Genomic DNA, 94,136 nt, shown 5'->3' with positions numbered 1-94,136 from the left:
GTTGTGCACGAGCGTGAAGCGGTCCGCGCGGCCGGGCAGGCGAGCGGCGACGGTGTCCGGGCGCGTCTCCCCGCCCGCCGCCGGCTCATGGGGTGCCGGCAGGGACTGCCCTACGAGGAGGGCAGCTCCTTGATCTTGACGTTGCGGAAGGACACCTGGTCGTCGGCCCCGTGGTTCTGCAGGCCGATGTAGCCGTCCTTCAGGCTGCGGGCGGGATCGGTGTTGGTGAAGTCGTTGATCTTGACTCCGTTCAGGAAGACCTGGAGCCGTTCACCCTGGACCTTGATCTCGTAGCTGTTCCACTGCCCCGGGGGCCGCAGCACCTGGTCGCGGGCCTTGAGGTTGGCCGACTTGAAGCTGTAGACGGCGCCGGTGGTGCGGTCGGGCGCGTCGGAGGCGTCGATCTGGACCTCGTAGCCCTTGTCCACCGCGGACCAGGGGTCGTCGGAGGCCGGGAAGCCCACGAAGACTCCGGAGTTGTCGTCGCCGTCCATCTTCCAGTCGAGCGTCAGCGAGTACGAGCCGAACTGCTTGGCCTGGTACCACAGCAGGCCGAGGCCGCCCTCGGTGCGCAGTTCACCGTCGACGACGTTGAACGTGCCGGGGCCGGCGTGCTTCCAGCCCTCCAGGGTGTGCCCGTTGAACAGGTCGCGGTAGCCGGTCTGCGGCTTGCAGTCGGCCTTGACCTGCCCGACGGCGTAGCGCAGTCCGCCCAGGAGGTGCTGGCGGAAGGCCGGCTCGGCGTAGGACTCCTTGGTGTGCCCGAGACCGGTGTAGAAGGAGCGGCCGGACTGGTAGGTCTGGCACCACGCGATCGGGTGGTCGCCCTTCATCGTGCCGCCCTGGTACGTGGTCTCGTCGAGGGTGGCGAGGACACGGACCTGGCCGCGAGGGTTGGTGCGGTAGTTGTACAGCTCGTCGGTGCGCTCCCAGCCGGCCTCGTCGAGGTGCGCGGTGGCCGGGTGGTCGTGGTCCTCGGCACGGACGGTGACCTTCTGGATCTGCGGGTGCCCCTGGAAGTAGGCGCCGACGAGGCCGCCGTAGAAGGGCCAGTCGTATTCGGTGTCGGCGGCGGCGTGGACACCCATGTAGGCGCCCCCGCCCTTGATGTAGTTCTCGAACGCCTGCTGCTGCTCGGCGTTGAGCACGTCACCGGTGGTCGACAGGAACACCACCGCGTCGTAGCGCGCCAGGTTGTTGGTGGTGAACTGCTTGGGCTCCTCCGTCGCGTCGACGGTGATGTTGGCGGAGGCTCCGAGCTCCTTCAGCGCGGCGATCCCGGTGGGGATGGCGTCGTGGCGGAAGCCGGCCGTCCTGGAGAAGACCAGCACGCGCTTGGCGGCGCGGTCGGCCGGGACGTCGGAGAGCTCGAAGTCGTCCATGTCGTAGAGCGCCCCGGAGCCGCCCTTGAAGACCAGGAAGAGCTCGGTGGTCTTCTTCGGCACGGCGCGCAGCGGTACGTCGATCTCCTGGAACGTCTCCCAGCTGCCGGTCACCGGGACGGGTGCCGAGCCCAGGATCGGGCCGGTCGCCGAGCCGGTGCGCACCTCGAGGAAGCCGCCCGCGCCACCGGAGGAGACCCGCGCGGTCAGCCGCACGGAACCGGTGAGGTTGTACGGCGTGAACGAGATCCAGTCGCCGTTGTCGATGTTGCCGACGGTGCGGCCGCCGTGGGCCTCGGCCTTGTCGAAGAGGTCGACACCGGACGAGGAGCTGAAGTGCTCGGCCTGCCGGTGGCGCGGCTGGAGCTGCGCCTGGTCGTGGCCGGCGAGCGCCGCCTGGCCGCCGCCCCCGCCGTCGGTGTACTCGGCGTCGATGACGCCGAAGATGTTGGCGTTGGGGTCGTGGCCGCCGTCGGCGGAGGTCTTGATGGTGCCGGTGCAGCCGTTGACGGAGGTCACGGGGTGGCCGTGGCTGTCGTGGCCGAGGACGTAGGTGACCTTGACCTTGGAGCAGTCGACGGTCCCGTCCTCGGGGTCGGTGACGGTCACCTTGAACGGGATGTCGTCGCCGAAGTCGAACAGCGCACCCTCGGTGGGCAGTTCGAGGGTCACCTTGGGCGCCGTGTTGCCGACGACGACCTGGACGCTCGCGGACGCGGTGCGGCCGGTCGGGTCCTTCACGGTGAGGTTCGCGGTGTAGGTGCCGTTCGTGCGGTAGGTGTGCGCCGGGTCGGCCGCGGTGGAGGTGCCGCCGTCACCGAAGTCCCAGGCGTAGGTCAGGGTGTCGCCGTCGGGGTCGACGGTGCCTGCCGACGAGAAGCCGACCCTCAGCGGCGCGACGCCGGAGGTCTTGTTCGCGGAGGCCTCGGCGCTCGGGGAGCGGCCGTCGGTGGCGTTCTCGATGCGGTAGAGGGCGGAGTGCTCGTCACCGCCGAACCAGGCGGTGCCGTAGTCCAGCACGTACAGCGCGCCGTCCGGGCCGAACGCCATGTCCATGATCTGCGTGCCGGTCCACGGGACGTCATTGATGGACTGGACGGCGCCGTTGTCGTCCTGGTCGATGCGCTTGATCCAGCGGCGCCCGAACTCGCCGGCGAAGAAGTCGCCGTCGTAGGCCTCGGGGAACTTCACCGGGGAGTCCAGTGCGGGGTCGTAGTGGTAGACCGGACCGCCCATCGGGGACTCCGAGCCGTTGCCGAACTCGGGGACGGAACCGCCGTCGTAGGGGATCCAGGCCGCCTGCGCGGGCGGCAGGTCGGTCAGGCCCGTGTTGTACGGCGAGTCGTTCTTCGGCGCGGCGCAGTCGAAGGTGGATCCGGACTGCCCGGTCGCGAAGTCGTAGTCGACGTACGGGTCGTTGTCACCGGTGCAGAAGGGCCAGCCGAAGTTGCCCGCCTGGGTGACACGGGCGAACTCGACCTGGCCGCCGGGTCCGCGCTGGGCGTCGGCCGCACCGGCGTCGGGTCCGTAGTCGCCGACGTAGGCGATGCCGGTCTTCTTGTCCACGCTGAAGCGGAACGGGTTGCGGAAGCCCATGGCGTAGATCTCGGGCCGGGTCCTGTCGGTTCCCAGGGCGAAGAGGTTGCCCTCGGGGATCGTGTACGACCCGTCGGCCGCGACCTTGATGCGCAGCAGCTTGCCGCGCAGGTCGTTGGTGTTGCCCGAGGTGCGGCGGGCGTCGTAGGCGGGGTTGCGGCCCGGCCGGTCGTCGATGGGCGCGAAGCCGTCGGAGGCGAACGGGTTGGAGTCGTCGCCGGTGGACAGGTACAGGTTGCCCTGGGCGTCGAAGTCGATGTCACCGCCGACGTGGCAGCAGATGCCGCGCGTGGTGGCGACGTCGAGGACCTTCTTCTCGCTGCCGAGGTCGAGGCTCCAGTCGGCCTTCAGCGTGAAGCGGGAGAGCCGGTTGACGCCGTCGAACTTGGCGAAGTCGGCCGCGGTCCCCTGGTCCGGGGCGTCGCCCGCGGGCGTGTCGAGCGGAGGCGCGTAGTAGAGGAAGATCGCCCGGTTCCGGTCGAAGTCCGGGTCGATGCCGACGCCCTGCAGGCCCTCCTCGTCGTGGGTGTAGACGGGGACGGTGCCGATCACCGTGGTGGTGCCGGCGGCGTCGGTCCTGCGCAGCTCGCCGTCGCGCGAGGTGTGCAGCACGCTGCGGTCGGGCAGGACGGCGAGCGACATGGGCTCGCCCGTCTCGGGCTCCCCCTTGGCGAGGGTGACCTGCTGGAACTGCTCGGCCGCCGCGGCGGTCGCGGGCTCGGTGTCGAGCGGGCTGGCCATCGCCCCCATGGGGGCTGCGACGACGAGGGAGGTCGCCGCTAAGAGGCTGCCGGTGAGGAGTGCGAGTCCTTGTCGGATCCGCGATCGGTGTGCTCCGGGCCGTTGTCTGTGCACGTGTGTCCTCCGGAGGAACGGTCGTACGGGCGGATGTGCTGCCGTGCGGTATTTCCCGGGGACCGGCGTGCGCCGTCACGCTGGTCGGGTCACGCGAGCAGGACCGGCCTCATGTTTCGGGCCCGTGTCCTGTACACCTCAGGGACGGTAGCCGGGTTCGTCCGGGACCGAAAGCCCTTGAGTGGCAGATAAGTTGAACTTTCTCCCGGGTCAGGACAAAGCCGGACCCGGGCAGCCCGACAGGCCCGGCGGCGGTGCCGCCGGGCTGCGGGCTGCTGCCCTCCTGAGCTGCGGGAAGGGCCTAGTCGTTGCCTCCGAAGGCGGCGTCGAACGACGCCGCCGGCGGGTCGAAGTCGTACCGCTTCAGGAGCGAGAGCGCTTCCGGGGCGCCGGCGAGGCGGTCCATCCCGGCGTCCTCCCACTCCACGGAGACCGGGCCGTCGTATCCGATCGAGCGCAGCATCCGGAAGACGTCCTCCCACGGCACGTCGCCGTGCCCGGCCGACACGAAGTCCCAGCCGCGCCGCGGGTCGCCCCACGGCAGATGGGAGCCGAGGCGCCCGTTGCGGCCGTCCAGCCTCTTGCGGGCCTCCTTGCAGTCGACGTGGTAGATGCGGTCCTTGAAGTCCCAGAGGAACCCGACCGGGTCGAGGTCCTGCCACACGAAGTGACTCGGGTCGAAGTTCAGCCCGAACGCCGGCCGGTGGCCGACCGCCTCCATCGCGCGGTGCGTGGTCCAGTAGTCGTAGGCGATCTCGGCGGGGTGGACCTCGTGGGCGAAGCGGACCCCTTCGGCGTCGTAGACGTCCAGGATCGGGTTCCACCGCTCGGCGAAGTCCTCGTAGCCGCGCTCGATCATCCGCTCGGGAACCGGCGGGAACATCGCGACCAGGTGCCAGATCGACGAGCCGGTGAAGCCGATGACGGTCCGTACGCCGAAGGCCGCCGCGGCGCGCGCGGTGTCGGCCAGCTCGCGGGCCGCCCGCTGCCGGACGCCCTCGGGTTCGCCGTCGCCCCAGATCCTGGCGGGCAGGATCGCCTGGTGGCGCTCGTCGATCGGGTTGTCGCAGACGGCCTGCCCGACCAGATGGTTGGAGACGGCCCAGCACTTGAGCCCGTACTTGTCGAGCAGCGCCCGCCGCCCGTCCAGGTAACCGGGATCGGCGAGGGCCTTGTCGACCTCGAAATGATCGCCCCAGCAGGCGAGTTCGAGCCCGTCGTAACCGAAGTCGCGGGCGAGGCGGCAGACCTCCTCCAGGGGCAGGTCGGCCCATTGGCCGGTGAAGAGGGTGAAGGGACGTGGCACGGCGAGGACCTCCTCTAAACGGTTGCGCGGTCAGGCGGGGACAGGGGTGTAGACGGCGTTCTTCTCGGCGCTCTCCTCCACGGCCGCCAGGACCCGCTGCACCTGCAGCCCGTCGGCGAACGTCGGCGCCGGGGCCGTGCCCTCCGCGACGGCGACCAGCAGGTCGCGCGCCTGGTGCGTGAAGGTGTGCTCGTAGCCGAGGGCGTGGCCCGGCGGCCACCAGGCCGCCAGGTACGGGTGGTCCGGCTCGGTCACCAGGATCCGGCGGAAGCCGGCCGTGGCGGCGGGCTCGGTGTGGTCGTGGAAGAACAGCTCGTTCAGGCGCTCCAGGTCGAAGGCGAGCGACCCGCGTTCGCCGTTGATCTCCAGCCGCAGGGCGTTCTTGCGGCCCGAGGCCATCCGTGTGGCCTCGAAGTTGGCGAGCGCCCCGGAGGCGAGGCGCCCGGTGAACAGCGCGGCGTCGTCGACGGTCACCGGCCCCCGCTCGGTGCCGACGGCGGAGCCCGACAGGCCCGACGACACCCCCGCGAGCAGCGGCCGCTCCCGCACGAACGTCTCGGTGAGCGCCGAGACACCGACCAGGGGCTCTCCCGCGAGGTACTGCGCGAGGTCCACGGCGTGCGCGCCGAGGTCGCCGAGGGCGCCGGAGCCGGCGTACTCGCGCTTGAGCCGCCAGGTCAGCGGGAAGTCCGGGTCGACCAGCCAGTCCTGAAGATAGGTCACCCGTACATGACGGATGGTGCCGAGCCGGCCCTCGGCGACGAGCGCGCGGGCGTACGCCGCCGCCGGCAGGCGCCGGTAGTTGAAGCCGACCATGGCCACCTGGCCCCGCTCGGCGGCCCGTTCGGCCGCCGCGACCATGGCTTCCGCCTCGGCGACCGAATTGGCCAGCGGCTTCTCGCACAGGACGTGCTTGCCCGCCTCCAGCGCCGCGATGGCGATCTCGGCGTGGCTGTCCCCGGGGGTGCACACGTCCACGAGCTGGACGTCGTCCCGGGCGATCAGGTCCCGCCAGTCCGTCTCCGCGGCGGCCCAGCCGTGCTGAGCCGCCGCGTCCCGTACCGCCGCCGCGTCCCGGCCGCCGATGGCGGCCAGGACCGGCCGCACCGGCAGGTCGAAGACGCGGCCCACGGTGCGCCACGCCTGGGAGTGGGCAGCGCCCATGAACGCGTAGCCGACCATCCCGATGCCGAGGGCCGGCGCAGCGCCCTCCGCTCCACGGGTCTCGTTATCGGCCGTACCAGCCATGCCTTGCTCCTCGTCGGTTGCTCGGATCGGACGGGCGGGGCACTGCCCGTTAGTTGAAGCCCGTCGGCAGGTACTGGTCGACGTTCGCCTTGGTGACGACGGCCGAGTAGAGCGTGATGGAGGCCGGGATCTCCAGCTCGGCGAGCCCGCCGATGCCCTTCTTCTGGCCGAGGGTGCGGGCCAGGTCGATGGCGGAGGCGGCCATGGTCGGCGGGTAGAGGACGGTGGCCTTCAGCACGCCGTTGTCGGCCTTGATGGCGTCCATGGCGGACTTGGCGCCCGCGCCGCCGACCATGAGGAAGTCGTCGCGGCCGGCCTGCGCGATGGCGCGCAGGGCGCCGACGCCCTGGTCGTCGTCGTGGTTCCACACCGCGTCGAACTGCTTCTGCGCCTGGAGCAGCTGGGCCATCTTGGCCTGGCCGGACTCCACGGTGAACTCGGCCGCCTGACGGGCGACCTTCTTGATGTTGGGGTAGTTCTTCAGGGCGTCGTCGAAGCCCTGGGTGCGCTGCCGGGTCAGCTCGAGGTTGTCCAGTCCGGCGAGCTCGATCACCTTGGCGTCGGCCTTGTCCTTGAGCTGCTCGCCGATGTAGTTGCCGGCGTTGAGGCCCATGCCGTAGTTGTCGCCGCCGATCCAGCAGCGGTACGCCTGCGGGGAGGCGAAGATCCGGTCGAGGTTGATCACCGGGATACCGGCCTTCATGGCCTGGAGTCCCACCTGGGTGAGGGCCTTGCCGTCGGCCGGCAGGATCACCAGCACGTCGACCTTCTTGTTGATCAGCGTCTGCACCTGGCCGATCTGGGCGGCGGTGTCGTTGGAGCCCTCGGTGATCTCCAGGGTGACGTCGGAGTACGTCGCCGCGCGGTCCTTGGCGTTCTGGTTGATGGCGTTGAGCCAGCCGTGGTCGGCCTGGGGACCGGCGAACCCGATGGTGACGGGCGTGCCCGGCTGGTTGTCGGTGGAGTCGGTGGAGGGGGCCTTGGTGGCGGCCGCCTCCTGCTTCTTCGGCTCGTTGCTGGTGCAGGCGGTGAGGGCGGCGCCGGCGGAGACGGCGGCGGCGCCGAAGAGCAGGCTTCTGCGGCTGGTGATCGGGTTTTCTGGCATGGCGGTGAAACCCTCCTGGGTTTGGGCACACGGGGCGGGTGCGTGCTCTGCGGTGAGGTGGGTCGGGGGCGGGAGGACGGGACGGCTGCGGGAACCGGCGCGAGAAGCGGCGCCGGCACCGGAACGGCGCTGTGCGGGAACGGTGCGGCGGCGGTCCGCCCGCGTCAGCTGTCGCCGCCGCGCGCGGTGCTGCGCTGGACCAGGACGGCGGCCACGATGATCGCTCCCTTGGCGATCTGCTGGACCGCGCTCTCCAGGTTGTTCAGGGCGAAGATGTTGGTGATGGTGGTGAAGACCAGCACACCGAGGACGGATCCGACGATGGTGCCGCGGCCGCCGCTGAGCAGCGTGCCGCCGATGATCGCGGCGGCGATGGCGTCGAGTTCGTAGAGGTTGCCGTTGGTGTTCTGGCCCGATCCGGCAAGGATGATCAGCAGGAAGGCGGCGATCCCGCAGCACAGCCCGGACAGCAGGTAGAGGTACAGCCGCTGCCGGCGGACGTCGATGCCGGCGAGCCGGGCCGCCTCGGCGTTGCCGCCGACCGCGACGGTGCGGCGCCCGAAGGTGGTGCGGTTCAGCACCAGCCAGCCGATGACGGTGACCGCGGCGAAGACCAGGACCAGCGGTGGGATGCCGAGGATGTAGGAGTCGGGGACGCCGAGGTCGAGCACCGACTTCTCGGTGACGATCTGGGTTTTGCCGTCCGTGAGCTGGAGGGCGAGTCCGCGGGCCGACGCGAGCATCGCGAGGGTCGCGATGAACGGCACCATGCCGCCGTACGCGATGAGCACCCCGTTGACCAGTCCGCAGCCGAGTCCCACCAGGACCGCGGTGAACAGGATGCCGGCGAAGCCGTACTCCTGCGTGGCGACGGTCGTCGCCCATACCGAGGACAGCGCGACGATCGCGCCGACGGACAGGTCGATGCCGCCGCTGGTGATCACGAAGGTCATGCCGACGGTGACGACACCGATGACGGACGCCTGGGTCAGCACCAGTTGGAGGTTGGAGACGTCGAGGAACGAGTCGGGCTGCGTGATGCCGCCGACCGCGACGAGCACGGCGAGGACACCGAGCAGGGAGAGGTTGCGCACGTCGGCACGGAGTCCGGCCGCCGGACGCCGGCCGCCCTTGACGGCGGTGGGCGCGTCCGCGGGCGGCAGCGGTGCCTGCGGGGCCTGGGAAGCGGGCTGCGTCATCAGCTCGGGCTCCCTTCCATGACGAGGTCGAGTACACGGTGTTCGTCCAGCTCCTGCGCGGGCGCCGTGTGCACGACACGGCCCTCGCGGAGCACCAGTACGCGGTCGGCGAGGCCCAGTACCTCGGGCACCTCGCTGGAGACGAGGAGGACGGCGAGCCCGTCGTCGGCGAGCCGGCGGATCACGGCGTAGAGCTCGGCGCGCGCGCCCACGTCGACGCCGCGGGTCGGCTCGTCCAGCAGCAGGACGCGACAGCCGCGCAGCAGCCAGCGGGCGAGCACGGCCTTCTGCTGGTTGCCGCCGGACAGGGTGCGGACCCGCGCGTCCGGGTTGTCGGGCCGCAGTGACAGCGACCGGGTGGACTCCTGTGCGGCCAGGCGTTCCTGGCGACGGTCGAGCCAGCCGCCGCGGGAGAAGCGGGAGAGCGAGGACACCGACACATTGCGGGTGACCGACTCCAGCATGAGCAGGGCCTGGGCCTTGCGCTCCTCGGGTGCCATGCCCAGTCCGGCGCGCACGGCCGAGCGGACGCTGCCGGGCTTGAGCGGGCGGCCGTCGACGGTGACGCGGCCGGCGGTGGGCCGGCGCGCGCCGTAGACGGTCTCCAGGATCTCCGAGCGGCCGGAGCCGACGAGGCCCGCGAGCCCGACGATCTCGCCGGGCCGGATCTCCAGGTCGACGGGCGCGAACTCCCCGTCCCGGGTCAGTCCTTCGACGGTCAGCACGGGTGCGCCCTCGCGTGGGCCGGCCGGGCGTTCGGGGAAGACGTACTCCACGTCGCGGCCCGTCATGAGGGCGACGATGTCCCGGGTGGGCATCGACTTCGCGGGCAGGCCGCCCGCCACCGCCCGGCCGTCCTTGAGCACCGTGACACGGTCGCCGATGCGCCGGATCTCCTCCAGCCGGTGGGAGATATAGACGACGGCGACGCCCTCGGCCGTGAGCTGGGCGACGATGCGCAGCAGGTTGTCGGTCTCCTCCGGGTCCAGCGCGGCGGACGGCTCGTCCATCACGATGAGCCGGACGTCGTGGGAGAGTGCCCGGGCCATCGAGACGATCTGCTGCTGGGCGGCGGACAGTTCGCCGACCTGCCGGGCGGGATCGATCTCGGGGTGGCCGAGCCGGCGCAGCAGGACCTCGGCTTCGCGGCGGGCCTGGCGGCCGCGCACCACGAACCCGGCCGTGGTGGGTTCGTGGCCGAGGAAGACGTTCTCTGCGACCGACAGCCCCTCCACCAGGTCGAGTTCCTGGTAGATCGTGGCGATCCCCAGGCGCATGGCGGCGATGGGCGACCTGAGCGCGACGGGCTCGCCGCGCCAGGTGATCTCCCCGTCGTCGGGCTGGTGGGCACCGGCGAGCACCTTGATGAGGGTGGACTTCCCGGCGCCGTTCTGGCCCAGGAGGCAGTGCACCTCGCCGGCCTGGACGTCCAGGTCGACGCCGTCGAGGGCGCGGACGCCGGGGAAGGACTTGGTGATGCCGGACATCGTGAGCAGCGAGGCCGCGGACGGCGGTGGCGGGGCCGGTGGTACTGGTGCCATGACGGATCCCCTCGGCGGGTGCGGGTACACGTGCGCGTGCGGAGCGTGCAGGTGGAGCCAGTGGTGCCGTGGTGCCGATGACTCGGTGGTGCCGGGTGGTGCTGTGCCTGTGGTGCCGTGCCGGTGGTGCGGGCCGGTCAGGCCGGGGAGAAGACGTGGTCGCTGATGAGCCGGGCCGCGCCGATCACGCCCGCGGTGGGGCCCAGTTCGCCCAGGACGATGGGGAGGTTGCCGGTCGCCAGGGGCAGCGACTGGCGGTAGACCTGGCTGCGGATGCTGGCCAGCAGGGTGTGGCCGAGCCCGGTGACACCGCCGCCGATCACGACGAGTCCGGGGTTGAAGAAGCTGACGAGTCCGGCGATGACCTGCCCGACGCGATTGCCGCCCTCGCGGATGAGTTCGAGCGCGGTCGCGTCACCGGCGGACGCCGCGACCGCGACATCGGCCGCGGACAGCCGTCCCGCCGCCTCCAGCCGGGCCGCGAGCGCCGGTGAACGCCCGGAGGTGGCGGCCTCTTTGGCGTCGAGGACGAGTGCCGCCCCGCTGAAGTGGGCCTCCAGGCAGCCGGTGTTGCCGCAGGCGCAGGGCCGCCCGCCGTCCACGACCTGGATGTGGCCGATGTCGCCGGCGCTGCCCGTCGCCCCGCGGTAGACCTCGCCGCCCACGACGATGCCGCAGCCGATGCCCGTACCGATCTTGACGCAGAGGAAGTCCGCGGCGGAGCGGGCGACTCCCGCGTGCTGCTCCCCCATCGCCATCAGGTTCACGTCGTTGTCGACCATGACGGGGCAGCCCAGTTCCTGGCTGAGCGCCTCGCGGACCGGGAAGCCGTCCCAGCCGGGCATGATGGGCGGCGCGACCGGGACGCCCTCCGGGTAGCGGACGGGGCCCGGCACGCCGATGCCCGCGCCGTCGAACCCTTCGGCGAGTCCGGCGGCCTGGAGCTTGGCGGCCATTTCGAGGATCCGCTCGAAGACGGCGACCGGGCCCTCGCGTACGTCCATGGGATGGTTGAGGTGGCCGAGCACCTCCAGTTCGGCGTTGGTGACGGCGACGTCGACCGAGGTGGCGCCGATGTCGACGCCCAGGAAGCGCAGGCTCGGGGCGAGTCGTACGTTGTGCGAGCGCCGGCCGCCGCGCGAGGCGGCGAGACCGTCGGAGACCACGAGACCGGTCTCCAGCAGGCGGTCGACCTCGACCGCCAGCTTGGAGCGCGAGAGCCCGATCAGGTCCCCCATCTGGGCGCGGGAGCTGGGCCCGCCGTCGCGGAGCAGCCGCAGCAGCCGCACCTGGTGCGCATTGGCGGGTCGAGCCGTCATACGTCTCACGCGCCCCTCCCCTCCCCCTGCCCCGTGGCACGGGGATGTGCGGCCGGCCAACCGGCCGGCCCTGTCCTTGAGGCTTTCGAGGGGAAAGTAGCAGCGGCTGCCCGGAGGGGGAAGAAGTTGCGCAGGAATCAGCTCTCTCTTTTTCCGATCGCGGGACAAAGTCCGGTCGCAGCGGCTGCCGTGGTGTCCGGCGTGGTGATGTCATGACGGGCACGGATTGGTTGCGGCACGGGTTCCCGGTGCCCGATCCACCTGCGGTGGGGGCAGCATGACGACGCATGAGCAGAGACCGTTACGTCGACTTCCTCCGCGCGTGGGCGATCGTCCTCGTGGTGCTCGGCCACTGGCTGATCACCGGACTGGTCAGGGAACCCGGCGGGGCGATCAGCGCACCGGAACTGCTGGCCGTCGTTCCCTGGACCCAGTGGCTGACCCTGGGCTTCCAGATCATGCCGCTCTTCTTCCTCGCCGGGGGCCGCTCGGCGGGCGACTCGTGGTCGCGCGCCCGGGCCGCGGGGGGCACTGCCGCCGGCTGGGTGGGACGGCGGTCCCTGCGGCTGCTGCTTCCGACCGCCGTGTACAGCGGGCTGGTGCTCCTCGCCGTGGGGATCTGCGCGGCGGTGGGCGTGGACTCCGGCACGCTCTCCCTGGTGGGCTGGGCGATGGGCATGCAGTTCTGGTTCCTCCCCGTGTACCTGGTCCTCGGCGCCCTGACACCCGTACTGCACGCGGCACATGGCCGCTGGGGACTCCGCGTGCCGCTGGCCGTGGCAGCCGCGGCAGCGTTGGCCGACGTCCTGGTGCTGGCCGCGCACGCGCCGTACGTGGGCCTGCTCGACTACGTCCTGGTGTGGGGTGTCGCCTACCAGCTGGGCTTCTGCTGGGGGGACGGTCTGCTGACCCGTAACCGGACGACTCCCGTCGCGCTGGCGGCGGGCGGCGCGGTGGCGTTCGCGGCCCTCGTGGGTCCCGGGCCGTTCCCGGTCAGCCTGATCCTGGTGACCGGGCAGGACCCGAGCAACACCGACCCGCCGTCGGTCGCCATGCTGGCCTGGGCGGTGGCGCAGGTGGGGCTGTGCGTGCTGGTCGCCCCCGCGGTGCGGCGGTGGCTGGTGCACGACCGGGTCTGGCGGCTGGTCCGTCCCGTGGGCGGGGTCAGCATGACCCTGTACCTGTGGCACATGCTGCCGGTGCTGGTGCTCGCCGCCGCGTTCTACCTCACGGGGCTCGCGCCCGAGCCCGCGTTCGGCTCACCGTCGTGGTGGGCGCTGCGCGTGCCCTGGCTGCTGCTGCTCGGCCTCGTACTGGCAGGCGTCGTACGGCTGTTGCGGCCCGTGGACCGCGGCCTGGCCGCCGTGTCCGGGCGGACCCGCCCTGCCGCCGCCCCGCGTCGTCCCTGGCTGGTGTGGCTCGGCCTGGCCGCCGCCGTGCCCGCGCTCGCCCGCTTCGCCGTGCAGGGCTTCGCGCCCGACGGGCGGTTCCCCGTCCTGCCCGCGGCGGGCCTGGCCGTGGGCACGGCCCTCGTCGGGCTGCCGTGGGACCGGGCCCGCCGCGGCAGCCCCGAGGCCAAGGACGCGCTGGAACCCGCGGCCTGACATCCGTTCAGGAATCCGCGGAACAGCTACGCGGTGACGGGCGCGGCCGGGTCCGGCCAGTCCACCGCGGTCTCCACGGGGCGGCCGTAGTCCACACCGTCCACGTCGAAGCCGTACAGGCGGCGCACTTCGGCACCGAACCAGTCGAGATCGGCGAGGCCGGCGATGGTGCCGGTGGTCGCCCGGTCCCAGCGGTCGGCGACGGCGGCCTGGACGTCGTCCCCGAGTTCCCAGGTGTCCAGGCGCACCCGTCCTTCGTCGTCCAGGCGCAGTTCCGCCGCGCCGGTCAGACCGTCCCACAACTCGGTGAGCTGCGCGGCCGGCGGCACCACCCGGTCGCCGAGCACGCCCCGCAGCAGGCCCACGTACAGGGCGATGCCGGGGATGGCGGTCGAGGACTGCGTGACGGCGGCGCCGTTGACGGACGTGAAGGCGCGGCCGCGAACCGCGGTGCCGAGGCGTTCGTCGAGGCGGCGGGCGGTGGCCTCCAGGTGGGCCTTGGCGGCGCCGATCGTGCCCTGCCGGTAGATCGCGGCGGTCAGGGGGGAGCCGATGTAGGACAGGGCGACGGTGCTGAAGCCGTCGGCGAGCAGTCCGCGGCCGGCAAGCCGGTCGATCCACCGCTCCCAGTCGGCGCCGCCCATGACGGCGACGGTCTGCTCGACGTCGTCGCCCTCGGCGGGCGCCGTCTCGACGTCGCGGATCTCGGGTGCGCCGTCGGCGCCGAAGACGAGGGTCTTCGTGCGATGGGGCGCACCGATCGGTTTGAGCACCGACGCGAAGGTGGTGCCGGTGTCGGGGTCGGTGCGCCGCGGCGCGGCCACCGAGTAGACGAGGTGGTCGAGGCGTCCGCCGAACCGCCGCGCGAGCAAATCGGCGACCTGGTCCTTCATCGCGTCGCCGAAGGCGTCGCCGTTGAGAAAGACCATGTCGCCGCCGGCTTCGCGGGCCAGGCGGGCGGTGGCGGCCGTGCGGTACCAGCCGGCGGTCGCGGTGCGCCGCTCGGTGGGTCCCTTCTCGAAGCAGACGCCGATGCCCCGGATGCCGGCCCGCTTGAGCCCGGCGACCGTGGCGGCGAGTCCGTATCCGGCGGAGGAGCCGATCACAAGGGCGACCGGCCGGTCCTCCGGGGGCGCGGCAGGGGCCGCGGGGACGGAGGACCACATGTCCTCGACGACGCGTTCGCATCCGGCAGGGTGCGCGTCGAGGAAGAGGAAACCGCGGCTGCGGGGGGCGATGGTGCGCTGGGTCACCTGAGGTCCCTTTCGGGGATCGGCGGAGCCGAGACGGCCGCCACGTGCTGCCAGTCTCCGGTGCCGCGGCCCCGGATCCGGCTCGCGCAGCGCACAACAATCGCCGGACGATCTTGGAGCGTTCCCACGAGATCCCGCGGCGCGCGGCACGGCCGGGCGCGGGCCCGGCCGTGCCGCCGGGCCCGCGCTCACGCACAGCGCCGCTACGCCAGGAACCCGGCGGTGGCCGCCGCGAAGCGCTCGGGGTCGTCGAGCCACGGGTGGTGCCCGGCCCCCGACTGGACGACGAAACCGGCCGCGGGAAAGAGCGCGGCGAACTCCGCGACCGCCGCGGGCGGAGCACCCGTGTCGACCTCTCCGGCCAGCAGGAGCACCGGCGGCGCGAAGTCGGCGAGCGCGGCGCGCGTGGCGTCCGGGGCGAAAGCGCCGTCAGCGCCGAAGGCGGCCATGACGTCCTGATTCATCTGGTTCATCCGCTCCTCCGCGGCGGCGTGATGGGTGCGCGCGGCGTCGTCCCACCGCCCGTAGGAGAACGGTGCGACAGCCTCCCAGTGGCTGTCGTCGCCCCGTCCCGCAGCAATGGCCTCCAGCGCCGCGTAGGCGGTGGGGTACCAGGGCTCGTCCTTGCGCAGCCGCGCGGTCGCGAGACGGAGGTCGCCGGCGATCGGGATGCCGACCGCCCTGACGCTGGGGGTGACCAGCACCATCCCGCGGACCCGTCCGGGACGGAGTGCCGCGTACTGGACGGCCGGGTTGGCCCCCGCGCAGTGGGCGAGCAGGTCCACGCGATCGAGCCCGAGGTGCTCGCGCAGGGCCTCCACGTCGTCGACGAGCCGGTCGCACCGGCAGGTGGCGAGGTCGTCGGGGACCTGCGACCGGCCGGTGCCGCGCAGGTCGAGCCTGATCACCCGGCGGTGCGCGGAGAGACCTCCGAGGTCCCCCAGGTAGGCGGAGTCCGTCGGTCCGCCGGGCAGGCAGACCAGGGGATCGCCGTCACCGGCGGAGTGGTACGCGAGCCGGGTTCCGTCGTATGCGGAGAAGGAATCCGAGGAAAACGAGGGAGAAGCGGCAAATTCGGGCATGGCAGAGGTCCTTTCGGCGAGTGCTCGGAACAAGTGCCGCCCCCACCGGGCGGCTTGACGCGCGCAGATCACCCGCGGGAGTGCGGGGTGCAGGCACCCGGTGCGACATGCCGAAGGCAGGGGTCCGCGGGACCGGGGCGGCGAGGAGTTCCGAGACGCCGTTCGAGGTCGTCCCTGTCGTGAAGCGCATGACAATGTGGCCTTCCGGGATGCCTGAGGGCGCTCCCGGGGCCGGCTGTCTCAGACGGACGGCGCGGCCGGACGGAAGGAGAGCGCCCAGCGTGCAACTGCGTTGATGGGACTCACCTCCTCGGTCGGTCACGTGCACGGTGACGCTATCAGGCCCTCTCCAACGGGAACAGATCGTCGAAACGATCCCCGGGGACGGGTGTCCTTGACGCCCGGGATGGCGCCGCGCATCATCCTGTGACCCGGTGACGCATGTCGTCCATGTCATGACAGACCCGCACGTCACGGCCATCACATGCGCCCACCCTCACCACCGACGTGAGCGTCACCACCTTGACGGGTGATGCAGCCTGTGCGAGCGTCGTCATCAACCACGACCGGCATGGCCGGTGCCCCCTGGGCGAGGGACACGGAGCGCAGTCCCGGTCCCGGCTCCCGAGAGAAAGGCGCGCGCAGCATGCCGAACACACGCAGCACCCGCAAGGTACGGCTCCTGAGCGCGGTGGCCGGCACAGCCGCCCTCGTCACCGGTGGCCTGGCCGCGGCCCCGCTCGCCTCTGCCGCCCCGGCGGCCCCTGCCGCCGCACACGCCGCACACGCCGCACCGTCCCGTACGGAAGTGCTCGCACTGGTCGCCCGGCAGACCCAGTCCACCTCGGTGGACCTGGGGAAGAAGGGGCTCAGCCTGGGCGACGAGCTCGTCATCGCCGAGGACATCTACCGCGACGGCAAAAAAATCGGCGACCACAGCGTGGTCTGCACCTACGTCCACCTCGAACCGAGCGCGCTGCAGTGCGTGGGAACGTTCGCCCTGCCCAAGGGACAGATCAGCGGTCAGGCGCTGCTCCACCTGCCGCCCGCCCCGTCCATCGACATCCCCATCACCGGGGGCTCCGGCGCCTACGACACGGCACGCGGCTATGTCCACACGGTGCCGGCCGGCAAGACGGAACGGCATCTCACCTTCCACATCATCCACTGATCACCGATGGCCGGATCGACCCAGCGGACCCAGCGGACCCAGCGGACCCAGCGGACAAGGAAGCGGATCGTGTCGAAGACCGCGCGGAACATCACCAAGGCGCCCGAAGCCCCCGCCACCACCACCCCCACCGCGGCGCCCCCGGTCACCGTCGTCGCCGCTGCCGTCCCGGCCGCGGATGCCGACGCGGCGGCCCGTCGGGCCAGGTTCGGGGCGCTGCCCGAGCGCATACGGCCGCAGGACACGACGGAGGTGGTCCCCCTCGTGGACAGGTATCCGTCGCAGGACCACTACGACCACGAGAAGTGGCTCACCTGCCGGTTCGTGTAGAGGTATATCCGATCGACCCGCGCGGGAGACGGGGCTAGGTTGGCGCGATGGCCGACCTACGCACCCAACGCCTCCTGCTCCGCGGATGGCGGGATTCCGACCGCGCCCCCTGGGCCGCGCTGAACGCCGATCCGCGGGTCCGGGAGTTCTTCCCCGGGGTGCTCACCCGGGAGCAGAGCGACGCGTCCGCGGCCCGGTTCCAGGCCGACCTCGAACGGCGCGGCTGGGGGTGGTGGGCCGTGGAGGTCGCGTCCACCGGTGAGTTCATCGGGTTCACCGGGCTCGACCCGGTGGACGAGGGCATGCCGTTCACCGGGGTGGAGGCCGGCTGGCGGCTGGCCCGTTCGGCGTGGGGCCACGGCTATGCCACCGAAGCGGCCCTGGCCGTGCTGGCCTTCGGTTTTCAGGACCTCGGTCTCGAGGAGATCCTCGCGGTCACGACCGCGACCAACCTGCGGTCCCAGGCCGTGATGCGCCGCATCGGCATGACGCGCGACCCGGCCGACGACTTCGACGACCCCGAGGTGCCGGACGGCCCCCTGCGCCGCAGTGTGGTGTACCGCCTCCGGGCCGGAGATCCGCCGCGCCGCGGCACGCCGTCGCCGAGCGTGCCGTAGGCCCGTGCGTCCGGACCGGACGCCGGAGGTCACACCTTGTCGAGCCAGAGCACGATGCCGGTCATGTCGCTGAGCACGGCCGCGACGCCCGCCCTGATCGCGGCCTCGCACCGCGCGGTGGTGAACGAGGCGGCGTCGTAGGTGGACGACATGCCGAGTCCTTCACCGCGGAACGAGGCACCGGACCAGTCGACCGAGGTCACGTTGTGCGTGGGTTCGGCGAGTTCGGCACCCACGACCAGGAACTGTTGCGACAGATGGTTGGGGGTGACCATCGCGAGCGGGTCGATCAGGTCGTTGCCCGCGCTGACGATGAGATCGGCGTGCATCTTCAGGGCCCTGCTCGCCGCCGGGACGTAGTCCGACGGGCCGGACGCGGCCACGGTCCGCAGGTCGACGTGCTCCGCCTCGGCCCAGCCCTTGACCGCCGCCACCAGTGACTTGGTCGGGGCGTCGTCGCCCGCGGTGAGCAGCACGACGCGGTAGCCCCGCGGCGGGTGCACCCCGCTCCAGGAGCCGGGCCGCGGGGTGGCGGTGGCCTCCGGTCCGGGCGGGTTGGCGGGGTCGACGAACCCGGGGCCGAGCGTGCCGACGGCGGTCGGCTCGGGGTGCGGCCGTGACCAGTCGTCACCGGAGCCGCATCCGGTGACCAGCGCGACGGCCACGGCCAGCGTGGCGAGGGCGCGAAGCGGGGCGCGCAAGGTGATCGTCCTCCGAGTGGTGAGGGTGGTGCGTCCCCCATCCTGCTCTCCCGTTCGCGCCCGCGGTCGTTCGCGGGTGCCGTTCTCGATGTTGTTGTTCGACGGTTCGCCGACAGGGCGAATCGTGTTCACCCGTGGCATGCACCGTGCACTGGCAACCTGAAGGAGCCACATGTCACAACGTGTCCGCCGCGCCGTCATCGGGACAGCCGCGGCCGTGATCGCTTTCCTGGGTCTGGCACAACCGGCGCAGGCCCACGGGTTCTCGTCGACCGTGTACGTCAACGTCACCTCGGGGGACGAGGGCCGGACACGGACGACGCTGGAACTCGAGTACGACCTCTTCGTCGTGTCGACCGCCGACTACCAGCACGACGACGCCCTCTTCAAGGAGGGGACCGCAGCGTTCGACGCGGGTGACAAGAAAGCGCAGGGAGCGGCGCTCGACGCCCACGCCGCGTCGGCGGTCGCCTACGTCACCAAGCGCTTCTCCGTCTCCTCCGGCGGCAAGGCCTGTACCCCGTCGCAGGTCGGCGGGTTCACGATGGGGCAGCGGGAGGGCGTGCCGTACGCCGGCCTGACGCTCGACTGGGCCTGTGCCGCGGAGGGCGACGACCACGAGGTGCGCGGGGGGCTGTTCGCCGACTCCGAGGGCTACGTCAAGGGTGTCAAGACGATCGTCACCTACGACCTCGACGGCCGCTCGGGCAGCGCGGCCATCGACGCGGAGCACCCGTCGTTCTCGATCAGCCAGACCTGGTACGAGCGGTTCTGGGAGTTCTTCCGCCTGGGCGCCGAGCACCTGCTGACCGGCATCGACCACATCCTGTTCCTGCTGGCGCTCATCGCGGGTTCGCGCCGGCCGCGGGAGATCGTGCTCGCCGCGACCAGCTTCACACTGGCGCACTCGGTGACGTTCATGCTCGCCGCGCTCGGTGTGGTCGATGTGCCCTCGCGGATCGTGGAGCCCGTCATCGCCCTGTCGATCGCGGTGGTGGCCGGCTGGCACCTGTGGCGGATCTGGCGCCGCCGCGGTCATGCCACGGACCTGGAGACCGCGGGAGGCGGGCACTTCAGCCTGGACCGCGCGGGCTGGTCGCGCCTGGGTGTCGTGTTCTGCTTCGGTCTTGTGCACGGACTGGGCTTCGCGGGCGCGTTGGGCATCGAGGCGGCGTGGTCGTGGACGCTGCTGTGGTCGCTGCTGGTGTTCAACGTGGGCATCGAGACCGTGCAACTGGCCATCATCGCGGTGGTCTTCCCGGTGCTGATCCTGCTCCGCCGGCGGTCGCCGGTTGCCGGTCTGTGGACGACAGGTGTCATCTCGGCGGGCGTCGCCGCGATGGGTCTGGTCTGGTTTGTGCAGCGGGCGTTCGGCGTCTGAAACCGACATACCCTCCGTGCGTTGTTCAGACAACTCGAAGATCACATTTGGCTTCCCTTTACCAACAGCCGACAGTTTATTGATCTCCATTCCATGCACACACATCGTGCACAAGAGGATCGAAAACTCATGAGATCGAGCAACTCCTCGCAGGCCTCCGGGCCTGTGCGGCGCCGTGTCGCCACTGGCGCCACCGCGGCATTTCTCGGCCTGAGCGTGGCCCTCGGCAGTGGCCTGGCGACCCCCGCCACCGCCGCTGACGCGTCCACGATCACCGGCATCGTCCTCGGCGTGGGCTCCAACGAGTCCCAGCGCACCGTCACGTGGTACTCCTCCGCCGACACGGCGCAGAAGGTCCAGGTCGTCCCGACCGCGGCGCTCGTCAACGGCGAGTTCCCGACCGACGCCACCGCCTTCGACGCCATCGGCGCGGCGAACATCGCGACCAGCGGCGGCTTCAACCGCCACGCGACGATCACCGGCCTGAAGGAGAACACGGCCTACTCCTACCGAGTCGGCACCGAGGGCAACTGGTCCACGGCGTACGCCTTCAAGACCCAGGACTTCGAGGGCGACTACGACTTCCTGTTCTACGGCGACCCGCAGATCGGCTCCTCCGGCAACCTGGCGAGCGACCAGGCCGGCTGGCAGGACACGGTCGACGTCTCGCTGAGGGCCAACCCGAACGCCGAGATCCTGGTGTCGGGTGGTGACCAGGTCGAGACGGCGAACACCGAGTCCCAGTGGAACTCCTTCCTCGCCCCCGACCAGCTCCGCCAGTACCCGTGGGCCGCCACCATCGGTAACCACGACGTCGGCGGCAAGGCCTACGAGCAGCACTTCACCACCCCGAACACCGACCGTTCGGCCCCGTACTACGACAACGGGAACCCCGACGGCACCAAGTCGGGCGGTGACTACTGGTACATCTACAAGGATGTCCTGTTCATCGACCTGAACAGCAACAGCTACAACTCCGCCAACGGCGCCGGTGACGCGGCACACGTGAACTACGTGACCGACGTCATCAACAAGCACGGCAACGAGGCCAAGTGGAAGGTCCTCGTCTACCACCACGCGATCTACTCGCCGGCCTCGCACGCCAAGGACGGCGACAACAAGCAGCGTCGTCTGGACTTCCCGACCACGTTCTCCAAGCTCGGTGTGGACCTGGTCCTGCAGGGCCACGACCACAGCTACTCCCGCAGCTACCTGATCAAGAACGGCGAGAAGGAGAACCCGGCCGAGAAGCCGGGTGCCGCCGACGTGTACCCGGGTCCCGGCGGCGTCCTCTACGTGACGGCCAACTCCGCCTCGGGCTCGAAGTACTACGACATCACCGCGCCGGACAACAGCGGCACGAGTGGTGCGGGCAACGGCGCCGACCCGCTGAACCCGAAGAACTACTGGTACAACTCGGTTCAGAACCAGGAGCACGTCCGCACCTACGTCAAGGTGCAGGTGCGCAACGACAAGCTCGTGGTCGAGAACATCCGCAGCGCCGCCAACGGCGCCGACCAGCCGGTCGGTTCGCACGTCGACGACGTCACGGTGCACCCGTACCACGGTGACAAGCAGGACCTCCAGGTCAACGTCCCGAACCCGGCTCCGGGCGAGTTCGGCTGGACGATCGACGGCTACAACGGCCTGGTGGACCTCGGCACCGCCGAGGAGAAGAACGGCGACCACTTCGAGGCCGACGGCCGGATCAACCCGATCGTCGTCTCCGACAGCCGCCGCTCGCTCGCCCCGTGGTCGGTCTCGGCCAGCGTCAGCGCGTTCAAGGACGCCGACAAGACGTTCGCGGCTTCCTTCCTCGGCTGGACGCCTCGCGTCCTGGTCGACGGTGCGGGCGCCACGGCCAACGCGTCGGTCGCCTCGGGCTACGACGACCAGGGCCAGGGCCTCGCGATCTCGCGTGGTCTCGCCTCCGCCGAGCAGGGCCACCCGCGCGGCGAGGCCAAGGTGGGCGCCGACCTGGATCTGAAGATCCCGGACAGCGTCCAGAAGGGTGACTACCGCGCCACCCTGACGATCACCGCGCTCAGCAGCTGATCGGACCCGTTCCACCTTGGCGGGGCGGGCACCGTCCGGTGCCCGCCCCGCCTCCCCGTTGCAGGAGAATCCCGAGATGCACGCACCCGTATCGCACCGGACGACCACCGCCATCGCGCGCGTCCGCACCGTCGCCCTGGCCCTGCTCCTGGCCTTCGCGTTCACCGGCCTGAGCGGCGGCCCCGCGCGGGCGGCCGACGGCGACGTCACCTGGACGGTCAGGACGGCCGCGAACGGGTACGGCGACGACCGGTCCAGCTACAGCTACGACGTGAACCCCGGCGGCCAGGTCAAGGACGCCATGGTTGTGGCCAATCACAGCAAGTCCCCGCTCCGCCTGGCGCTCTACGCCGCGGACGGCTACACCACCGAGACGGGTCAGCTCGACCTGCTCACCAAGGACAAGAAGTCCGTCGGCATCGGGGCCTGGGTCCACGCCGACCGCGACAGCGTCGAGATCAAGCCCGGCAAGACCGCGCAGATCCCCTTCACCGTCAGCGTCCCCGCCAACGCCACGCCCGGCGACCACGTGGGCGGCATCCTGACCTCCCTCAAGCAGTCCGACGACGCCGCGGGCATCAACGTGGACCGGCGCCTGGGCATCCGGGTCAAGCTGCGGGTCAGCGGCGCGCTCAAGCCGCAGCTGGCGGTCGAGAACCTGCACGTCGACTACGCCGGCACCGCGAACCCGTTCGCCAAGGGCGACGCCACCGTCACCTACACCATTCACAACACCGGCAACGCCACCTTGTCGACCCGCCAGGCGGTCTCCGTCACGGGCCCGTTCGGATGGCTGAGCGCCGAGGCCGGCCGCATCCCCGCCTCGCCGGAACTGCTGCCCGGCGAGACCTGGAAGGTGAAGGTGCCCGTCCACGGCGTCGCACCGGCCATGAGCCTGACGGCGAAGGCGACCCTCTCCCCGCTCCTCACCGACGCCTCGGGCACCACCACCCCGCTCAAGGAAGTCCAGGCCACGGCCCACGGCTGGGCCGTCCCGTGGACGCTGCTCGTGCTCGTGATCGTCGTGATCGGGGCCCTCGTCGGCTGGTTGCTCCTCGCACGCCGCGCCCGCGCGCGCCGCAAGGTGCGCGAGGACGCCCGGGTACAGAACGCCGTCGAGAAGGCCCTGCTCGAACGCACGACGCAGGAGAGCTGACCGACCGACCACCGCCGCGCGGTGCGCGTCGCCGGGCCGTCCGCGGCCGGGACGACGCGTGCCGCGCGGACGTCGTACGGGGGACCTGAGGCGGAGGGCGCGAGAACGGCTGCGCGGCGCGGGCAGAATTACCCCAGGGAGATCACATCATCCGCCCGCGCCTCCACCGAAACCCGGTGCCCCGATGGCGCTTTCAGCCTAAACCAGCACGTTCCAGCCGACACGTGCAAATCCCGGACGCGGGCACCCGGAACCCCGCCGGGAACGGACCGGGCGTCAGCGCGCCTTGTCGTACGCGGCCACGACGAACGCGATGACGTCGCGTTCCAGGGCGGCACCGCGCGGCCCGCGCCGGATCATGTCCGTCCCGTGGTAGCCGCTCTGATCGATGACGAGCCGCTTCTGCGTGGCCGCCGACGCCGCGTAGACCTCGCGCACCTGCTTCTCCACCGCGCCCAGCATGTCCCCCGGGGACACGACGAACAGCGACGGGGCGTCGATCTTCCGCGCCGCCGCCACCGCGTCCACGCCGCCGCACCGGGCGGGTGAGGACATCATCAGCAGCCCCACCACGGGCAGTTCGCCCTCGGCCCCGACGACGGCTGCCGTGCTGCCCCCGCACGACGCGCCGCCCAGGAAGACCCGCTTGGCACCGAGGCGCTTGAGCTCGGCGAGGCCCGCCCGCGCGTCGCGCTCGATGTGCTCGTTGTCCGCGACGTGCTCGGACGCCCCGTGGTTGCGGTACTCCGGGATCACCACGCGGTAGCCGCGCGCCGCGAGTTTCCTCCCGATGTCGAGGAACGAGCAGATGTTGTAGCCCTGTTCGTGATCGAGGAGCACACCGTCGGGACCGTCGCCGAGTTCAAGGGCGGACAGATGGACGCCGTCGCTCGTGGTCAGCGTCGTGGCCTTGTCACGGAGTGACTCCGGGACACAGGTGTCGACGAGGTACCCGGCCTTGGTGCGGGTGGTCCGGTCGGGCCAGCTGGGCTTGTAGGCGACGGGCGGGTGGGCACCGGGCGGGCGCAGGCTGGGCCGCTGCGAGGGCTTGCCGGCCGACGACGGGCGCACCGACGCCTTGGTGGGCTCCGGCGCGTCGGCCGCCTCGGGTGCGGAGGAGCAGGCCGACAGTCCGCCGAGGCACAGCAGGGCAACCGGGATCGCCCAGCGGGTTGTTCTCACGTTGGTCCTTGATTGTGGATGCCTGGTGGCGCCGTCGCGCCGGCACGGCGCGACGGTCCCTTCGTCCACACAGACGCGCGGCGCCCGCGGGCGTTGCGGGTGCGGTGCCGATTTTTTCCCGGGCGGGAGAGGCGAGGTCCCGGCTAGGGTTCCGCACACAGGACCGAGGGGGTGGGGCGGGATGCGCCCGGTACTGATGGTGGACGTGGACGGACCGCTGAATCCGTACGCCGCGAAGCGGCACCAACGGCCGCACGGCTACGGGACGCACCGGATGGTGACACCCCGCTGGGCGGCGGCCGAGCAGGCCCGACAGGGCGCGTGGGGGCTGACGGGCAGGCGGGTCAGGCCCCTTCGCGTGTGGCTCAATCCGGAGCACGGGCCCGCGTTGCGGGCGCTGCCCTTCGACCTGGTGTGGGCCACCCTGTGGGAGGACGAGGCCAACGACTTCATCGCCCCGGTGCTGGGGCTGCCCGCGCTGCCGTTCGTCGCGTGGGCCTCGCCCCGCGTGGAGCCCGGCGGCGGTGTGTTCTGGAAGACCCCGGACATCGTGGCGTGGGCGCAGGGCCGTGCGTTCGCGTGGGTGGACGACGAGATCACCGATGCGGATCGTGCCTGGGTGGCCGCCCACCACGACGGTCCGGCCCTGCTGCACCGCATCGACCCGCGGATCGGGCTGGCCCCCGGCGACTTCGCCGCGCTCGGGGAATGGGCCGCGGGCGTGGGCTGAGACCGCCCGGCAGCGCGGGCCGCGCCCGTGCCGGCTCCCAAAAGATGGACTTGCGGGTCCAATTTCCGCGACGCAAGGTGGACCCCGTTCCGTCCGCACTCAGAGGAGCAGCACGATCATGACCGCACGTCTGCAGCACAAGACCGCCCTGGTCACCGGGGCCACCAGCAACATCGGCCGGGCCATCGCCCTGGCCTTCGGTGCGGAGGGGGCGCACGTGGCCGTCTCGGGGCGCAGCAAGGAGCGCGGGGAAGAGGTCGTGGCGGAGATCCGTGCCCGGGGCGGGGCCGCCACGTTCGTCCCCGCGGACCTCGACGGCAGCGCCGCGGCCTCGCGGCGGCTGGCCGAGGAGGCCGGGCACGCCCTGGGCGGGCGCATCGACATCCTCGTCAACAACGCGGGCATCTACCCGAGCCCGGCGACACCCGAGACCGACGAGGAGACCTTCGACCGGGTCATCGCCGTCAACATGAAGGCGCCGTTCTTCCTCACGGCGGCGGTCGCCCCGGCCATGGCCGCCGCCGGCGGTGGCGCGATCGTCAACCTGGGTTCATGGATCGCGCGGTTGGGCCTGCCCCGCGGCGCGCTCTACAGCTCCACCAAGGGCGCGGTCGAGACGCTCACCCGCGCCTGGTCCGCCGAGTTCGGGGCGAGCGGGGTACGGGTCAACGCCATCTCCCCCGGGGTGATCCTGGCACCCGGCCACACCGCCGAAGCGCTGATGGCGGGCACTCCGGCGGGAACCGTGGGCTCCCCCGAGGACATCGCCCAGGCCGCGGTGTACCTCGCCTCCGACGAGGCGCGGTTCGTCCACGGGATCACCCTCGACGTGGACGGCGGCCGGACGACCGCGGCCGTGATCGCCGCCTGAGCCGCGGGGAGTGCCGCGCACAGCGGGGCGGGCCCGGACGCCGTCGTCCGGGACCGCTCCGCTGTGCGCGGCCGAGGACGTCAGACGGCCGGACCGGCGACGAGCTTCGGGCTCGGGCCGAACTGGTTGTCACCGGGCTGGCTGTCGCCGCAGTAGAAGACCAGCAGGACGATGCCGCCGATGCACGGGATCAGGCCGAGCAGGATCATCCAGCCGCTGCGGCCCGTGTCGTGCAGTCGGCGGACGGCCACGGCGAGCGACGGCAGGAGCACCGCGATCCCGTACAGGGCCGGCAGCAGGGAGAAGTCGATGGCGCGACCCACGAGGAGCAGCACGACGTAAATGATCACGTTGAACAGCGTGAACATCCAGTACTCGGTGCGACGAGCCCGCCCGTTGAAGTCGGCGTACTTCTTGAGCACGTCGATGTACCAGTTCATGCGATTGCCCCCAAGGCCATGTTTGAAGCTCGTCTCAAAATGATCGAGCACGCGGAAGTTATGAGCCTTGTGCTGTGCAGGTCAAGACACGTTTCGATAACCAACTGCGCGCAACGCATGAACGCCCGCCTGGTGGCTGCCACGCAGCCCGCTCACCGGCGCGCACAGCCGCGTTCGCCCGGCCGACGCCCTGCGGCAATCCCCGCGTCCCCGGCGTCCGTTTCGATGCGGACACGGCATCAGCCGGCCCTCTTGGACAACCTCAGGATTCCCCGTGCTCCGCGATCTCGCCGTCCGTTCCGTCCTCGGCGTCCTCAAGGGGGTGGGCTACGCGTACTGGTTCCTATGGCGCCGGCGCCGTTATGTCCCCTACCACGATGTGCGCAGCGCCGATTACCACGGTGTGACTCGATACGGCGGAACGTTGGAGGGTGCCGCACCGCCGCGGCCGTCCGGCCCCGGTGACGGCGATCGCCGTACGGTTCCGGGGCCGGACGAGCACACGGATCAGGCCAGCCGGGTCCGGTAGACCTGCTGGGTGACGTCCCGCTGGGTGCGGGTGGCGTCGCGGTCGGTGGTGAAGACGACCGTGCCGCCGTGCAGGGCCGGCCAGGTGTTGTTGCCGAGCGTGGTGACCCGCTCGGCAGCCGACCAGGTGCCGGCGGCGTCGACGGTGGCGGTGAGGACCTTCCAACGCCAGTCGGCGGAACGGGAGTCGTACCAGACCGCCCGCACGCGGCCGTCGGGGTCCTGGGCGAGCCGCGCCCGCTGGCTCATGGCGTTCGGGTCGAGGGCGACCTGACGGTACGGGCCCCAGGTGGCACCGCCGTCGGTGGAAGTGCTGGACCGCAGCTGGAGGTTGGCGCCGGAGCTCTGCAGGGCGCCGGACTCCCAGATCGCCACGAGCGTGCCGTGCGCGTCGACCGCGACACTGGGGTGCCGGTCCGCGCGGTCGGTGACCGCGCTCACCGTGACCGGGGTGCCCCAGGGGCGGCCCGGCGCCGTGCGAACCGCGGCCAGGATCTGCCAGTTGTCGGGGTCGGTGCCACCACTCGCCGGCTGACCGGCCGGCGGGGTGTGCCCGGTCCACAGCGGGTCCGGGTCGTAGCGGTCGTCCTGCCAGGTCACGACGGCGCGCTTGCCGTCGACGACGGTGACAGCCGGGAACAGCGAGGCGGGGTAGCGGGGTGACCGTGCGTCGGCGGGAGTGCCGGGGCTGGTGGTCTTGCCCGCCGCGGAGACGTTCACGGCGGCCTTGTCGACGCCGACGATCTGCGCGTACACGTCGAAGGCGCCGCCGCTGTTGTCGGACCAGACGACCAGCGGGTGCTTGTCCTCCACGAGGGCCAGCGCCGGCTGGATCGCCCGCCCCTTGCCCTTGCTGATCTTCTGCGGGGCCTTGAAGGACTCGCCGCCGTTGCCGCTGGTCGCCATGAGGACCACCGGCCGGTGCGGCTGCTCCTTGCCGAGTTCGTCCTGCCACACCACCCACACGTCGTCGCCGTTGGCGGCGATCCGCGGGAAGCGGGCGGTCGGCGAATCGCCGGACAGGGTACGGACCTTGCCGGGCCGACCCTTGCGGTCGAGCCGGACGTGGACGACCCGGGTCGCCTGGTCCTCGTGCACCTCCGCGACGACGTGGGTGACGTCACCGACCACCGCCACGTCGGCGAAGCCGGTGAACAGGCCCGTCTCACCGGTGACCCGGGCCGCCCGGTCGGCGGTGGTGTCCGCGGCGGGCAGCGGGATCTCCGGCGTGGGTTCGGCGGGCGCGCCGACCGACAGAAAGATCGGAGAGGTCGCGGCACGCAGCTGGTCCGGGAGGTTCGGGTCGGCCTCCGAGCCCGACGCGCTGCCGGGCGAACGGACCTCGACGCGGTACCAGGTGTGGTCGCCGCCCTTGATGTCGAGCGGCAGTTCGTAGGTCTCGTTCGCCGTGCGCGGGACGAAGGTGGCGACCGGGCCCGCGGAGCGGCCGGGCGCCGCGTACACGTGCACGGTGGTGCCCTTGCCGGACTTCACCTTCACCCGCAGGCTCGCCTTGCGGGGGAGCTTGCGGCCGGGGACCACGATCTCGTCGCCGCCGATCGCCTCGTAGACGCCGTCGCCGTCGGCGTCGGCCTCCAGCGTCACGAACGGGCCGGTGATGTTCTGCGAGACGCTGGTGCGGCCGGCCTGGAAACCGTCGAGGATGCCGCGGACCGAACGCTGCGCGGCGAAGACCCGGGTGGTGGGCTCACCGGGGCTGTCGATGTCCCACAGTTCGCGGAAGTGGCAGTCGCTGGCGGCGGCCACACCGAAGCGGAAGCCGTGGTTCCAGCGGTTCTCGGCGTACTCCATCTCCACGTCGGGGTCGCTCGCGACGTTCAGCACCTCGACCAGGTCGCTGCCCTGCACACTGGCGTTGGCGTTGACGCCGCCGGCCCGCGTGTACTCGCCGTCGTCGGGGTGCGCCTGGGACCACACGGCGTTCTGGGCGTGGACGTCCCACACCGACTGCTGGACGTGCCGGTAGGCCGCCGAACCGGGCGGGTTGGCGCCGTCGACCACCACGTCGACGTTGCCGAGCACGATGGCGTGCGGGGAGCCGTTGGCCTCCTCACCGGGCAGCAGGAGCAGCGCGGAGGACGCCCACTGCGGGTCCCACACCTGGTCGTAGGTGCGGTGGTCGGTCAGCGGCATGAAGTCCAGGCCGACCTTCTCGCCCTGCGCGATCTGGTCGCCGACCGGGAGGTTGCCCGGGAGGGTCTGCTTCGAGGCCTGGCGGGGACCGCTGCCGTCGGAGGAGTGGTCGTCGTGCACATGGGTGTCGCCGGCGAGCCACGTGCCCTTGGGGGCTTTGACCTTGGCCTTCTTGGCGGCCACGTCCTCCGGGGCGGGGCGCCCGGGACCGCCGGTGGCCGTCGCGGCGTCGGCGACGCCCGCGCCAATGGTCGCGACGGCGACGGCCGCACCTGCCGCGACGAAGAGTTTCCTTCGGGACAGGTGGCCGCCTGCCGGCTCTTTGGGAACGTCGGGTCGCATCGGGGCCTGCATCAGGACTACCGCCTTTCGTCCACTGCCCTGGGTGAGCAGTGCGGTCCCGACGCTAGAAAGATGCATGCGCAAATACATGAATTCGCCGCGAAGAGCCCCTTCCGGTCGGCGTAACACCGCGGGCCGCGGCCGGACGCCCTCCACGGGCCGCGCCCGTGCCCCGCCGGGGCCGGCGAGCGGTGAACCGGGGGTGACCTGCGGCGATTTGCTCCCATGGAGCGCTCGTACGGTCGTGGGGCACCCCGTCCCGCGCCACCACGGGGCGAGCGCGGTCCTCGGCAGTCCCGGGTCCAACGGCGCTCCGCCCTGTGGACCGCCGCGCGCTACCGGGTGCCGGTGACCCACGTCGTCCGCGTCAACCGGACGTACCGGGCCCTGCCGGAGTTCTCGGAGCTCCTGCGCGTCCCCGGCGGCGACCACCTGACGGCCCGGAGGCCCACCGCGCGCAGTGCGTGGCGTCGCGGACCCCCGCCAGGACGCACCGCCCGGGCGGGCGCGCTCACCCGGGGCTGCCGCCGGGGTCCGACGCCTGGCCGGCGAGGGCCGCGTCCAGAAGCACCTCGGCGACCGCTCGCGCCGCGGAGCCCGCGCCGGGGTCCCCGTCCATCCGGACGGAGACGGCGGAGCCGTCGTAGAGCAGTTGCAGCCGGCGCCCGAGGGCCTCCGCGTCCACGACGCCCGCCTCGCGCGCCAGCCGGGTCAGCAGACCGCGCACCCAGGCCCGGTAGTCGTTCGACGCCTGTTCCGTCCTGCTGCCGGGCTTGGCCTCCGCGCCGGCCGCGATGAACGCGCAGCCGCGGTATCCGGGGCCCGTGAACGCCTCCGCCTGGGCGTCGAAGACGCCGAGCAGCCGGTCGCGCGGGGTGTCGTGGCGGTCGACGGCGGCGAGCACGCGCCGGGCGGTGGCGGCGTGCCTGGCCTCCAGGTAGGCATGGACCAACTCGTCCTTGCTGCCGAAGGTGTTGTACAGGGACGCCTTGGCCACGCCGGCCCGTTCGATGACCCGGTCGATGCCGACGGTCTGCACTCCCTCGTCGTAGAACAGCTCATTGGCCGCCGTCAGCAGGCGCGCGCGGGCGGAGGGCCTCGCCTCGGCGTGCCCGGCGGACGATCCGGTGGCCTTGGCTGCCATCGGCACTCCCTCCGATTCCGTGTGGTCCGCGTGCTGCCTGCCCGCATTCACCCTAGTGCTGTGCGAGGCCGCCGACATGGCGCTTCTCCGTCAGCAGGCCGGCCAGCGCCAGCAGGGCGAGGACGATGACCGCGGCCCCGTACTCCCGTGCCGTGGTCAGCAGACCCCCGGCGTGGACGACGAGGTACCCGGCGACGACCGCGGGCAGGCCCATGCCCAGGTACGACACGACGTACAGCAAGGACAGCACTCCGGACCGCTCGTGCGCCGCGGTCAGCGGCATCACCGTGCGGATGCCGCCCTGGAAGCCGCTGCCGAAGCCGATGCCGGCGATGGCGGTCCCGGTGAAGAACAGGGCGGTCGAGCCCGTCCCGATCGCGAGCAGCGTCAGCGCGACGCCGGCGACGAGGGTGCCGATCCCGGTGAGCATGACCCCGCGCGGGGGTGCGGTGCGCAGCACGAGGGTCGCCGCGGCGGCCACCCCGGCCAGCACGAACAGGGCCAGGCCGCCGTAGACCGCGGACGTGGAATGGGTCATGGTCCGCACCAGGGCGGGGCCCAGGGAGCCGTAGAAGCCCGCCAGCGCCCAGACGGCTATCAGGACCGGGGCGGCGTTGAGGACCGCGCGCCGCACCGTCCGCGGCAGCTTGATGTCCGGCACCAGGGTGCCCAGCGCCCCGGGGGTGGGCTTCAGCGTCTCCTTCATCAGGAACACGCCGACGGCCTGGAGGGCGAAGACCGCGACCAGGACCAGGTAGACCAGGTGCGTGGGCGCCGGGAGGTACTGGACGAGGAACGCGGAGATCAGGGAGCCGCTGGCGGTGCCGAGACCGGGGGCGAAGGAGTTGGCCACGGTGCCCCGCCGCTTGTCCACGTCCAGCATTCCGGCACCGACGGCGCCCAGCGCGGCACCCGTGGACACGCCCTGGACCACCCGGCCGATCATCAGCTCCGGCACGCCGTGCGCGGTCGCGAACACGACCATCGCGGCCGCCTGGGCGGCGAGCGCCACCAGCAGGACCGGGCGCCGGCCGAGGTGGTCCGACAGCCGGCCCAGGGTGAGGAGCGACACGAGCACGGCGATCGCGTACACCCCGAACACCAGGGTGGTCGTGACCGGGCTGAATCCCCATTCCTGCTGGTAGACGGCGTAGAGCGGGGTCGGGGCACTGGATGCCGCCAGGAACGACACGATGATCGAGGCCAGCAGGTAGAGCGCCGCCCCCTGGGGCAGCACCCCCTTCGCGGACCGGTGCCGCCCCGCGGAGGAGACGACGGGACCGCCCGTCCCGCGGGCGTCTTCCACGAGGCCGGCCTCGGCCGTCAGTGTGGCGGCGCCGCCGTGGTCGTGTGAGGTGCGCTGCTCGGGCATGCCACCGTCCTGTGGTGAGTAGATCGGTCTCTCCGTATTGAGTAGACAGGTCTGTCCAACCACGGTGGAACGGGATTCCTTCCCGCTACACGAAAAAAGTGGAAGACGATCGTCCGGTGACCGAAGGGCCAATACCTGCTGTCCGGACGGGGAGGGCACGGCGGGCGCCTTGTCACGGCGGGCACGGTGTGCACAGTGGGAGCTGTAGGGCGTCACGGGGAGGTGGATGTGGGAGGGAAGGCGCCATGGCGAGGTACGCACACTTTCATCTGAAGCTGTCCATCTTCTGGTGCTGCGCCGCCATCGCCACCGGGGCAGTGACCTTCGGCGTACGCGGGCTTCCGGAGAATGCCGAAAGGGTCTGGCCCGAATGCCTCATCCTCGTCGGATGGTATGCACTGATCGCCCTGGGCCAGTGCACTCGCTTCAGGTTGCTGGGAAGCGAGAAGGCGGATTTCGAGCGGGCACTGCCGCTGGCGGACCCTGATGCGGTACTGCCCGCCCCGAAGAGCGTTGTCCGTCCCGCCCACGCAGCAGGCCTCGCCCTCCTCACCGCGGGGCTCGTGGCCATGAGCCTGGCGTGGACCTCCTGGACGTGCCTCATCACACTCATGCTCCTGCCGGATCCGATCGTCAGAGCGGTGCACACGACGTACTGGGAGCGGCGCCACGGCGTCTATCTCTGGCAGGGCCAAGTCAAGGAGCAGCCTCTCGGCACCGGTCAGTTCTTCTACTCGACCCCGCGGACACCGACGACCACGTGAGTCCGGGCCGCCGTAAAACCCCGGGCGAGCGCGGCGTGCCGGGTGGCAGACTCCCCGCATGATCGAACCGAAGCAGAAGTCCGACCTCCACCGCTACCTGCAATCCGCGCGCAACGCGCTCCTCTGGAAGCTCGACGGGCTCTCCGAGTACGACGTGCGCCGCCCGATGACGCCGACCGGCACAAATCTGCTGGGTCTGGTGAAGCACGCCGCCGGTGTCGAAGCGGGGTACTTCGGCGAGACCTTCGGGCGCCCCTTCGGCGAAGCGCTGCCGTGGATCGCCGAGGACGCCGAGCCCAACGCGGACCTGTGGGCGACCGCGGACGAGTCGCGCGAGCACATCGTGGACCTGTACCAGCGGGTGTGGCGGCACGCGGACGCCACGATCGCCGCGCTGGCCCTGGACGCGACGGGCCGTGTGCCCTGGTGGTCCGAGGGTCGCCAGGAAGTGACGCTGCATCAGATCCTGGTGCACGTGGCAACGGAGACCCACCGGCACGCCGGGCACGCCGACATCGTGCGTGAACTCCTCGACGGCGCTGTCGGAATGAGCGAGGGCAACGACAACCTGCCCGCGGGCGACCGGTCGTGGTGGGAGAGCCACCGGGCCCGGCTGGAGCAGGCCGCACGGGAGGCGGGCCGCCGCACGGACGCCCCGCCCTCCTGAGAAGGGCGTGGCCCCTTGTGGCCACTGTCCGGTATCGGAAACACCAACTCTTGGTCATCGGAGGATCATCCGGCTAGAACTAGTGTGCGCCCGCGCGGCGTTCACTCCGCCGGTACGGCCGGCCATCCCCCGAAGAAGGAGCTTTGGTGGCACCTGCACCTCCGCCTGCCCGCCTCCCGGTGAAGCGGCGATCCGTCGCCACGGCCGTCGCGGTCGTCGGCCTGCTCTTCCCCCTGGCCGTCGCCCAGTCGCCCGCCGTCGCGGCCCCGCCCCCGGCACCACCGGCCACCGGCACCACGCCCACCGCAGGTCAACCGCCCGTCGCGGGGCGGTACATCGTCACCCTGCGCGAGCCCGCCGCGGCGACGTACACCGGAGGCGTGGCGGGCAAGGAGCGCACCGCGCCGCGGGCGGGAGAAGGCCTGAAGGCCGACTCCGCACCGGTCCGTGCCTACCGCGACCATCTGCGGCAGGGCCAGCGGGACGCTGCCGCCTCGGTCGGCGCCCACGTCATCTCCTCGTACTCCGCCGCGCTCAACGGCTTCACGGCCGAACTGGAGCCGGAGCAGGCCGAGCGGCTGCGCACCGACCCGACGGTGGTGTCGGTGGTCAAGGACGAGCTGCGCAAGCCACTGGCCGCCACGACCTCGACGGACTACCTCGGCCTGAGCGGCGACCACGGTGTGTGGGCCGCCAACGGCGGTGTCGGGAAGGCCGGCCAGGGCATCGTGGTCGGCGTCGTCGACACGGGCATCGCCCCCGAGAACCCGTCGTTCGCCGGCGCCCCGCTCGACCGGGAGCCGGGCTCCGAGCCCTATCTCGACGGCACCACCGTTAAATACCGCAAGTCCGACGGCGGCACGTTCAGCGGCACGTGCACGCCGGGCGTGCAGTTCACCGCCGCGGACTGCTCCACCAAGCTCGTGTCCGCGCGCTACTTCGTCGACAACTTCGGCGCCGGCAACATAGGCGGCACCGCGATCGGCGAGTACCTCTCGCCGCGCGACGGCGAGGCGCACGGTTCGCACACGGCCAGTACGGCCGCCGGCGCCAACGGCGTCGAGGCGGACCTCGGCGGCGTCGCGCTCGGCAGGATCTCCGGTGTCTCCCCCGCCGCCAAGATCGCGGCCTACAAGGCCTGCTGGAGCGGTCCCGACGCCGCGAGCCCCGAGGACGACGGGTGCGCCACCGGCGACCTGCTCGCCGCGATCGACGCGGCCGTGGCCGACAACGTCGACGTGATCAACTACTCGATCGGCTCGGCGGGCGGTGCCCAGAGCACCGACTCGGTCGTCGACGAGGCGTTCCGCAACGCCGCGGCGAGCGGCATCTTCGTCGCCACGGCGGGCGGCAACGCGGGCCCCGACGCCAGTACCGTCGACAATGCGTCGCCGTGGATCACCACCGCCGCGGCGAGCACCATCCCGACCCATGAGGCCACGGCCGAGCTGGGCGACGGCGTGAACCTGCTCGGTGCCTCGGTCTCGGTGCCCGCGGGCGGCCGCGGCGTCAGCGGTCCGCTGGTGGCGGCGTCCGCCGCCGGGGCCGACGGGGCCGGCCAGCCGCAGCTCTGCGGCCCGCAGACCCTGGACCCGGCCAAGGTGACCGGCAGGATCGTGCTGTGCGAGCGGGGGACGGTCGACCGGCTGGCCAAGTCGGCCGAGGTCAAGCGCGCGGGCGGCACCGGGATGATCCTGGTGAACCCGACGCCCGACTCGGTGGACCTCGACGCGCACTCCGTGCCGACCCTCCACATCGACGCGGACGGCTACGACACCCTCGTCGCGTACGCCGCCGGCGCGAACCCGACGGTCACGCTGGTCGACGGCAACCCGCACCACCTCGCGTCGGCCGCCGCCCCGCAGATCGCCGGGTTCTCCTCGCGCGGACCGCTGACCGCCGACGGCGGCGACCTCATCAAGCCCGACCTCGCGGCCCCCGGCGTGGGCATCCTGGCCGACGGCGCGAACCCCGCGGGCGGACGTCCCGGGTTCACCTTCATGTCGGGCACCTCGATGGCGTCACCGCACGTGGCCGGTCTCGCCGCGCTGTACCTGGGAGTCCATCCGCAGGCGACTCCCGCCGAGATCAAGTCCGCGCTGATGACGACCACGTCCCCGACCGTCGGCGGCGACGGGAAGCCGTCCGCCGACGTGTTCGCGCAGGGCAACGGACAGGTCGACCCGACCCGGTACCTGAACCCCGGGCTGCTCTACCTCAACGGCCCGGCCGACTGGGCACAGTACGTCGCGGCCCTCGGCGGCGACGCCTCCGCACCCGCCCCGTCCGACCTCAACCTGGCTTCGATCGGCGTCGGTTCGCTCGCCGGACGGCAGACCGTGACGCGTACGGTGACCTCGACCGCGGCCGGGACCTTCACCGCGGACGCGGTGCGGATCCCCGGCGTGGAGACGAAGGTCGAGCCGTCGGTCCTGAGCTTCACGGCGCCGGGACAGTCCAAGAGCTTCCGGGTGACCTTCACCCGGACCACGGCCCCGCTGGACGAGTACGCGACCGGCTACCTGACCTGGCGGAACGGCGCCCAGAGCGTGCGCAGCGCCCTCGCGGTGCGCCCGGTGGCCCTGGTCGCGCCGGCGGCACTCGCGGCCACGGGCAGTACGGGACACGCCACCGCGACCCTGCGCGGCGGCGACGTCCGCGACGTGCCGGTGACGGTGACCGGCCTGGCCCGGGGCCTGCGGGTCCAGGGCTCCGGGACCGTCGGCAGCCCGGCGCAGAACCACATCGTGCAGATCCCGGCCGGGACGACGCACGCGCGGTTCGACCTCGACGCCGCCGACAACACCGCCGACCTCGACTTGTCGGTCTACCGAGTGAACGCCTACGGCGACAAGTCGCTGTTCGCCCGCGCCGCCACCGACTCCGCCGACGAGCGGATCGACCTGGACGACGTCCCCGCCGGCCTCTACCAGGTCGAGGTCGACTTCTTCGCCGGGACCGGACCCCTGGCGTTCACCGTGACCAGCTTCGCCCTGAACGACAAGGGCGCAGAGGGCACGTTCACGGCCCGGCCCGCCACGGCGCACCTGACGATCGGCGGCACGACCCCCGTCACCCTGGCCTGGAACGGCCTGCACAGCGGTGGGGTCTACCTCGGCCGCGTCGGGTACGGCGACACCGGCCGCAGCACCTACGTGACGGTCACAAGCGATCCGCGCACCGGCCCGCCGACCGGCACCCCCGGCGCCCGGCCGACGGTCACCGTCACACCCGACTACGCGGTGCCCGGCCGGCCCGTGATCGTCGTCGCGACCGGTCTGACCCCGGCCGTGGACTTCCAGATCCGCCTCAAGGGCTCGGCGAAGGTGCTCGCGAGCGGACGCACCAGCGACGAGGGCGGCGCGGCCCGCTCGGTGACCCTGCCGACCGGACTCGCCGCCGGAAAGCAGACCATGGAGGTCCGCTACGCCGGCCGGACCGCCGCCGACTCCTTCACCGTCAGCCCGCTGGTCCTGCGCGACCTCGACCACGTCGACCAACAGGCCTTCGACGGCAACCCCTTGGTCGCGCTGACGGGCGGGGTCCAGGGCAAGGGCAAGGTCAACGTCACCATCCGGAGCGTCTGGCACACCTACCTGAACCGGACCGTCCCGGTCGACTCCACCGGCTGGCCCTGGCTCAGCTGGAAGTCGGACCTGGTCGAGACCCGGGCGGAGAAGCTCACGGCGACCCTCACCGTGGTCCAGGCCGACGGCCGTGCCGGACAGCGCAAGTCGGTGACCTGGACACCGGTCGCGTCGACCCCGAGCTCGGCGTCGCTGGTCAAGGACCCGAAGGCGGCGCACGCCGCGAAGCTCAGCTACACCAACGGGACCGACCGACCCGCCTTCCCGACGCTGCGCTACAAGCTGACCGGCGGGGACGTGATCTTCACGACCCTGATGATCGACCCCGGCGTCACCTTCACCCGCTCCTACGACGTGACCGGTGTCGACCACCTCGACCTGGTGCTCGACGGGGCGGCCGTCGCGACCTACCGCAACGGGCAGCAGAGCGGGCTCAGCGGCCGGCCGGCCATGGCGGAGCCCTTCTACGCGACGTTCCACCGCGGTACCTCCCGGCGCGCGGGTGACCCCGTGTCGATGACGCTCACCAACCGGCCGGCGGCCTACAGTGCCGAGTTCATCCTCACGGCCGGTGAGGGCACCGAGGTGTACGCGGGGACGAGCTACTTCCACAACGAGAAGATCCCCACCCCCCGCAGCACGCAGGAGGGCGCACCGGTCTCCCGCACCCTCTCCGTGCCGTCCGGCCGGCCGCTGTGGGCGACGGCGGGCTTCGAGGTCCACGGCCCGATCGTCTCGTACGTCGCGGACCGGTACCTGCTGATGACGCCGATGACCGCGGACGACCTCCAACCGGTGCGCGCGTCGCACTCCGGCACGCCGTTCGTGGTCGACGTGTCGCCCCGGCAGGCGCCCGAAGGGACGACCGTGTCGGTGACGGCGGCCGGACTGGCCTCGCACGAGGCCTGGACCGTGCGCATCGGCGGCCGGGTCGCCGCGACCGGCCGGGCCGGGGCGACGGGCTTCGTCCACGCCTTCGTGCGCGTGCCGGCCGCCCACGGACGGACCACGTCGGTCCGGGTGACGGGCAGCCGGCCCGACCGGTCCGGCGAAACCGTCCTGGACACACGCGGGTAGCCGGTTCGCCGACCGCCCCGGGACCGCCGGCCGACCTCGCGTCGGCCGGCGGTTTCGTGTCGTGCGGGGTCCCCCGGTCGATCCGCACCGCCCCCGGACCCGGAACGCAGTGTCCCGTCAGGACCGGCATGGCCCGTTCGGGTGATTCGTCACGGCGCGGGCAGCCGCCCCTGCCGTCGGTGTTTGCTGACATCCCGCCGTTCGACACCGGCTTGTAACGCGGCGTTACCCGCCCGTGCCACGCGCGGGGAACGATGGGGGTGACGAGGCCGTCGCGTGACGTTTTTCCACCGAATGCGGCAAGGCCGTCATACTCGCCGGAATCGGGGGTAGACGCGCGCCGGACGGCCGGACACCGGCCCACGAACGACCGCCGCGGAGGTTCCTGATGTTCCCCCAGCCTCAAACGGGACGGCCCGCTGTGGCCATGACGTTCCACCAGATGCTGGAAAGGGTGCGGTACGACGGCGCCCACCCCACGCTGGTGCGGGCCGAGGAAGCGGTGCGCAGCGTGCTCGCCGGGCTCGGCCGGCAGGTGACCGGTGACGAACGCGTCGACCTGGCCGCCTGCCTGCCCGTCGAGGCCGCGCTCGTCCTCACCGCCGAGATCCCCGCCACGGTGCCGCTCACCGGGGACGCCTTCGTCCGCGAGCTGGCGGCCCGCACCGGCGGCACGCCCGCCACGGCGCGCTGGAACGCCTGCACTGTCCTCGCCGTTGTCGCCCGGCTGGCCGGGACCGCCCTGGTCACCCGCATCCTCGAACAGCTTCCCGAGGGCTACACCCTGCTCTTCGGCCGGACAGAACTGGCGCCCGCGGCCTGACCGCGGCCCCGCCGCGCCGCGCTCCGCCGGAACACGCCCTAGATTGGGTGCGTGATCGCGCAAGCCGGCGGGGCACGCCGCGGGCGGGCCTCGTACATCGCCGCCGCGGGGGTGTTCGCGGTCGGCATGGCGGGCACCACGCTGCCCACACCGCTGTACGGGCTCTACCGGGAGCGGATCGGGTTCTCCGAACTGATCGTCACGGTGGTCTTCGCGGTGTACGCGATCGGCGTGATCGCCGCGCTGCTGATCGCCGGCGACTTCTCGGACGTCCTGGGACGGCGGCCGGTGCTGGTGGCCGCACTCGTGCTGTCGCTGCTGAGCGCGGTGTGTTTCCTCTTCCAGAACGGGCTGCCGCTGCTGTTCACGGGCCGCCTGCTCTCCGGGTTCTCCGCCGGGCTGTTCAGTGGCGCCGCCACGGCCGCTGTCCTCGAACTGGCGCCTCCCGGGCGGGAGGCACGGGCGGCGTTCGCGGCCACCGCCGCCAACATGGGCGGACTGGGGTGCGGACCGCTGCTGTCGGGAATCCTGGCGCAGTACGCGCCGTGGCCGCTGCGGCTCCCCTTCCTCGTGCACATCGTCCTGCTCCTGGCGGCCCTCGCCGTCACGTTCGCGCTGCCCGAGACGGTGGCACGCCGCACGCCCCGCCCCCCGCTGCGCCCGCAGGGCATGGTCGTGCCGCCGCAGACCCGGGCGGCGTTCGTCCCTGCCGGGCTGGCGGCCTTCGCCGGCTTCTCCCTGCTCGGGCTCTTCACCGCGGTGGCACCGAGCTTCCTCGAGGAGACACTCGGCGAGGACAACCTGGCCGTCATCGCCGCGGTCGTCTTCTCCGTGTTCGGCTCCTCCACGGTCGGCCAGTTGCTGACGGGGCGCCTGGGCGCGCGCCGCGCGCTGCCCGCCGGGTGCCTGCTGATGACGGCGGGGATGGCCGTGGTGGCGACATCGCTTCTGGTGGAGTCCCTGGCCGTACTGGTGGTGGGCGCCATGATCGGCGGACTCGGCCAGGGCATGTCCTTCCGCGCGGGTCTCACCGGGGTGAGCGCGGCGGCGCCGGAGGAGCACCGGGGCGCGACGATCTCGGCCTTCTTCGTCGTGGCCTATGTCGGCATCTCCGTACCGGTGGTCGGAGTCGGCGCCCTCGCGCTCGCGCTCGACCTGCGGGACGCGGGAATGCTGTTCGCGGCCTACGTGGTCCTGATGTCGGCCGCCGTGGGCGTGTATCTCCTCCGCAGGCCGCCCTCCTCTTGCGCGGGACTCCCCCGGCGGGGTCCTCGGACCTAGGACCTGCGCCGGTTACACCGCGCGGGCGCACGCCCTAACGTCCCGTACGTGGACGGAACAGGGATACTCGACGAGGCACTCGAACGGCTGCACCGGACCGGGCCGGAGCGCCTGGGCCGGCTCAGCAACCACGCGCCGATGGCGGTCGAGGCACTGGCCGCGCACGGGCTCGCGGGCGGTGTGCACCGCTGGCTCGACCGGTACGCCCCGAAACTGGAGGAGTTCCCCTCGGGCACCGCGCCCGTGACGGCCGCCGACTGGCGGGAGGCGCTGGGCGACCCGCGCCGGCTGGCCGACTGGATCGCCTTCTTCGGGCGGGAGGTCGCCGAACGCCCTTGGCGGGACGTGCTCGGCCAGTGGTGGCCGCGCCTGCTGCCGGGCATGTACGGCGGGTCGACGCATCCGGTGATCCGGGTCGGTCACGCGGTGCGGACGCTGCTCGCCGGGGAGGAGAGCGGGCCGCGGCTCGGCGAACTCGCCCAGGGCCTGGGCTACTGGGCCGCACGCCACCGGCCCGTCACGGGGCTCGGCGTGCTGCCGGCGCGGGTGGACACCGCCGGCGCGGCCCTCGACGCCGTGCCGCCCCTGGCGGAGCGCACCGGGGGCTTCGCCGACCGGCTGGCCCGCGTGACGGCCGTCCCCGCGTGGGCCGACGGCGCCGGCGACCCGCGCAGCGTGCGGCAGCGGCTCGCCGAACTCGTCCGGGCGGCGACCCACCGCTACGCCACCCACGGGCACGGCGAGGAGACGATGCTCGTCCACGCGGCCACCGCGCCCAACGCCGTGCTGCGCACGCTGCCCGCGCTGCCCGAGGCCCTGTGGCTGCCCAGCCTGCGGGCCGCCTGGGTGGCCTCGGCGGCGGTGACCGCGATGTACGCGCCCGCCGCGCCCGTCGCCTGGTCCCCGCCCGGCCGGATCGCCCCGGGGGAGGTCCTGGCGCTGGCCCTGGCCCACGGGGACGAACACGTCATCAAGTTCGCCGACACGGCCCTCGACGTCGGCGACGAGCGGGCCCTGGCCGCCGCGCTGCGCTGCGTCGAACTGAGTGAACCGCTGCCGTAGCCGTCCTGTGCCGCCGCTCGGGGGCAAATCCCCGCACCCCGTTCCGTCCCGGCAGGTCAGCGGGGTACGGTGGCACAACGGTCAAGATCGGCACACGTGGAGGAACCGGCATGGACGCGACCAGCGGAGCGGGACCTGGCCGCCCGCCCGGCGACAGAGTGCGCCCGGACGGCCTGACCACCCGCCAGGCCCGCATCGTCGAGGCCGTGCTGCAGTCGGTGGCCCAGCGCGGCTACCCGCCGTCGATGCGGGAGATCGGCCAGGCCGTGGGGCTCGCCAGCACCTCGTCCGTCGCCCACCAGGTGGGCGCGCTGCAGCGCAAGGGCGTTCTGGAGCAGGACCCCCACCGTCCGCGGGCGTACCGGGTGCGGTCCACGTCGCCGGAGGGACGCGCCGCGGCGGAGACCGCGGAGCTGCCCGAGCCCGCCTACGTGCCGGTGGTCGGGCGGATCGCGGCGGGCGCGCCGATCCTGGCGGAGGAGGTCGTCGAGGACGTCTTCGCCCTGCCGCGGGAAGTGGTGGGCGAGGGCGAGCTGTTCGCGCTGGAGGTGGCCGGCGACTCCATGATCGGCGCCGCGATCTGCGACGGTGACTGGGTGACGGTGCGGCGGCAGCCGACGGCGGAGAACGGCGACATCGTCGCCGCCATGCTCGACGGCGAGGCCACCGTCAAGCGCCTCAAGCAGGAGGACGGCCACGTGTGGCTGCTCCCGGAGAATCCGGCGTACGCGCCGATCCCGGGCGAGAACGCGACGGTTCTCGGCAAGGTCGTCGCGGTGCTCCGCACCCTCTGAGACGCGCGGCCGGTCAGTGCTCGTGCGCGCGCTGCCAGGCGTCGCGCGAGACGGGGACGGGCCGCGGCACGAGGGCGCCGTCGACCGAGAGGTCGACCTGCTCGTTGTAGAAGGCGACCATGCCGGCGATCGACGCCACCTGCGGGGTGGGGAAGTCGTAGGACCAGGCGATGTCGGCATGCGTGGCGGTCCGCGAGGTGAACGACCAGTACCCGGTGGTCGTCCCCTTGTACGGGCAGGCCGTCACCGTGTCCGCGGGCTGGAGCACGGTCCAGTCGACGTAGGGCCGTTCCACGTAGTAGCGGGTCGGCAGGCCCGTCTCGAACAGGAGCACCGCGTGCGGCGCGTCCGCCAGGACCACGCCGTCCACCTCCACGCGGACGCGGCTGGAGGACCGCAGGGCGTCGACGCGGGTGTAGGGGCTGCGCGGGTGCACGAAGACCTGCTCGTCCTCCTCGTACCAGGCGTCGATCGCGTCCCACCGGAAGCGGGCCGTGCCGAGCAGCCGCTCGGGGGCGCCCTCCTCCCACACCCAGGCGGCGGCTTCGCGGACCTGTGACCCGGCGTGGAGCGCGTGCCGCCGCGCGGGTCCCGGGCTGAGCTTCCCGGTGCGGCCCTCGTCGGTGAGGGCGCCCTCGGCGACGTCCCGCAGCGGAATGCTGTACTGCGGATAGCCGGGCCACTCCCACACGTACAGCGCGTTCCTGGTGTCGAGCACCGTGCGGCCGTCGACCGTGCCCCGGATGCGCCGCGGGACCGGCTCCACGTGTCCGACCGGGACGATGAGTCCCGGGTGGTTCACTCGCGCCTCCGACATGGACGTCCTCCTCGGCGAGTCTTCAGTGTTCCGTCGTTGTCTCGTTCCCTCTCCTCCAGCATGGTCCGCCGGAAGTGCCCCTGCCCGGCGGCCGCGCCGTACAGGGCGCGTCAGCGGTCCACGGGCGGCAGGGGCCGCGCGGCCCATGTGCCACCGGGGCCCGGCATGCCGGCCTCGGCGGCGGCGCGGTCCTGCCGGTCCGGGGACGAGCCGAGCCATTCGCAGAACAACACCGTGGCGTCGTCGCGCAGTTCGCCGTCGTGGCGCTCCACGACCGCGTGCATGAAGCGGCACAGTGTCTCGGGAACGGACAGGCGGTCGGCGTGGCTCCGGATGAGGAAGTCCACGAGTCCGGCCGGCCCGAGCTCGTCCCCCGTGACCGAGCGGGTCTCCGTGATGCCGTCGGTGTACAGCACGATCCGGTCGCCCGGCTCCAGTTGGGCCCGGCACACCTCGGGCGCCACGCCCAGACCCGTGCCCATGGGATCACCGGGAGCGCACGCGAGCTCCCGGACCCAGCGGCGCCCCCTGATGAGCACCGGCGGGTGGTGGCCGCGGTTGACCCACTCCAGGACCCCGGTGCGGGTGTCCAGTCGCGCCACGACACCGGTGGCGTAGCGCGCGCCGCCGAACTGCTCCACGAGCGCCTTCTCGATCTCCTCGGCCGTCCCGGCCGGATCCGCCTGCCGGCGACGGGCGTTGCGGCCGGCGGCCATCGCGAGTCCCGCCGTCACGCCCGCCGCGGTGTCGTGCCCCATCGCGTCGAAGATCGACAGATGGACGAGGCGGCCGTCGAGGGCGTAGTCGAAGGCATCCCCGCCCACCCGGTAGGCCGGCTCCAGCGCGGCCGCGATGACGACCCGGCCGTCGGCGTACGAGCGCGGGGGCAGCAGGCGCCACTGCATCTCGGCCGCCACGTTCATCGTGTCCGTGCGCACCCTTCGGGCGTGCGCGTCGCTGGAGTCGCGTTTGGCGACGACGATGAGCCCGACCGCGTCGGCGAGCATCTGCAGGTCCTCGCGGGCCCGCGCGTCGTCGGTGTACGTGGTGGCGCGCAGCACGCCCAGCCGCTCCGTGCCGCCGAGCAGCGGCACCCACCACCGGAATCCGCCGGGGCACGGGGACGCGGCGGGCAGGAGCCGGCCGTACTGGTAGGCGCGGCCGGCGACGGTGCCCGCGATCCGCAGTTCGGCGCTGTGGGTGCGGACCCCGGCGCAGGTCCAGTCGGTGTCGCCGAGGTTGCGGAGCACATGGCGCTGGAGATCGGCGAGAAAGACCGCCACATGGGCCAGACCCGCGGTGGCCGCGTACTCGGCCGTCCTGGCGGGCAGTTGCTCAAGGGGCATCAGGTGGCTGTCGGCCAGCAGACCCGCCACCATCCGGCGGGCGCACTGGTCCCTGTTCTGGAGCCGGACCCTGTCCTGGACTGTCACCCCTGCTCCTCACCGGCCGCCCCCGCCGCTCGGTGCCGCGGCCGTTCTGCCCGCTTTTCTCATGCTACGCGCGGCCGCGCGATCACCACCGCGTGCCAACCGGGGACGCGGGCACACACGAGGACGATGAGTGAGCTTTCGTCCCCGTTGCAGCGCATATACGGTGACGTGGGAGGTCTGCGATGACGGAATACGACCACATCGTCGTCGGTGGGGGAACCGCCGGATGCGTCCTGGCGGCCCGTTTGTCCGAGGACCCCCATGCCCAGGTGCTGCTCCTGGAGGCGGGTCCGGCCCGCGGTTCCGACGCCGTCGCCGAGCCCTCGCGGTGGATGAGCCTGATCGGCGGCGACATGGACTGGGGACGCTCCACCACCCTCGCGGACCACGACGGCCGGCGGACCGTGGTCCCCTACCCCCTCGGGAGGACGCTCGGCGGGTCGAGCAGCATCAACGGGATGATCCATCTGCGCGGGCACCCGGCGGGCTACGACGCATGGGAGGCGGCGGGCGCCACCGGCTGGAACTACCGGAGCCTGCTGCCGTACCTGCGGCGCAGCGAACGCACCGAGGGCCGCGACCCCGAGTACCGCGGCACCCGCGGCCCCATGCGCGTGGCCCCGGCACCCGTAGCGCACCCGGTCTCCGCCGCCTGCCTCGGCGCACTGCAGGCCGCGGGCCACCGCCTCACGACCGACATCAACGGTCGGCATCCCCTGGGCGGCGGATGGCTGGACCTCAATGTCGTCGACGGCGCACGGCAGAGCGCCGCCGACGGCTATCTGCGGCCGGTGCTGGACCGGGCGAACCTGACCGTGCACGCCGACACCCTCGTCCGGCGCCTCCTGCTCGACCACGGACGCTGCACGGGTGTCGCGTACGAACGCGAGGGCCGCACCGAGCGGGCGACGGCCGGTGAGGTGGTGCTCGCCGCGGGGGCCGTCGGCTCCCCCCACCTGCTCATGCTGTCCGGCATCGGACCGGCCGACGACCTGCGGCGCGCGGGTGTCGACGTCGCGGTGGACTCCCCCGGCGTCGGCGCCGACCTGCACGACCACCCCGTCTGCGTCGTCAACTTCCGTGCGGCACGGCCCTTGCCCGCCCCCACCGGCCCCGCGTTCGACGCGGCCGCCACGCTGTGCAGCGACCGCTCGGGGACCGTGCCCGATCTGCAGATCCTCTTCTTCACCCTGTCGTACGCGCCGCCCCCGCTGACCGCCGTGGACGGCGGTTTCAGCTTCGTCGTGGGCCTCATGGCGCCCCACAGCCGCGGATCGGTACGGCTCTCGGGTCCCGGCCCCCACGACGCCCCCGTCGTCGACCTCGGTTTCCTGACCGAGCGGTCGGACGTCGACCGGCTGGCCGAGGGCATCGAGCTCGCGCGGGAGGTCGGGCGGCAGCACACCCTGGACGCCTGGCGCGGGGAGGAGGTCCTGCCCGGCGGCGACGTGCGCGACGAGGCCGGGCGGCGGGCGTACGTGCGGCACGGCGTCGGCAGCTACTACCACCCCGTGGGCACCTGCCGCATGGGCTCCGACGACGGCGCCGTGGTCGACCCGCGGTTGCGGGTCCGCGGCGTCGACGGCCTGCGCGTCGCCGATGCCTCCGTCATGCCGTCCATCGTGTCGGCCAACACTAATGCGACCGTGCTGGCCGTCGCGGAGCGGGCGGCGAACCTGATCAGGAACCCGCGGCAACAGGACGACGAGGGAGAGGCCGCCGGGGCGTGAGCGCCGCCGCGCCGGCGGATCCGGTGATGCGCGCGGGCGGGGCGTTCAGACCGCCGCGGCCGGGTGCTTCAGCCGCTCGGCGACCGTCTTCAGCAGTTCGTCGGACAACTGCGGGTCGGCGACCGCCCGCGCCATCAGGATCGCGCCGACCATGGCGCTCAGGGTGAGCATGGCGTCGGCCCGCGTCTCCTCGGGGTCGTCGCCCTGTGCGGCCTCGCCGATGAGCTCCAGGTAGCCGAGCACCTGCTTCTCGTACGCCTCTTTCATCTCGACGACACCGCGGCCGGCCGCCGCGCCGAGCGTCACCAGGGCGCAGCCCGTTCCGGGGGCGTCGCGGTGGCGCGTGCTGAGGTAGGCGTCGATCAGGCCCGTGCGCGGCTCCTCGGGGTCGCGGCGGGCGGCATCGGCCATCTTGGCCTCGCCGTCCTCGAGGGCCAGGGTCGCGGCCTGGACCATCAGTTCGTCGCGGGACGCGAAGTGCTTGTAGAACCCGCCGTGGGTGAGGCCCGCCTCTTTCATCAGGTCGGCGACGCCCGGGGCGGTCATGCCTTCCTCGCGGATACGGCGGGCGGCGATGCGCAGGACCCGCTCGCGGGATTCCGCCTTGGCTGCCTGGGAGTGACCCATCCGAAGACCTCCCCGATGTCGGCCGGATCGCACCGGCCAAGTGTGGATGATGGGCATCATACATCTTGGATCCCACCCTCAGGCAGGCGTGGCGCCGGCGCCAGACAGGCGCTCCCAGACGAGGACGCCGTCGCGCAGCGCGCCCCAGATGAGAGCGGGCTCGCGCAGCGCCAGGCGGAGCCTCGGCCCCTCCCAGCCGACCGCCCTCACCTGGGGGACGCCCACCCAGTTGGGAAACAGGCTCAGCTCCACGTGGTGGACCACGAGATCGTCCTCGGGCACCTCGTAGGTCCCCCCGTAGGCCAGGTAGCCGACGGCCGCGGCCGCCAGTTCCTCGGGCAGGCCCTTCTCCAGGCGCCCCTCGCGGAAAGCGGGACGGCCCGGGCGCATGATCTGGGCCGACATGTGGCCGTCCGAGGTGTAGACGATCAGCCCCTCGGGTCGCGGCCCGAAGGGCTCGACGACGTCACCGCCCTCGACCGCGGTGGCCCGGTACGACACCAGGCGCCACGCACCGGGCAGCGCCTTGCGCAGCTCTTCGGGATTCATGTCCTGCCTCCTCGGTCTCGTGATCCGCTTCGCGCGCCGGGCGCCCCGGATGCATTCTGGATGATGGCAATCATACAGATTCCCTCCGCACGCACCCCGCGCCTTGACGATCTGGATGACGCGAGTAATCCTGAATGTGACAGGATGATATGCATCCTCCACATTTTTGGAGTCACACCGATGACCGTCCCGTACGAACCCACCCGCACCGCCGTCCTCCTGGTCGACCCCTACAACGACTTCCTCTCCGACGGCGGCAAAGTCTGGCCCCTCCTCGAACCCGTGGCCGCCGACGTCGGGCTGCTGGACAACCTGCGCGCCGTCGTCGCCGCCGGCCGCCGCGCGGACCTGCCGGTCTTCTTCGTCCCGCACCGCCGCTGGCAGGAGGGCGACTACGAGGGCTGGGAACACCCCAACCCGACCCAGCGCATCGTCCAGGAGCGCCACACCTTCGCCCTGGGGACCTGGGGCGGGGAGTTCCATCCGGACTTCCGGCCCGGCGACGGCGACGTGGTCGTCCAGGAGCACTGGGCGCAGAGCGGTTTCGCCAACACCGATCTGGACTTCCGGCTCCGGCAGCGCGGCATCACGCACGTCATCGTGATCGGCCTGCTCGCCAACACCTGCATCGAGTCCACGGGCCGCTACGCCATGGAACTCGGCTACCACGTCACCCTCGTCCGCGACGCCACGGCGGCCTTCCTGCCGGAGATGATGCACGCCGCCCACGAGCTGAACGGACCCACGTACGCCCACGCCATCACCCGCACCCAGGACCTGGTCCTGGCCCTCCAGGACGGAGCCCACCGCCATGGCTGACCTCGCACTGACCGGAGACATGCTGATCGGCTCGGTGTCCGTACCGGCGGCCGGCGCCACGATGCGGGCGCTGAACCCCGCGACCGGCCACGAGATCGAGCCCCCCTTCGCGCTCGGCGGCGCGGCCGAGGTGGACCGTGCCGCGCGCCTCGCCGACGAGGCCTTCGACAGCTACCACCGCACCGGCCTGGACGAGCGCGCCGCCTTCCTGGAGCTGATCGCGGACCGGCTGGACGCCGTCAACGGCGCACTGGCCGAGCGCACGGCACTGGAGACCGGACTGCCCGCCGCGCAGCTCTCGGCGGAAGTGGCCAAGTCCGCCGGCCAGTTCCGGCAGTACGCGGAGGTGGTCCGGGAGGGCCGCTTCCGGCACGCCACGATCGACCCGGCGCAGCCCGGACGGCAGCCGCGGCCGCGCACGGACCACCGCATGCAGAAGATCGCGATCGGCCCGGTCGTCATCTTCGGCGCGAGCAACTTCCCCATCTCGTACTCCGTCGCCGGCGGTGACACCGCCTCCGCGCTGGCGGCGGGCGCCCCGGTGATCCTCAAGGCCCACAACGCTCACCCCGGCTCCTCCGAACTGCAGGCACGCGCCATCCGCGGCGCCGTCGCCGACAGCGGGCTGCACGAAGGCGTCTTCTCCATGGTCCGCGGCGCGGGCAACGGGATCGGCGAGGCACTGGTGGACCACCCGCTGATCAAGGCGGTCACCTTCACCGGCTCCGAGGCCGGCGGCATGGCACTGTACCGGCGGGCCCAGTCGCGCCCCGAACCGATCCCGGTCTTCGCCGAGATGACCAGCGTCAACCCGACGTTCGTCCTGCCCTCGGCGCTCGCCGCGCGCGGCGCGGAGATCGGCGACGGCTTCGCCGAGCGCATGCTCGTCAACGTCGGCCAGGCGTGCCTGAAGCCGGCCCTCCTGCTCGCGATCGACGGCCCCGGCTACACCGCCCTGCGCGACGCCGCCGCCGCCCGCGTGGGCGCCATGCACGCCCGCACCATGCTGACCCCGGGCATCCTCGACGCCTACAAGCGGGGCGTCCGGCGGCTGCGCGACGCCGGAGCCACGACCTTGGTGGAGGGCCCCGGGCCGCAGGGGCCGGGTGAGGGCCGTGCCCTGCTCCTGGAGGTCGACGGCGACCGCTTCCTCGCCGAACCCGCGCTGTCCGGCGAGGTCTTCGGGCCGACCGCGATCGTGGTCCGGCTGACGGGCATGGACCAGCTCCTGGAGGTGGCCCGGAGCCTGCGCGGCCAGCTCTCGGCGGCGATGCACATCGACGAGCCCGACCACACGGCCGCCGCGCGCCTGCTGCCGGTCCTGGAGCGGCGCACCGGCCGGATCGTCGTGAACGCCTTCGCCCACCCGCAGGAGGTGGCGCACGCCACCGTCCACGGCGGCCCGTTCCCGGCCACGACCGACAGCCGCTTCACCTCGGTCGGCATGACCGCGATCGACCGCTTCCTGCGGCCCGTCACCTACCAGGGCTTCCCCGACGCGCTGCTGCCCGAGGCGCTGTCCGCCGGCAACCCCCTGGGCCTGTGGCGGCTGACCGACGGGCAGCTGTCCCGCGACTGACCCCCGGTCCGTCCGGCGGGGCCCTCCTTCGGGGAGGGCCCCGCAGCCGTGTCCGGAGGGGTTGATCCTCCCGTGACGGGAGGTCGTAGCGTTGCGGACGTGATCGGGAACGACACCACCGGACCCCGGTGGACCATCGGCGAGCTGGCGAGGGCCAGCGGCGTCACCGTACGGACGCTGTACCACTACGACGAGATCGGCCTGGTGCGCGCGAGCGAGCGCACCGCCTCGGGGCACCGCCGCTACACCAGGCGCGACCTGCACCGCCTGTACCGCGTACGGGCGCTGCGCACCCTGGGGCTGTCCCTGGAGGAGATCGGTGACGTGGTGGACGGCGCGCCGGACGACCTCCCGGCGATGCGCGCGGTCCTGGATGCCCAGCTGGAGGAGCTCCGGCGTCAGGGCGAGCGGATCGGGCGGATCACCCAGCAGGTCCGCGGACTCCTGCGGCAGTTCGACGGGGAAGCGACGCCCGATCCGGACCAGTTCATGACGACCTTGGAGATGATCTCTGTGCTGGACGGCTACTTCACCCAGGAGCAGCAGGACCAACTGGCCCGGCGCCGGGCCGAGCTCGGACCGGCGGCCGTCGAGACGGCGCGGACGCGGTGGGCCGGCCTCGTCGGGGAACTCCTCGCGCACGTCGACGCCGGCACCGCGGTGGACGACGCCGGGGTGCGGGAACTCGTCCGGGAGTGGGACGCGCTCGGGTCCGCCTTCCACAGCGGCGACCGGCAGACCGAGGAGGCCGCCAGGCGGATGTGGCAGGACCACGGCGACGACCTCAGCCGGGGCCTGCCCTGGCCCGCGGAGCGGATGGCCGCCCTGGTCGGCTACCTGGAGCAGGTCCGGCAGGCTCGCTGACATCCCGCCGCCATTGCGGCCGTCGCCGGTGTCCGCGGCGGCGATTCGCCGCCGCGGGCGCCACACTGGCCCGGTGAACGATGAGTTGAGGGCCGTGCACGACCGGCTGGCACGGATCGAGGAACTGCTCACCACCTCCCCGGAGGGGGCCGCCGCGGAGCCTGCCTGGCGCCGCCGCACACGGGTGGAGGGGCGGGGAGCGGTGTCGGCGGCGGTACTGGTCGCCATCGTCCTGCAGTTGGTGCTGCCGGACCGCCTGGCCATTCATCCGCGCTGGCTCCTGCCGGGGCTGGAGCTGCTCCTGCTGGTCGCGCTGCTGCCGGCCACCCCCTCCCGCGCCCGCCGGATGGGCCCGCTGCTGCGCGCCGGGGGGCTGGCGCTGGCCGCGGCGGTCAGCGTCGCCAACGGCTGGTCGGCGGTCCGGCTCATCCAGCACCTGGTGCGCGGGACCGAGCAGAGCGACGCGCAGGCCCTGCTGCTGGGCGCGGCGTCCATCTGGGTCACCAACATCATCGTCTTCGCCCTGTGGTACTGGGAATGGGACCGCGGCGGACCGGTCGCCCGCGCCGCGGGGACGCGGGACACCCCGGACTTCCTCTTCCCGCAGATGCAGAGCCCGGACGCGGTGCACCACGAGTGGGAACCGGCGTTCGCCGACTACCTGTACGTGTCGTTCACCGACGCGACCGCCTTCAGCCCCACCGACACGATGCCGATGTCCCGTTGGGCCAAACTGCTGATGACCTTCCAGGCCCTGGTCTCGCTGCTGACGCTGGCCCTGGTGGTCGCCCGGTCGGTGAACATCCTCAAGGCTTGACATCCTCCCCGCCCTAAGGGACGGGGATTCCTGGCTCACGTGGGCTGGGGACCAGCGGTCCGTCAGCTCTTACACGATCGGCACCAGCCGGGTTGAGACCAGCCCGGACCAGCATCACGCGGGCGGAGTTCTTGTCCCTGGGCGAGACGGCTCCGCACGGCGTGCAGGTGTAGGTACGTTCCGAAAGAGGAAGTGCGTGCTTGGTTCTCGCTCCGCACTGCGCGCAGCCCATGGTGGTGTGCGCGGGATGCACCAGGCGAACGTCCCGCCCGTGCTTGCGGCCCATCTCGATCAGAGCCGTCTTCGTGGCCCCGATCGCCGCGTCCGCCGCTCTACGGGCCATCGTCGACTTCGCCAGGAACTTCGGTCGGAAGTCCTCCACCGCAATCACGTCATGGTCACGGACGACCTGCTTGGCCCACTTGCGGCCCGTGTCCTGCCGTTGGCGCGCGATCTTCTTGGACACCTTCGCGGCGGCCCGGCGAGCCCTGCGGTAACCGCCGCTGTCGGGCTTGCCCTTCGGGGTGCGGCGGCGGGCCATCATCTTCTGATAGCGGGCGAGCTTCGCCGCGGCACTTTTCCCGTGCTGGGGGTGGGGCAGGTCGTGGAGATCGCTGGTCGTGGTCGCGGTTTCGCGGACCCCCCAGTCGATACCGATCACCGCTCCCGTGGCGGGCAGCGGCTGCACGTGGACGGCGACGACGAACGAGGCGTACCAGTGGCCGAGGCTGTCCCGGTGGACGCGGACCGACGTCGGGGCGGCGGGCAGGTCGCGGGACCACACCACCGTCAACACGATCCCGCCCGCCAGATGCAGGCGCCCGTCCTTGATCCGAAAACCCCGGGTGCTGTAGTTCAGCGTCGGGTCGGCCTGGCGCTTGCGCTTGGTCCGGGGCATCCCGGCCCGCTGCCGCATCGGCAGCCGCGCCGTGATGTCCTTCAACGCCTTGGCCCGGGACTTGCCGAAGTCCCGGATCGTCTGCTGCTGCGCAACGGAACTGCCGTCCCGCAGCCACGCCATCGACCCTCTCGCCTCGGTCAGCATCCTGTCGAGCTGCGCCGGGCCGCACGTGATCTTCTGCTCGGAGGTCCGGTTCAGGGCGTGGACCTTGCGGGACACGGCCACGCACTCGTTCCACACCCACCGGCACCGCGCCCACTCCGCCTCCAGACCGGCACGCGCCGTGGACGACACGCGCAGCCGGAAGGTGTACCGGGCATGCCCGGACCCCTCCTCGACCGTCACTGTCGCCGTCATGCCACGGAACGTAACAGTCCCCACTGACAACGAAAGAGAGCGCAGGTCACGACAGATGCGCAGACAACTCCGCCGCTTCGCGGCTCCGGCCCACGGGCCCATTCCTCCCCGGCCTGAAAGCCGGGACCTCCTGGGAGAAATCAGGTGAATCGCAGGCGTACGGCCTCGCACCACGATCGCGGTCCGCGCCCCGCCTCGTTCCCGGAACGGGCGTCGGGGGCAAGGCCCTTGAACACCGCCGCCGCGACCACCGCGTAGGCGACGTGCGGGACGAGGTCGGCGGCCCAGTCCGACGCGGACCAGGTACGGGGATCGGTCACGCGCAGCACCGTCATCGGCCCGTTCGTGCCGATCAGCGCCAGGACGCCCGCCGTCGCGGTCAGTGTGGCGTCCCGCGGCCGCCAGCCGGCGGCGGTGAGCAGTCCGAGCGTGGCGCCCATGCCCACGCCCGCGGTGATGCCGGTGATCCGCCCCAGTGCGGCGACGCGGTTCGCGCGGACGCCGGGCGGTCCGGGTACCGGCAGGCGCACGACCTGCGACAGCCGTTCGACCGTGGCGTCCGGGGTGGTGCTGGCACCGCGCCCCCGCACGACCATGTCCAGGTAGCCGACCGTGTCCAGGGCCGTGCACCCGGCGGCCCCCGCGGCCGCTCCCCGCAGCATGCCGCGCAGCAGCCGGCCCGCGGTGGAGGCCGTGCCCGCGCTCTGCCGTCCGCACGGTCCGTACGTGCGGCGGACGAGGAACAAGGGGCAGGTGACACGCATGGGAACCAGTAAGGCACCGATCGATGCCCTTCGCCACCGGCGGCAACCCGCCCCGTTCCCCGCGCGGCCCGCCCCGGACCCCGGTCCGCGGCTCAGGCGTCGCCGCGGACCGCCTCCACGGCCTCCCGGACATCCGGATGCGGGTCGTCCGCGAGGGCTTCCAGCAACGTGGCGACCCCGGGAGTGGCCCACCCGGCGACCGCCCACACCAGGTCCTCCCGTACCCCCGCGTCGGGGTGCGCGGCCAGCGGGCCCAGGTGCCCGAGGGGACCGCGCCGGCGCATCCCGAACCAGTGCAGCGCCTCCCGCAGGACCACGGGGTCACCGGGGTCGCCGGCCGCCGCGATCCTGGCCAGCAGCACCGGGACCGGCGGCGGCGGACCGTCCAGCGGGTGCGGCATCCGCTCGCGCAGGCGCCGCGACCCGTACTCGCCCCGCACCCGGCAACCGGAACAGGTGCAGGGCCGCGTCCCGTGCGCGTCCGGCCGGTAGCGCCAGCCCGTCACCTGGGGCGCGGTGCGCGTGCGGTGCACCTCGTGCGCGCGGATCGCCCGGGGTACGAACACCTCCCACCCCCGCGGGTCGGGCAGCACGGCGATCCGGCGCACCGCCTCCGCCGCACTGACGGCGACCTCCACGCCCCGCGCCCGGTCCGCGTAGTGGCCGGCCCGTACCGGCTCGTCGTCGGCCAGGCGGATGTGCACGGCCACCAGTCCTCCCCTGGTGCCGGACCGGGCCAGTTCCCGCAGCCATTGATGGGTGAGGGTGTACGAGGTCAGGACCGGGAAGCAGTACACCCCGCGCATACCGTCCCGCCCGCGGCCCGCGCGTATCCCGGACCGCCGGATGCGGGGCGCGTACGCCGCCGACGTCAGGTGCACGAACATCGCCATCCCGGAAGACTAGTTCGGGACGCGCGACGACCGCGGTGCGGGGCGCCCGCCGGGAACCGGCCGGCGCGCCGCGGGCGTCGGACCACCGAGCCGGTCAGTCGGCGCCGGTCATGGAGGCGAGGTAGGTGAGGGCCTGCGCGCTGCGGCTGCCGGGTTCGGGGCTGCCCACCAGGAGTTGCTGGCCCGGGGCGTCGAGGACGTCGAAGGTCTGGTAGGTGAGTTCGACGCGGCCCGCGTCGGGATGGACGAAGACCTTGTAGGCACGGGTGAGGCCGGCGGCCATCTGGTCGCTCCACAGGGCCGCGAACTCCTCAGAGCGGACGAGGAGTTCCGAGACGAGGTCCCCGATGTCGGCATCGTGCGGGAAGCGGGCGGCGTTGAGGCGCAACGCGTGCACCGTGGCGCTGCTGACCAGCGGCCATTCCACGAACACCGTACGGGCCGCGGGGTGGGTGAACAGGATCCTGGGCATGTTGGTCTCCGCCCCGAAGGGCGCCAGGAGCGCGCGGGCGAGCGAGTTCGTGGCCAGGACGTCGAAGGCGGGGCCCAGCACATAGGCGGCGGCCGAGGGGAAGGAGTCGAGCAGGCGCAGCAGGTCCGGGTGGACGTGGTGCCGCGTGCGGTCGGCGGGATGGCCGGGAGCGAGCCCGGCAAGAAGGAAGAGGTGGCCGCGGGCATCGGGGTTCAGCCGCAGGGCGCGCCCGAGGGCCTCGATCACCTGGGCGGAGGGGCGGCGTTCACGGCCCTGTTCCAGACGCGTGTAGTAGTCCGCGCTCACGCCCGTCAGGACGGCGACCTCCTCGCGGCGCAGTCCGGCGACCCGGCGGCGTCCCCCGCCGGTCGGCAGGCCCACGTCGGACGGCTCCAGGCGGGACCGCGCGGCCCGCAGGAAGGCGCCGAGGTCGTTGTCGGACGGATCGGGCATACGGCTCATGCTACTGCCGCCCCGGTCACCTACCGGTGGACGGGCCGGGGCGTACGGGTTCATGGCTCTCCTCTGCGGAACGGCGCGGCGGGGGCGCTCGCGAGGTCCCAGCCTGCCGGGGCGGCGGCGTCCGGTGCAGACCGCGGTGGTCCTGGGTGTGCCGCACCCAGGTACCCCGCACCGGGCCCGGCACGGCCTTCCCGCGCCGCTCCGGCGGGTCGAGGCTGACGGGGCGGCGGCGTTGTCCGGGCCGCCGCGCCCACCCCCTTCCCGGAGAGGACCTCCGCTGTGGACCACGTACTGGAGATCACGACCTTCGCCCCGGCGCCCGGCCGTACGGCCGCCGACTTCGTCGCTGGCAACCAGGACGGCACCGTCGTCGGCATCGTGGCCCGGGACACCGCCGAACAGGCGATGGCCGCCGCCCGCGGGATCACCACGGAGACGGGCGGCTCGTCCGTCCACGCCACCATCGGCCGGCGGACCGTCGACCGGCAGGTGGCCCGCGTGGCGCACACGGCCTGAACGCCGTCCGCTCGGCCGAGGCGACCCCGGCAGGCCGTCCCCGGGCCCCCTTCCGCTCCTTGTCCCTTGCTTCCCCCCGTTCCTTTCGTTCCTTTCGTTCCTTCCATCCGTTCGGAGATCGTCGTGCAGCACCCCACCCCTTCCCCCCACCGCAAGACCGTCCTGGTGACCGGCGCGTCCAGCGGCATCGGCGAGGCCACCGCCCGCCATCTGGCCGCCGCGGGCCACCACGTCGTCCTCGGTGCCCGGCGCGTGGACCGCCTGGCCGGGCTGGTCGCCGAGCTGACCGCCGCCGGCCACAGCGCCGAGTACGTGGAACTGGACGTCACCGACGCGGGCAGTGTCAACGCCTTCGTCTCCGGCGCGCTCGCCCGTCACGGACGCGTGGACGTCCTGGTGAACAACGCGGGCGTGATGGCCCTGTCCCCCGTGGCGTCCCTGCGCGTCGACGAGTGGGACCGGATGATCGACGTGAACCTGCGCGGTGTGCTGCACGGCATCGCCGCCGTCCTGCCCTCCATGCGCGAGGTCCGGTCGGGGCACATCGTCACCGTCGCCTCGACCGCGGCGCTGCGCGTCGACGCGACCGCCGCCGTGTACTGCGCGACCAAGTACGCGGTGCGGGCCCTGTCGGAGGGGCTGCGGCAGGAGAACTCCGACATCCGCGTCACGGTCGTCAGCCCGGGCTTCACCCGTTCCGAACTCACCCTCGCCGGTGGCGATCCCGAGGTGCAGGGCGCGGCCCGGGCCGCCACGGACATGATCGGCCTCCCGGCGTCCGCCGTCGCGGAGGCCGTCGGTTACGCGATCGGCCAGCCGGGCGGGGTCGACGTCAACGAGATCGTCGTACGCCCCACCGTCCAGAACTGACGGAGCATCAATTCCGCTCCGTCAACGCGTGTCCGTGGGCGGCCGCGAGCGGGCCGAGTTCGGGTTCGCCGAACTCGGCCCGCAGGGCGTGGAACCCGGCGACCTTCTCCTCGCCGAACCGGCGGAGCTGTTCGGTGTACGCGGGGAAGGAGAGGAAGCGCGGCGGCGTCGACTTGCTGTGGAACTTGTCCGCGTACATCACCAGCCGCTCCTCGCGGGTCACCGGCACGTAGTCGGCCGGCGGCAGGGGCAGCCCCTGCGCCAGCACGTCGGCCGCGGTGAGGCCGACGCCCGTGTGGCAGGAGCAGAAACGGCACAGCGTCTCGGGAAGGCCCTCGGCCGCGAGGAGGTCGTGGCCGAGAAGGCCGTGGCGCACATACCCGCCGTGGTCCAGGCGGCCGGCGTCGTCGAAGAGCCGGTAGACGCCGATGTCGTGGAGGAGGCATCCCGCGCGCACCAGTTCCGCGTCGACGCCGTCCCCGCCCGGGGCGGTCAGCAGCTGCTCGGCGATGCGCCACACGATCTCGCAGTGCGTGAACACGAGGTCGAAGGCCTCGGCGCTGGGCGCGTGCTTCTCGTGCAGGGCGCGGATCCGCGCGGGGCTGGGGATCGGCATCCCCGGAGCCTAGTGGTCACGGCCGGCCGTGACCCCGGCGGGCTCCGCGGCCGGGTGAACGGGTGCCGCGCCGCGCGGAGTCGGTCCGGGCGGCGGGCTCAGCGATCCGTTCAGGTGGCGGGAAAGCCCCGTTCGCGCTGGATCCGCCGCGCGGACGCGTGTGATGCTGGTGGGGCAGATTCACCACAGGTCTCCGACCGGATCGAGGAGGGTATGGAAGCCGCCGCGTCACCGGCCGATTTCCCGCCCGTGCTCGGACCCCGTACGCCGGACGGTTCCCCGGCCCCGCCCCCGGCCCTCGACCTGGAGAGCGTCCGGGCATCGGCCCTCGTCGTCGACAACGAGGGACGGATCGTCGCGGCCAACGCCGGGGCCCGGCAGCTGTTCCGGAAGTCCGCCGGCGAACTCGCCGGGCAGGACGCCCACGACCTGCTGCACCGCGACAGCCACGGGCACCCGCTGCCCCGCTCCCGCTGCCCGATGCGGGACGCGCTCCTCACCGAGACCACCGCGCAGGGCGACCTCGGCTGGTTCGCCTGCGGTGACGGCACGCTGCTCGGGCTGTCCTGGCTCATCACGCCCTACGCGCCGGCGCCCGGGACGACGGGGGCGCTGGTCCTGCTGCACGAGGGGCGGCAGCGCGAAGCCGCGGCGCGCGGCACCGACACCGCGTCCCCGTCGATGTCCGAACTCGACCGCCTCGCGCTGCTGGCGGAGACCACCACCGGGCTCACCTCGACCCTCGACGTGGACGAGGCCCTGCGGCGGCTGGCGGCCCTGACCGTGCCCCGGCTCGCGGACTGGGCGGTCGTGGACCTGCTGACGGAGGGCGACGAGGTGCGGCGGGCCCTGGTCGTCCAGCACGACAACGGCGTCCTGATCGAGCGCACGGACCTCCAGGGGCCCATGCCGCCGCTGCCGCAGGAATCCCCGATGCCGCTGTCGCGCGCGCTGCGCGGTGCCGCGTCCGCCCTGGCCGGACCCTCGACCTACCAGGGGCCGCCCGACTCCGGGATCGCGGTCGAGCAGCACCGGCTGTTCGCCGCGACCGGCATGCACTCGGCGGCGATCGCGCCCGTCCGTGGGCTCCGGGACGTGCTCGGCGCGCTGACCCTGGGGCGCTCGCAGCGCCCGGACGCCTTCACCGCGGCCGACCTCCCCCTGCTGGAGGACCTGACCCGACGGGCCGGCCTGGCCCTGGACAACGCGCGCCTGTACCAGCGGCAGCGCAAGGTCGCCGAGACGATGCAGCGCCATCTGCTGCCGCAGATGCCGATCGTCCCGGGCCTGGAGATGAAGGCGCGCTATGTGCCCGCCCCGGACGCCTCGCAGGTCGGCGGGGACTGGTACGACGCCTTCCCGCTCGCCGACGGGGCGACGGCGCTTGCCATCGGCGACGTCGTCGGCCACGACCTGGAGGCGGCCGGCGGCATGGCGCAGCTCCGCAACATGCTGCGCGCCTTCGCCTGGTCCCAGCCGGAGAGCCCCAGCACCGTCGTCACCCAGCTCGACGGGGCCGTCATGCACATCGCGGAGGTCCCCATGGCCACGATGCTGCTCGCCCGGCTGACCTGCGACGACGGACTGTGGCAACTGCAGTGGACGAACGCCGGCCACCCGCCGCCCCTGCTCATCACCTACGACGGCCGGGCCCGCTACCTCACCGACGCGCACGGCATCCTGCTCGGCACCGGCAGCACCAAGCCGCGACGCGACGCCGTCGTCAGCCTGCCGCCCCGGTCCACGCTGATGCTCTACACGGACGGACTGATCGAGTCCCCCAGCCACTCGCTCGACCACGGCCTGGACCTGCTCAGCAAACACGCCGCCGCGCTCGCCCGCCGTGCGCTGGACTCCTTCAGCGACACGCTCCTGGAGCAGGTGCGCCCCGCGGACAACGACGACGACGTGGCCTTCCTCGCGGTACGCACGCCCGACGCGGGCGGATGAACCGGCGGGCCGCGGGGGGCGGCCGGTACGCCGCCCGCACCGCGGACACCGTCCGTCGGGCCGTCAGGCCTTGAGGGCCCGGCTGTGCAGAGCCGTGACGGCCTTGCGGGCCGACAGGATCGCCCCGTGCTGCCAGGCGTCCATGTAGGACAGCCAGTCCCCGGCGAAGAGCACCCGTCCGGCCGGCTCGTTGAGCGGTTTGTACACGGCGGCGTCCGGGCCACCGGGAATGCTGTGCCAGGCACCCTCGAGATGGCGTACGCGCTTCCAGGCGATGGAGAAGGAGTGGGCCAGTTCGGTCCGGTACTTCTCGCCGTGGATCTTCACGCCCTGGAGGACGGCGCGGGCCTCGCGCTCGGCGGGGGTGAGCGCCGCGTAGGCGTCGGCGTTCGCCCCGGTGTTGTAGTAGCCGACGACGACGCCGCGTTCGCCGTGGTGACCGTAGGACGGGTACCAGATGTGGGAGAGGTCCAGGTCGGTCTCGGTGATGCCGCCGTAGATCCGGTGGTCGGTCTCCCACCAGCGGCTGCGGTACTCCAGTCCGATCTTGCCGGCCGACGAGGGCCGGATTGTGGTGAGCGCGGTCTGTACGTCGGGGCCGAGGTTGTGCGTCAGCTTGGCGAGCAGGTGCGGCGGCATGGCCGCGACGCAGTAGTCCGCCTCCAACTGCCGCTGCCGGCCGTGCGGGTCGGTGTAGCCGACGGTCACCCCCCGCGCCGACTGCACGAGCGAGGTGGCCTGGCACCCGTACCGGAACCGGTGGGATCCGATGGCCTTCGCGAAGGCCTTCGGTATCCGGTCCATGCCGCCGACCGGCTGGAACATCAGCATCGCCTGGTCGAACTCGAACTCGAAGGCGAAGTGCCGCCCCACGCCGGAGGCGAAGACCTCCGAGGCACTGGGCAGACCCCCGAGCAGCGTCCCGGGGGTGCCGGCGGCACCGGGCCAGGTGGTGTAGCCGCGGTTGGCGCCCCCTGTGTACGCCCAGTCCTCGTTCCGGCCGCCGATCTCGCCGAAACCCTCCAGGAAGGACAGCAGCCGCTCCTTGTCGGCGGCGGTCAGCTCCTTGTCCAGCGCGCCCTGGTCGGTGGCCTTCGCGAGCAGTTCGCTGACGTACCCGTAAGTGTCGGCCTTGGCCGTGCGATAGCGCATCGGGTTGCCGGGCCGCATGCCCGCCGACTCGTGGTAGATGTACGCGTCGGCATTGGTATTGGTGAAGACCTCGATGGGCACGCCGAGTTCGCGGCAGTAGTCGAGGGTGACCATCCACTGGGCCAGCCGGGCCGGTCCGGCGTTGAGGTACTGCCCCTCGGAGAACCGGGCTTTCTGCGTGCGGCCGTCGAGGTCGGTGTGGGAGTCCCCGCCGCGGACCGTGTAGTTGCGGCCGCCCGGCCGGTCGCGCGGCTCGAGGATCGTGCAGTCGTAGCCGGCCTTGCCCAGTTCGTACGCCGTCGTCAGGCCGGCGATGCCCCCGCCCAGGACGACGACCTTGCCCGCGGCCCGTCCGGTGAGGTGGAAGTCGGCGGCGCTCGGCGCCCGGAAGTCGCTGTCGCGGCCCGCCGCCTCGGCGGTGGGCGCCAGCCCCATCGCGCCCATCGTGGCGAACATCGCGCCCGCACCGCCGGTGATGCCGACGGCGCGCAGAAATCCCCTGCGGTCGAGTCCTGTTGGCTGCCCCTGCGTCATGAGTCGCCCTCTCTCGATCTGCCGGTGTGCACGCCGATCTTCGAGGGGGGCTGTTACGGGCGGCGCGGCCGGGCGTCACGGGGTGATGTCGGCGCCCGCGCGCATGTGAACTGCGGGAAAACTCGCAAGTGCTGACGCTTCGTCACGGCAGCGGGGAGAACCGGCTGCCGCGGCTGCGATGAGTCCCGCGTCGCCCGCGGGTCTACCTGCCGAACGGGACAACCGACGCAACAGGAGCACGGCATGGGCCTCGTCCACATCGAACTGTTCGCGACCCTCGACCTCGTCGGGCAGGCGCCCGGCGGTCCCGACGAGGACCCGGTGGGGTTCCCGTTCGGCGGCTGGCAGGCGCCCCTGATGGACGAGGTCGCCGGGGCGCAGATCGCCGCCGCCTACGAGGGCACGGACGCCCTCCTGCTCGGCCGGCGGACGTACGACATCTTCGCCGCCTACTGGCCGCACCAGAAGGACGGCCAGGACGGCGACATCGCCTCGCTGTTCAACAGCGTCCCGAAGTACGTCGCGTCCCGCGGCAGGCCCGACCTCTCGTGGGCCGGGTCCACGCACCTCGGCCCCGATCTCGCCGCCGCGGTGCACGCGATCCGCGACCGGCACCGGAACGTGAAGGTCGTCGGCAGCCTCAACCTGGTGCAGACCCTCCTGCGCGAGAAGCTCTTCGACCGTCTCGACCTCTGGGTGCACCCGATCGTGCTCGGCGTCGGCAAGAAAGTCTTCGACGGCGGCACGGTCCCCACGAACCTCACGCTCCTGGAACCCCCGGCGACCAGCCCGAAGGGCACCGTCCACCTCCGCTACGGGCTCGCCGCCGGCACCCCCGCGACGGGCGACATGACCGCCCCCGACCGCGGCACGAACCGCGACGCCTGAGCCGCCGGTGCAGTGCCCGGTGAGGTTGTTCAGGTGCTCGTGCTCACGTGGCTCCAGAGGATTCCGCTGCTCAGCAGCACATTGTGGGCGAAGCGGAAGCCCCACAGGACCATGAGGGACCCGATAACGAGCGCGCCCGCACGCTTCAGCCGGTGGTGCCTGCCATCCACCACCGGAACGACGACGAAGGCCTCGTTGAGAAAGCGTGTCGTGCGGCCGGGTATCACCACCAGGCACAAGCCAAGGCCCAGGAGCGTCAGGGCAGCCAGAACGGCCACCAGCGTCGCGCCCGCGAATCCGCGCATCAGGCATCCTCCGTCTCGCCGAACAGCCCCACGTTAGGGGGTCCCCGCGGTTCCCCCGCGTCTGTTGACGCTGCTCTGACGCCCGGGTGATCGGCTTTTTCGCTGGAGTCGTTCAAGCAGTCCGGGGCCGAGGTGCAGTTGCGGCGGCCCACCATCGAGTCCGGGGAGTGACGCGGCCGGAGCGGGCCGACGGGACCCCCGTCCCCGCTCCCCGATCAGCGCTGCACAATATGTCAAGATTTGCGGCATTTTGTACGCTGGTCCCATGGAGCGTCGCAAGCAGGCCGCCGACCGTTCCCCGACCGCCCTGGACGCGCCGCGTCCGGCCGGTCGCGGTCCGCGGGTGAGCCTGCGCGAGCAGCAGCGGGATCTGACCCGCAACCGGGTGCTGGACGGGGCGGTCACCGTCTTCACCACGACGTCGTTCGTGCACGCCACGATGGAGGACATCGCGGCGGCGAGCGGTGTCACCCGGGCCACGGTCTACGCGCACTTCGGCGGCAAGGCGGCGATCATCGCGGCCCTGTCCGACCGGGTGTACGCGGTCGCCGACCGCCTGTACGCCGACCTCGCCGCCGTCCCCGAGTGGACGCGTGCCGCCGTCCGCGCGTGGCTGGACCGCGCGGCGGCGGACTGGCGCGCGCTGGCGCCCACGATCCGGGTGCTCTTCGCCGCCACGCCGTCGGCCGCCGGTGACGACGGAAGCGTCCGGGAACGCTACGTGGCCGCGCACGAACGGTACGTGGACCTGCTGACCCACGACACCGCGCGCTGGCGGGGCGTGTCCCGCGAGGAGGCCCGGCAGCGGGCGCTGATGGCCGCGCTCCAGACGGGTTCGTTCCTGACCACATGGATCGCGGGAGGTCTGCCGGTGGGTACCGCCGACCCGTTGGACCTGCTCGCTGACGACCTCTGCCATCTGCTCGGCCCCGCGCTGCCGCCGTGAGGGCTCCCGCAGCGCCCGCATCCCCCACCCCCTCAGCGCAGGAGTTGCCATGGCCGTCACCGAACCGAGGACCTATCCCTTCACCGCGGCCGACCGGCTGACCGTGGACCCGATGTTCGCCGAGCTGCGCGACAACGAGCCGATGTGCCGGGTCCGCTTCCCGTACGGCGAGCCCGCCTGGCTCGTCACGCGGTACGAGGACGTCAGGACCGTCCTGGGCGACCCGCGATTCAGCCGGGCCGAGGCCGCCCGCCGCGACGAGCCGCGGCTGCGGCCCGGCCGGGGTCTGCCCGGCAACATCCTGGAACTCGACCCGCCCGAGCACACCAGGGTGCGCCGGGTCGTGGCGAAGGCGTTCACCGCACGCCACGTCGAGCGGCTGCGGCCCCGCACCGAGCAGATCGCCGCCGGCCTGCTCGACGCGATGGTCGCCAAGGGCGCACCTGCCGACCTCGTGGAGGACTTCGCGCTGCCGCTGCCGGTCACCGTCATCTGCGAGCTGCTGGGTGTGCCGTACGAGGACCGCACCGCGTTCCGCAGGTGGTCGGACGCCCTGCTGTCCACCACGAAGTTCACCCCCGAGCAGGTCGAGGAATGCACGCGTCAGCTCATGGAGTACATGGCCGGCCTGATCGCCCGGCGGCGGGACGGCTCCGCGCCCGGGGACGACTTGCTCAGCTCGCTCGTCGCCGCCCGCGACGAGGAGGAACGGCTCTCGGAGCAGGAACTGGTGGTCCTCGCCATCGCGCTGCTCGTCGCGGGCCACGAGACGACGGCCACGCAGATCCCCAACTTCGTCTACACCCTCCTCACCCACCCCCGGCAACTGGAGGCGCTGCGCGCCGACCCGGGGCTGGTACCGCAGGCGGTCGAGGAGCTGATGCGCTTCGTCCCCCTGGGCAACGGCGCCGGGATGCCGCGCTATGCGACGGAGGACGTCGAGTTGAGCTGCGGCACGGTGCGCGCCGGGGAGGCGGTCGTGGTCGCCGCCGTGTCCGCCAATCGCGACGCGTCGGTGTACACCGACCCGGACCGGCTCGACCTGCGGCGCGAGGAGGCCACGCACGTCGGCTTCGGGCACGGACCGCACCACTGCCTCGGTGCCCAACTGGCCCGCATGGAGCTCCAGGTGGCCCTCGCCTCCCTGCTGGCGCGGCTGCCCGGTCTGCGGTTCGCGGACCGGGAGGAGTCCGTCGTGTGGAAGTCGGGCGTCGCACTGCGCGGCCCGGAGTACCTGCCCGTCACCTGGGACGGCCCCTGATCCCCCACCCCCACCCGCACCACCCGGCAACCGAGGACACGACCATGACCTGGCAGATCAGCGTGGACGAGCACACCTGCATGGGCACCGGCGCCTGCGCCGGCATCGCCCCCGAGCACTTCGAGGTCCGGGACGGCGTCTCGCACCCCCGGCATCCGCAGACCGAACCGGCGGACGTCCTCGTCGACGCGGCCGAGTCCTGCCCCGTCGAGGCGATCATGATTCGGGACGCGGGCACGGGCGAGGTCGTCGCACCCGAGGAGTAGCGCTCCGCCGCGGCCGACGCGCGCACCGCCGGGGGCGGTGTCCGCGCGACCCCTTAACCTGCGCTCATGACCGCCACCCTCGGGGACTACCTCTCCCTGATCGATGAGCTGCTCGCAGGTCTGTTCCCGGAGACGGAGGCCGACGACGCGAACGGCTACGGCGGCCCGCACCACCGGGTGTGCGTTCTGTGGAACAGCCGGGACTTCTGGGACGACGACGGGCAGGCGTGGCGGGAGGCCGAAGCGGATGGGCGGGCCCGCCTGGACGCGCTGATCGCCGCGCTCGCGCCGCGTTGGGGCGCTCCGGTGGAGATCGACCTGTGGCCGTATCTCAAGGCCGGTATCGACGGCGAGGAAGTGCCCGAGCCGCTGTTCTCCCTCAGCCAGCAGTTCGTCAGCCTGCAAGCAGCGTGGCCGGTCCGGGATCGTGACCGCTGGCTCGCGCTCGCCGTGGGCCAGGCGGACAAGGAGCTGCCGTTCGAACTGCTGGCCGCGGTCGGGCGGGGGCCTGTGCCGGCCTGAGGTGGGCGGCGGTCACGTGGGGGGCCGGTCCGCTCCCGCCAGCCATGGCGCCAGCACCGTGAAGTCCCGTTCCGTCAGGCCCCGCTTGGGGTCGACGCGGTGGAGCAGGGCGTGCGCGCCCTGGGCGGCGACCCAGTCGCGGTCGGCGCCGGTGATCTCGTCGTCTGCCCAGGCGAAGGGCCGTCCGGCCGCCCGGCGCAGGAGGGTGCGGGTCTTCCAGTGCAGCCCCGCCCGTTCGTCGCGCGCGTCGTCGGCGGACGGCTCCGGCCAGGTCACCGAGGGCAGGGCCGGCAGGCCGAGGCGGGGGGCCACGGAGGTGTTGGCGTCCTCGGCCCTCCAGGAGGTCGCCCGGACCGGCTCGCAGGGCAGTGCCAGCAGTTTCGGACCGAGGGCGGGATCGATCCGGTCCAGCAGCGGGTTCGCGTCCTCCCCCGGGAACGCGGGAACCGCGGGGAAGACAGGGTGGCCGGCCGGGGAGCCGAAGGGGATCAGCGGTCCGTCGATGTCGAGGAAGAGCAGCGGGCGGGACATCCGGGCAGGCTAGCGGTGCCCGGACGACCCGTCAGCCCGTGCAGCCGGTCCCGAGCGGGCTGACGGTGAGCCGGTCGCCCTTCTCGGTGCGGGTGGCGGTGTCGTAGGTGGCGGCGTCGACGCGGTACCAGACGTCGTCGAGGCGTACGCACCACCGCTCGGCGTGCACGACGCGGGGGTATGTCTCGGTGCCGCGCGGGACCTTGTGGCAGTCGCGCTCGTGCTCGGTGGTGTACCAGGTCCGGGTGGTCCGGCGCTTGCCGGAGCCGCTGGACGAGGTGTGCCGCACCTTGCGCGTGCGGTCGGTGCACGCGTCGACCATGCGGGGCCGCGTGGCGGGCACCGTCTTCCGGGGGTCGTGGCGGTAGGTGTCGAGCACTCCGGTGACGGTGTCGTCCGAACCCCGGGGGGCGCCCTTCGCGGCCACCGGGCCGGAGGAGGCGGCAGATGTGCCGGAGCCCGAGGGGGAACCGGCGCACGCGCCCAGGAGGGCGGCCAGGATGACGGCTGCCACAGCGGTGGCGCCCGGTCGGAGACGGCTGTGCACGGGTGTCGCGTGTCCTCTGTGTGACGGGGCCGCCCGGCTCGGGCGGCGCCGCCCTTTGTACACCCTGCGCCGATCATGACCGGCACCGGCCGGGTGGCTGTCCCGGGGACCCCGGTGCCACCGGCCGGTGACGGTGCGTCAATTGACCTTCCCGGGAACGGTCAGTGGTCGTCCCAGTGCCCCTCGTGGGCCGCGTGGCGGTGGCCGTCGTGCACGAAGTCCGTGTGGTCGCCGTGCCGTACCGCGACGTGGCCGCAGTCCTCGCCGTGCTGGTGGGCGTGCTCCCCGTGGGTGACGTGGGCGTTCTTGTCGCACTCGTCGACGTGGTCCTCGTGGGCGCGGTGCACGTGCCCGTCGTGGGCGTAGTCGGTGTGGTCGTCGTGCCGGAAACCGACGTGGCCGCAGTTCTCGCCGTGGACGTGCTCGTGGTGGTCGTGGGGGTGGTGCGGGCTGGCCATCATGGACTCCTGGTTCCTCGGTGGCGTCCGCCGGCCGGGTGGCGGACCGCGATTCGGCGGCGACCTTAACTCGTCCGCGTTCATGCCGTTATGTCCGACACGGCATCCCGGTCGACGGTGCCCGCCGGACGGTGCGTCAGATCACACGGATGCCGATGACACAGGTGTCGTCGTCGGTGTCGGAGCGGCTGCCAGCGAGGAGCCGGTCGAGGCGCTGCTCCAGCGAGGAGGCGGCGGCGTCGCGGGCGGTCGCCAGGAGGTGGGCGACCGAGTCGGTCACGGAGCTGTCCCGGCGCTCGACCAGGCCGTCGGTGTACATCAGCAGCGTGTCCCCGGGCCGCAGGCGGGTCTCCTGTTCCTCGTACGCGGTCTCGGGAACGGCGCCGAGCAGAATGCCCTGCCCCGGCGGCAGCGTGATCGCCTCCTCGCCCCGGAGCAGGGCAGGGGGGAGGTGGCCGGCCCTCGCCCAGCGCAGCGAGCGCGTGGCGGGGATGTACAGGCCGCAGACGACGGTCGCCGTCACACGGTCCGTCAGGTGGTACGCCACGACATTGAGCCAGGACAGCAGTTGCCCGGGGCCGGCACCGGTGACGGCGAGCCCGCGCAGGGCGTTGCGCAGGACGACCATGCTCGTCGCGGCCTCGATCCCGTGACCCGCCACGTCGCCGACGCACAGCAGGACGTGCCCGGACGGCAGCACGACCGCGTCGTACCAGTCCCCACCGACCAGGGACTCCGTCTCCGCGGGCCGGTACCGCACGGCCACCTCCAGGCCGGGGGCGTCCAGCGGTCCGCGGGTGGGCGGCATGATGGCGTGCTGCAACTGCAGGGCGAGCCGGTCGCTTTCGGCGGCCTGCTCCTCGGAGTGGGCGAGCCGGTCCTGTGTCGCGGCGAGCGCCACCTCCGTCCAGTGCTGGGAGGAGACGTCCTGGTAGGCACCGCGTACGGCGAACAGCCGGCCGTCGGTGTCCAGCACGGGTTCGGCGACGACGCGGATGTGCCGGGTGACGCCGTCGGGGCGCCGCAGCCGGAAGGCGACGGAGGCGGGCCGGTGGTGGCGCGAGACCGTGCGCAGGAAGCGGCCGATCGCCGCGGAGTCGTCGGCATGGGCGTGCAGACGCAGGTCCTCCAGCGGCACCGGGGCGGAGTGCTCGTTCTTGCCGTACAGGGCGAACAGTTCGCTGTTCCACGTGATCGCGCCGGTGCGGACGTTCTCCTCGAAGCCGCTCAGCCCGCCGAGCCGCTGGGCGTGCTGCAGGAGGTCGTCCAGCCGGGCCGTCTCGTCCTCCGGACGCCAGATCAGCAGCAGGTGCGCGCCGTGCCGGCTGATGCCGACCTCGGCCACGACGGTCAGCTCGACGTGCTCGATGAGCGAGCTCAGGACCATGTGCCGGGCACGGAAGGGTTCGCCGGTGGCCAGCACGCGCACGGCCGCGTCGAAGACGTGGCCGTCGCCCGCGCCCGAGGGGTAGGCCTCCAGGAGGGTGGCTCCGCTGACGGCGCCGCGGGGGCGTCCGGCGGGGTCCACGAAGCTCGCGTTGGTGTGGCTGATGCGGAAGTCCGTCACGTTCCCGTCGCCGCCGGTGAGCGGTGTGAGCACCACCGCGGGGTCGTGGAGTGCGTCGCAGATGTCGATCAGCTCGTCGACCGGCAGTGGGCCCGGCGCCCCGGGGACGGGGGCCAGGGTGTGCGCGCACAGTCCGGCCAGCGCGTCGATCTGCCGCAGGACCGCCGGGGACAGCGGGGGCGGCTCCTCCGGCCAGCAGATCTCCAGGACCACGTCGACGCGCCCGCCCTCGCCCGCGGGCACCGCGATGCGACCGCCGGCGCCGCACTCCGGCCGCATCGAGGGGACGTCCTCCTCCGGGGCCGGAACAGCGTGGAAGGCGAGCGGCGCGCGCCCCTCCAGGGCGCGCCGGGCGACGGTCGCCACCGTGGGCGGCACGTAGCGCCAGCGCCGCGCCTCGGGCTCGGTGTACCCGGCGTGACCGGCCAGGGTGAGGGAGCCGTCGGGTCCGGCCGCCCAGATCGCGACGGCGCAGGCGCCCAGCGGGGCCAAGGCGTGCTCCAGCAGTGACGACGCGACGGTCTGCGTGTCCGTGGCGGCCAGAACGCCGCTCTCCGCGGTGCGCAGGCGCACCCCGGGAGGGGAGCCGGCGGCGTCCGCCGGAGCCGCCGCGGGCCCGTGCGCCACGACCTCGCCGACGGCGCCGGCGGCGTCGCTGATGCGGTCGTGCGCCGCGTCGTTGACCACGTCCGCCGCCAGTTCCAGGCGGGGGACGCCCGCGGCGGCGGCGAGCCGGGTCAGTTGCCGGTCCGCCTCGGCGGGGCCGCAGCCCAGCCGTGCCACCAGTACGCCCTTGGCCAGTTCGATCAGGGCGCGGCCGTCCGCCACGGCCTGGGCCTCCTGGAGTTGCCGCCGCAGGCTCTCCACGGTGGCGGCGAGCCGTCCGGCGGCGGCCGCGGAGGGCGTCGCGTCCGGGCGAGGGGGTTCCGGGTCCGGCCGGGCCGGTCCCGGGCGGTCGGAGGCGGTCACGGCGGCGGAGGTTCCCCGGCGGTCGGTGCGGGTCGTTTCATGGGGCCAGCCAGTAGCGCACGCGGGAGAGCAGGTCGTCGGCGTCGAAGGGTTTGGTGACGTAGTCGCTCGCGCCGACGGCCAGGTTCTTCTCGCGGTCGCCGGGCATCGCCTTGGCGGTGACGGCGATGATGGGCAGCCCGGCGTACTCGGGCATCGCGCGGATCTCCGCGGTCGCGGCGTAGCCGTCCATCTCCGGCATCATCACGTCCATCAGGACGAGGTCGACCTCGGGGTGCGCGATCAGGGTCTCGATGCCGCTGCGGCCGTTGTCCGCGCGCAGCACCCGGATGCCCCGCAGTTCCAGGATGCCGGTGATGGCGAACATGTTGCGCGCGTCGTCGTCCACCACCAGCACGGTGCGCCCGGCCAGGGACGGCGCCGCGGGCTCGTCGTCCGCCGCGGGCCGCGGGGCCTGCCGCGGCGGGGGCGTGGGCGGGGCGTCCGCGGGCCTGCGGGGCGACAGGTGCGCGGCGATGCGTGCGCGCAGTTCGTCGAGGCCGGTGAGGAGTTCCACGCGCTGTGCGCGGGCCTGCGCCCGCAGGACCGCGTCCGCCTCGGCGTCGCCGGAGCCGCCGCGGTAGGCCAGGACGGGGACGGACGCGAGCGCGGGGTCCTGGCGCAGTTCCCGGACGATGCGTGCGGCCTCGCCCTGCGGCAGTCCGAGGTCGAGCACCACGCACTCGACGGGCCCTGCGGATTCGGCGGATTCGGCGGGTTCGGCGGAGAGCACCGCGGCCGCCTCCGGCGCGCCCACGGCGGTGACGATGTCGACGGTCTCCTCCGGAGGCGGCGCGCCGGGGCCGGTCACCAGGTCGGCGAGGGCGCTCTCGGCGACCAGCGACAGCAGTCCGCGGGGCCGCGGTTCGACCACCAGCAGGCGGCGTTCACGTCGTGGCGCCGCCGCCCCGGGGGCCGCGTCGCCGGCCGGCTCCGATGCCGTGGCCGGGTCCTCGGTCGCGCCGTCGCCGCCGCAGGGCTCCATCGCGGCGGCGCGGCCGAGGGCCGGCTCCGGCGCGGGCTCCTGTGCGGTGCGCGGCACACGCGCGAAGGGCAGGTAGAGGGTGAAGGTGCTGCCGCTGCCGAGACTGCTCCGGGCCGTGACCGCGCCGCCCAGCAGGTGGGCGATCTCCCGGCTGATGGACAGCCCGAGGCCCGTGCCGCCGTACTTGCGGCTGGTCGTGCCGTCGGCCTGCTGGAAGGCACCGAAGATCGTCTCCAGCTGCCGCTCGGCGATGCCGATCCCGGTGTCGGTGACACGGAACGCGATGGCCCCGTCCTCCGCCTCGACGCCGGACGGCAGTTCACCGGCCGCGACCGTTTCGACGCGCAGCCCCACCTGACCCTCCTCGGTGAACTTCACCGCGTTGGAGAGCAGGTTGCGCAGCACCTGCCGGAGCCGGGCCTCGTCGGTGCGGAGCTCGTCCGGGACGCCGGGCCCGGCGGCGACGTCGAACGTGAGCCCCTTCTCCGTGGTCATCGGCCGGAACGTCGCCTCGATGTACTCCACGATCCGCCGCAGCGGGATCGGTTCGACGTTGACGTCCATCTTCCCGGCCTCGATCTTGGACAGGTCGAGGATGTCGTTGATCAGCTCCAGCAGGTCCGATCCGGCCGAGTGGATGATGCCGGCGTACTCGACCTGCTTGGGCGTGAGGTTCCGGGTCGCGTTCTGCGCGAGCAACTGGGCGAGGACGAGGAGGCTGTTGAGCGGTGTGCGCAGTTCGTGGCTCATGTTGGCCAGGAACTCCGACTTGTAGGTCGAGGCGAGGTCCAGTTCGCGGGCCCGGGTCTCCAGTTCCTGGCGGGCCTGCTCGATCTCCAGGTTCTTGATCTCGATGTCGCGGTTCTGGGCGGCCAGGAGCGTCGCCTTCTCCTCCAGTTCGGCGTTGGACCGCTGCAACTCGTCCTGCTGCACCTGGAGTTCCTCGGAGCGGGCCCGCAGTTCCCCGGCCAGGCGCTGGGACTCCTGCAGCAGTTCGTCGGTGCGGGCGTTGGCCAGGATGGTGCTGACGTTGACACCGATGGTCTCCCTCAGCTGCTCCAGGAAGTCGCGGTGCACAGCGGTGAAGGCCGCGAAGGAGGCCAGTTCGATGACGCCGAGCACCTGGTCCTCGACCACGACCGGCAGCACGATGAGTCCGGCGGGGGCCGCCGACCCCAGCCCGGAGGAGATGACGTAGCCCGCGGGCACCTCGTCGACGGCGATCGTCCGGCGGCTGCGCGCGACCTGTCCGACCAGGGACTCGCCGAGCGCGAAACGCTCCCCCGCCCGGGTCCCGGAGGGCCGGCCGTAGGAGCCGACCATCCGCAGGACGGTGCTGTCGCCGCTCTCGTCGGCCAGGTAGAAGGCTCCGTACTGGGCGTCGACAAGGGGGGTCAGCTCGTCCATGACGAGCTCCGCCACCACGTCCAGCTCCCGGTGGCCCTGGAGCAGACCGGAGATGCGCGCCAGGTTCGTCTTGAGCCAGTCCTGCTCGCGGTTGGCGCGGGTGCTCTCGCGCAGGGAGCCGACCATGGCGTTGATGTTGTCCTTGAGCTCGGCGACCTCGCCGGAGGCGTCCACGGTGATCGAGCGGGTGAGGTCGCCCTCGGCGACCGCGCTGGCGACCTCGGCGATCGCCCGGACCTGCCGGGTCAGGTTGCCCGCGAGCTCGTTGACGTTCTCCGTCAGGCGCTTCCAGGTGCCGGACACGCCCTCCACCTCGGCCTGACCGCCGAGCCGCCCCTCGCTGCCGACCTCGCGGGCGACACGGGTGACCTCGGCGGCGAAGGCGGAGAGCTGGTCGACCATCGTGTTGATGGTGGTCTTCAGCTCCAGGATCTCGCCCCGGGCGTCGACGTCGATCTTCCGTGAGAGGTCGCCCCGGGCGACCGCGGTGGTGACCTGCGCGATGTTCCTGACCTGACCGGTCAGGTTGTTGGCCATGGAGTTGACGTTGTCGGTCAGGTCCTTCCACGTGCCGGCCACCGCGGGAACGCGGGCCTGGCCCCCGAGCCGTCCCTCGGTCCCGACCTCGCGGGCGACGCGGGTCACCTCGTCGGCGAACGCCGAGAGGGTGCCGACCATGGTGTTGATGACCCCGGCCAGGGCGGCCACCTCGCCCTTCGCCTCGACCGTGATCTTCTGCGAGAGGTCGCCGCGGGCCACCGCGGTGGCCACCTGGGCAATGGAGCGGACCTGCCCGGTGAGGTTGGAGGCCATCACATTGACGTTGTCGGTGAGGTCCTTCCATGTGCCGGACACGCCGCGCACGGTGGCCTGGCCGCCGAGGTTGCCCTCGGTGCCGACCTCGCGGGCCACCCGCGTCACCTCGTCGGCGAAGGCGGAGAGCTGGTCGACCATCGTGTTGACGGTCTCCTTCAGCTCCAGGATCTCCCCGCGCGCGTCCACCCTGATCTTCTGGGACAGGTCGCCCCCGGCGACCGCCGTGGCGACCTGCGCGATATTCCTGACCTGCGCGGTCAGATTGCCCGCCATGAAGTTCACGGAGTCCGTCAGGTCCCGCCACGTGCCCGAGACGCCCTGGACGTCGGCCTGCCCGCCGAGGTTGCCCTCGGTGCCGACCTCCCGGGCCACCCGCGTCACCTCGTCGGCGAACGAGGAGAGCTGGTCGACCATCGTGTTGACGGTCTCCTTCAGCTCCAGGATCTCCCCGCGCGCGTCGACGTCGATCTTCTGGGAGAGGTCGCCCCTGGCGACCGCGGTGGTGACCTGCGCGATGTTCCTGACCTGGGCGGTCAGATTGCCCGCCATCGCGTTGACGGAGTCCGTCAGGTCCGCCCACGTCCCGGACACGGCGGGCACGTCCGCCTGGCCGCCGAGCACGCCCTCGGTGCCGACCTCGCGGGCCACCCGCGTCACCTCGGAGGTGAACAGCGTCAGCTGGTCGACCATGCCGTTGAACACGGTGGCGATCTCGGCCAGCAGACCGTCCCCGCCGTCGGGCAGACGGGTGCCGAAGTCGCCGTCGCGCACCGCCGTCAGGCCCGCGAGCAGTTGCCGCAGTTCCGGCTCCTCCACCGACATGCCGCCTCGTTCCCGTCGCCTGCTGGGTGCATATGGCACGTATGGCACATGAGTGGCGCATGGGGTCGCCGCCCCCGCCCGGTCGGTGCGGGGCGGACGATCGGCAAGGCCACTTCCCAGTAGACCGCCGGGAGGACGCGCGTGCTACGTCAGTCCCGGGGACGGGGCGGAGGGCGCCACCGGCAAACGGTGCCGCCCTCCGCCGATCCCCGTCCGGCGGTCCAGGGAACCGCCCGGCAGGGTTCCTGCGGAATGCCGCTCAGATGCGCCGGCCGCCGCCCGGCGTGGGGTCGGGCACCTCGCGGCGCATGCGCTTCGTGCCGGGACGCATCGTCGCCGCCGCCAGCGCGAGGACGAGCATGATCACGCCGACGACCACGTTGTTGGTGATCGTGCGGGTGGTGGCGACGCTTCCCGCGATGCACCACGGCGAGATGATCGTCCACAGACCGATGATCGCCGCGGCCCACGCCATGGAGTGCGTGCGCTCGAACCCCCGCCCGATACCGCCCATCAGCAGGGCGTACGCGACGCCGGCGATCAGGTTGGCGACCGCTATCGTCGACAGGCCGTTGAAGCCGACGATCCATGGAGACGCGGCCAGGTAGGTGCCTGTGACCAGGCCCATGGCCTCGATCGCCTGCCCCCGGTTGGTCGCTGTCGTCCGCTCGTACTCGGCGCGGAGCTCAAGAAGGTCCGGGTGCTCCTCGATGCTCGGTCGCGTGTAGGCCATCGAAACCATCTCCGCTCATTTCGGGCTTTTCGACCATCAAATACCCCTGTTGGGGCAATTGAGTCGTCCGAATCGACATGGATTGGCGTGGGCACGCCGGTACGAGGTGAAGTCAGGGCCAATGATCACGCGAGGCTCGGCAGACATCACGTACGGTCACCGGTTTCGACGCGGAGAGCCCGGCAGAAAGCGGCCTTCGGCCGGCGACCCTCGACCGGTTGGGCATATGCCAATATTCGGCATCTACGCGATAAAGGTTTCATTACGTACGTTTTCTGCACAGGGGGCCGGGCAGACGCCGTTCGTCCAGGCAACCGCAGCCGCGGCACTCAGGAAAGGCACCACCATGGCCGACCATCCCCTCAGCGGTCACCGCGTCCTGGCGATCGCCACCAACTACGGCGTGGAGCAGGACGAACTCGTCGTCCCCACCGAGCACGTACGCGACGAAGGCGCCGAGGTGACCATCGCCGCCGCCCTGGACGAGCCCATCGTCACCCTCGTCGGAGACAAGGACCCGGGCAGGACCGTGCGGCCGACCACCACCTTCGACAAGGTGGACCCGGCCGACTTCGACCTGCTCCTCATCCCGGGCGGCACCATCAACGCCGACGCGCTCCGCCAGAGCGAGGAAGCGATCGGCATCGTCCGGTCGTTCGTCTCCTCCGGACGGCCCGTGGCCGCCATCTGCCACGGCCCCTGGGCGCTGGTGGAGGCCGATGCCGTTCGGGGCAAGACCCTCACCTCGTACGCGTCGCTGCGGACCGACATCGGCAACGCGGGCGCCGCGTCCTGGGTGGACGAGCCCGTGGTGAGCGACAGGACCGGCGGCTGGACCCTCGTGACCTCCCGTACGCCGGACGATCTCGACGCCTTCGTCACGGAGGTCGACAAGGCGCTGATCGGCACCGGCCGCTGAACCGGCACCTTCCCTTCCAGGTCCCCTCCCCGCCCGTGGGGCCGATGACACGATGAGCGGACTGCGCGGACTGCGCTCGCCGAGGGGAAGGTTCCACGGGAATGTCCTTGATCCACCGCACCACGCTGTCGCCCACCAAACTGGAACTGCTCACCCAGTGGCTCCCCGGGCAGCCGTGGTACGCGGGAGCGGACCGCCTGCCGGAACTGACCAGGGCGGGGGGCTTCCGGCTGGACGACCCCCGGGGCGAGGTCGGCCTGGAGTTCATGGTGGTCACCGACGCCGGCGGTGACGGTGACGAGGCGGCGTACCACGTGCCGCTCAGCTACCGCGGGGCCCCGCTGGCGGGGGCCGAGCACGCACTGATCGGCACCACGGAGCACGGCGTGCTGGGCACGCGCTGGGTGTACGACGGCACCCACGACCCGGTGCTCGTCGGCCAGTTGACGGCCTTCGTGCGGGGTGAGGCCGAGGCGCAGGCACAGAGCGTCAGCGACACCCGCGATCCCACCGTCGGCCGCTCCTGGACAGGACCCGCACGCATCCCGGCCCCCGCTCCCCGCACGGCGGCGCACGGCCCCGAAGGCACCACGGACGTGCTCCTGGACGGCGGCGCGGACGGGAGGCTGGTGCTGCGGGTGGTCCGCGCGCTGCGCCCGGTCGCGGACCCCGGGGCGCAGGGCCGCGGCGGCCTCGGGCATGTCGACGCCCGCTGGCGGCTGACCGGCGGCGACGAGGCCCGCGCCGTCTTCGTCACCGTCCACGACGGGACACCCTCCGAGTAGCCCGCCGGAGCGGGCCGGGAACGCCCTGCCCTCTCCCCAGATCCACGGCGGCGGCGCACAATGCGGGTCGAACGACGTTCCGCGGGGCAGGGATGTCCCGACACGGCGACGCAATCTGGAGGCGCCCGTGAAGGTGGCCCTGCTCACTCGCGAATACCCACCGGACGTGTACGGCGGCGCCGGCGTCCATGTCGAGTTCCTCGCCCGCGAGTTGCGGGCTCTGACGGACCTTCAGGTGCACTGCTGGGCGGGGTCCGGCGCGGACGACCCGGCCGGGGTGTTCCGGCACGCCGCGGACGGCGGCCTCACCGGGGCCAACGAGGCGCTCCGCAGCCTGTCGGTCGACCTGTCGATGGCCGCCGCCCTGACCGGGCGCGACCTGGTGCACTCGCACACCTGGTACGCCAACCTCGGCGGTCATCTCGGCAAGCTGCTGCACGGCATCCCCCATGTGATGACCGCCCACTCGCTCGAACCCCTGCGTCCCTGGAAGGCCGAGCAACTCGGCGGCGGATACGCCCTGTCCGGCTGGGCGGAGCGCACCGCGATCGAGGCGGCCGACGCCGTCGTCGCGGTCTCGCACGGCATGCGCGCGGACATCCTGGAGTCCTATCCGTCCCTCGACCCGTCCCGCGTGCACGTCGTGCACAACGGCATCGACACGCGGCTGTACCGCCCCGACCCGGACGAGACCGTCCTGCACGCCCACGGCATCGACCCGACCCGCCCGTACGTCCTGTTCGTCGGGCGCATCACCCGGCAGAAGGGCGTCCCCCATCTCCTGCGCGCCGCCCGCGGCCTGGACCCGGACATCCAGCTCGTGCTGGCCGCCGGCGCCCCCGACACACCCGCCATCGACGCGGAGTTCCGCGACCTGGTGGAGCAACTGGGCCAGTCCCGCAGGGGCGTGGTCTGGATCCCGGGCATGCTGCCGCGCCCGGAGGTGGTGCAACTGCTCACCCACGCGGCAGTGTTCGTGTGCCCGTCGGTGTACGAGCCGCTGGGCATCGTCAATCTGGAGGCGATGGCCTGCGGTACCGCGGTCGTCGCCTCGGCCGTCGGCGGCATCCCGGAGGTGGTGCGGGACGGCGTGACCGGGGTGCTCGTGCCGTACGAGGAGAAGGACCCGGCCGGCTTCGAGGAGGGCCTGGCGGCCGCCGTCAACGCCGTCGCCGGCGACCCCGCCGCCGCCGCCCGGATGGGTGCGGCGGGCCGGGAGCGCGCGGTGGCCGAGTTCGGCTGGGACGCGGTGGCCCGCCGCACGGTGGACGTGTACGAGCGGACCCTCGGGTGAGCGGGCAGACAAAGAACGCGGCGAACGCAGGGAACGCGGGGAACGCGGGAACAGCGACGGACCAGGGGTAGGGGGAAGCGATGCGCGGCGGACCTTCAGTGCTCGGAATCGTTCTCGCGGGCGGGGAGGGAAAGCGGCTCATGCCGCTGACCGCCGACCGCGCCAAACCGGCCGTGCCCTTCGGCGGCGCCTACCGGCTGGTGGACTTCGTCCTGTCCAACCTCGTCAACGGCGACATCATGCGCATCTGCGTGCTGACGCAGTACAAGTCGCACTCCCTGGACCGGCACATCACCACCACCTGGCGGATGTCCAATCTGCTGGGCAACTACGTCACCCCGGTCCCGGCGCAGCAGCGGCTGGGCCCGCGGTGGTTCCTCGGCAGCGCGGACGCCATCTTCCAGTCCCTGAACCTCGTGTACGACGAGCAGCCGGACTACATCGTCGTCTTCGGCGCCGACCACGTGTACCGGATGGACCCCCGTCAGATGCTGCGCCAGCACATCGAGAACGGCGCGGGCGCCACGGTCGCCGGGATACGCGTCCCGCGCGACCAGGCGTCGTCCTTCGGCATCATCACCCCGGCGGCCGGCGGCATCCGCGTCGAGGAGTTCCTGGAGAAGCCGGCCGACCCGCCCGGCCTGCCGGGCGACCCCGACCACGTCTACGCCTCCATGGGCAACTACATCTTCACCACCAAAGTGCTGCTGGACGCCCTCCACCAGGACGCCGAGGACGACGACTCGGTGCACGACATGGGCGGCAGCATCATCCCCCTGCTCACCGACAAGGGGCAGGTGCAGGTCTACGACTTCGACGACAACCACGTCCCCGGCGAGACCGCCCGCGACCACGGCTACTGGCGGGACGTGGGCACCCTGGACGCCTACTACGACTCCCACCTGGACCTGATCTCGATCAACCCGGTCTTCAACCTCTACAACAACCAGTGGCCGCTCTACACCCACTCCCTGCGACTGCCGCCCGCCAAGTTCGTCGCCGGGGGCATCGCGAGTGAGTCCATGGTCAGCCCGGGCTGCATCATCTCCGGGCAGGTCACCCAGTCCGTGCTGTCCCCGGGCGTCGTGGTCGAGGAGGGCGCCGTCGTCCAGGGGTCGGTCCTCCACGACAACGTGCGCATCGGCCGCGGGGCGGTGGTCCGCCGGGCCATCCTCGACAAGAACATCACCGTGCCGCCGGGCGCCACGATCGGCGTCAACCCCGACCGCGACCGCGAGCTGTACCACGCCTCGGCCAACGGCATCGTCGCCCTCGGCAAGGGCCAGCGCGTGCTGTGACCCCGCTCCGGGCGGGCCCGGATCCGCGCGCGGCGCCCGACGCGTCGCACACGTGCCGGACGGAAGTCAGCGATTACTTTGGGATCGGCGTGGGAGGTGAGGCAAAGGAGATCCCCGGGTGCAGACCGTCCTTGCCGTGCTGTTCGCGCTCCTCGCGGCGCTCAGCAACGCGCTGGCCACCGTGCTGCAGCGCTACGCCGCCCGCACGGTGCCGCTCGCCACGGGGCTGCGGCTCGCCCTCATCGGGGAACTGCTGCGCAAGCCGGTGTGGCTGGTCGGCTTCGGCGCGGTGATCGCCGCGGCCGCGTTCCAGGCCCTGGCCCTGCTCAACGGCGAGCTGACCCTCGTCCAGCCGCTCTTCGTCCTGGAGCTGCCGTTCGCGATGTTCCTCGCGGGGATCGTGCTGCGCCGGCGGCTGCCGCCGCGGGGCTGGGCCGCCATCGCCTGCATGGTCGTCGGGCTGGGCGTGGGCCTGTGGGCGGCGTCGCCCAGCGGCGGGGTGAACCAGCCGCGTCCCGCGCTGTGGGCGGCGGCCCTGCCGGCCTGCGTCGCCGCCGTCCTGCTGCTCGTCGCGGTCGCCGCCCGCCGCCCGGAGGGGCGGGTGCGCGCCACGTGCTTCGGAGCGAGCGCGGCCATCTGCTACGCGCTGACCGCGGGACTGCTGAAGGACGCCACGCAGGTCTGGAACGACGAGGGCCCCGGGGCCTTCTTCACCGCGTGGCAGACCTACGGATTCGCCCTCGTCGGGGTCGCCGCCGTCTTCCTCCTGGAGAACGCCATGCAGTCGGGGCCCCTGGTCGCCTCGCAGCCCGCGCTCACCCTCGGGGACGCGACGGTGAGCCTCGCGCTGGGCGTCACCGTCTTCGAGGAGCGGCTGCGCGGCGGCTGGTACATCCTGCCGATGCTGCTCGGCGCGTTGCTGGTGATCTGCGGCGCGCTGATCCTCGTCCGCGTTCCGCTCATTCACACCCTCGTCGGACCGGAGGCGTCGGACGGCGAGAAGCACGGCGGGAAGGGCGGCGGGAACGGCCCGGACGGGCGGGCCGCGGGCGCGCGCTGACGGCCGACAGGACGTTCCGGTCGCGGTGCACGAAAATGGAACCGACATCCACACCCCCGCCGGTCGCCCCCGGGCGACGCGCAGGAGGGAGCACCATGTCCGTGGCGAACCGTCCCCCCGTCCGGCCCCTCGTGGAGCCCCATTACGACGCGTCCATCGTCGACATCCGCGACTCGCTGCTCACCGTGCCCGTCCTGCTGATCGGCGGATGGCTCTTCGTGGCGGGCTGGCCGCTGGCCTACCCCAACACGCCCATCGCCAACGGCGCGCGCATGGTGGACCTGGTCTTCGCCACCGTCCTCATCCTGAACGGTTTCTCGCGTATATCGAGGACACGCGGCGCGGGCAGCGACATCCTGACCGTCTTCTGCGGCGCGTGCCTGGTGGCGGCGCCCTTCGCGTTCGGCTACTTCGGCGAGGACTCGGGGGCGGGGCTGGCGTACCTGAGCCAGATCGTGACCGGCGCCGCCCTCATCGTCCTCGGGCTGGCCAGTATGGCCCTGTTCCGGCGCGGCCAGGCCGTGGCCCGGCGGACCGCGGCGGACGCGGCAAAAACCGGCGACCGGGCCGCGGACCGGCCCCGCACCCGGACCCGCAGCCACTGACCTGCCCGCGTCCCGTAACGTCGCCGGAAATCGCCAGGTGTGATCGTGCCCCCTCGGGGCACACGCATCGGAGCAGGTGTGGAAGAGGCACGGAGGCGGACGGGATGCACGAGGCTGTACACGGCGGTGACCGGACCTGTCCGGACACGCGGCCGATCGCGGTGACCGCCGCCTACGAGGGCAGTGAGCAGATCGCCGAGGCCCGCGACCTCGCACGCGACTTCCTCACCGATGTGCAGGCGGTGCACGGACTGCCGGTCTCGGACCGGGTGATGGTGACGGTCCAGCTCGTGGTCAGCGAGCTGGTCACCAACGCCCGCAAGTACGCCCCCGGGCCGTGCCTGCTGACCCTGCAGATCAGCGAGGGCACGGTCGAGGTGACCGTGTGGGACAGCGACACGACGCTCCCGGTGGCCCGGGCCGCCGACGCCGACCGGGTCGGCCAGCACGGCCTGGAGATCATCATGGCCGTCTGCCAGAGCTTCGAGGTCCACCGGCAGCCCGTGGGCAAGCGCATCACCGCCCGCATCGTGCTGGCCGACGCCCCGGACGGGGACATCGCGGGCCGCCACCCCTGACCGCCCGTACCGGGCCCCGCAGGGGGATGACCGAGGGCCAGTGCTGCGAGACGGCGAAGCCCGGGGTCGCCGCCGCGCCCAGTCTGCCCCCTGGTCGAGCCCAGGGCGCGGCGCAGGCCGATCTCGGACCGCCGCTCACACCCATCCGACCAGCAGCGCGACCGCGCCGAGGGCGGGCAGCAGGGCGCCGAACGTCCTGTCGCGGGCCTGTTTCGCCGCCAACGCGTCGGAAGGCCGGGAGACGGAGGCCTCGAGATCTCGAAGGGGTTCTCGGGGCGCCGCGGACCACCTCCGCCGCGTAAATGACTCAGCCGGACGGCCCGCGGGTAGGCGAGCCGGAGAACGTCATCGGCACGCACGCGGTCGCGCGCCTCCGAGCAGGCGCGCAGCGACGGGCGGCCGCCGCACGGCACGGCCGGACTCCGGCCCGCGGCCGCCGCTCGGGTGGGGCGAAAGGAGAGCCCACGATGAGCGAAGTGGATCGCCGGCCACTCGACGTGGGCCATCCCGAGGCCGCGGCGCTGGGCCCCAGCGGGCTCATGGACATCCTCGGCGTCGCGGCGGTCCTGCTGGACGACGGCGGCCGCATCGACATGTGGAGCCCCCAGGCCGAGGAGCTGTTCGGTTACCCGGCGAACGAGGCCGTGGGACAGTACGCCGCGCTGCTGCTCGTGGACCCTCAGGACCAGGACGCCGCGGTCCGGCTGTTCGCGGAGGTGATGGAGACCGGCCGCAGCTGGGCCGGCGCGTTCCCGATCCGCTGCAAGGACGGCAGCACGCGGCTGGTGGAGTTCCGCAACGTACGGCTGTCGGACAGCGCCGGCGGCTCCCACGCGCTGGGGCTGGCCACCGACCGGTCGCGGCTGCAGACGATGGAGCGGGGCCTCGCCCTGGCCTACCAGCTGGTCGAGCAGTCGCCGATCGGCCTGGCGGTCATGGACACCGGCCTGCGGTACCTGTCGGTCAACCCCGCGCTGGCCCGGATGCACGGCCTCGCAGAGGACGACCACATGGGCCGCGCCTTCCGGGAGGTGCTGCCCAGGGCCGAGTTCCGCCAGGCCGAGCGGACGCTGTGGGAGGTCCTGGACACCGGCGTCCCCGTCGTCGACCGGTACGTCGTCGGCCGCACCGCCGCGGACCCGGACCACGACCACGCCTGGGCCGTCTCGTTCTACCGGCTGGAGGACCAGAACGGACTCGTGCTGGGTGTCGCGTGCTCCGTGGTCGACGTCACCGACCGGCACAGCGCGACCTTGGAGGCCGACCGGGCGCGCCGCCGCCTCGCCCTGATCGCGGACGGCTCGGCCCGGCTCGGCACCACCTTGGAGGTGGTGCAGACCGCGCGGGAGCTGGCGGACGTCGTCGTCCCGGAACCGGCCGACATGGCCGCGGTGGACGTGCTCGGCGCCGTTCTCGAGGAGCAGGACACCGAGCCCGCGGAGGATGCCCCGGTCTTCCGGACCCTGGCCTCCAAGACCACGCACTCCACGCGGGCGGCACGTCTGGCCGTGGAACCGGAGACCGTCGTGACGTACCCGCCCGCCCACCTGGCGGCGCTCTGCGTGCGCACCGGCCGTCCGCAGTTGATCACGCACCTCGGCGACGGGGACCTGCTGCGCGTCAGCCGCGACGAGGACGAGGCGGCCGACCTCGCCGAGGCGGGCATGCACACGGCCATGGCGGTGCCGCTCATCGCCCGCGGCCGGGTCCTCGGGGTCCTGGGGCTGGGGCGTGCGCGCGATCCGCAGCCCTTCGACGAGGACGACGTGACCGTCGCCTGGGAACTGGCCTCCCGCGCCGCCGTGTGCATCGACAACGCCCGGCTGCACCAGCGCCTGCGCAGCACCGCGGAGACCTTGCAGCGCAGCCTCCTGCCGCAGCTGCGCCCCTGCCACCCCTGTCTGGAAGTCGCCGCCCGCTACCGTCCGGCGCAGGCCAGCAGCGAGGTCGGCGGCGACTGGTACGACGTCATCGCCCTGGAGGACGGCAAGGCCGTTCTCGTCGTCGGCGACGTCATGGGCAGCGGGGTGCCGGCGGCCACGACCATGGGCCGGCTCCGCACCGCCGCCTCGACCCTCGCCGTCCTCAACCTCGAACCGGCGCAGATCCTGGGCGAGTTGGACAAGATCATCCAGGGTCGGGAGCACGCCGACCACTCCATCGCCACCTGCGTGCTGGCGGTCTTCGACCCGGAGCGGGGCGAGTGCCGGGTCGCCAACGCCGGCCACCTCCCGCCGATCGTCGTGCGCGACGGGGAACGGCCCGAACTGCTCGACCTGCCGACGGGCACTCCGCTCGGCGTGGGCGGTGTGCCGTTCCAGAACACCGTGGTGCGCCTGGGTCTCGGCGACGCGCTCGTGCTCTACACCGACGGACTCGTCGAGACGCGCGACCAGCCCATCGACGAACGCCTCTCCGTGCTGGTCGACCTCCTGCACTGCGAGGACCGCTCGGTGGAGGAGACCTGCGACCGGCTCCTCGCCGAACTGCGCCTGCCCGGGTGCCGCGACGACGTCGCCCTGCTCATCGCGCGCTCCCGGCCCCGCCCGCCGGCCACGACGACGCCGTGCTGAGGACGGACGGCCGCACGCCCGGCCGCGGACGGCGCGATCCGGTCAATCGCGCCGTGGGCCCGCTCAGGGGGCGGTCCGGGGGTAGAAGTGAGCCGGGTGGCCGGACGGCCCGGACCCCGTGGCACCCGCCGTGGAGGCGTCGATGCGGGAGGACTGCGCACTCAGCGTCGAGGAAGTCCGTGCGCTGAACGGGATCGAGGGCCTGCTGCGGCGCGACCGCGAACTCGCCCGGCGCCTGCGGACGATGCGGCTGCACACCCGCCGGCGGGACGCGGCGGCGCGCTTCGCCCGGTGGCCGCGCGCGCTCCTGGTGACCTTCCTGGGCGGGGTCAGCCTCGCCCTGCTGCTGGCGGCCGCGACGACCAAGGACGGTCCGCTGCTGTGGGCGTTCGGGGCCGCGTGGGGGGCCACCTTGCTCGCGGCGACCTGGCCGGCCACCCCCTGGTGGCGCCGGCGGGCGCGCCGCCCGCGGGTACCGCGTCCGCGGCGCGGCACGCCGAGCGCCTGAACTCCGCGGGCCGGGGCCCTGACCGGCGGGCCCCGCCAACCAGGCCCGCGCCGCGTGCCGGGTTCCGGCCCGGCGCCGGCGCCGACTTGCGGCGGGTGCGTGAACGGGGCGTGCGGGAAGTGTGCGGATGCCCCGGAGAGGACGCGACGCCCTGCGTACCCCGCGCCCCGGTGAACCCGCAGGCGGGGGGCGGGGGTACGGTCCCTCCCCGGCGCGCGACCGGTGCTTTTCCGCGGATCGCGGCCCTGGCCCGCCCGGGTCCGCGGTGGGAGGGTGAGGGGACATCAGCCTGGTTTGGTACTCGTTCCGCGCCGTCCTCCCGGCCGCTTCCCGGCCGGCGGAAAGGTACGGGCCACTTACTGGACTCCGTGTGCGCCGGTATGCACGCGGATGGCGGCAGTCGACCCCGACAGATGCCGCGATGGGCTCCGGCTCCCCCGAAGGAGCAGGAACCATGACCACCGCCCTGACCGTGGAACCCGAGCGTCACGCCGATCGCCTCACCCTCAGTCTGACCGGCGAGATGGACATCGACAGCTGCTCGCGTGTCAGCGACGCGCTCGATCTCGACGGCTGCACCTCCGTCGTCCTGGATCTGGCCGGACTGACCTTCATGGACTCGTCCGGGGTGAACCTCGTCCTCCGGCTGCGGCAGCGGCTCGCCCCCGAGGGCGTCCATCTCGCCCTCCACGGGGTGCAGGGCCAGCCCCGCCGCCTCGTGACGCTCGTCGGCCTGGAGACCGTCGTCGAGGTCGAGCCCGCCGCCCGGACCGCACAGGCCTGGGCACCGTAGCGGGCCCGGCGCCCGCCGCACCGTTGACATTCACCCGATCGGCGTAGGCGAAGGTGCCCCCGGGCGGGCGGGACCGGATGGTGTTGAGAGGCTTCCGCCTCGTGTGACCGGTATCCGCCCCGACGGGAGGAGATCGAATGGCACGCACTTCCCCGTTCCCCGGAAACCATCCTCCCGCCCCCGGCCGCACCCCTCGCCGCCCGCGAGCGGTCCGGCCGTGACCAGCCGCTTCGGCACCTGGAACACCCACGGCCCCCCGCTGCCCTCCCCCGGGCCGTGGCTGTTCCCGGGAGCCGTGCCCGCCGAGCCCCCCGTGGGGTTCCCGCAGGCGGTGCTCTTCGACCGCGACGGGACCCTCGTCGTGGACGTGCCCTACAACGGCGACCCGGCACGCGTCGTCCCCATGCCGACCGCCCGCGAGGCCGTGGCGGCCGTGCGGGCGCAAGGGATCCCGGTGGGGGTGGTGAGCGACCAGTCGGGGGTGGGGCGCGGCGTACTGACGTGGCGTCAGGTCGTCGCGGTGCAGCGGCGCGTGGAGGACCTGCTCGGGCCGTTCGCGCTGTGGGCGGTCTGCCCGCACTGGGACGAGGTCTGCGACTGCCGCAAGCCCGCGCCCGGCCTGGTGCTCGCCGCCTGCGACTGGCTCGGCATACCCCCCGCGCAGGCCGCCGTCATCGGCGACATCGGCGCCGACACGGCCGCCGCCCGGGCCGCGGGCGCGCGCGGGGTGCTCGTCCCCACCCCGGTCACCCTGCCCGAGGAGGTCCGGGAGGCCGAGGTATTCGCTTCCGACCTGCTCCAGGCCGTACGCCTGGTGCTGCCGGAGCCCGCACGGTGAGCCCGACGGGACGGGAGGTGCGCCCATGAACGGCCGCAGCACAGCCGACTCCATGGCGATCGCGCTCGTCTCCGAGCACGCGAGCCCCCTGGCCGTGCCGGGCGGACCGGACGGCGACGGGCCCCACACCCATGTCGTGCGGCTGGCCGCCGCCCTCGCCGGGCGGGGCCACCGGGTGACCGTGCACGTCCGGCGCGACGCGCCGGGCCTGCCGGACGCGGTGCCGCTGTGCGAGGGCGTCGAGGTCCACCACGTCCCCGCCGGGCCGCCGCGTCCGCTGACCGAGCACGAACTGCTGCCCCACATGGCGGAGTTCGGGCGCGCCCTGACCCGGGCCTGGCGCCTGCGGCAACCGGACATCGTGCACACGCACTTCTGGATGTCGGGCCTGGCCTCGCTGCGGGCCGCCGGTCAGCTGGGCATTCCGCTGGTGCACACCTTCCACGCCCTCGGCACGGTCACGCGGCGGTACGAGGCGACTCCCGGTGGCGCCCACCGGGCCGACCTCGTCGTCCGCGAGACCGAACTCGGCCTGGCCTGCGACCGGGTGATCGCCGTCTGCCGCGAGGAGGTCGGGGAACTGGCGCAGATGGGCATTCCGGTGCACAGGATCAGCGTCGTCCCCCGGGGCGTGGACACCGATCGGTTCACCCCGATCGGCCTCGCCGCCCAGCGCGGCCCCGCACACCACCGGCTGCTCCAAGTGGGCCCGCTGGCGGCGCGCAAAGGCATCGCGGTCTCCGTCGCGGCGCTGACCCGGCTGCCCGGGACCGAGCTCGTCGTCGTCGGCGGTCCGGCCGCGGACCGCCTCAGGGGCGACCCCGAGGTGCGCCGGCTGCTCGACCTGGCACGGGACATGGGGGTCGGCGACCGGGTCCGGTTCACCGGCGGCGTGCCCGGCACCGCGGTGGCGTCGCTGATCCGCAGCGCGGACGTCGTGGTCTGCCCCGCGGACTACGCGCCGTTCGGCAGCGTGCCGTTGGAGGCCATGGCCTGCGGCAGGCCCGTGGTGGCCAGCGCGGTGGGCGGCCACCTGGACACGGTGGCCGACCCGGGCACGGGGCGCCTGGTGGCGCCGCACTCCCACGCCGCCCTGGCACAGGCGGTCGGCGGGCTGCTCGCCTCTCCCGGCACCCGCAGGGTGTGCGGGGCGAACGGGCGCCGACGTGCCCTGACCCGCTTCGCCTGGCCCCGGGTGGCGGCGATGACCGAGCGGGTCTACCAGGGGGTGCTCGTCCCCGACGAGGTGGCCTGGGCCGTGACGCCCGCATGACCGCCCCTGCGTACGCCCTCCCTTGACAGCGCCGCTGCCTGGCGGTTTGGTGGGTTTTTACGTAATAAGCGGCTTACGTCCAGCCCGCGGGTGCGGCCTTCGAGGGCGCCGGGCACGCGACGAAAGGGGCAGCCGATGGGTGTCGGCGCGACGGCACACCCCGCGGCGACGGACGGGGCCTGCGCATGACCGCTCCCGCCGGCGACCCGGCCGCGATCCGCGTCACCCGCCCGCTGACCGGGGAGGAGTACGTGGACAGTCTCCGCGACGGCCGGGAGATCTACCTGTACGGGGAGCGCGTCCGGGACGTGACCACGCACCCGGCGTTCCGCAACACCGTCCGCATGGCGGCCCGCCTGTACGACGCGCTGCACGACCCCGCCGCCCGGCCCGTGCTCACCTGCCCCACCGACACCGGCAGCGACGGGCGCACCATGCGTTACTTCCGCGCGGCCCGCAGCGCGGCGGACCTGGTCGGCGACCGGGACGCCATCGCCGCGTGGGCCCGGCTCACGTACGGCTGGATGGGCCGCAGCCCCGACTACAAGGCGGCGTTCCTCGGCACGCTCGGCGCGAACGCGGACTTCTACGCCCCCTACCAGGACAACGCCCGGCGCTGGTACCGCGAGTCGCAGGAGAAGGTCCTGTACTGGAACCACGCGATCATCCATCCGCCCGTCGACCGCGACCGGCCTCCCGACGAGGTGGCCGACGTGTTCGTGCACGTCGAGAAGGAGACGGACAACGGACTGGTCGTCAGCGGCGCCAAGGTCGTGGCCACCGGATCGGCGACCACGCACATGAGCTTCGTCGCGCACTCCGGCCTGCCCCTCAAGAAGCCCGCGTACGCGCTGGTCTGCGCGATCCCGCTGAACGCACCGGGGGCGAAGCTCATCTGCCGGCCCTCGTACGCGATGAACGCCGCGGTGACCGGCAGCCCCTTCGACCATCCGCTGTCCAGCCGTCTGGACGAGAACGACACCGTCCTCGTGCTCGACAAGGTCCTCGTGCCCTGGGAGAACGTGTTCGTCCACGGCGACCCGGAGAAGGCGGACGCCTTCCTGCCCGCGTCGGGCTTCCTGCCGCGCTTCGCCTTCCAGGGATGCGTCCGGCTGGCGGTCAAGATCGAGTTCCTGGCCGGGCTGCTCCTCAAGGCCCTGGACATCACCGGGACCTCGGACTTCCGCGGGGTGCGGACCCGGGTCGGCGAGGTGCTCGCCTGGCGGAACCTGATGTGGGCGCTCACCGACTCCATGGCGCACAACCCCGACCCGTGGGTGGGCGGCAGCGTGCTGCCCAACCTGAACGCGGGCCTGTCCTACCGCTGGTTCATGACCCAGGGGTACCCCCGGATCAGGGAGATCGTCGAACAGGACCTCGGCAGCGGCCTGATCTACCTCACCTCGCACGCCGCCGACTTCAAGAACCCGGACGTCCGCACCTACCTCGACCGCTACATGCGCGGCTCGAACGGCTACGACGCCGTGCACCGCGCCAAGGTCATGAAACTCCTGTGGGACGCCGTCGGCACGGAGTTCGGCGGCCGGCACGAGGTGTACGAGCGCAGCTACAGCGGCAACCACGAGGCGGTGCGGCTGGACATCCTCACCGCGCAGGACGCGACGGGCCTCACCGAGGCCTACCGCGGCTTCGCCGACACCTGCCTGGCCGAGTACGACCTCGACGGCTGGCTCTCCCCCGACCTGATCGACCCCGACGACGTGAGCGTCATCGGCGGCGCCTGAACCCCGGCGGGATCAGGCGCCCTGCGCCGCGAAGCCGGTGCGCCAGGTCGCGTACCCGGGCCGCCATCCCCGGGAGCGGGCCAGCGCGTTGGAGGCGCCCCGCGCCCAGTCCTGCCGTCCCGACGTCGCGACCGGTGCGGGCACGCCGAGGGCGTCCGCCAGGACCGGCAGCCACGCGCGGGCCGGCGCCGGCGCGTCGTCCACGATGTTGACCGGCCCGGAGGGCCAGTCGAGGGCGGCGACGGCGGCCCGTGCGGCATCGGCGACATGCAGGAACGAACTCACTGACAGATCCGCCTCGATGCTCCCGAGGAACCGCGCGGACGGATCGCCGGCCAGGGCCGCGGCCACGGCACCGCCCGGCGCGTACCAGGTGCCGGGGCCGTACAGCACGCCGTAGCGCAGCACCACCGCGGTGTCCATGCCGGCCGCCGCGTCCTCCAGCGCCCGCAGGCCGTCGACCAGCGCTCCGCGCGGTTGCGGCGCGCCGATGTCCAGCGGCTCGGACTCGTCGGCCGGCCCCTCTCCGGCCGCGTACGCCCAGGAGATCGACTGGGCCACGATCCTGGTGACGCCGGCGGCCACGGCCGCGTCCACCAAGTGGCGCGTGCCCTCCCGGCGGAGCCGGTTGGTCGCCTCGCCGTCGGCGCCGGACAGGTCGGTGAGCTGGTGGACCACCGCGTCGGGCGCGGCCGCGGCCACGATCCGCCGCAGACCGTCCCGGTCGAACACATCGCCCTGCACGGCCGACGCGCCCTGGCCACGTACGTTCTCGGCGCCCTTGGGCGTGCGGGAGATCCCTGTGACCTGGTGCCCGGACTCCAGGAGCAGCGGAACGAGCAGCCGCCCGACCGCTCCGGTGGCACCCGCGACCAGAACACGCATGGGGGATCAGTCCTTTCCACGGTCGCAGCGGCGGCCCGCCGACGGACAGGGGGCGAGGCTAGCAGAGAGATGGACATATCTCCCGAAACAGGGCTGCGACGTTGCGGGACCCACAGCCCGTGTCGGGCAGCGCGGGAACCGCCCCTGACCGCCTTCGCCCACGGACGGCCTCCCTGGGCGGACACCGCGCCCGGCAAGGGCTCACTCCCGCGTTCCCGCGAGTGCCACCGCGGGACGCCGCAGCGCGAGTCCGGCCCCCACGGTCGACGCGAGGACGGCGAGGACCGCGCACGCGCCCGCGGCCGCCCCGACAGCCGCCCAGGGCAGCTCGATCGGAGCGCTCACCGACAGCAGGGCGAGCGCCCACCGCATTCCCGCGAGGTTGAGTACGGCCACGGCCAGACCCAGGAGTGTCCCCACGGCGACCACCACGAGGGACTCGGCCCCGACCAGCCGCAGCACCTGCCGACGCGTGGCCCCGGCCAGCCGCAGCACGGCCAGCTCGCGCACCCGGTCGGAGGTGGCCATCACCGTGGTGTTGACCAGGGAGACAGCTGTGTAGAGCAGGGCGATGCCGAGGACGAGTACAAAGCCGAGCCACGTCGTACGGTCGTTCTCCGGCCGGGCTGCCGCAAGCCATTCGTCCCGGGTGAGCACGCGGCCGCCGGCAGGCTCGACCGCCTTGCGCAGCAGGGCACTCACCTCGCCGGAATCCGCGCCCTTCGCCAGGGCCACGTCCACTCGGTCGACGAGGGCACCGGGGGCGTTGGCGGGGGTGACCCAGACACCGTTGCCGCCCGTGCCGACCGGCATCACCGCCGCAATGCGCAGCGTCCTCCTGGTGCCGTTCCCGAGCCAGACCTGGACGCGCCCGCCGATGGAGTGCCGTTCCCATTCCTCGTTCACGACGATCGACCCGTCGTCGAGATCGGCCGCGTTCCCCGCGACGAGCGGCAGCCGGGTGGTGGCGGCGAGGGCCTCGGGGTCGGCTGCCCGCGCCTCGGACCTGATCAATGCCGGGCCGTCCTCCAGGACGAACACCTCGCTCGCCGCGGACGGCGACACCTGCGCCCCGGGCACGCCGCGCAGCCGTCGCAGGGTCCGCGCGTCGAAGCCCGCACCGTCCGGGACGGTGACCACGTAGGCGGCGGTGGTCCGTTGGCGTATCTCGACGGCCCTGGCCCCGTCGAGGGTGGCGGTGCTGCCGAGCAGTGATCCCGTGAGGGCGACCATCACCAGGACGGGCGCGGCGACCGCGGCGGTGCGGCGCACCCCGGCTGCGGCGCCCTCGCCCACCAGCATGCCGACGGCACCGGGCAGCCGGCCGGACACGCGAGCGAGGAGGCGGACCGGTGGACGCACCACGACGGGCGCGAGCAGGGCGGCCGCCGTGATCAGCAGCAGCGGGCGGCTCACGTACGTCTTGCGGTGCAGAAGGTCGCCGGGGTCGCCGGCCAGGCCGGCACCGAGGGTCACCACAGCGGTCAGCAGCAGCCCGGCCCCCCACACCCACCGGCCCCGTGTCATCGCCCCAGGGTCGACGGAGGCTTCGCGCAACGCCTGCACGGGGCCGGTCCGGCCGGCCCGCCAGGAGGCCGCGGCAGCACCGCCGAGGGCGACGAGCAGGCCCGTCCAGAAGGCCGCCTGGTAGGGCCAGGTGTGGTCCTTGACGGTGAACCAGTCCGGTGCCAGTCCGTTGTCGACCACCGACGCGGCCAGCCGCGGCGCCGCGTACGCCCCGAGCAGGCAGCCCGTCGTCGCGGCGAGCACGCCGACCAGCAGGGATTCGGCCAGCACCATCCGGCGGAGCAGGCCGGGAGTGGCGCCCGCGGTGCGGAGCAGCCCGAACTCGCGGCGGCGCTGGGCGACCGAGAAGGCGAACGTGGAGGCCACGACGAACACCGACACAAAGGAGGTGACGCCGCCGGCGGTGCCGAACAGGGCGTTCATCGCGGTCACCGCCTCGCCGTCGCGGCCGGGATCGGCGTCGGCGTAGCGCCGGTCGTTCCCGGTGAGTACCCGGGCGCCGCTGCCGCGGACCGCCTCCCGTACCGGGGTGGCGTCCGCGTCGACCACCGCCTGCGGGCTGACGGGACACAGCCGGGCGGCACGTGCGTCGGTATAGAAGACGGCGTGCTCGAAACCACGCTCCGACACGGCGCCCACGACGCGGACGGTTCCCCGGTCGGTGCGCACACGCGTGCCCGGCACGGCCCAGCCACCGGTCACGACGACCTCGTCGTCCGCGCTGGGCGCGCGTCCCGCGGTGAGCACGTAGGGGGCGAACGCAGCGGTGGACCAAGGGTGTCCCACAAGGTCAGCGGGTCCGCCCTCGGCCCGGACCGGGAACGACCGGTCCTCGACGACCGGACCGAGCCCCCGCAGCAGGGCGAGAGTCGAGACGGGCACGCCACGCGGCTGTGCGAGCGCGTGCGTCCGCACACCCCCTGGCGTGCTCACGCGCAGGGCGTCCTGCCCACGGACCACGACCGGCGCCGCGGCGAAACGCTCGGGCCGCCGTTCGGGCGCGTCCTGGGAGGAGGCCAGGACCAGTCCGGTCACGGCCAGCAGTGCGACCCCCAGTGACAGCGCGACGAAGGTGCCGGCGAAGGTGACCCAACGGGTGCGCAGGGTGCTCAGGGCGAGGCTCAGCACGGCACGGCCTCCAGCCCGGTCATCCGCGTGGCGATGTCGTCCGCGCTCGCCGCGGCCAGTTCGCCGTGGACGCGGCCGTCGACGAGGAACACGACACGGTCCGCGCAGGCGGCGGCCACCGGGTCATGGGTGACCATCACGACGGTCCGGCCCTCGTGGTCGACCATGCCGCGCAGCAGGTTCAGCACCTCACGGCCGGCCCGCGAGTCCAGGGCACCGGTCGGTTCGTCAGCGAAAAGCACCTCCGGGCGAGTGATCAACGCGCGGGCCAGGGCCACCCGTTGCTGCTGCCCGCCGGACAACTCCGAGGGCCGGTGCCCGGCACGGTCCCCCAGGCCGACCAGCCGTAGGGCTTCGCGCACCCTGGCACGGGAGGGCCGACGGCCCGCGAGTCGCAGCGGGAGCGCGGCGTTCTGCTCGGCGGTCAGCGACGGCAGCAGGTTGAACGCCTGGAAGACGAAGCCGATCCGTTCGCGGCGCAGACGGGTCAGCCGGGTCTCGCCGAGCCCCGTCAGCTCGGTGTCGCCGAGCAGCACCGAGCCCGAGGTGGGCCGGTCCAGGCCCGCGGCGCACTGGAGCAGGGTCGACTTGCCAGAGCCGGAGGGTCCCATGACGGCGGTGAAGGTGCCTCTGACGAAAGCGAGCGAAACCTCGTCCAGGGCCGTCACGGCACTGTCCCCGGAGCCGTGGCGCTTGCTGACGGAGCGCATTCTGATGGCGTCGTCGTTCATGTGTCCCCCTTCGTTCGGGCCGCATCTCCCCCCGCGGGGTGTTCCGGGGCGCGGCGTCTCCCGGGTGACTCCACGAAATCCCGCCGAGCGGCAGTGGCGCATTGAGGCAGGGGCGAGAGTCGGGGTGGGGCCAGGCATACCCCCGTTCCTCGCGCTGGGCCGATGGTCCGGCCCGCACACGGGGCCTACGGTGATCCGCATGCATCCCGGAAATGTGTGGCAGGCGATGTCCGGACGCGGCTTCCTGCTGTCCGCGTGGCCGTGGCGCTCATTGGCGTATCTGCTGACCGGGGTGGTCGCGGGCGCCGTCACCCTCGTGGGGATCGTGACCGCGGCGGCCGCCGGGACGGCGCTCGCCGTCGTGCTCGTGGGCCTGCCGCTGCTCGTGCTCACCGCGCTCGCGGGCCTTCCCGTCGCCGTGCTGGAGCGGGGAAGGCTGCGCCTGATCGACCGTGAGCCCGCACCGGGGCCCCATGTGACGCCCGCCGAAGGAGGGTTGTGGGCCTGGCTGACGACGCGACTGCGGGAGCGGGCGACCTGGCGGGAACTCGGCTACGCCGTCCTGTTGGCGGGACTGCTGTGGCCGGTGGAGGCACTCGTCGTCACCGTCGCACTGGCCGTCCCGCTCTCGCTGGTCGCCGCCCCGGTGCTGATGGCGACCGTCGGTGAGGGGCACGAGGTGAAGGTGCTCAAGCAGTGGACGGTCACCACATGGCCCGCGGCGTGCGGCGCGGCCGTGCTGGGGCTGGTGCTGCTCGCGCTCGGCGCGTACGTCATGGGCGTCGCCGCGGGCGCACGTGCCGGACTCACCCGGCTCCTCGTCGCCCCGGGCGACCGCGATCCCGGCGCCCGGATCGTCGAACTGACCCGGTCCCGCGTGCGCCTGGTCGACGCATTCGAGGCGGAGCGGCGCAGGATCGAGCGCGACCTGCACGACGGGGCGCAACAGCGCCTCGTCGCCCTGACCATGGCCCTGGGCCTGGCACGCCTCGACGCGCCGCCCGGCCCCCTGGCCGACCAGCTCGCCAGGGCCCACGAGGAGGCGGGCAGGGTCCTGGAGGAACTGCGCGAACTCATCCACGGCGTCCACCCGCGGGTCCTGACCGACTTCGGCCTGGAGGCGGCCGTCGCCGACGCCGCCGACCGCTCCGCCGTCCCTGTCGACGTGGACCTGGAACTGCCCGGACGGCTGCCCCGCGCGGTCGAGGCCGCCGCCTACTTCGTGGTGCGCGAGGCCCTCGTCAACGTCGCCCGGCACAGCGCCGCCGACCGTGCGGAGGTGAGCGGCGGGCACCGCGACGGGCGGCTCGTCCTCCAGGTGCGGGACGAGGGCCGGGGCGGCGCCGAGCCCGGTGCGGGCAGCGGGCTGACCGGGCTCGCCGACCGGGTCTCCGTACTGGATGGAAGACTCTCACTGTCCAGCCCGCCCGGCGGACCGACCCTGCTGCGTGTGGAGATTCCTTGCGAGTGGACCGAGACCTCCGCGTAGTGCTGGCCGAGGACAGCGTGCTGCTGCGGGAGGGGCTGACGGGCCTGCTCGACCGCTTCGGGCACCGTGTCGTGGCCGCCGTGGGCGACGCCGACGCGCTGCTCGCAGCCGTGGACGAGCACTCCCCGGACATCGTGGTGACGGACGTCCGCATGCCGCCCGGCTTCCAGGACGAGGGCCTGCGGGCCGCGGTGCGGCTGCGGCAGACCCGGCCCGCCCTCCCCGTCCTCGTCCTCAGCCAGTACGTGCAGCGCGCCTACGCCGCCGAACTGCTGGACTCCGGCGACGGAACGGGCCTCGGGTATCTGCTCAAGGACCGGGTCGGCCGGGTCGGGGAGTTCGTCGAGGCGCTGTGCGAGGTCGCGGCCGGCGGCACGGTCGTGGATCCCGAGGTCGTACGGCAGTTGCTGCGCCGCCGCCGCGGTCCGCTGGAGCGGCTCACCCCACGCGAGCGGGAGGTCCTGGCGCTGGTCGCGGAGGGCAGGTCGAACGGGGCGATCGCCCGCGAACTGGTCGTCTCCGAGGCGGCCGTGGGCAAGCACATCGGCAGCATCCTCTCCAAACTCGACCTCCCTCCGGCCGACGAGACCCACCGCCGGGTCCT

General features: G+C 72.7%; 79 protein-coding genes and 1 pseudogene. 44 read left to right on the top strand and 36 right to left on the bottom strand.

All coding sequences use genetic code 11. The annotated features are described in order from the left end of the window. Positions 1 to 110: 110 nt before the first annotated feature. The 7 genes from ABZ883_RS09270 to ABZ883_RS09240 all read right to left on the bottom strand — a co-directional run bounded on the left by ABZ883_RS09270 (position 111) and on the right by ABZ883_RS09240 (position 11,551). Positions 111 to 3,833 (bottom strand): ThuA domain-containing protein, encoded by a 3,723-nt coding sequence (locus ABZ883_RS09270; protein ID WP_360904026.1) that lies wholly within the window; start codon positions 3,831 to 3,833, stop codon positions 111 to 113. Positions 3,834 to 4,134: 301 nt separating this feature from the next. Next, on the bottom strand, positions 4,135 to 5,139 hold the full coding sequence (locus ABZ883_RS09265) for a sugar phosphate isomerase/epimerase family protein (RefSeq protein WP_360904023.1): 1,005 nt from the start codon (positions 5,137 to 5,139) through the stop codon (positions 4,135 to 4,137). A 30-nt stretch (positions 5,140 to 5,169) separates the two neighbouring features. After that, the gene (locus ABZ883_RS09260) at positions 5,170 to 6,387 is read right to left on the bottom strand and encodes a Gfo/Idh/MocA family oxidoreductase (protein ID WP_360904020.1); all 1,218 of its coding nucleotides are present in this window, start codon (positions 6,385 to 6,387) and stop codon (positions 5,170 to 5,172) included. 49 nt (positions 6,388 to 6,436) lie between these two features. Beyond that, positions 6,437 to 7,492, bottom strand: a complete 1,056-nt coding sequence (locus ABZ883_RS09255; RefSeq protein ID WP_360904017.1) for a substrate-binding domain-containing protein — start codon at positions 7,490 to 7,492, stop codon at positions 6,437 to 6,439. Between the two features lie 164 nt (positions 7,493 to 7,656). Next, the gene (locus tag ABZ883_RS09250) at positions 7,657 to 8,691 is read right to left on the bottom strand and encodes an ABC transporter permease (protein WP_360904014.1); all 1,035 of its coding nucleotides are present in this window, start codon (positions 8,689 to 8,691) and stop codon (positions 7,657 to 7,659) included. After that, entirely contained in the window at positions 8,691 to 10,232 is a 1,542-nt protein-coding gene (locus tag ABZ883_RS09245) for a sugar ABC transporter ATP-binding protein (protein ID WP_360904011.1), read from the bottom strand. Before ABZ883_RS09245 ends, ABZ883_RS09250 begins: the two co-directional genes overlap by 1 nt. Before the next feature lie 137 nt (positions 10,233 to 10,369). Continuing rightward, the gene (locus ABZ883_RS09240) at positions 10,370 to 11,551 is read right to left on the bottom strand and encodes an ROK family transcriptional regulator (protein ID WP_360904092.1); all 1,182 of its coding nucleotides are present in this window, start codon (positions 11,549 to 11,551) and stop codon (positions 10,370 to 10,372) included. A 287-nt stretch (positions 11,552 to 11,838) separates the two neighbouring features. Here ABZ883_RS09240 and ABZ883_RS09235 point away from each other — a divergent pair, with 287 nt between their 5' ends. Beyond that, positions 11,839 to 13,155, top strand: coding sequence for an acyltransferase (locus ABZ883_RS09235; RefSeq protein ID WP_360904008.1), 1,317 nt, complete (start codon positions 11,839 to 11,841; stop codon positions 13,153 to 13,155). A gap of 26 nt (positions 13,156 to 13,181) precedes the next feature. On the opposite strand, the gene fabV is transcribed toward ABZ883_RS09235, so the two are convergent. After that, positions 13,182 to 14,408, bottom strand: a complete 1,227-nt coding sequence (gene fabV / locus ABZ883_RS09230) for an enoyl-[acyl-carrier-protein] reductase FabV (protein WP_360904005.1) — start codon at positions 14,406 to 14,408, stop codon at positions 13,182 to 13,184. A 203-nt stretch (positions 14,409 to 14,611) separates the two neighbouring features. Then, entirely contained in the window at positions 14,612 to 15,490 is an 879-nt protein-coding gene (locus ABZ883_RS09225; RefSeq protein WP_360904002.1) for an alpha/beta hydrolase, read from the bottom strand. A gap of 646 nt (positions 15,491 to 16,136) precedes the next feature. Between ABZ883_RS09225 and ABZ883_RS09220 the strand changes: the two genes are divergently transcribed. From ABZ883_RS09220 to ABZ883_RS09210, 3 genes are all read left to right on the top strand, one after another. Then, entirely contained in the window at positions 16,137 to 16,661 is a 525-nt protein-coding gene (locus ABZ883_RS09220; protein ID WP_360903999.1) for a hypothetical protein, read from the top strand. A 69-nt stretch (positions 16,662 to 16,730) separates the two neighbouring features. Further along, positions 16,731 to 16,991, top strand: coding sequence for a hypothetical protein (locus ABZ883_RS09215; protein ID WP_360903996.1), 261 nt, complete (start codon positions 16,731 to 16,733; stop codon positions 16,989 to 16,991). A 47-nt stretch (positions 16,992 to 17,038) separates the two neighbouring features. Next, on the top strand, positions 17,039 to 17,608 hold the full coding sequence (locus ABZ883_RS09210) for a GNAT family N-acetyltransferase (RefSeq protein WP_360903993.1): 570 nt from the start codon (positions 17,039 to 17,041) through the stop codon (positions 17,606 to 17,608). 29 nt (positions 17,609 to 17,637) lie between these two features. Here the strand turns inward: ABZ883_RS09210 and ABZ883_RS09205 are convergent, their stop codons facing one another. Beyond that, positions 17,638 to 18,309 (bottom strand): hypothetical protein, encoded by a 672-nt coding sequence (locus tag ABZ883_RS09205; RefSeq protein ID WP_360903990.1) that lies wholly within the window; start codon positions 18,307 to 18,309, stop codon positions 17,638 to 17,640. Between the two features lie 172 nt (positions 18,310 to 18,481). On the opposite strand from ABZ883_RS09205, the gene ABZ883_RS09200 reads away from it, so the two are divergent. From ABZ883_RS09200 to ABZ883_RS09190, 3 genes are all read left to right on the top strand, one after another. Next, positions 18,482 to 19,690: a HupE/UreJ family protein gene (locus ABZ883_RS09200; protein ID WP_360903987.1), complete on the top strand. Its 1,209-nt coding sequence runs from the start codon at positions 18,482 to 18,484 to the stop codon at positions 19,688 to 19,690. 129 nt (positions 19,691 to 19,819) lie between these two features. Continuing rightward, entirely contained in the window at positions 19,820 to 21,745 is a 1,926-nt protein-coding gene (locus ABZ883_RS09195) for a metallophosphoesterase family protein (RefSeq protein WP_360903984.1), read from the top strand. A 76-nt stretch (positions 21,746 to 21,821) separates the two neighbouring features. Then, a complete protein-coding gene (locus tag ABZ883_RS09190) occupies positions 21,822 to 22,901 on the top strand; it encodes a DUF916 domain-containing protein (RefSeq protein ID WP_360903981.1) in 1,080 nt (359 codons plus the stop codon). A 276-nt stretch (positions 22,902 to 23,177) separates the two neighbouring features. Here ABZ883_RS09190 and ABZ883_RS09185 read toward each other — a convergent pair whose 3' ends face one another. Further along, positions 23,178 to 24,083: an alpha/beta hydrolase gene (locus tag ABZ883_RS09185; RefSeq protein WP_360903978.1), complete on the bottom strand. Its 906-nt coding sequence runs from the start codon at positions 24,081 to 24,083 to the stop codon at positions 23,178 to 23,180. Positions 24,084 to 24,264: 181 nt separating this feature from the next. On the opposite strand from ABZ883_RS09185, the gene ABZ883_RS09180 reads away from it, so the two are divergent. Both ABZ883_RS09180 and ABZ883_RS09175 read left to right on the top strand, forming a co-directional pair. After that, a complete protein-coding gene (locus ABZ883_RS09180) occupies positions 24,265 to 24,813 on the top strand; it encodes a hypothetical protein (RefSeq protein ID WP_360903975.1) in 549 nt (182 codons plus the stop codon). Positions 24,814 to 24,931: 118 nt separating this feature from the next. Beyond that, a complete protein-coding gene (locus tag ABZ883_RS09175; RefSeq protein WP_360903972.1) occupies positions 24,932 to 25,684 on the top strand; it encodes an SDR family oxidoreductase in 753 nt (250 codons plus the stop codon). An 80-nt stretch (positions 25,685 to 25,764) separates the two neighbouring features. Here the strand turns inward: ABZ883_RS09175 and ABZ883_RS09170 are convergent, their stop codons facing one another. The 4 genes from ABZ883_RS09170 to ABZ883_RS09155 form a co-directional block, all read right to left on the bottom strand. After that, a complete protein-coding gene (locus ABZ883_RS09170; protein WP_360903969.1) occupies positions 25,765 to 26,124 on the bottom strand; it encodes a DUF805 domain-containing protein in 360 nt (119 codons plus the stop codon). Positions 26,125 to 26,631: 507 nt separating this feature from the next. Continuing rightward, positions 26,632 to 29,148 carry a CehA/McbA family metallohydrolase gene (locus tag ABZ883_RS09165; RefSeq protein ID WP_360903966.1) on the bottom strand — a complete coding sequence of 839 codons (2,517 nt, stop codon included), beginning with the start codon at positions 29,146 to 29,148 and terminating at the stop codon, positions 26,632 to 26,634. A 511-nt stretch (positions 29,149 to 29,659) separates the two neighbouring features. Next, positions 29,660 to 30,292: a TetR/AcrR family transcriptional regulator gene (locus tag ABZ883_RS09160; protein ID WP_360903963.1), complete on the bottom strand. Its 633-nt coding sequence runs from the start codon at positions 30,290 to 30,292 to the stop codon at positions 29,660 to 29,662. Positions 30,293 to 30,344: 52 nt separating this feature from the next. Then, on the bottom strand, positions 30,345 to 31,664 hold the full coding sequence (locus tag ABZ883_RS09155; RefSeq protein WP_360903960.1) for an MFS transporter: 1,320 nt from the start codon (positions 31,662 to 31,664) through the stop codon (positions 30,345 to 30,347). Positions 31,665 to 31,909: 245 nt separating this feature from the next. Here ABZ883_RS09155 and ABZ883_RS09150 point away from each other — a divergent pair, with 245 nt between their 5' ends. The 7 genes from ABZ883_RS09150 to lexA all read left to right on the top strand — a co-directional run bounded on the left by ABZ883_RS09150 (position 31,910) and on the right by lexA (position 41,719). Then, positions 31,910 to 32,428: a hypothetical protein gene (locus ABZ883_RS09150; protein WP_360903957.1), complete on the top strand. Its 519-nt coding sequence runs from the start codon at positions 31,910 to 31,912 to the stop codon at positions 32,426 to 32,428. Positions 32,429 to 32,486: 58 nt separating this feature from the next. After that, positions 32,487 to 33,095 (top strand): DinB family protein, encoded by a 609-nt coding sequence (locus tag ABZ883_RS09145; RefSeq protein ID WP_360903954.1) that lies wholly within the window; start codon positions 32,487 to 32,489, stop codon positions 33,093 to 33,095. Between the two features lie 146 nt (positions 33,096 to 33,241). After that, positions 33,242 to 37,759, top strand: coding sequence for a S8 family serine peptidase (locus ABZ883_RS09140; protein WP_360903951.1), 4,518 nt, complete (start codon positions 33,242 to 33,244; stop codon positions 37,757 to 37,759). A gap of 388 nt (positions 37,760 to 38,147) precedes the next feature. After that, positions 38,148 to 38,582, top strand: a complete 435-nt coding sequence (locus tag ABZ883_RS09135; RefSeq protein WP_360903948.1) for a DUF2267 domain-containing protein — start codon at positions 38,148 to 38,150, stop codon at positions 38,580 to 38,582. Positions 38,583 to 38,708: 126 nt separating this feature from the next. Next, positions 38,709 to 39,863 (top strand): MFS transporter, encoded by a 1,155-nt coding sequence (locus tag ABZ883_RS09130; protein ID WP_360904089.1) that lies wholly within the window; start codon positions 38,709 to 38,711, stop codon positions 39,861 to 39,863. A 48-nt stretch (positions 39,864 to 39,911) separates the two neighbouring features. After that, positions 39,912 to 40,925, top strand: a complete 1,014-nt coding sequence (locus ABZ883_RS09125) for a questin oxidase family protein (RefSeq protein ID WP_360903945.1) — start codon at positions 39,912 to 39,914, stop codon at positions 40,923 to 40,925. 110 nt (positions 40,926 to 41,035) lie between these two features. Beyond that, positions 41,036 to 41,719, top strand: a complete 684-nt coding sequence (gene lexA / locus ABZ883_RS09120) for a transcriptional repressor LexA (protein ID WP_360903942.1) — start codon at positions 41,036 to 41,038, stop codon at positions 41,717 to 41,719. A gap of 13 nt (positions 41,720 to 41,732) precedes the next feature. Here lexA and ABZ883_RS09115 read toward each other — a convergent pair whose 3' ends face one another. Beyond that, positions 41,733 to 42,536, bottom strand: coding sequence for a DUF427 domain-containing protein (locus tag ABZ883_RS09115; RefSeq protein ID WP_360903939.1), 804 nt, complete (start codon positions 42,534 to 42,536; stop codon positions 41,733 to 41,735). 110 nt (positions 42,537 to 42,646) lie between these two features. Continuing rightward, entirely contained in the window at positions 42,647 to 43,915 is a 1,269-nt protein-coding gene (locus ABZ883_RS09110; RefSeq protein WP_360904086.1) for a PP2C family protein-serine/threonine phosphatase, read from the bottom strand. A 236-nt stretch (positions 43,916 to 44,151) separates the two neighbouring features. On the opposite strand from ABZ883_RS09110, the gene ABZ883_RS09105 reads away from it, so the two are divergent. Further along, a complete protein-coding gene (locus tag ABZ883_RS09105) occupies positions 44,152 to 45,699 on the top strand; it encodes a GMC family oxidoreductase N-terminal domain-containing protein (RefSeq protein ID WP_360903936.1) in 1,548 nt (515 codons plus the stop codon). A 45-nt stretch (positions 45,700 to 45,744) separates the two neighbouring features. On the opposite strand, the gene ABZ883_RS09100 is transcribed toward ABZ883_RS09105, so the two are convergent. Beyond that, entirely contained in the window at positions 45,745 to 46,326 is a 582-nt protein-coding gene (locus tag ABZ883_RS09100) for a TetR/AcrR family transcriptional regulator (RefSeq protein ID WP_360903933.1), read from the bottom strand. 78 nt (positions 46,327 to 46,404) lie between these two features. After that, on the bottom strand, positions 46,405 to 46,875 hold the full coding sequence (locus tag ABZ883_RS09095) for a lipocalin-like domain-containing protein (RefSeq protein WP_360903930.1): 471 nt from the start codon (positions 46,873 to 46,875) through the stop codon (positions 46,405 to 46,407). A gap of 180 nt (positions 46,876 to 47,055) precedes the next feature. On the opposite strand from ABZ883_RS09095, the gene ABZ883_RS09090 reads away from it, so the two are divergent. The 4 genes from ABZ883_RS09090 (at position 47,056) to ABZ883_RS09075 (ending at position 50,954) form a co-directional block, all read left to right on the top strand. Continuing rightward, positions 47,056 to 47,694 (top strand): isochorismatase family cysteine hydrolase, encoded by a 639-nt coding sequence (locus ABZ883_RS09090; RefSeq protein ID WP_360903927.1) that lies wholly within the window; start codon positions 47,056 to 47,058, stop codon positions 47,692 to 47,694. Next, positions 47,687 to 49,273 (top strand): aldehyde dehydrogenase (NADP(+)), encoded by a 1,587-nt coding sequence (locus ABZ883_RS09085; protein ID WP_360903924.1) that lies wholly within the window; start codon positions 47,687 to 47,689, stop codon positions 49,271 to 49,273. Before ABZ883_RS09090 ends, ABZ883_RS09085 begins: the two co-directional genes overlap by 8 nt. 99 nt (positions 49,274 to 49,372) lie before the next feature. Continuing rightward, positions 49,373 to 50,137: a MerR family transcriptional regulator gene (locus tag ABZ883_RS09080; RefSeq protein ID WP_360903921.1), complete on the top strand. Its 765-nt coding sequence runs from the start codon at positions 49,373 to 49,375 to the stop codon at positions 50,135 to 50,137. Between the two features lie 73 nt (positions 50,138 to 50,210). Further along, positions 50,211 to 50,954 carry a hypothetical protein gene (locus ABZ883_RS09075; RefSeq protein ID WP_360903918.1) on the top strand — a complete coding sequence of 248 codons (744 nt, stop codon included), beginning with the start codon at positions 50,211 to 50,213 and terminating at the stop codon, positions 50,952 to 50,954. 13 nt (positions 50,955 to 50,967) lie between these two features. Here ABZ883_RS09075 and ABZ883_RS09070 read toward each other — a convergent pair whose 3' ends face one another. The 4 genes from ABZ883_RS09070 to ABZ883_RS09055 form a co-directional block, all read right to left on the bottom strand. Further along, complete coding sequence (locus tag ABZ883_RS09070) at positions 50,968 to 52,212, bottom strand: transposase (RefSeq protein WP_360903915.1); 1,245 nt, start codon at positions 52,210 to 52,212, stop codon at positions 50,968 to 50,970. Between the two features lie 140 nt (positions 52,213 to 52,352). After that, on the bottom strand, positions 52,353 to 52,976 hold the full coding sequence (locus tag ABZ883_RS09065; RefSeq protein WP_360903912.1) for a hypothetical protein: 624 nt from the start codon (positions 52,974 to 52,976) through the stop codon (positions 52,353 to 52,355). 92 nt (positions 52,977 to 53,068) lie between these two features. Beyond that, positions 53,069 to 53,869 carry a HEAT repeat domain-containing protein gene (locus ABZ883_RS09060; protein WP_360903909.1) on the bottom strand — a complete coding sequence of 267 codons (801 nt, stop codon included), beginning with the start codon at positions 53,867 to 53,869 and terminating at the stop codon, positions 53,069 to 53,071. 94 nt (positions 53,870 to 53,963) lie between these two features. After that, positions 53,964 to 54,794, bottom strand: a complete 831-nt coding sequence (locus tag ABZ883_RS09055) for a helix-turn-helix transcriptional regulator (RefSeq protein ID WP_360903906.1) — start codon at positions 54,792 to 54,794, stop codon at positions 53,964 to 53,966. 288 nt (positions 54,795 to 55,082) lie between these two features. On the opposite strand from ABZ883_RS09055, the gene ABZ883_RS09050 reads away from it, so the two are divergent. Together ABZ883_RS09050 and ABZ883_RS09045 are read left to right on the top strand one after the other, a co-directional pair. Continuing rightward, positions 55,083 to 55,319: a hypothetical protein gene (locus tag ABZ883_RS09050; protein ID WP_360903903.1), complete on the top strand. Its 237-nt coding sequence runs from the start codon at positions 55,083 to 55,085 to the stop codon at positions 55,317 to 55,319. 123 nt (positions 55,320 to 55,442) lie between these two features. Continuing rightward, positions 55,443 to 56,189, top strand: a complete 747-nt coding sequence (locus tag ABZ883_RS09045; RefSeq protein ID WP_360903901.1) for an SDR family oxidoreductase — start codon at positions 55,443 to 55,445, stop codon at positions 56,187 to 56,189. A gap of 7 nt (positions 56,190 to 56,196) precedes the next feature. On the opposite strand, the gene ABZ883_RS09040 is transcribed toward ABZ883_RS09045, so the two are convergent. Next, a complete protein-coding gene (locus tag ABZ883_RS09040) occupies positions 56,197 to 56,805 on the bottom strand; it encodes an HD domain-containing protein (protein WP_360903898.1) in 609 nt (202 codons plus the stop codon). A 213-nt stretch (positions 56,806 to 57,018) separates the two neighbouring features. Between ABZ883_RS09040 and ABZ883_RS09035 the strand changes: the two genes are divergently transcribed. Next, positions 57,019 to 58,755: a SpoIIE family protein phosphatase gene (locus ABZ883_RS09035; protein WP_360903895.1), complete on the top strand. Its 1,737-nt coding sequence runs from the start codon at positions 57,019 to 57,021 to the stop codon at positions 58,753 to 58,755. 63 nt (positions 58,756 to 58,818) lie between these two features. Here ABZ883_RS09035 and ABZ883_RS09030 read toward each other — a convergent pair whose 3' ends face one another. Next, entirely contained in the window at positions 58,819 to 60,441 is a 1,623-nt protein-coding gene (locus tag ABZ883_RS09030) for a flavin monoamine oxidase family protein (RefSeq protein ID WP_360903892.1), read from the bottom strand. Positions 60,442 to 60,684: 243 nt separating this feature from the next. Between ABZ883_RS09030 and ABZ883_RS09025 the strand changes: the two genes are divergently transcribed. After that, on the top strand, positions 60,685 to 61,329 hold the full coding sequence (locus ABZ883_RS09025; protein WP_360903889.1) for a dihydrofolate reductase family protein: 645 nt from the start codon (positions 60,685 to 60,687) through the stop codon (positions 61,327 to 61,329). Positions 61,330 to 61,358: 29 nt separating this feature from the next. Here the strand turns inward: ABZ883_RS09025 and ABZ883_RS09020 are convergent, their stop codons facing one another. Next, positions 61,359 to 61,634 (bottom strand): hypothetical protein, encoded by a 276-nt coding sequence (locus tag ABZ883_RS09020; RefSeq protein ID WP_360903886.1) that lies wholly within the window; start codon positions 61,632 to 61,634, stop codon positions 61,359 to 61,361. A gap of 265 nt (positions 61,635 to 61,899) precedes the next feature. On the opposite strand from ABZ883_RS09020, the gene ABZ883_RS09015 reads away from it, so the two are divergent. The 4 genes from ABZ883_RS09015 (at position 61,900) to ABZ883_RS09000 (ending at position 64,629) form a co-directional block, all read left to right on the top strand. Continuing rightward, positions 61,900 to 62,580, top strand: a complete 681-nt coding sequence (locus ABZ883_RS09015; protein WP_360903883.1) for a TetR/AcrR family transcriptional regulator — start codon at positions 61,900 to 61,902, stop codon at positions 62,578 to 62,580. 49 nt (positions 62,581 to 62,629) lie between these two features. Next, positions 62,630 to 63,841 carry a cytochrome P450 gene (locus tag ABZ883_RS09010; RefSeq protein WP_360903880.1) on the top strand — a complete coding sequence of 404 codons (1,212 nt, stop codon included), beginning with the start codon at positions 62,630 to 62,632 and terminating at the stop codon, positions 63,839 to 63,841. Positions 63,842 to 63,885: 44 nt separating this feature from the next. Beyond that, entirely contained in the window at positions 63,886 to 64,107 is a 222-nt protein-coding gene (locus tag ABZ883_RS09005; protein ID WP_360903877.1) for a ferredoxin, read from the top strand. 66 nt (positions 64,108 to 64,173) lie between these two features. After that, on the top strand, positions 64,174 to 64,629 hold the full coding sequence (locus ABZ883_RS09000; RefSeq protein WP_360903874.1) for a hypothetical protein: 456 nt from the start codon (positions 64,174 to 64,176) through the stop codon (positions 64,627 to 64,629). Positions 64,630 to 64,641: 12 nt separating this feature from the next. On the opposite strand, the gene ABZ883_RS08995 is transcribed toward ABZ883_RS09000, so the two are convergent. From ABZ883_RS08995 to ABZ883_RS08970, 6 genes are all read right to left on the bottom strand, one after another. After that, positions 64,642 to 65,160, bottom strand: a complete 519-nt coding sequence (locus ABZ883_RS08995) for a hypothetical protein (RefSeq protein ID WP_360903871.1) — start codon at positions 65,158 to 65,160, stop codon at positions 64,642 to 64,644. Between the two features lie 31 nt (positions 65,161 to 65,191). Beyond that, a complete protein-coding gene (locus ABZ883_RS08990) occupies positions 65,192 to 65,707 on the bottom strand; it encodes a hypothetical protein (RefSeq protein WP_360903868.1) in 516 nt (171 codons plus the stop codon). Between the two features lie 161 nt (positions 65,708 to 65,868). Further along, positions 65,869 to 66,165, bottom strand: a complete 297-nt coding sequence (locus ABZ883_RS08985) for a hypothetical protein (protein WP_360904083.1) — start codon at positions 66,163 to 66,165, stop codon at positions 65,869 to 65,871. Between the two features lie 136 nt (positions 66,166 to 66,301). Then, complete coding sequence (locus ABZ883_RS08980) at positions 66,302 to 68,701, bottom strand: SpoIIE family protein phosphatase (RefSeq protein ID WP_360903865.1); 2,400 nt, start codon at positions 68,699 to 68,701, stop codon at positions 66,302 to 66,304. Between the two features lie 37 nt (positions 68,702 to 68,738). Next, positions 68,739 to 72,770 (bottom strand): HAMP domain-containing protein, encoded by a 4,032-nt coding sequence (locus ABZ883_RS08975; RefSeq protein WP_360903862.1) that lies wholly within the window; start codon positions 72,768 to 72,770, stop codon positions 68,739 to 68,741. Between the two features lie 259 nt (positions 72,771 to 73,029). Continuing rightward, positions 73,030 to 73,503 (bottom strand): SPW repeat protein, encoded by a 474-nt coding sequence (locus ABZ883_RS08970; protein WP_360903859.1) that lies wholly within the window; start codon positions 73,501 to 73,503, stop codon positions 73,030 to 73,032. A 346-nt stretch (positions 73,504 to 73,849) separates the two neighbouring features. Here ABZ883_RS08970 and ABZ883_RS08965 point away from each other — a divergent pair, with 346 nt between their 5' ends. The 7 genes from ABZ883_RS08965 to ABZ883_RS08935 all read left to right on the top strand — a co-directional run bounded on the left by ABZ883_RS08965 (position 73,850) and on the right by ABZ883_RS08935 (position 80,042). Beyond that, positions 73,850 to 74,422 carry a type 1 glutamine amidotransferase domain-containing protein gene (locus tag ABZ883_RS08965; RefSeq protein WP_360903856.1) on the top strand — a complete coding sequence of 191 codons (573 nt, stop codon included), beginning with the start codon at positions 73,850 to 73,852 and terminating at the stop codon, positions 74,420 to 74,422. A gap of 101 nt (positions 74,423 to 74,523) precedes the next feature. Further along, a complete protein-coding gene (locus ABZ883_RS08960; RefSeq protein WP_360903853.1) occupies positions 74,524 to 75,207 on the top strand; it encodes a 1,4-alpha-glucan branching protein in 684 nt (227 codons plus the stop codon). Between the two features lie 127 nt (positions 75,208 to 75,334). Then, positions 75,335 to 76,501, top strand: coding sequence for a glycogen synthase (glgA, locus tag ABZ883_RS08955; protein ID WP_360903850.1), 1,167 nt, complete (start codon positions 75,335 to 75,337; stop codon positions 76,499 to 76,501). Positions 76,502 to 76,581: 80 nt separating this feature from the next. After that, entirely contained in the window at positions 76,582 to 77,799 is a 1,218-nt protein-coding gene (glgC, locus tag ABZ883_RS08950) for a glucose-1-phosphate adenylyltransferase (RefSeq protein ID WP_360903847.1), read from the top strand. Positions 77,800 to 77,917: 118 nt separating this feature from the next. Next, the gene (locus ABZ883_RS08945) at positions 77,918 to 78,859 is read left to right on the top strand and encodes a DMT family transporter (protein ID WP_360903844.1); all 942 of its coding nucleotides are present in this window, start codon (positions 77,918 to 77,920) and stop codon (positions 78,857 to 78,859) included. Positions 78,860 to 78,954: 95 nt separating this feature from the next. Continuing rightward, positions 78,955 to 79,464, top strand: a complete 510-nt coding sequence (locus ABZ883_RS08940; protein WP_360903841.1) for a hypothetical protein — start codon at positions 78,955 to 78,957, stop codon at positions 79,462 to 79,464. Between the two features lie 104 nt (positions 79,465 to 79,568). Beyond that, positions 79,569 to 80,042 carry an ATP-binding protein gene (locus ABZ883_RS08935; protein ID WP_360903838.1) on the top strand — a complete coding sequence of 158 codons (474 nt, stop codon included), beginning with the start codon at positions 79,569 to 79,571 and terminating at the stop codon, positions 80,040 to 80,042. Between the two features lie 83 nt (positions 80,043 to 80,125). Here ABZ883_RS08935 and ABZ883_RS08930 read toward each other — a convergent pair. Next, positions 80,126 to 80,285, bottom strand: a pseudogene (locus ABZ883_RS08930) (ABC transporter permease); the annotation flags it as partial. A 224-nt stretch (positions 80,286 to 80,509) separates the two neighbouring features. On the opposite strand from ABZ883_RS08930, the gene ABZ883_RS08925 reads away from it, so the two are divergent. From ABZ883_RS08925 to ABZ883_RS08900, 6 genes are all read left to right on the top strand, one after another. Further along, the gene (locus tag ABZ883_RS08925; protein WP_360903835.1) at positions 80,510 to 82,615 is read left to right on the top strand and encodes a SpoIIE family protein phosphatase; all 2,106 of its coding nucleotides are present in this window, start codon (positions 80,510 to 80,512) and stop codon (positions 82,613 to 82,615) included. Positions 82,616 to 82,733: 118 nt separating this feature from the next. Beyond that, the gene (locus ABZ883_RS08920; RefSeq protein ID WP_360903832.1) at positions 82,734 to 83,123 is read left to right on the top strand and encodes a hypothetical protein; all 390 of its coding nucleotides are present in this window, start codon (positions 82,734 to 82,736) and stop codon (positions 83,121 to 83,123) included. A gap of 454 nt (positions 83,124 to 83,577) precedes the next feature. Beyond that, the gene (locus tag ABZ883_RS08915; protein ID WP_360903829.1) at positions 83,578 to 83,916 is read left to right on the top strand and encodes an STAS domain-containing protein; all 339 of its coding nucleotides are present in this window, start codon (positions 83,578 to 83,580) and stop codon (positions 83,914 to 83,916) included. Between the two features lie 280 nt (positions 83,917 to 84,196). After that, complete coding sequence (locus ABZ883_RS08910; protein WP_360904081.1) at positions 84,197 to 84,754, top strand: HAD family hydrolase; 558 nt, start codon at positions 84,197 to 84,199, stop codon at positions 84,752 to 84,754. 25 nt (positions 84,755 to 84,779) lie between these two features. Beyond that, a complete protein-coding gene (locus tag ABZ883_RS08905) occupies positions 84,780 to 86,027 on the top strand; it encodes a glycosyltransferase (RefSeq protein ID WP_360903826.1) in 1,248 nt (415 codons plus the stop codon). A gap of 185 nt (positions 86,028 to 86,212) precedes the next feature. Next, entirely contained in the window at positions 86,213 to 87,772 is a 1,560-nt protein-coding gene (locus ABZ883_RS08900) for a 4-hydroxyphenylacetate 3-hydroxylase N-terminal domain-containing protein (RefSeq protein ID WP_360903823.1), read from the top strand. Positions 87,773 to 87,784: 12 nt separating this feature from the next. On the opposite strand, the gene ABZ883_RS08895 is transcribed toward ABZ883_RS08900, so the two are convergent. From ABZ883_RS08895 to ABZ883_RS08885, 3 genes are all read right to left on the bottom strand, one after another. Next, positions 87,785 to 88,657, bottom strand: coding sequence for an NAD(P)-dependent oxidoreductase (locus tag ABZ883_RS08895; RefSeq protein ID WP_360903820.1), 873 nt, complete (start codon positions 88,655 to 88,657; stop codon positions 87,785 to 87,787). A gap of 201 nt (positions 88,658 to 88,858) precedes the next feature. After that, positions 88,859 to 91,312, bottom strand: coding sequence for an ABC transporter permease (locus tag ABZ883_RS08890; protein WP_360903817.1), 2,454 nt, complete (start codon positions 91,310 to 91,312; stop codon positions 88,859 to 88,861). Then, positions 91,306 to 92,043 carry an ABC transporter ATP-binding protein gene (locus ABZ883_RS08885; protein WP_360903814.1) on the bottom strand — a complete coding sequence of 246 codons (738 nt, stop codon included), beginning with the start codon at positions 92,041 to 92,043 and terminating at the stop codon, positions 91,306 to 91,308. The genes ABZ883_RS08890 and ABZ883_RS08885 overlap by 7 nt, the downstream gene beginning before the upstream one ends. 199 nt (positions 92,044 to 92,242) lie before the next feature. On the opposite strand from ABZ883_RS08885, the gene ABZ883_RS08880 reads away from it, so the two are divergent. Together ABZ883_RS08880 and ABZ883_RS08875 are read left to right on the top strand one after the other, a co-directional pair. Beyond that, positions 92,243 to 93,532 carry a sensor domain-containing protein gene (locus tag ABZ883_RS08880; RefSeq protein ID WP_360903811.1) on the top strand — a complete coding sequence of 430 codons (1,290 nt, stop codon included), beginning with the start codon at positions 92,243 to 92,245 and terminating at the stop codon, positions 93,530 to 93,532. Next, on the top strand, positions 93,532 to 94,136 hold a 605-nt coding region (locus ABZ883_RS08875; RefSeq protein WP_360904078.1), incomplete at its 3' end, for a response regulator transcription factor. The genes ABZ883_RS08880 and ABZ883_RS08875, both read left to right, overlap by 1 nt.

Source organism: Streptomyces sp. NPDC046977 (assembly GCF_040644455.1).
Classification (GTDB): Bacteria; Actinomycetota; Actinomycetes; order Streptomycetales; family Streptomycetaceae; genus Actinacidiphila.
The sequence above is the reverse complement of the archived record's forward strand: the minus strand, read 5'-3'. Positions and strand labels throughout refer to the sequence as shown.

What these genes read in the sequence shown, in the direction of transcription:
- lexA (WP_360903942.1), top strand. Translation starts at nt 41,036, where the DNA reads ATGGACGCGACCAGCGGAGCGGGACCTGGCCGCCCGCCCGGCGACAGA.
- ABZ883_RS09010 (WP_360903880.1), top strand. Translation starts at nt 62,630, where the DNA reads ATGGCCGTCACCGAACCGAGGACCTATCCCTTCACCGCGGCCGACCGG.
- ABZ883_RS09210 (WP_360903993.1), top strand. Translation starts at nt 17,039, where the DNA reads ATGGCCGACCTACGCACCCAACGCCTCCTGCTCCGCGGATGGCGGGAT.
- ABZ883_RS09145 (WP_360903954.1), top strand. Translation starts at nt 32,487, where the DNA reads ATGATCGAACCGAAGCAGAAGTCCGACCTCCACCGCTACCTGCAATCC.
- ABZ883_RS08985 (WP_360904083.1), bottom strand. Translation starts at nt 66,165, where the DNA reads ATGGCCAGCCCGCACCACCCCCACGACCACCACGAGCACGTCCACGGC.
- ABZ883_RS09070 (WP_360903915.1), bottom strand. Translation starts at nt 52,212, where the DNA reads ATGACGGCGACAGTGACGGTCGAGGAGGGGTCCGGGCATGCCCGGTAC.
- ABZ883_RS09005 (WP_360903877.1), top strand. Translation starts at nt 63,886, where the DNA reads ATGACCTGGCAGATCAGCGTGGACGAGCACACCTGCATGGGCACCGGC.
- ABZ883_RS09250 (WP_360904014.1), bottom strand. Translation starts at nt 8,691, where the DNA reads ATGACGCAGCCCGCTTCCCAGGCCCCGCAGGCACCGCTGCCGCCCGCG.
- ABZ883_RS09220 (WP_360903999.1), top strand. Translation starts at nt 16,137, where the DNA reads ATGCCGAACACACGCAGCACCCGCAAGGTACGGCTCCTGAGCGCGGTG.
- ABZ883_RS09235 (WP_360904008.1), top strand. Translation starts at nt 11,839, where the DNA reads ATGAGCAGAGACCGTTACGTCGACTTCCTCCGCGCGTGGGCGATCGTC.
- ABZ883_RS08925 (WP_360903835.1), top strand. Translation starts at nt 80,510, where the DNA reads ATGAGCGAAGTGGATCGCCGGCCACTCGACGTGGGCCATCCCGAGGCC.
- glgC (WP_360903847.1), top strand. Translation starts at nt 76,582, where the DNA reads ATGCGCGGCGGACCTTCAGTGCTCGGAATCGTTCTCGCGGGCGGGGAG.
- ABZ883_RS09135 (WP_360903948.1), top strand. Translation starts at nt 38,148, where the DNA reads ATGTTCCCCCAGCCTCAAACGGGACGGCCCGCTGTGGCCATGACGTTC.
- ABZ883_RS09190 (WP_360903981.1), top strand. Translation starts at nt 21,822, where the DNA reads ATGCACGCACCCGTATCGCACCGGACGACCACCGCCATCGCGCGCGTC.
- ABZ883_RS09180 (WP_360903975.1), top strand. Translation starts at nt 24,265, where the DNA reads ATGCGCCCGGTACTGATGGTGGACGTGGACGGACCGCTGAATCCGTAC.
- ABZ883_RS09240 (WP_360904092.1), bottom strand. Translation starts at nt 11,551, where the DNA reads ATGACGGCTCGACCCGCCAATGCGCACCAGGTGCGGCTGCTGCGGCTG.
- ABZ883_RS09030 (WP_360903892.1), bottom strand. Translation starts at nt 60,441, where the DNA reads ATGACGCAGGGGCAGCCAACAGGACTCGACCGCAGGGGATTTCTGCGC.
- ABZ883_RS08905 (WP_360903826.1), top strand. Translation starts at nt 84,780, where the DNA reads ATGAACGGCCGCAGCACAGCCGACTCCATGGCGATCGCGCTCGTCTCC.
- ABZ883_RS09165 (WP_360903966.1), bottom strand. Translation starts at nt 29,148, where the DNA reads ATGCGACCCGACGTTCCCAAAGAGCCGGCAGGCGGCCACCTGTCCCGA.
- ABZ883_RS09085 (WP_360903924.1), top strand. Translation starts at nt 47,687, where the DNA reads ATGGCTGACCTCGCACTGACCGGAGACATGCTGATCGGCTCGGTGTCC.
- ABZ883_RS09065 (WP_360903912.1), bottom strand. Translation starts at nt 52,976, where the DNA reads ATGCGTGTCACCTGCCCCTTGTTCCTCGTCCGCCGCACGTACGGACCG.
- ABZ883_RS08935 (WP_360903838.1), top strand. Translation starts at nt 79,569, where the DNA reads ATGCACGAGGCTGTACACGGCGGTGACCGGACCTGTCCGGACACGCGG.
- ABZ883_RS09200 (WP_360903987.1), top strand. Translation starts at nt 18,482, where the DNA reads ATGTCACAACGTGTCCGCCGCGCCGTCATCGGGACAGCCGCGGCCGTG.
- ABZ883_RS09020 (WP_360903886.1), bottom strand. Translation starts at nt 61,634, where the DNA reads ATGCGCGGATTCGCGGGCGCGACGCTGGTGGCCGTTCTGGCTGCCCTG.
- ABZ883_RS09090 (WP_360903927.1), top strand. Translation starts at nt 47,056, where the DNA reads ATGACCGTCCCGTACGAACCCACCCGCACCGCCGTCCTCCTGGTCGAC.
- ABZ883_RS09060 (WP_360903909.1), bottom strand. Translation starts at nt 53,869, where the DNA reads ATGGCGATGTTCGTGCACCTGACGTCGGCGGCGTACGCGCCCCGCATC.
- ABZ883_RS08880 (WP_360903811.1), top strand. Translation starts at nt 92,243, where the DNA reads ATGCATCCCGGAAATGTGTGGCAGGCGATGTCCGGACGCGGCTTCCTG.
- ABZ883_RS08975 (WP_360903862.1), bottom strand. Translation starts at nt 72,770, where the DNA reads ATGTCGGTGGAGGAGCCGGAACTGCGGCAACTGCTCGCGGGCCTGACG.
- ABZ883_RS08965 (WP_360903856.1), top strand. Translation starts at nt 73,850, where the DNA reads ATGGCCGACCATCCCCTCAGCGGTCACCGCGTCCTGGCGATCGCCACC.
- ABZ883_RS09000 (WP_360903874.1), top strand. Translation starts at nt 64,174, where the DNA reads ATGACCGCCACCCTCGGGGACTACCTCTCCCTGATCGATGAGCTGCTC.
- ABZ883_RS08940 (WP_360903841.1), top strand. Translation starts at nt 78,955, where the DNA reads ATGTCCGTGGCGAACCGTCCCCCCGTCCGGCCCCTCGTGGAGCCCCAT.
- ABZ883_RS09025 (WP_360903889.1), top strand. Translation starts at nt 60,685, where the DNA reads ATGGGCCTCGTCCACATCGAACTGTTCGCGACCCTCGACCTCGTCGGG.
- ABZ883_RS08885 (WP_360903814.1), bottom strand. Translation starts at nt 92,043, where the DNA reads ATGAACGACGACGCCATCAGAATGCGCTCCGTCAGCAAGCGCCACGGC.
- ABZ883_RS08960 (WP_360903853.1), top strand. Translation starts at nt 74,524, where the DNA reads ATGTCCTTGATCCACCGCACCACGCTGTCGCCCACCAAACTGGAACTG.
- ABZ883_RS09105 (WP_360903936.1), top strand. Translation starts at nt 44,152, where the DNA reads ATGACGGAATACGACCACATCGTCGTCGGTGGGGGAACCGCCGGATGC.
- ABZ883_RS09175 (WP_360903972.1), top strand. Translation starts at nt 24,932, where the DNA reads ATGACCGCACGTCTGCAGCACAAGACCGCCCTGGTCACCGGGGCCACC.
- ABZ883_RS09115 (WP_360903939.1), bottom strand. Translation starts at nt 42,536, where the DNA reads ATGTCGGAGGCGCGAGTGAACCACCCGGGACTCATCGTCCCGGTCGGA.
- ABZ883_RS09110 (WP_360904086.1), bottom strand. Translation starts at nt 43,915, where the DNA reads ATGGTGGCGGGTCTGCTGGCCGACAGCCACCTGATGCCCCTTGAGCAA.
- ABZ883_RS09255 (WP_360904017.1), bottom strand. Translation starts at nt 7,492, where the DNA reads ATGCCAGAAAACCCGATCACCAGCCGCAGAAGCCTGCTCTTCGGCGCC.
- ABZ883_RS09015 (WP_360903883.1), top strand. Translation starts at nt 61,900, where the DNA reads ATGGAGCGTCGCAAGCAGGCCGCCGACCGTTCCCCGACCGCCCTGGAC.
- ABZ883_RS09040 (WP_360903898.1), bottom strand. Translation starts at nt 56,805, where the DNA reads ATGCCGATCCCCAGCCCCGCGCGGATCCGCGCCCTGCACGAGAAGCAC.
- ABZ883_RS09035 (WP_360903895.1), top strand. Translation starts at nt 57,019, where the DNA reads ATGGAAGCCGCCGCGTCACCGGCCGATTTCCCGCCCGTGCTCGGACCC.
- ABZ883_RS09150 (WP_360903957.1), top strand. Translation starts at nt 31,910, where the DNA reads ATGGCGAGGTACGCACACTTTCATCTGAAGCTGTCCATCTTCTGGTGC.
- ABZ883_RS08900 (WP_360903823.1), top strand. Translation starts at nt 86,213, where the DNA reads ATGACCGCTCCCGCCGGCGACCCGGCCGCGATCCGCGTCACCCGCCCG.
- ABZ883_RS09170 (WP_360903969.1), bottom strand. Translation starts at nt 26,124, where the DNA reads ATGAACTGGTACATCGACGTGCTCAAGAAGTACGCCGACTTCAACGGG.
- ABZ883_RS09160 (WP_360903963.1), bottom strand. Translation starts at nt 30,292, where the DNA reads ATGGCAGCCAAGGCCACCGGATCGTCCGCCGGGCACGCCGAGGCGAGG.
- ABZ883_RS09130 (WP_360904089.1), top strand. Translation starts at nt 38,709, where the DNA reads ATGGCGGGCACCACGCTGCCCACACCGCTGTACGGGCTCTACCGGGAG.
- ABZ883_RS08970 (WP_360903859.1), bottom strand. Translation starts at nt 73,503, where the DNA reads ATGGCCTACACGCGACCGAGCATCGAGGAGCACCCGGACCTTCTTGAG.
- ABZ883_RS08915 (WP_360903829.1), top strand. Translation starts at nt 83,578, where the DNA reads ATGACCACCGCCCTGACCGTGGAACCCGAGCGTCACGCCGATCGCCTC.
- ABZ883_RS09245 (WP_360904011.1), bottom strand. Translation starts at nt 10,232, where the DNA reads ATGGCACCAGTACCACCGGCCCCGCCACCGCCGTCCGCGGCCTCGCTG.
- ABZ883_RS08895 (WP_360903820.1), bottom strand. Translation starts at nt 88,657, where the DNA reads ATGCGTGTTCTGGTCGCGGGTGCCACCGGAGCGGTCGGGCGGCTGCTC.
- ABZ883_RS09260 (WP_360904020.1), bottom strand. Translation starts at nt 6,387, where the DNA reads ATGGCTGGTACGGCCGATAACGAGACCCGTGGAGCGGAGGGCGCTGCG.
- ABZ883_RS08995 (WP_360903871.1), bottom strand. Translation starts at nt 65,160, where the DNA reads ATGTCCCGCCCGCTGCTCTTCCTCGACATCGACGGACCGCTGATCCCC.
- ABZ883_RS09100 (WP_360903933.1), bottom strand. Translation starts at nt 46,326, where the DNA reads ATGGGTCACTCCCAGGCAGCCAAGGCGGAATCCCGCGAGCGGGTCCTG.
- ABZ883_RS09155 (WP_360903960.1), bottom strand. Translation starts at nt 31,664, where the DNA reads ATGCCCGAGCAGCGCACCTCACACGACCACGGCGGCGCCGCCACACTG.
- ABZ883_RS09225 (WP_360904002.1), bottom strand. Translation starts at nt 15,490, where the DNA reads ATGCCCGAATTTGCCGCTTCTCCCTCGTTTTCCTCGGATTCCTTCTCC.
- ABZ883_RS09095 (WP_360903930.1), bottom strand. Translation starts at nt 46,875, where the DNA reads ATGAATCCCGAAGAGCTGCGCAAGGCGCTGCCCGGTGCGTGGCGCCTG.
- ABZ883_RS09195 (WP_360903984.1), top strand. Translation starts at nt 19,820, where the DNA reads ATGAGATCGAGCAACTCCTCGCAGGCCTCCGGGCCTGTGCGGCGCCGT.
- ABZ883_RS09055 (WP_360903906.1), bottom strand. Translation starts at nt 54,794, where the DNA reads ATGCCCGATCCGTCCGACAACGACCTCGGCGCCTTCCTGCGGGCCGCG.